This is a genomic window from Mycetocola sp. CAN_C7 (assembly GCF_015752285.1).
Classification (GTDB): Bacteria; Actinomycetota; Actinomycetes; order Actinomycetales; family Microbacteriaceae; genus Mycetocola_A.
This window is the reverse complement of sequence record NZ_JADOUY010000003.1, coordinates 339296-452345: the sequence shown is the minus strand read 5'-3', so window position 1 is coordinate 452345 and position 113050 is coordinate 339296. Positions and strand designations below refer to the sequence as shown.

At 66.5% G+C, this 113050-nt stretch carries 116 protein-coding genes (2 of these 116 cut by a window edge); 54 read left to right on the top strand and 62 right to left on the bottom strand.

Annotated elements, in window-relative coordinates; all coding sequences use genetic code 11:
- Both IWX78_RS08875 and IWX78_RS08870 read left to right on the top strand, forming a co-directional pair.
- Positions 1-748, top strand: the 3' portion of a protein-coding gene (locus IWX78_RS08875; protein WP_196833154.1) for a carbohydrate ABC transporter permease. 233 nt of this gene lie to the left of the window's left edge; only the last 748 of its 981 coding nucleotides appear in the window; its start codon lies beyond the left edge, outside the window; it ends in the stop codon at positions 746-748.
- Positions 745-1581 (top strand): carbohydrate ABC transporter permease, encoded by an 837-nt coding sequence (locus IWX78_RS08870; RefSeq protein ID WP_196833153.1) that lies wholly within the window; start codon positions 745-747, stop codon positions 1579-1581. The genes IWX78_RS08875 and IWX78_RS08870 overlap by 4 nt, the downstream gene beginning before the upstream one ends.
- Before the next feature lie 88 nt (positions 1582-1669).
- On the opposite strand, the gene IWX78_RS08865 is transcribed toward IWX78_RS08870, so the two are convergent.
- The gene (locus IWX78_RS08865) at positions 1670-3175 is read right to left on the bottom strand and encodes a DHA2 family efflux MFS transporter permease subunit (RefSeq protein WP_196833273.1); all 1506 of its coding nucleotides are present in this window, start codon (positions 3173-3175) and stop codon (positions 1670-1672) included.
- A gap of 5 nt (positions 3176-3180) precedes the next feature.
- Entirely contained in the window at positions 3181-3783 is a 603-nt protein-coding gene (locus IWX78_RS08860; protein WP_196833152.1) for a PadR family transcriptional regulator, read from the bottom strand.
- A 123-nt stretch (positions 3784-3906) separates the two neighbouring features.
- Between IWX78_RS08860 and IWX78_RS08855 the strand changes: the two genes are divergently transcribed.
- The 4 genes from IWX78_RS08855 to IWX78_RS08840 all read left to right on the top strand — a co-directional run bounded on the left by IWX78_RS08855 (position 3907) and on the right by IWX78_RS08840 (position 8611).
- On the top strand, positions 3907-4803 hold the full coding sequence (locus tag IWX78_RS08855) for a phosphoribosylaminoimidazolesuccinocarboxamide synthase (protein ID WP_334684647.1): 897 nt from the start codon (positions 3907-3909) through the stop codon (positions 4801-4803).
- A gap of 11 nt (positions 4804-4814) precedes the next feature.
- Positions 4815-6293: an MFS transporter gene (locus tag IWX78_RS08850; RefSeq protein ID WP_196833151.1), complete on the top strand. Its 1479-nt coding sequence runs from the start codon at positions 4815-4817 to the stop codon at positions 6291-6293.
- A gap of 95 nt (positions 6294-6388) precedes the next feature.
- Positions 6389-7270, top strand: coding sequence for a VOC family protein (locus tag IWX78_RS08845; protein WP_196833150.1), 882 nt, complete (start codon positions 6389-6391; stop codon positions 7268-7270).
- Positions 7271-7372: 102 nt separating this feature from the next.
- Positions 7373-8611, top strand: coding sequence for an alpha/beta hydrolase (locus IWX78_RS08840; protein ID WP_334684646.1), 1239 nt, complete (start codon positions 7373-7375; stop codon positions 8609-8611).
- Here the strand turns inward: IWX78_RS08840 and IWX78_RS08835 are convergent.
- A complete protein-coding gene (locus IWX78_RS08835; protein WP_196833149.1) occupies positions 8593-9216 on the bottom strand; it encodes a response regulator in 624 nt (207 codons plus the stop codon). The genes IWX78_RS08840 and IWX78_RS08835 overlap by 19 nt on opposite strands.
- Positions 9213-10451, bottom strand: coding sequence for a sensor histidine kinase (locus IWX78_RS08830; RefSeq protein WP_196833148.1), 1239 nt, complete (start codon positions 10449-10451; stop codon positions 9213-9215). The genes IWX78_RS08835 and IWX78_RS08830 overlap by 4 nt, the downstream gene beginning before the upstream one ends.
- A gap of 112 nt (positions 10452-10563) precedes the next feature.
- Here IWX78_RS08830 and purS point away from each other — a divergent pair, with 112 nt between their 5' ends.
- Positions 10564-10818 (top strand): phosphoribosylformylglycinamidine synthase subunit PurS, encoded by a 255-nt coding sequence (gene purS / locus IWX78_RS08825; protein WP_196833147.1) that lies wholly within the window; start codon positions 10564-10566, stop codon positions 10816-10818.
- A gap of 2 nt (positions 10819-10820) precedes the next feature.
- Positions 10821-11516 carry a phosphoribosylformylglycinamidine synthase subunit PurQ gene (purQ, locus tag IWX78_RS08820; RefSeq protein WP_196833146.1) on the top strand — a complete coding sequence of 232 codons (696 nt, stop codon included), beginning with the start codon at positions 10821-10823 and terminating at the stop codon, positions 11514-11516.
- A gap of 92 nt (positions 11517-11608) precedes the next feature.
- On the opposite strand, the gene IWX78_RS08815 is transcribed toward purQ, so the two are convergent.
- Together IWX78_RS08815 and IWX78_RS08810 are read right to left on the bottom strand one after the other, a co-directional pair.
- Positions 11609-12424, bottom strand: coding sequence for an ABC transporter permease (locus IWX78_RS08815; protein ID WP_196833270.1), 816 nt, complete (start codon positions 12422-12424; stop codon positions 11609-11611).
- Positions 12425-12426: 2 nt separating this feature from the next.
- Positions 12427-13332 carry an ATP-binding cassette domain-containing protein gene (locus IWX78_RS08810; protein WP_196833145.1) on the bottom strand — a complete coding sequence of 302 codons (906 nt, stop codon included), beginning with the start codon at positions 13330-13332 and terminating at the stop codon, positions 12427-12429.
- A 207-nt stretch (positions 13333-13539) separates the two neighbouring features.
- Between IWX78_RS08810 and IWX78_RS08805 the strand changes: the two genes are divergently transcribed.
- From IWX78_RS08805 to IWX78_RS08790, 4 genes are all read left to right on the top strand, one after another.
- Positions 13540-14010, top strand: a complete 471-nt coding sequence (locus IWX78_RS08805) for a DUF3817 domain-containing protein (protein WP_334684645.1) — start codon at positions 13540-13542, stop codon at positions 14008-14010.
- 84 nt (positions 14011-14094) lie between these two features.
- Positions 14095-16389: a phosphoribosylformylglycinamidine synthase subunit PurL gene (gene purL, locus IWX78_RS08800; RefSeq protein ID WP_196833144.1), complete on the top strand. Its 2295-nt coding sequence runs from the start codon at positions 14095-14097 to the stop codon at positions 16387-16389.
- A gap of 149 nt (positions 16390-16538) precedes the next feature.
- Positions 16539-17447, top strand: a complete 909-nt coding sequence (locus IWX78_RS08795) for a DUF559 domain-containing protein (RefSeq protein ID WP_196833143.1) — start codon at positions 16539-16541, stop codon at positions 17445-17447.
- A 108-nt stretch (positions 17448-17555) separates the two neighbouring features.
- The gene (locus IWX78_RS08790) at positions 17556-18287 is read left to right on the top strand and encodes an RNase H family protein (protein ID WP_196833142.1); all 732 of its coding nucleotides are present in this window, start codon (positions 17556-17558) and stop codon (positions 18285-18287) included.
- A gap of 12 nt (positions 18288-18299) precedes the next feature.
- On the opposite strand, the gene IWX78_RS08785 is transcribed toward IWX78_RS08790, so the two are convergent.
- The gene (locus tag IWX78_RS08785) at positions 18300-18980 is read right to left on the bottom strand and encodes a TetR/AcrR family transcriptional regulator (protein ID WP_196833141.1); all 681 of its coding nucleotides are present in this window, start codon (positions 18978-18980) and stop codon (positions 18300-18302) included.
- 126 nt (positions 18981-19106) lie between these two features.
- Here IWX78_RS08785 and IWX78_RS08780 point away from each other — a divergent pair, with 126 nt between their 5' ends.
- Both IWX78_RS08780 and IWX78_RS08775 read left to right on the top strand, forming a co-directional pair.
- Positions 19107-21881 carry an MMPL family transporter gene (locus IWX78_RS08780; protein WP_196833140.1) on the top strand — a complete coding sequence of 925 codons (2775 nt, stop codon included), beginning with the start codon at positions 19107-19109 and terminating at the stop codon, positions 21879-21881.
- The gene (locus IWX78_RS08775; protein WP_196833139.1) at positions 21878-23788 is read left to right on the top strand and encodes a YhgE/Pip domain-containing protein; all 1911 of its coding nucleotides are present in this window, start codon (positions 21878-21880) and stop codon (positions 23786-23788) included. Before IWX78_RS08780 ends, IWX78_RS08775 begins: the two co-directional genes overlap by 4 nt.
- 103 nt (positions 23789-23891) lie before the next feature.
- Here IWX78_RS08775 and IWX78_RS08770 read toward each other — a convergent pair whose 3' ends face one another.
- The 7 genes from IWX78_RS08770 to IWX78_RS08740 form a co-directional block, all read right to left on the bottom strand.
- Positions 23892-24809, bottom strand: a complete 918-nt coding sequence (locus tag IWX78_RS08770; protein WP_196833138.1) for an SDR family NAD(P)-dependent oxidoreductase — start codon at positions 24807-24809, stop codon at positions 23892-23894.
- Positions 24806-25105 (bottom strand): chorismate mutase, encoded by a 300-nt coding sequence (locus tag IWX78_RS08765; RefSeq protein WP_196833137.1) that lies wholly within the window; start codon positions 25103-25105, stop codon positions 24806-24808. Before IWX78_RS08765 ends, IWX78_RS08770 begins: the two co-directional genes overlap by 4 nt.
- Before the next feature lie 72 nt (positions 25106-25177).
- Complete coding sequence (locus IWX78_RS08760; protein WP_334684644.1) at positions 25178-26431, bottom strand: permease; 1254 nt, start codon at positions 26429-26431, stop codon at positions 25178-25180.
- Positions 26432-26571: 140 nt separating this feature from the next.
- A complete protein-coding gene (locus IWX78_RS08755; RefSeq protein ID WP_196833136.1) occupies positions 26572-27270 on the bottom strand; it encodes an ABC transporter ATP-binding protein in 699 nt (232 codons plus the stop codon).
- A gap of 89 nt (positions 27271-27359) precedes the next feature.
- A complete protein-coding gene (locus IWX78_RS08750) occupies positions 27360-28310 on the bottom strand; it encodes a DMT family transporter (protein WP_334684643.1) in 951 nt (316 codons plus the stop codon).
- 70 nt (positions 28311-28380) lie between these two features.
- Positions 28381-29016, bottom strand: coding sequence for a GNAT family N-acetyltransferase (locus IWX78_RS08745; RefSeq protein WP_196833135.1), 636 nt, complete (start codon positions 29014-29016; stop codon positions 28381-28383).
- Positions 29013-30146, bottom strand: a complete 1134-nt coding sequence (locus IWX78_RS08740; RefSeq protein WP_196833134.1) for a lactonase family protein — start codon at positions 30144-30146, stop codon at positions 29013-29015. The genes IWX78_RS08745 and IWX78_RS08740 overlap by 4 nt, the downstream gene beginning before the upstream one ends.
- A gap of 38 nt (positions 30147-30184) precedes the next feature.
- On the opposite strand from IWX78_RS08740, the gene IWX78_RS08735 reads away from it, so the two are divergent.
- The 4 genes from IWX78_RS08735 (at position 30185) to IWX78_RS08720 (ending at position 33271) form a co-directional block, all read left to right on the top strand.
- The gene (locus IWX78_RS08735) at positions 30185-30793 is read left to right on the top strand and encodes a maleylpyruvate isomerase N-terminal domain-containing protein (protein WP_196833133.1); all 609 of its coding nucleotides are present in this window, start codon (positions 30185-30187) and stop codon (positions 30791-30793) included.
- A 53-nt stretch (positions 30794-30846) separates the two neighbouring features.
- Positions 30847-31839, top strand: coding sequence for an ATP-binding cassette domain-containing protein (locus tag IWX78_RS08730; RefSeq protein ID WP_196833132.1), 993 nt, complete (start codon positions 30847-30849; stop codon positions 31837-31839).
- Positions 31836-32681, top strand: a complete 846-nt coding sequence (locus IWX78_RS08725) for an ABC transporter permease (RefSeq protein ID WP_196833131.1) — start codon at positions 31836-31838, stop codon at positions 32679-32681. Before IWX78_RS08730 ends, IWX78_RS08725 begins: the two co-directional genes overlap by 4 nt.
- A 173-nt stretch (positions 32682-32854) precedes the next feature.
- Complete coding sequence (locus IWX78_RS08720; protein ID WP_196833130.1) at positions 32855-33271, top strand: Hpt domain-containing protein; 417 nt, start codon at positions 32855-32857, stop codon at positions 33269-33271.
- A gap of 11 nt (positions 33272-33282) precedes the next feature.
- On the opposite strand, the gene IWX78_RS08715 is transcribed toward IWX78_RS08720, so the two are convergent.
- The 6 genes from IWX78_RS08715 to IWX78_RS08690 all read right to left on the bottom strand — a co-directional run bounded on the left by IWX78_RS08715 (position 33283) and on the right by IWX78_RS08690 (position 38071).
- On the bottom strand, positions 33283-34101 hold the full coding sequence (locus IWX78_RS08715; RefSeq protein ID WP_196833129.1) for a response regulator transcription factor: 819 nt from the start codon (positions 34099-34101) through the stop codon (positions 33283-33285).
- Positions 34102-34178: 77 nt separating this feature from the next.
- Positions 34179-34850 carry a hypothetical protein gene (locus IWX78_RS08710; RefSeq protein ID WP_196833128.1) on the bottom strand — a complete coding sequence of 224 codons (672 nt, stop codon included), beginning with the start codon at positions 34848-34850 and terminating at the stop codon, positions 34179-34181.
- Positions 34847-36052 carry a hypothetical protein gene (locus IWX78_RS08705; protein WP_196833127.1) on the bottom strand — a complete coding sequence of 402 codons (1206 nt, stop codon included), beginning with the start codon at positions 36050-36052 and terminating at the stop codon, positions 34847-34849. Before IWX78_RS08705 ends, IWX78_RS08710 begins: the two co-directional genes overlap by 4 nt.
- Entirely contained in the window at positions 36049-36726 is a 678-nt protein-coding gene (locus IWX78_RS08700) for a hypothetical protein (protein ID WP_196833126.1), read from the bottom strand. Before IWX78_RS08700 ends, IWX78_RS08705 begins: the two co-directional genes overlap by 4 nt.
- A 4-nt stretch (positions 36727-36730) precedes the next feature.
- The gene (locus IWX78_RS08695; protein WP_196833125.1) at positions 36731-37333 is read right to left on the bottom strand and encodes an alternate-type signal peptide domain-containing protein; all 603 of its coding nucleotides are present in this window, start codon (positions 37331-37333) and stop codon (positions 36731-36733) included.
- Between the two features lie 153 nt (positions 37334-37486).
- Positions 37487-38071 (bottom strand): alternate-type signal peptide domain-containing protein, encoded by a 585-nt coding sequence (locus tag IWX78_RS08690; protein ID WP_196833124.1) that lies wholly within the window; start codon positions 38069-38071, stop codon positions 37487-37489.
- A gap of 316 nt (positions 38072-38387) precedes the next feature.
- Between IWX78_RS08690 and IWX78_RS08685 the strand changes: the two genes are divergently transcribed.
- A complete protein-coding gene (locus tag IWX78_RS08685) occupies positions 38388-38933 on the top strand; it encodes an AMIN-like domain-containing (lipo)protein (protein ID WP_196833123.1) in 546 nt (181 codons plus the stop codon).
- 118 nt (positions 38934-39051) lie between these two features.
- Positions 39052-39375 carry a hypothetical protein gene (locus IWX78_RS08680; protein ID WP_196833122.1) on the top strand — a complete coding sequence of 108 codons (324 nt, stop codon included), beginning with the start codon at positions 39052-39054 and terminating at the stop codon, positions 39373-39375.
- On the opposite strand, the gene IWX78_RS08675 is transcribed toward IWX78_RS08680, so the two are convergent.
- From IWX78_RS08675 to IWX78_RS08630, 10 genes are all read right to left on the bottom strand, one after another.
- A complete protein-coding gene (locus tag IWX78_RS08675) occupies positions 39372-40115 on the bottom strand; it encodes a signal peptidase I (protein ID WP_196833121.1) in 744 nt (247 codons plus the stop codon). The genes IWX78_RS08680 and IWX78_RS08675 overlap by 4 nt on opposite strands.
- A 3-nt stretch (positions 40116-40118) precedes the next feature.
- On the bottom strand, positions 40119-41405 hold the full coding sequence (locus IWX78_RS08670; RefSeq protein WP_196833120.1) for an adenylosuccinate synthase: 1287 nt from the start codon (positions 41403-41405) through the stop codon (positions 40119-40121).
- 63 nt (positions 41406-41468) lie between these two features.
- Entirely contained in the window at positions 41469-41948 is a 480-nt protein-coding gene (locus IWX78_RS08665) for a DUF3151 domain-containing protein (protein WP_196833119.1), read from the bottom strand.
- A 69-nt stretch (positions 41949-42017) separates the two neighbouring features.
- Entirely contained in the window at positions 42018-43325 is a 1308-nt protein-coding gene (locus IWX78_RS08660) for a peptidoglycan DD-metalloendopeptidase family protein (protein ID WP_196833118.1), read from the bottom strand.
- Positions 43326-43433: 108 nt separating this feature from the next.
- Positions 43434-44369, bottom strand: coding sequence for an ABC transporter substrate-binding protein (locus tag IWX78_RS08655; protein WP_196833117.1), 936 nt, complete (start codon positions 44367-44369; stop codon positions 43434-43436).
- 9 nt (positions 44370-44378) lie between these two features.
- Complete coding sequence (locus IWX78_RS08650; RefSeq protein WP_196833116.1) at positions 44379-45158, bottom strand: ABC transporter permease; 780 nt, start codon at positions 45156-45158, stop codon at positions 44379-44381.
- Complete coding sequence (locus IWX78_RS08645) at positions 45155-45841, bottom strand: ABC transporter permease (protein ID WP_196833115.1); 687 nt, start codon at positions 45839-45841, stop codon at positions 45155-45157. Before IWX78_RS08645 ends, IWX78_RS08650 begins: the two co-directional genes overlap by 4 nt.
- A complete protein-coding gene (locus IWX78_RS08640) occupies positions 45838-46662 on the bottom strand; it encodes an ABC transporter ATP-binding protein (RefSeq protein WP_196833114.1) in 825 nt (274 codons plus the stop codon). The genes IWX78_RS08645 and IWX78_RS08640 overlap by 4 nt, the downstream gene beginning before the upstream one ends.
- A gap of 99 nt (positions 46663-46761) precedes the next feature.
- Positions 46762-47130, bottom strand: coding sequence for a DUF4440 domain-containing protein (locus tag IWX78_RS08635; RefSeq protein WP_196833113.1), 369 nt, complete (start codon positions 47128-47130; stop codon positions 46762-46764).
- Between the two features lie 28 nt (positions 47131-47158).
- Positions 47159-47809, bottom strand: coding sequence for a TrmH family RNA methyltransferase (locus IWX78_RS08630; RefSeq protein ID WP_196833112.1), 651 nt, complete (start codon positions 47807-47809; stop codon positions 47159-47161).
- Between the two features lie 95 nt (positions 47810-47904).
- Between IWX78_RS08630 and IWX78_RS08625 the strand changes: the two genes are divergently transcribed.
- From IWX78_RS08625 to IWX78_RS08615, 3 genes are read left to right on the top strand one after another with little or no spacing between them, the layout of a single operon-like run.
- A complete protein-coding gene (locus IWX78_RS08625) occupies positions 47905-49170 on the top strand; it encodes an Nramp family divalent metal transporter (protein ID WP_196833111.1) in 1266 nt (421 codons plus the stop codon).
- Positions 49171-49194: 24 nt separating this feature from the next.
- Positions 49195-49833: a metal-dependent transcriptional regulator gene (locus IWX78_RS08620; protein ID WP_196833110.1), complete on the top strand. Its 639-nt coding sequence runs from the start codon at positions 49195-49197 to the stop codon at positions 49831-49833.
- A 47-nt stretch (positions 49834-49880) separates the two neighbouring features.
- A complete protein-coding gene (locus IWX78_RS08615) occupies positions 49881-50681 on the top strand; it encodes an HAD-IIA family hydrolase (protein WP_196833109.1) in 801 nt (266 codons plus the stop codon).
- Positions 50682-50744: 63 nt separating this feature from the next.
- On the opposite strand, the gene IWX78_RS08610 is transcribed toward IWX78_RS08615, so the two are convergent.
- The 3 genes from IWX78_RS08610 to IWX78_RS16365 form a co-directional block, all read right to left on the bottom strand.
- A complete protein-coding gene (locus tag IWX78_RS08610) occupies positions 50745-52484 on the bottom strand; it encodes a septum formation family protein (RefSeq protein WP_196833108.1) in 1740 nt (579 codons plus the stop codon).
- The gene (pyrE, locus tag IWX78_RS08605; RefSeq protein ID WP_196833107.1) at positions 52484-53032 is read right to left on the bottom strand and encodes an orotate phosphoribosyltransferase; all 549 of its coding nucleotides are present in this window, start codon (positions 53030-53032) and stop codon (positions 52484-52486) included. Before pyrE ends, IWX78_RS08610 begins: the two co-directional genes overlap by 1 nt.
- 125 nt (positions 53033-53157) lie before the next feature.
- Positions 53158-53280, bottom strand: coding sequence for a hypothetical protein (locus tag IWX78_RS16365; protein ID WP_334684642.1), 123 nt, complete (start codon positions 53278-53280; stop codon positions 53158-53160).
- A 122-nt stretch (positions 53281-53402) separates the two neighbouring features.
- On the opposite strand from IWX78_RS16365, the gene IWX78_RS08600 reads away from it, so the two are divergent.
- Positions 53403-54356 (top strand): LysR family transcriptional regulator, encoded by a 954-nt coding sequence (locus tag IWX78_RS08600; protein WP_196833106.1) that lies wholly within the window; start codon positions 53403-53405, stop codon positions 54354-54356.
- Between the two features lie 34 nt (positions 54357-54390).
- Here IWX78_RS08600 and IWX78_RS08595 read toward each other — a convergent pair whose 3' ends face one another.
- The 9 genes from IWX78_RS08595 to IWX78_RS08555 all read right to left on the bottom strand — a co-directional run bounded on the left by IWX78_RS08595 (position 54391) and on the right by IWX78_RS08555 (position 64385).
- Positions 54391-55884, bottom strand: coding sequence for a CoA-acylating methylmalonate-semialdehyde dehydrogenase (locus IWX78_RS08595; protein ID WP_196833105.1), 1494 nt, complete (start codon positions 55882-55884; stop codon positions 54391-54393).
- The gene (locus IWX78_RS08590; protein WP_196833104.1) at positions 55881-57209 is read right to left on the bottom strand and encodes an aspartate aminotransferase family protein; all 1329 of its coding nucleotides are present in this window, start codon (positions 57207-57209) and stop codon (positions 55881-55883) included. The genes IWX78_RS08595 and IWX78_RS08590 overlap by 4 nt, the downstream gene beginning before the upstream one ends.
- 70 nt (positions 57210-57279) lie before the next feature.
- Positions 57280-58431, bottom strand: coding sequence for an ABC transporter substrate-binding protein (locus tag IWX78_RS08585; RefSeq protein ID WP_196833103.1), 1152 nt, complete (start codon positions 58429-58431; stop codon positions 57280-57282).
- A gap of 70 nt (positions 58432-58501) precedes the next feature.
- Positions 58502-59299 (bottom strand): ABC transporter permease, encoded by a 798-nt coding sequence (locus IWX78_RS08580; protein WP_196833102.1) that lies wholly within the window; start codon positions 59297-59299, stop codon positions 58502-58504.
- Entirely contained in the window at positions 59299-60141 is an 843-nt protein-coding gene (locus tag IWX78_RS08575) for an ABC transporter ATP-binding protein (RefSeq protein ID WP_196833101.1), read from the bottom strand. Before IWX78_RS08575 ends, IWX78_RS08580 begins: the two co-directional genes overlap by 1 nt.
- Positions 60138-61058, bottom strand: coding sequence for an ABC transporter permease (locus IWX78_RS08570; RefSeq protein ID WP_196833100.1), 921 nt, complete (start codon positions 61056-61058; stop codon positions 60138-60140). Before IWX78_RS08570 ends, IWX78_RS08575 begins: the two co-directional genes overlap by 4 nt.
- A complete protein-coding gene (locus tag IWX78_RS08565; RefSeq protein WP_196833099.1) occupies positions 61055-62071 on the bottom strand; it encodes a TIGR03842 family LLM class F420-dependent oxidoreductase in 1017 nt (338 codons plus the stop codon). The genes IWX78_RS08570 and IWX78_RS08565 overlap by 4 nt, the downstream gene beginning before the upstream one ends.
- 8 nt (positions 62072-62079) lie before the next feature.
- Positions 62080-63513, bottom strand: coding sequence for a dihydropyrimidinase (hydA, locus tag IWX78_RS08560; protein ID WP_196833098.1), 1434 nt, complete (start codon positions 63511-63513; stop codon positions 62080-62082).
- A gap of 23 nt (positions 63514-63536) precedes the next feature.
- The gene (locus tag IWX78_RS08555) at positions 63537-64385 is read right to left on the bottom strand and encodes a nitrilase-related carbon-nitrogen hydrolase (protein ID WP_196833097.1); all 849 of its coding nucleotides are present in this window, start codon (positions 64383-64385) and stop codon (positions 63537-63539) included.
- 186 nt (positions 64386-64571) lie between these two features.
- Between IWX78_RS08555 and IWX78_RS08550 the strand changes: the two genes are divergently transcribed.
- Positions 64572-65909 (top strand): aminotransferase-like domain-containing protein, encoded by a 1338-nt coding sequence (locus IWX78_RS08550; protein ID WP_196833096.1) that lies wholly within the window; start codon positions 64572-64574, stop codon positions 65907-65909.
- Between the two features lie 5 nt (positions 65910-65914).
- Here the strand turns inward: IWX78_RS08550 and IWX78_RS08545 are convergent, their stop codons facing one another.
- Genes IWX78_RS08545 through IWX78_RS08535 form a run of 3 tightly spaced genes read right to left on the bottom strand, consistent with a single transcriptional unit; the run spans position 65915 to position 68110 of the window.
- A complete protein-coding gene (locus IWX78_RS08545; RefSeq protein WP_334684641.1) occupies positions 65915-66394 on the bottom strand; it encodes a molybdenum cofactor synthesis domain-containing protein in 480 nt (159 codons plus the stop codon).
- On the bottom strand, positions 66391-66867 hold the full coding sequence (gene moaC / locus IWX78_RS08540) for a cyclic pyranopterin monophosphate synthase MoaC (protein WP_196833095.1): 477 nt from the start codon (positions 66865-66867) through the stop codon (positions 66391-66393). Before moaC ends, IWX78_RS08545 begins: the two co-directional genes overlap by 4 nt.
- Positions 66860-68110, bottom strand: coding sequence for a molybdopterin molybdotransferase MoeA (locus tag IWX78_RS08535; RefSeq protein WP_196833094.1), 1251 nt, complete (start codon positions 68108-68110; stop codon positions 66860-66862). The genes moaC and IWX78_RS08535 overlap by 8 nt, the downstream gene beginning before the upstream one ends.
- 76 nt (positions 68111-68186) lie before the next feature.
- Between IWX78_RS08535 and IWX78_RS08530 the strand changes: the two genes are divergently transcribed.
- From IWX78_RS08530 to IWX78_RS08510, 5 genes are all read left to right on the top strand, one after another.
- Positions 68187-69002: an MTAP family purine nucleoside phosphorylase gene (locus tag IWX78_RS08530; protein ID WP_196833093.1), complete on the top strand. Its 816-nt coding sequence runs from the start codon at positions 68187-68189 to the stop codon at positions 69000-69002.
- Complete coding sequence (locus tag IWX78_RS08525) at positions 68999-70063, top strand: NAD-dependent epimerase/dehydratase family protein (protein ID WP_196833092.1); 1065 nt, start codon at positions 68999-69001, stop codon at positions 70061-70063. Before IWX78_RS08530 ends, IWX78_RS08525 begins: the two co-directional genes overlap by 4 nt.
- 63 nt (positions 70064-70126) lie before the next feature.
- The gene (locus IWX78_RS08520) at positions 70127-70810 is read left to right on the top strand and encodes a glycosyltransferase family 2 protein (protein WP_196833091.1); all 684 of its coding nucleotides are present in this window, start codon (positions 70127-70129) and stop codon (positions 70808-70810) included.
- A complete protein-coding gene (locus tag IWX78_RS08515; protein ID WP_196833090.1) occupies positions 70807-71469 on the top strand; it encodes a TIGR04282 family arsenosugar biosynthesis glycosyltransferase in 663 nt (220 codons plus the stop codon). Before IWX78_RS08520 ends, IWX78_RS08515 begins: the two co-directional genes overlap by 4 nt.
- The gene (locus IWX78_RS08510; RefSeq protein WP_196833089.1) at positions 71466-72173 is read left to right on the top strand and encodes a methyltransferase domain-containing protein; all 708 of its coding nucleotides are present in this window, start codon (positions 71466-71468) and stop codon (positions 72171-72173) included. Before IWX78_RS08515 ends, IWX78_RS08510 begins: the two co-directional genes overlap by 4 nt.
- On the opposite strand, the gene IWX78_RS08505 is transcribed toward IWX78_RS08510, so the two are convergent.
- Positions 72116-72595 (bottom strand): hypothetical protein, encoded by a 480-nt coding sequence (locus tag IWX78_RS08505; RefSeq protein WP_196833088.1) that lies wholly within the window; start codon positions 72593-72595, stop codon positions 72116-72118. The genes IWX78_RS08510 and IWX78_RS08505 overlap by 58 nt on opposite strands.
- Positions 72592-73890 (bottom strand): molybdopterin-dependent oxidoreductase, encoded by a 1299-nt coding sequence (locus IWX78_RS08500; protein ID WP_196833087.1) that lies wholly within the window; start codon positions 73888-73890, stop codon positions 72592-72594. The genes IWX78_RS08505 and IWX78_RS08500 overlap by 4 nt, the downstream gene beginning before the upstream one ends.
- Before the next feature lie 92 nt (positions 73891-73982).
- Between IWX78_RS08500 and IWX78_RS08495 the strand changes: the two genes are divergently transcribed.
- The 3 genes from IWX78_RS08495 to IWX78_RS08485 all read left to right on the top strand — a co-directional run bounded on the left by IWX78_RS08495 (position 73983) and on the right by IWX78_RS08485 (position 77988).
- Positions 73983-75425, top strand: a complete 1443-nt coding sequence (locus IWX78_RS08495) for a glycosyltransferase family 87 protein (protein WP_442929226.1) — start codon at positions 73983-73985, stop codon at positions 75423-75425.
- Between the two features lie 109 nt (positions 75426-75534).
- Positions 75535-76242: a hypothetical protein gene (locus IWX78_RS08490; RefSeq protein ID WP_334684640.1), complete on the top strand. Its 708-nt coding sequence runs from the start codon at positions 75535-75537 to the stop codon at positions 76240-76242.
- A gap of 141 nt (positions 76243-76383) precedes the next feature.
- Positions 76384-77988 (top strand): glycosyltransferase family 39 protein, encoded by a 1605-nt coding sequence (locus tag IWX78_RS08485; RefSeq protein ID WP_196833085.1) that lies wholly within the window; start codon positions 76384-76386, stop codon positions 77986-77988.
- 10 nt (positions 77989-77998) lie between these two features.
- On the opposite strand, the gene IWX78_RS08480 is transcribed toward IWX78_RS08485, so the two are convergent.
- Positions 77999-78418: a hypothetical protein gene (locus IWX78_RS08480; RefSeq protein ID WP_196833084.1), complete on the bottom strand. Its 420-nt coding sequence runs from the start codon at positions 78416-78418 to the stop codon at positions 77999-78001.
- A gap of 191 nt (positions 78419-78609) precedes the next feature.
- Between IWX78_RS08480 and IWX78_RS08475 the strand changes: the two genes are divergently transcribed.
- From IWX78_RS08475 to IWX78_RS08460, 4 genes are all read left to right on the top strand, one after another.
- Complete coding sequence (locus tag IWX78_RS08475) at positions 78610-79350, top strand: enoyl-CoA hydratase/isomerase family protein (RefSeq protein ID WP_334684639.1); 741 nt, start codon at positions 78610-78612, stop codon at positions 79348-79350.
- A 56-nt stretch (positions 79351-79406) separates the two neighbouring features.
- On the top strand, positions 79407-80294 hold the full coding sequence (locus IWX78_RS08470) for a 3-hydroxyacyl-CoA dehydrogenase family protein (protein ID WP_442929231.1): 888 nt from the start codon (positions 79407-79409) through the stop codon (positions 80292-80294).
- Positions 80291-82348 (top strand): phenylacetic acid degradation bifunctional protein PaaZ, encoded by a 2058-nt coding sequence (gene paaZ / locus IWX78_RS08465; protein WP_196833081.1) that lies wholly within the window; start codon positions 80291-80293, stop codon positions 82346-82348. Before IWX78_RS08470 ends, paaZ begins: the two co-directional genes overlap by 4 nt.
- A 242-nt stretch (positions 82349-82590) precedes the next feature.
- Positions 82591-82974, top strand: a complete 384-nt coding sequence (locus tag IWX78_RS08460) for a DUF1801 domain-containing protein (RefSeq protein WP_196833080.1) — start codon at positions 82591-82593, stop codon at positions 82972-82974.
- On the opposite strand, the gene IWX78_RS08455 is transcribed toward IWX78_RS08460, so the two are convergent.
- Positions 82971-83606: a TetR/AcrR family transcriptional regulator gene (locus IWX78_RS08455; protein WP_196833079.1), complete on the bottom strand. Its 636-nt coding sequence runs from the start codon at positions 83604-83606 to the stop codon at positions 82971-82973. The two genes, IWX78_RS08460 and IWX78_RS08455, sit on opposite strands and share 4 nt — an antisense overlap.
- 97 nt (positions 83607-83703) lie before the next feature.
- On the opposite strand from IWX78_RS08455, the gene paaA reads away from it, so the two are divergent.
- The 12 genes from paaA (at position 83704) to IWX78_RS08395 (ending at position 94324) form a co-directional block, all read left to right on the top strand.
- Positions 83704-84687 (top strand): 1,2-phenylacetyl-CoA epoxidase subunit PaaA, encoded by a 984-nt coding sequence (paaA, locus tag IWX78_RS08450; protein WP_442929230.1) that lies wholly within the window; start codon positions 83704-83706, stop codon positions 84685-84687.
- Positions 84684-84992: a 1,2-phenylacetyl-CoA epoxidase subunit PaaB gene (gene paaB, locus IWX78_RS08445; RefSeq protein WP_196833077.1), complete on the top strand. Its 309-nt coding sequence runs from the start codon at positions 84684-84686 to the stop codon at positions 84990-84992. Before paaA ends, paaB begins: the two co-directional genes overlap by 4 nt.
- Positions 84989-85807, top strand: coding sequence for a 1,2-phenylacetyl-CoA epoxidase subunit PaaC (gene paaC, locus IWX78_RS08440; RefSeq protein ID WP_196833076.1), 819 nt, complete (start codon positions 84989-84991; stop codon positions 85805-85807). Before paaB ends, paaC begins: the two co-directional genes overlap by 4 nt.
- A complete protein-coding gene (paaD, locus tag IWX78_RS08435) occupies positions 85801-86304 on the top strand; it encodes a 1,2-phenylacetyl-CoA epoxidase subunit PaaD (protein ID WP_196833075.1) in 504 nt (167 codons plus the stop codon). The genes paaC and paaD overlap by 7 nt, the downstream gene beginning before the upstream one ends.
- Before the next feature lies 1 nt (position 86305).
- Positions 86306-87421, top strand: coding sequence for a 1,2-phenylacetyl-CoA epoxidase subunit PaaE (gene paaE / locus IWX78_RS08430; RefSeq protein WP_196833074.1), 1116 nt, complete (start codon positions 86306-86308; stop codon positions 87419-87421).
- Between the two features lie 18 nt (positions 87422-87439).
- Positions 87440-88210, top strand: coding sequence for an enoyl-CoA hydratase/isomerase family protein (locus IWX78_RS08425; protein WP_196833073.1), 771 nt, complete (start codon positions 87440-87442; stop codon positions 88208-88210).
- Between the two features lie 142 nt (positions 88211-88352).
- Positions 88353-89441 carry a LolA family protein gene (locus IWX78_RS08420; RefSeq protein ID WP_196833072.1) on the top strand — a complete coding sequence of 363 codons (1089 nt, stop codon included), beginning with the start codon at positions 88353-88355 and terminating at the stop codon, positions 89439-89441.
- Between the two features lie 8 nt (positions 89442-89449).
- A complete protein-coding gene (locus IWX78_RS08415; RefSeq protein WP_196833071.1) occupies positions 89450-90439 on the top strand; it encodes an ABC transporter ATP-binding protein in 990 nt (329 codons plus the stop codon).
- The gene (locus tag IWX78_RS08410) at positions 90426-91280 is read left to right on the top strand and encodes an ABC transporter permease (RefSeq protein WP_196833070.1); all 855 of its coding nucleotides are present in this window, start codon (positions 90426-90428) and stop codon (positions 91278-91280) included. The genes IWX78_RS08415 and IWX78_RS08410 overlap by 14 nt, the downstream gene beginning before the upstream one ends.
- Positions 91281-91425: 145 nt before the next feature.
- On the top strand, positions 91426-92424 hold the full coding sequence (locus IWX78_RS08405; RefSeq protein WP_196833069.1) for a putative F420-0 ABC transporter substrate-binding protein: 999 nt from the start codon (positions 91426-91428) through the stop codon (positions 92422-92424).
- Positions 92421-93500, top strand: coding sequence for a putative F420-0 ABC transporter permease subunit (locus tag IWX78_RS08400; protein ID WP_196833068.1), 1080 nt, complete (start codon positions 92421-92423; stop codon positions 93498-93500). Before IWX78_RS08405 ends, IWX78_RS08400 begins: the two co-directional genes overlap by 4 nt.
- The gene (locus IWX78_RS08395) at positions 93497-94324 is read left to right on the top strand and encodes an ABC transporter ATP-binding protein (protein ID WP_196833067.1); all 828 of its coding nucleotides are present in this window, start codon (positions 93497-93499) and stop codon (positions 94322-94324) included. The genes IWX78_RS08400 and IWX78_RS08395 overlap by 4 nt, the downstream gene beginning before the upstream one ends.
- Before the next feature lie 55 nt (positions 94325-94379).
- On the opposite strand, the gene IWX78_RS08390 is transcribed toward IWX78_RS08395, so the two are convergent.
- From IWX78_RS08390 to IWX78_RS08380, 3 genes are read right to left on the bottom strand one after another with little or no spacing between them, the layout of a single operon-like run.
- Entirely contained in the window at positions 94380-95039 is a 660-nt protein-coding gene (locus IWX78_RS08390; protein WP_196833066.1) for a dihydrofolate reductase family protein, read from the bottom strand.
- A 56-nt stretch (positions 95040-95095) separates the two neighbouring features.
- Positions 95096-95875, bottom strand: a complete 780-nt coding sequence (locus IWX78_RS08385) for a coenzyme F420-0:L-glutamate ligase (protein WP_196833065.1) — start codon at positions 95873-95875, stop codon at positions 95096-95098.
- Positions 95876-95878: 3 nt separating this feature from the next.
- Complete coding sequence (locus IWX78_RS08380; RefSeq protein ID WP_196833064.1) at positions 95879-96880, bottom strand: TIGR03557 family F420-dependent LLM class oxidoreductase; 1002 nt, start codon at positions 96878-96880, stop codon at positions 95879-95881.
- 102 nt (positions 96881-96982) lie between these two features.
- Between IWX78_RS08380 and IWX78_RS08375 the strand changes: the two genes are divergently transcribed.
- Entirely contained in the window at positions 96983-97822 is an 840-nt protein-coding gene (locus tag IWX78_RS08375; RefSeq protein WP_196833063.1) for an exodeoxyribonuclease III, read from the top strand.
- Here IWX78_RS08375 and IWX78_RS08370 read toward each other — a convergent pair.
- From IWX78_RS08370 to IWX78_RS08340, 7 genes are all read right to left on the bottom strand, one after another.
- Positions 97819-99843: a hypothetical protein gene (locus IWX78_RS08370; RefSeq protein ID WP_196833062.1), complete on the bottom strand. Its 2025-nt coding sequence runs from the start codon at positions 99841-99843 to the stop codon at positions 97819-97821. The genes IWX78_RS08375 and IWX78_RS08370 overlap by 4 nt on opposite strands.
- A gap of 35 nt (positions 99844-99878) precedes the next feature.
- A complete protein-coding gene (locus IWX78_RS08365; protein WP_196833061.1) occupies positions 99879-100949 on the bottom strand; it encodes a glycoside hydrolase family 130 protein in 1071 nt (356 codons plus the stop codon).
- A gap of 2 nt (positions 100950-100951) precedes the next feature.
- Positions 100952-101818 (bottom strand): carbohydrate ABC transporter permease, encoded by an 867-nt coding sequence (locus IWX78_RS08360; RefSeq protein ID WP_196833060.1) that lies wholly within the window; start codon positions 101816-101818, stop codon positions 100952-100954.
- Positions 101818-102783 carry a carbohydrate ABC transporter permease gene (locus tag IWX78_RS08355; RefSeq protein ID WP_196833059.1) on the bottom strand — a complete coding sequence of 322 codons (966 nt, stop codon included), beginning with the start codon at positions 102781-102783 and terminating at the stop codon, positions 101818-101820. The genes IWX78_RS08360 and IWX78_RS08355 overlap by 1 nt, the downstream gene beginning before the upstream one ends.
- Before the next feature lie 3 nt (positions 102784-102786).
- Complete coding sequence (locus IWX78_RS08350; RefSeq protein ID WP_196833058.1) at positions 102787-104079, bottom strand: extracellular solute-binding protein; 1293 nt, start codon at positions 104077-104079, stop codon at positions 102787-102789.
- Positions 104080-104103: 24 nt separating this feature from the next.
- Complete coding sequence (locus IWX78_RS08345) at positions 104104-105135, bottom strand: LacI family DNA-binding transcriptional regulator (RefSeq protein ID WP_196833057.1); 1032 nt, start codon at positions 105133-105135, stop codon at positions 104104-104106.
- 242 nt (positions 105136-105377) lie between these two features.
- Complete coding sequence (locus tag IWX78_RS08340; RefSeq protein WP_196833056.1) at positions 105378-106298, bottom strand: AEC family transporter; 921 nt, start codon at positions 106296-106298, stop codon at positions 105378-105380.
- An 84-nt stretch (positions 106299-106382) separates the two neighbouring features.
- On the opposite strand from IWX78_RS08340, the gene IWX78_RS08335 reads away from it, so the two are divergent.
- A complete protein-coding gene (locus IWX78_RS08335; RefSeq protein WP_196833055.1) occupies positions 106383-107201 on the top strand; it encodes an alpha/beta fold hydrolase in 819 nt (272 codons plus the stop codon).
- Here the strand turns inward: IWX78_RS08335 and IWX78_RS08330 are convergent.
- Together IWX78_RS08330 and IWX78_RS08325 are read right to left on the bottom strand one after the other, a co-directional pair.
- A complete protein-coding gene (locus tag IWX78_RS08330; RefSeq protein WP_196833054.1) occupies positions 107198-108589 on the bottom strand; it encodes a cryptochrome/photolyase family protein in 1392 nt (463 codons plus the stop codon). The two genes, IWX78_RS08335 and IWX78_RS08330, sit on opposite strands and share 4 nt — an antisense overlap.
- Complete coding sequence (locus IWX78_RS08325) at positions 108580-109596, bottom strand: magnesium and cobalt transport protein CorA (protein WP_196833053.1); 1017 nt, start codon at positions 109594-109596, stop codon at positions 108580-108582. The genes IWX78_RS08330 and IWX78_RS08325 overlap by 10 nt, the downstream gene beginning before the upstream one ends.
- 141 nt (positions 109597-109737) lie before the next feature.
- Here IWX78_RS08325 and IWX78_RS08320 point away from each other — a divergent pair, with 141 nt between their 5' ends.
- The 3 genes from IWX78_RS08320 to IWX78_RS08310 are packed head-to-tail and all read left to right on the top strand — an operon-like array spanning position 109738 to position 112684.
- Complete coding sequence (locus IWX78_RS08320) at positions 109738-110619, top strand: ABC transporter ATP-binding protein (RefSeq protein WP_196833052.1); 882 nt, start codon at positions 109738-109740, stop codon at positions 110617-110619.
- A gap of 40 nt (positions 110620-110659) precedes the next feature.
- Entirely contained in the window at positions 110660-111697 is a 1038-nt protein-coding gene (locus IWX78_RS08315) for an aliphatic sulfonate ABC transporter substrate-binding protein (protein ID WP_196833051.1), read from the top strand.
- Positions 111698-111757: 60 nt separating this feature from the next.
- The gene (locus tag IWX78_RS08310; RefSeq protein ID WP_196833050.1) at positions 111758-112684 is read left to right on the top strand and encodes an ABC transporter permease; all 927 of its coding nucleotides are present in this window, start codon (positions 111758-111760) and stop codon (positions 112682-112684) included.
- A 4-nt stretch (positions 112685-112688) separates the two neighbouring features.
- Here the strand turns inward: IWX78_RS08310 and IWX78_RS08305 are convergent, their stop codons facing one another.
- Positions 112689-113050 carry the final stretch of a carboxylate-amine ligase gene (locus IWX78_RS08305; RefSeq protein WP_196833049.1) on the bottom strand. It continues 742 nt past the right edge of the window, so 362 of the gene's 1104 nt are visible here — the last part of the coding sequence; the start codon falls outside the window, past its right edge; it ends in the stop codon at positions 112689-112691.

Here is a 113050-nt window from a genome sequence, read left to right as displayed (position 1 = left end):
AGACACGGCCTGGGTCGGATTCGGCAACTTCGAGAAGATCTTCGCCGACCCGGTGTTCTACACGGTGCTCGGCAACACCCTCGTCTGGGTCATCGGCTCGATCATTCCGCAGTTCATCCTCGGCTTCGCCATCGCGCTCTGGCTGCGCAGGAAGTTCCCGTTCCGCGGCCTGTACCAGGCTCTCATCTTCTTCCCGTGGGCGATCTCGGGCTTCCTCATCGGCATCCTGTTCCGCTGGATGTTCAACAGCGAATTCGGTGTCGTCAACGACCTGCTCGCCAAGGTCGGGCTGATCGACACCCCGATCCCCTGGCTCGCCGACCCCAGCACGGCCATGCTCGCCGTGACGATCGCCAACGTCTGGTACGGGGTCACATTCTTCGCGATCATGATCCTCGCCGCGCTCCAGTCCGTTCCTGACGAACTGTTCGAGGCGGCAGCGCTCGACGGCGCAGGCAAAGTTCGGATGCTGTTCCAGATCACGATCCCCTATATCCGCACGACGCTCGCCCTCACCGTGCTGTTGCGGGTGATCTGGATCTTCAACTTCCCCGACATCATCTGGGCGATGACCGGCGGTGGACCGGCGAACCAGACGCACATCGTGACCACGTGGATGATCAGTACGACGCAGCGGGGTGATTACGGCGTGGCATCCGCTCTCGGTCTCATCATCGTCGCGATCCTCATGGTGTTCTCCGCCTTCTACCTGGTCGCCATCCGAGAAAAGAAGGACGTGCTGTCATGATCAACCAGGAGACGATGCCCGCGCGGGTGACCCGCATCCTGTTCCTCGGGGTGTGGCTCATCATCACAGTGTTCCCGCTGTACTGGATCATCGTGACGAGCTTCAAGACGCCAGGTGCGATTTTCAGCTACCCGCTCACCTACTGGCCCGAAGTTTTCTCGATCGAGAATTACGTCGGCCTGTTCGAGAAGGCGCAGTTCGGCACGTACATCCTCAACAGCCTCCTGATCTCGACGGTCGCCGCGATCTTCGCGACGCTCATCTCGATGCTTTCGGCGTATGTTCTCGCCCGGTTCGACTTCCGCACGAAGGGTGCGCTGCTGATGGCGTTCCTCGTCACGCAGATGATTCCGTCGTTCATCGCACTGGGGCCGCTGTACCTGATGATGGTTCAGCTGAAGCTCGTCGACAACAAGTTCGGGCTCATCCTCATCTACATCGCCGTGTGCATCCCGTTCTCGACGGTGATGCTGCGCGGGTTCTTCGCGAACGTCCCCGATGCTCTCGAGGAAGCAGCGATGATCGACGGCTGCTCGCGGATCGGAGCTCTCTTCCGTGTCATCGTTCCGGTGATGAAGCCCGGGATCGTCGCCGCGTTCATCTTCAACTTCGTCAACTGCTGGAACGAGTTGTTCCTCTCGGTGACGTTGATGAACCGTGACTCGAACAAGACGATCCCGACGGCGCTCAACGGGTTCATCTCGAGTTACAACATCGACTGGGGCTCCATGTCAGCGGCTGCAGTGCTGACGATCATCCCGACCATGGTGCTGTTCGCCTTCGCGAGCAAATACATCGTGCAGGGCCTGACCGCTGGGGCGGTGAAGGGCTAGGTCCTTCTTTCCGCAAGCCGCGAAATGGCAGTTGCGCACCCAAAACCTCGAGAGATGCGGGGTTTGAGTGCGCAACTGCCATGTCACATCATGGATGCCGCGGGGCGGGCGCCGCATCCGAGGCGACGGCTGCCGCCGGGCTGCCCCACGCGGTCGGCTTCGGCTTCGCGAAGAACAGCGTGAGAACCGCACCGATGATCGCGATCGCTGCGGGCAACAGCAGCGACTGGCCCATCGCCGTGCTGAACCCGCCGTGCAGGAACTCGGGAAGCGCGCCGCCACCGAACGCATCGGTCGATCCGGCACCGTCTCCGGGGAGTTCAGCGCCCAGCCGAGCCTGCATGAGAGCCGCGATCGAGGCGCTGCCGAAGACGGCACCGACTTGGCGGACCGTGTTGTAGACGCCCGAACCGGCGCCGGCCAGCTGCGGCGGGAGGTTGCGGGTGGTCATCGAGGCCAGCGGTCCCCAGATGCCGGCGTTCGCGACACCGAGCAGGGCGCTCGGCAACAGCAGCATCCAGAGAGGCTGGTCCGGCGTCATCAGCGTCGAATACCAGAACAGTGCGACTGCGAACAGGGTCATCCCTGCTGTGGCGATGAGCCGCGGGTTGATCCTGTCGACGAGCTTGCCGGCCGGAGCCGCCAGCACCCCGGACAGAACGGCCATCGGCACGAGCATGAGAGCGGACTGTGTCGGAGCCAGCCCCCGCACGATCTGGTAGAAGAACACGATCGGCAGGCTCATGCTCGTGATCGCGAACCCGACGGTAGCGATCACCGCGTTGCCGAGCGCGAAGTTGCGGTCCCGGAACAGGGCGAGCGGAAGCAGGGGCTCGCCCGTGTTGACGGCCTGCCACACGACGAAGGCGACGAGCACGACGATGCCGGCGATGATGAGCGACCAGACGGTGATCGGCCCGGCGATCGTGCCCCACTCGAACGTCTCACCCTCCTGCAGCCCGAAGATGAGCAGGAACAGTCCCACCGAGCTGAGTACGACGCCGAGGACGTCGAACCGGTGAGGGTGGGTCGAGAGCCGAGGAACGAGACGCCACGCCAACACGAATGCGAGGATGCCGACGGGCACGTTGATGAAGAAGATCCACTCCCAGCCCAGGCTGTCGACGAGCACACCTCCGAGGATCGGGCCCACCAGCGTGGCCACACCGGCGGCAGCACCCCAGAGACCCATCGCGGCTCCGCGCTTGTCTGGCGGGAAGATGCGAGTGATCACTGCCATCGTCTGCGGCGTCATCAGTGAGGCGCCGAGGCCCTGGAACACCCGGGCCAGGATGAGCGTGCCGATGTCACCGGAGAGCCCGCACCAGACCGAGGCGAGGGTGAAGACGACGAGTCCGGCGAGGTAGAGGTTCTTCGGGCCGAACCGGTCGCCGAGCCTTCCGGTGACGAGCAGGGGAACGGCGTAGGCGAGCAGGTAGGCGCTGGTCACCCAGAGCACGTCTCCGATCCCCGCGCCGAGACCTTCCATGATGGCGGGGTTGGCGACGGAGACGATCGTCGAGTCGACGAGGATCATGAAGAAGCCCAGGACGAGCGCCCAGAGGGCCGGCCAGGGTTTGGCGATGTTTTCCACGGAGGTCATTTCTGTTCAGAGATGTGAGGGTCTGGTGCCGTCGCGTGTTGCCACGGGAGAGCACCGGAGGTGAGGTCATGGATGGTGCGTTCGATCCACTCGATCTCCGCACTGAGCGACGACCGCAGAAGCGACACGTCGATCCAGTAGAGCTGCGGGACACCGCGATCCGTCAGATCGCGGGCGCGTGCGACGATCGTCGACAGATCGTCTCGCTGCGCTGCGAGTCGTTGTTCGAGCGCTGCGACGATCTCGCGCTTCGGGAGCGCGTGCGCTTCGGCGACAGCGACGGGAAACTTCGGGTACTCCCGCTGGGGAACGGCGAGCAGGTCACGGATCCGGTCGCTGAGCTCGCGTCTGCCCAATTCGGTGATCTCGAAGATCGTTCGCTCCGGGCGGGCACCGTCGCGGTCGGAGCTGACCGCGCGGATGTGCCCCGCCGCGTCGAGCGCGTAGACGGCGCGGTAGAGCGAGCCGGCGTTCACCGCCATGAGGCGCGACTCGTCGCGCGTGATCGCCAGCTGGTACATCTCGTACGGATGCATCGGTCGTTCGACGAGGAATCCGAGCACGGCGATGCCCAGGGGTGCGAGGGGTTTGGTCGGCACGGGATCTTCTCTGTGACGGAACGGCCGGATATGGCCGGTGGCTGGAACTATTCCACCTGGAATATACCACCCGGAATTCGCCCCCGGCGAACCGCCGACCATCCGCCGCGCGATAATGGAGCGGTGAGCGCATCGACGAACCTGCCCGGCTGGACCCACCTGTATTCGGGTAAGGTCCGTGACCTGTACGAACGGGCGGATGCGGCATCCGACGCTCTCCTCGTCGTGGCGAGCGACCGGGTGAGCGCGTTCGACCACGTGCTCACCCCGGGCATCCCCGGCAAAGGGGAGCTTCTGACGACGCTGAGCCTGTGGTGGTTCGATCAGCTCGCTGCGCCGAACCACCTTCTCCCCGACCACGAGCTGCTGGCAGACGGTGGCGTCGCCGGCATCATCCCCGCCGCGGTCGCTGGACGGGCGATGCTGGTGAAGAAGCTCGACATGTTCCCGGTCGAGTGCGTCGTCCGCGGCTATCTCACCGGTTCCGGCTGGAAGGAATACGTTGCACACGGCAGCGTGTGCGGCATCCCGCTCCCCGAGGGGCTCTCCAACGGCGACCGGCTCCCCGAGCCGCTGTACACGCCGGCCTTCAAAGCGCCGATGGGTGAGCATGACGAGAACATCTCGTTCGAGCAGAGCATCGAGCTCGTGGGTGAAGCGGATGCCACTGCGCTCCGCGACGCCTCGCTCGCCATCTACGCTGAGGCGTCGGCGATTGCCGAGAAGCGTGGCGTTCTCCTCGCTGACACGAAGTTCGAGTTCGGACGCGACACGCTGACCGGCCTGATCACGCTTGCAGACGAGGTTCTCACCTCGGATTCGTCGCGGTACTGGGATGCAGACGTCTACGAGACACAAGAGACTGCCGAGGCCCGGATGGCGAGTTTCGACAAGCAGATCGTGCGCGACTGGCTCGCCGCCAACTGGGACCAGACGGGTACGCCGCCGGAACTTCCGCCCGTCATAGTCGAGCGAACGGCCGCGCGCTACCGGGAATTGCTGGAGCGACTGACGGCGTAAAGTTCATCAGGATGCCATCCTCACCCTCGTCCCCCCAGCCCGCCTCCGCCGACGACACCCACGCCAACCGGGTCAAGTGGGAGAGTTTCTGGGTGTGTGTTGGGGTCGCCTGCCTCACCATCCTCGACCTGTCGAAGGTCAACGTCGGGCTGCCGTCGATCGAAGACTCCCTCGGCGGAGGTGCGACGGAGCTTCAACTCATCGTCGCCGGTTACGCGCTCGCCTTCGGACTCGCGCTCGTCCCGTCGGGCCGGCTCGGTGACATCCGTTCACGCAGGCGGATGTTCCTCATCGGCCTGACGTCGTTCACCCTCGCCAGCCTGCTCTGCGCTGTAGCACCCACGATCGAGATCCTCGTGATCGGACGCATCCTGCAGGGCGTTGCGGCCGGCATCCAGATGCCGCAGGTCCTCGGGCTGATCCAGCAACTCTTCCAGGGCAGGGAACGCGGCAAGGCGTTCGGACTGTTCGGTGCCGTCATCGGGCTGTCGACGGCGTTCGGCCCCACACTCGGCGGCCTGCTCATCGCCATCGGAGGCGAGACCGACGGCTGGCGCCTGCTGTTCTGGATGAACATTCCCCTCGGCCTCATCGCCGTCTATTTCGCCTGGCGACTGTTGCCGAAGACACAGGTCCGCGAGAACGGGGCGCAGACCCTCGACCTGATCGGCATTCTGCTGCTCGGCATCGCCACGTTCAGTCTCATGTTGCCGTTCGTTCTGACCACAGGAAGCCCGTCAGACGACCCCAACCGGTGGTTCTGGCTCGTCGCGTTCGTCGTCTCAGCCGTGGCGTTCGTCTGGTGGGAACGTCGTTACCTCCGGGTGGGCAAGTCACCCGTCGTGCACTTCGGCCTGCTCCGCCTGTCGTCGTACCGCAACGGCATCCTGATCGGCACCGCGTACTTCGCGGCGATACCCGCGATGTTCCTCGTCGTCACCCTGTTTCTGCAGCGTGGGCTGGAACTCGAGGCGGTTTTCGCCGGGATGGTGTCGATTCCGTTCGCACTGGCATCCGCTGTGACGTCGTGGCTGGGTGGGCGACTTGTGAATGAGTACGGTCGCAAGCTCGTCGTGCTCGGCCTGATCCTCGCGGCCGTCGGGATCGGTGCCTGTTATCCGATCACCGCACTCGCTCCGGTCGATGCGATGCCCTGGCTGCTTGCCGCATCGCTCACCATTGCCGGCGCCGGCGGTGGCATCGTCATCTCACCCAACCAGACGCTCACCCTCGCCGACGTTCCGGTGACGCAGGGTGGGGTGGCCGGCTCTGTCGCCCAGGTCGGCCAGCGGGTCGGAACAGCGATCGGCGTCGCGGTGGCGTCGAGCACCTTCTTCGCCACGCTGTATGCCGAGCAGACCGGTGGGGACGTCGTGCTCATCCACCGCGACGCCATCGGCAGGAGCCTGATCATCATTGTGGCGTTTGTGCTGGTCGGGCTCGTGCTCAGCCTGCTCGACCTCCGCAAGCGGGCGACGGCCCGCGTGTAGCATCACCGCCCTCTGCTGCGGGCGACCCTTCAGCTTGTTTCTCATTCGGGAGCACTGGCGGGAATGTTGTCGCTACAACTATAGTTGTAGCACTCATGAACCCGAACTCTTCAGACAAGCTGGCCGAAGACACGACGATGGGCCCGGTCACCCTCCTGGTGGCCGACCTCGACGCCATGACGCGCTACTACACGGATGCCGTCCCGCTGCGTACGCTGTCCGCGACGGAGCACACCGTCACTCTGGGCCGCAATGGAACGCCCGCCGTCATCCTCGAGCACGCCCCTGAGTTGCGGCACGCCGCCGCCGGTTCCGCTGGCCTGTTCCACACCGCCATTGTCTTCGAGACCCAGGCCGCCCTCGCCGCCGCACTGTACTCGGTCGCGCGAGCCGCGCCTGGCACCTTCACCGGAAGTGCCGACCACCTCGTGAGCGAAGCGTTCTACTTCACCGACCCGGAGGGCAATGGCGTCGAGCTGTACTGGGACCGCGCACGCACCACGTGGAGCTGGGCCCACGGTCAGGTCGAGATGGCCACGATCTATCTCGACCCGAACCAGTACCTGGCCACCCACCTCACCGAGCAGGGCCAGACCTCCCCCGCAGACCAAACGGTGTTCGGCAGTGCGCGGGTCGGGCACGTCCATTTGTCTGTCGGCGACGTGGCATCCGCCCGCGCGTTCTACGTCGGCACGCTCGGGTTCGACTCCACGGCATCGCTCGGCGACCAGGCGCTCTTCGTCTCGGCGGGCGGGTACCACCACCACATGGCGATGAACGTCTGGAACTCCCGCGGAGCCGGACCGCGCATGCCGACGCTGGGCCTCGGCCGGGTCGACATCGAAGTGCCCGGCAGCGATGCGCTCGGCGAACTGCAGGAGCGCCTGTCGCACGCCCGCGTGCAGACCCGCGACGACGGCCAGACGGTGAGCTTCGACGACCCGTGGGCGAACCTCATCCGGGTGCGGTCCGCCTGACACCCACCTGAGATCCGCCGGGCGCCCGCCTGACCGGTGCGACCGGCTGCGGTCTCAGCGTCGACTTGGTAGCCTCATCCCCTGACCTGAAGGGGAGCATCCGTGCCGCTCGATCCGTACTTCCGTGACATGTACCTGGCCAGGCGGCGCGACATGATCGCCGAGGCCCGGGGGGCCATCACCGGTTTCGTCGCGAGCATCGTGCCCTGGCGAACGGATGCCGCCGGCCCGGTCGCGAGCAGCACGACACCGTCGAAGACACCGCGACCGCCGAAAGCGACGATGCCAGGCGCCGACACGTCGGCCGAAACGACCGGGACGGTCGGAACGGCGGCGAGCGGAACCGCGGCAGCGGGTGCGCGTTCGCCGGCCGGGCAGAAAGCCGCGCAGAAATCGCTCTCTCCCGAGGAGAAAGCTCGGCGTCGCACGCCGGCGTGGAAGCGCAGGAACGCGAAGAAGTGGGACACGAAGCTCTATGGCCGGGTCGGCCAAACGCCCCCCGAGGTTGAGATCATCGATTTCCGGGTCGACGTTCCCCGGTTCCCCTCCGTTCGCGTGCGGGTCTATCGCCCGGCGGGAACTACGGGCGAACCGCTCCCCGCGGTCCTTGCGTTCTTCGGCGGCTCGTTTCAGCTCGGCGGGGTCGATTACACGAGCGTCGACGCGACATTCCGGATGCGGACGGCGGATGCCCGGGTCGTCCACGTCGCTGTCGACTACGCTCTCGCCCCCGAGCACCGATACCCGACCCAGATCGAGCAGGGCTACGCTTCACTCGACTGGCTGTTCACGACGGCGAATGAACTCGGCATCGACCGCGACAGGATCGGCATCAACGGTACGTCCTCCGGAGGGAACATCGCCGCGGCGGTGACCCTCGTCAACCGTGACAGGGCCGACCACCCCCTGCGGCTTCAGATCCTCGAAGTCCCTGTGACCGACCTCACCGGCTCGAGCGTCGATTTCGCTCCGATCCGCGAGATGCGGATTCCCGGCTTCCTGGCCAGACGCGAGCTCGTGCAGGTCGTCGACGCGTACCTCGGCGACAGGGCTCGCGCGAGGCAACCGTACGCGTCCCCCCTGCACGCGGGTAACCACCGCGGCCTGCCGCCCGCATACATTCTCACCTCGGAATACGATGCGCTCCGGCGCGACGGCGAGGCGTATGCCGCCGCCCTCCGGGCGTCAGGTGTTGAAGCCAGCGCTGTTCGATACCAGGGTGCAACACACGAGGCCGCGATGTACACGAAAGTCGTGCCGCTCGCGCGCCGCTGGCACGCCGACGTCGTCGCCGCGCTTGCCACCCTGTACGGCAGCGGGTCTCACGCCGGGCGGATGTAACCGTGATCGCGGGCGGATGCCACCGCCGCCGTCCGCGACGACACCTGCATCTTCGTGAAGATGTGCACGAGGTGGCTCTTCACCGTCGCCTCGGAGAGGAACAACGTGCGCGCGATGTCACGGTTGGACAGGCCGTCGGCGACGAGGCCGAGCACCTCGGTCTCGCGAGAACTCAGGGCCTCATCAGACGCATTCTGCCGCGCTTCGAGCCTGCCGGCCACCCGGGGGGCGAGCGCGCTCTCCCCACGCGCGGCGGCGCGCACTGCTGCGATCAGTTCGGCCGGCGGCGCATCTTTCAGTAGATACCCGCTCGCCCCGGCTTCGACCGCCCCGAGGATGTCGGCATCGGTGTCGTAGTTGGTGAGGATCAGCACGTGCGGCGCGTCTGCCGCTGCCCGGATGCGCCTCGTCGCCTCTGCGCCCTGCATCCCGGCCCCGAACTGCAGGTCCATCAGCACGATGTCGACGCCCGGCCTGCTTCTCTCGACGGCCTCGGCTCCCGTCGCCGCCTCGCCGACCACCTCGAGGTCGGGCTCGGTGGAGAACAGTGCGCGCAGCCCGGCGCGGACGACCGGGTGATCATCGGCGATGAGGAGCCGGATCATACGTCTGCCGCCGTCAGCGGCCGGGCGGTCGCGGCGGCATCCGTGATCGGAATGGTCGCGGCGAGGGCTGCTCCCTCCCCCGGCGCCGATTCGACGCTGAGTGTGCCGCCGAGTGCGCTGAGCCGTTGCCTGATGGCGGTGAGCCCGAATGAGGTGTTCCGGAGGGTGCCCGCTGTGGCATCCGGATCGAAACCGGTGCCGTCGTCGACGACGTCGAGAGTGACGCTGTCCGGCTGGTAGGTGAGGGTGAGTTCGACCCGACGGGCGTTTGCGTGCCGAACCACGTTCGCGATCGCGCCCTGGGCGATCCGCAACAGCGTGGCGTCGACGCTCATCGGCAGGGGCACGACGTCACCGACGAGCTGGAAGTGAACGGACGTGCTCGCGCCCGCCGCCCGGAGAGTGTGCTCGGTGGCTGCCGCGAGTCGGCGCAGCGCGCCGGGGAGGGTGCGGTCGTCCAGTGCGGGAGGCGTCAGTTCGGCGATGATGCGGCGCGTGTCGACGAGCGAGTCCGCCGCGGTTTCTCGGGCGAGGCGCAACTGGTCGATGCCTGGGCGTTCGTTGTCGAGGCGTTCGGCGGCGTGCAGGAGGAGTTGAATGCTCGACAGGCCCTGCGCCACAGTGTCGTGGATCTCGCGCGCAAGCCGTTCGCGCTCGGCCAGGACCCCGGCGGCCCGCTCGGCGAGAGCGAGTTCATCCCTGGTTTCCACCAGCTCGGCGATGAGCGACTGCCGCTCCTCCGCCTCGCGATACAGCGCCCGATAGCCGAGCCCGATGGCGACGGCGACGCCTGCGCCGATCATCGGCCCGAGGACACCCCCGATCGAGAACTCGGCGTGCATGCCCACGGCGGTGATGGTCACCGCCGTGGAGGCAAGCACGGCGGCGACGGCGATCCGGGTCGGCAACAGCTGCAGGTAGAGGAAGAAGAGCGGGAACACGACGAACGCGGCATCCTGCGCCAGGAGAACCAGCACCAGCCAGTTGATGCTGAGCGCGAGCACCCACAGCCGTCCGGCCCAGGCCGCACTGACGAACCGCTGCCGACGGTGTGCCAGCCAGGCGCCGCCGAGATACACGGCGAGCATGACGACGGATGCCCCATGAACGGCGGCCACATTCGGCGCGTCAGCGAGGGTGACCCGCACCATCACGAGCACGAGAAGACCGATGAGGAGCAGGTGCAACGACCAGCGCAACCCGGCGAAAACGGGCGTCAGGGCAGAATGATTCATCGTTCTCTCTCTCGCCGTCAGCTTACGTCGCTGTCAGGGAACGGGCATCCATCGAAAGGACGACCTGCCGGTAGGATGGGACCATTCCACCCCTGACACCCGGGAGACATCGGTGCCCACAATCGTCGTAGAAGTAATGCCCAAGGCTGAACTGCTTGATCCGCAGGGCAAGGCCGTCCTGGGGGCGCTCACGCGCCTCGGTCGAACGGAGTTCACCGGTGTCCGCATCGGGAAGCGATTCGAACTGACCGTCGACGGTCCCGTCACAGACGAGACCCGTGCCGCCGTTGCGAAGATCGCCGACGACATCCTGTCGAACTCGGTGATCGAAGACGTCGTCGCTATTCACTACCCCGAAGCGGAGTAGCGGTGAGAATCGGCGTCATCACCTTCCCCGGTTCCCTCGACGAGCGTGACGCTCAGCGGGCGATCCGCCTCGCCGACGCCGAGCCGGTTGCGCTCTGGCACGGCGACCACGACCTCAAGGGCGTCGACGCGCTCGTGCTTCCCGGCGGCTTCAGCTACGGCGACTACCTGCGCGCCGGAGCGATCGCATCCGTCTCGCCGATCATGTCCGAGGTCATCGACGCCGCCGGCAAGGGGATGCCGGTGCTCGGCATCTGCAACGGCTTCCAGATGCTCACCGAGGCGCACCTGCTGCCCGGAGGGCTCATCCGCAACGAACGCGGCACCTTTGTGCGCCGCGACCAGGTACTGAGCGTCGAGAACACGTCCACCGACTGGACCAACGGCTTCGAGGCCGGCCAGGAGATCATCATCCCGCTGAAGAACGGCGAAGGTGGATTCATCGCCGCCGAAGACGACCTCGACCGCCTCGAGGGTGAGGGGCGCGTCGCATTCCGCTATGTCGGCGGCAACCCGAACGGTTCGCTCCGCGACATCGCCGGCATCACCAACGAGCGTGGCAACGTCGTCGGCCTGATGCCGCACCCGGAGCACGCGGTCGAGCCCGGATTCGGTCCTGACACCGCGGATGCCATGCGCTCGGGGATCGACGGACTCACCTTCTTCACGAGCGCGGTCCGCGCGCTGCAGGCGGTCTGACCCGCGACATTTCGAAAATGGCCCCTTCCGGTCGCTTGCGCGGCCGGAAGGGGCCCTTTCTGATTTCTCGCGGAACCCGCGTCGATGACGGCCTACGTCACATCCCGTTTCCACGACACGAAGTAGCCGAGCACCGCGAGCACGAGGGCGAGTCCGCCGAGCAGCAGCCCACCCTGCCACCATTCGAGCGGATCGGCCCCGACCGCCATACCAGCGCTGAAGAGACTGGGAGCGCCGACGAGTGCGTCACTCGCCGCCCCAGGCAGGAACCGCCCGAGGGACGCCGCCCAGTCGGCGAACAGAACGACGGCACGGAGCGTCGGTTCGACGAACTGCGTGAACGCGAGGATCACGACGATCGCGGCCACCTGGTTGGGGATGAGGGCGCCGAGGCCGACTCCGATCAGTGCCCAGAGCGCGAGGGCGAGAACGCCCCGGCCGATGAGCGCCCAGGTGTCGCTGTTGTCGAGCTGGGTGTCCAGTCCGAACAGGGAGAGCGCCCCTGCACCCGCCCCGACCGAGGCGATCACACCGAGAACGCCGTAGATGGCACCGAAGATCAGCAGCGCGACGCACTTGGCGCCGAGAACGATTCCGCGTTTCGGAGTCGCCAGGAATGTCGGTGTGAGCATCTGGTGGCGGTACTCGCTCGTGATGGCGAGGGCACCGAGCAGCACAGGGAAGACGTATCCGAACGTGCTGACCGATCCGTAGAGCATCGGGGCGAGGAACTCGGTCGGTGGCGCCTCCTGCCCGGCCTCACCGCCCTGCGTCGTGAAGAACCCGAACAGAGCGCCGAGGCCTCCGGAGATGAGAACGATGTACACGACGAGGATGATCGCCAGGATCCACCAGGTACGTGTGGTGGTGAGCTTCGAGATTTCGGCGCGGACGGCCGGGACGAACATGTTCACAGCGATCCCCCCTCTCCGACGAGTGCCAGGAACGAGTCTTCGAGCCCCGACTTCTGCCGATGCAGGGAACTCACCTCCACTCCGGCCGCGAAGGCGATATGGCCGACCTCGCCCGGTTCGAGGCCGGAAACAAGAACACCGGCACGAGCGTCTTCGAATGTGACGGATGCTGCGGCGAGCGCCGCGACGAGCGCGCCACGGTCAGGCGAATCGACGATCACCCTGGTCGCAGCTCCGTCGATCTCGAGGCTCGACAACGGGCCGCGGTGCACGAGCGTGCCACGGGCGATGATGACGACCTCGTCGACGCTCTGCTGAACCTCGCTGAGCAGGTGAGACGACACGAGAACGGTCCTGCCCTCCGCAGCGAGCTGGCGCAGGAATCCCCGGATCCATTTGATGCCCTCAGGATCGAGGCCGTTGATCGGCTCGTCGAGGACGAGAACGCCCGGGTCCCCGAGGAGGGCGAAAGCGAGTCCGAGGCGCTGGCGCATGCCGAGCGAGTAGCCGCCGACCCTGCGCCCGCCATGCTCACGAAGACCGACGGTCTCGAGGACGATGTCGACCCGCTTCGGGTCGATTTTTGCCGCCTGGGCGTACACGCGGAGGTGGTTCCTCGCGCTCCTCCCCGGGTGGAAGCTTGCGGCTTCGAGTGCCGAACCGACCGTGCTGAGCGGCGAGGGGAGGTCGGCGTAGCGCACGCCTCCGATCGTCGCGGAGCCGGAGGTCGGACTCACGAGACCGAGAAGCATCCGAAGCGAGGTGGTCTTGCCTGCGCCGTTCGGACCGAGGAAACCGGTGACGCGACCGGGTTCGACCGTGAAGCTCAGGTCTGAGACCGCGGCGACCGGGCCGAACCTCTTGGTGAGGCCGGCGAATTCAATGGGGACTCCCGTTGGCATGCTGCTCCTGAAGTAGATGGGCGGGCGTAGTCCCTACTGTGGCAGGTCGACCGTGTGAGCGGCATCCTCCTTCCGGCGGAGATGAGCGGATGCCAGCGCTTACGTCTTTCGGACGACGAGACCATGTCGCGCTCCTGCGAGGATGGAGGAATCCCGACCGTCCGCGAGGCATCCGCCACTGCCCGCGCCTGCCCTCCTGGAGTTCCCGTGTCTCCCCGCATCTTCTACCGCACCCTCGCCTTCGCCGAGGCGGTGACCTGGACGCTCCTGATCATCGGCCTCCTGATGAAGTACGTCTGGCAGCTCGGCGAGCTGGGCGATCTCGGCGTGCGGATCGGCGGATCCATCCATGGTTTCGTCTTCCTCGCCTACGCCATGACCGCCGTTCTCGTCGGGGTGAACCAGCGGTGGAGCATCCCGCTGATCGGGCTCGGTGTCGTCACCGCCGTCGTGCCGTACGCGACGATCCCGTTCGACCTGTGGGCGGATCGCACCGGGCGCCTCGACGGCCCGTGGCGACGCACGGCCGGCGACGACCCCCGCGACTCGTCCTGGGTGGACAGGACTTTGCGGTGGTTCCTCAACCACCCCGTGCTCCTCGCCGTTCTCTTCGTCGTCGCGCTCGTCGCCATCTTCGCCACCCTGCTCGTGATCGGCCCTCCCGGCGGCGATCGCTAACCCGGACGGGCACGGCAGGAGGCATCCGTTCGCCCGGATAGAATCGAGGTATTCCGGCATCCCTCGATCTAGGAGCCTTCCCCAGTGAGCATCCCCGCAACGAACGTCGCCGACACCGTCTCGAACGCCATCGCGACCCCCGAGAAGGAGCAGCCGTACGCGGCACTCGGTCTCAAGCCCGATGAGTACGCGAAGATCAAGGAGATTCTCGGACGCCGCCCGACCTCGGGTGAACTCGCCATGTACTCGGTGATGTGGAGCGAGCACTGCTCGTACAAGTCGAGCAAGATCTACCTGCGCCAGTTCGGCCAGAAAGTCAGCCCGGCGATGAAGAAGAACCTGATGGTCGGCATGGGTGAGAATGCGGGCGTCGTCGACGTCGGCGAGGGCTGGGCCGTCACCTTCAAGGTGGAGAGCCACAACCACCCCAGCTACATCGAGCCCTTCCAGGGCGCTGCAACCGGCGTCGGCGGCATCGTCCGCGACATCATCTCGATGGGCGCCCGCCCCGTCGCCGTCATGGACCAGCTGCGTTTCGGTGCGATCGACGACCCTGACACCGCCCGCGTCGTGCACGGCGTCACGAGCGGCATCTCGTTCTACGGAAACTGCCTCGGCCTGCCGAACATCGGCGGCGAGACCTACTTCGACACGGTGTACCAGGGCAATCCACTGGTCAACGCCCTGTCGGTCGGCGTGCTCCGCCACGAAGACCTGCACCTCGCCAACGCCTCAGGCGTCGGCAACAAGATCGTGCTGTTCGGCGCGCGCACCGGTGGCGACGGCATCGGTGGCGCCTCGATCCTCGCCTCCGACTCGTTCGACGCCGCGGGCCCGACCAAACGCCCGGCCGTGCAGGTCGGCGACCCGTTCGCCGAGAAGGTGCTCATCGAGTGCTGCCTCGAGCTGTACAAGAACAAGCTCGTCGAAGGCATCCAGGACCTCGGCGCAGCAGGCATCTCCTGTGCGACCAGCGAGCTCGCCGCGAACGGCGACGGCGGCATGTTCATCGAGCTCTCGCACACACTGCTCCGCGACCCGTCGCTCACGCCTGAGGAGATCCTCATGTCTGAGTCGCAGGAACGCATGATGGCCGTCGTCGAACCCGACAAACTCGAGGGCTTCCTCGCCGTCACCGCGAAGTGGGATGTCGAGACCAGCGTTCTTGGCGAGGTCACCGAGACCGGCCGCCTCATCATCAACTGGCACGGCGAAGAGATCGTGAACGTCGACCCGTCGACGGTTGCCGTCGACGGCCCGGTGTACGAACGACCCGTCGCGTATCCCGCCTGGCTCGACGCGCTTCAGGCCGACACGGCATCCGCTCTGGAACGACCGACGGATGCCGCGACGCTCCGTTCGCAGTTCCTCACCCTGCTGGGCTCGGCGAACCTCGCCGACAAGAGCTGGATCACCGACCAGTACGACTACTACGTCATGGGCAACACGGCGCTGGCGTTCCCCGACGACGGCGGCATGATCCGTGTCGACGAGGAGTCCGGCCTCGGATTCGCGATCGCGACGGATGCGAACGGTCGCTACTGCCAGCTCGACCCGTCGCTCGGTGCGAAGCTCGCGCTGGCGGAGGCGTACCGCAACGTCGCGTGCACCGGCGCCGTTCCGGCCGCCGTCACCGATTGCCTCAACTTCGGGTCGCCGGAGAACCCCGAGGTGATGTGGCAGTTCTCGCAGGCCGTCGAGGGACTCTCGGACGGCTGCCTCGCCCTCGAGGTCCCGGTCACCGGCGGAAACGTCTCGTTCTACAACCAGACCGGAGACACCCCCATCTTCCCGACGCCCGTCGTCGGCGTGCTCGGGGTCATCGACGACGTCGCCCGTCGCATCCCCAGCGGATGGCAGGACGAGGGCGACAACATCTACCTCCTCGGCGTCACGAGCGAAGAGCTCTCCGGGTCAGCGTGGGCGGGAACCATCCACGACCACCTCGGTGGTCTCCCGCCGGCCGTCGACTTCGAGCGCGAGAAGGACCTGGCCGAGTTGCTGCACGCCGGCTCGCAGTCGTCGATCATCGCTTCGGCACACGACCTCTCCGACGGCGGCCTCGCCCAGGCCCTCGCCGAGAGCGTGCTGCGCTTCGGCGTCGGCGCGCGGGTCTGGCTCGGTGAGATCCTCGAGCGCGATGGCGTCGACCTCGCGACCGCACTGTTCTCGGAGTCGACCGGTCGCGTGATCGTGTCCGTCCCGCGCGAGGACGACGTGAAGTTCCGTGGCCTCTGCGATGGTCGCAACTATCCGGTGCTGCGCATCGGCGTGACCGACAACGAGTCGGAATCGCTCGAGATCCAGGACCTCTTCACCGCCTCGATCGACGAGCTGCGTGCGACGCACACGGCGACGCTTCCGGCCGCGTTCGCGTAAATCGCCCTGCGCTCTGCCGAGATGGCAGTTGCGCACCCAAGACAGGCCGCTGTGCTGACCTTGAGTGCGCAACTGCCATCTCGCGTTCGTGTGCGCTGCGGCTGTGGAGAAGGAGCACGGGAAGAGCTCGAATACGGCACACTTCCGGGATGCCGCGACGCGTCCCCCTCCCACCCGAGTTGGTATCGCACGCGTTCACGAGCCGCGAGGCCATCGGACGTGGCCTGAGCAGAGGACGGCTGCGCAGCGACGATGTCACCCGCATCGTCCGCGGCGTCTACGCATCGGCCGACCGGACCATCGACGTGATCGCCGCAGCCGCTCTTCGACTCCGCCCCGGCCAGTTCTATTCGCACGTCACCGCAGCCAGGCTGCACGGACTCTACCTCCCCCCTCGTCTCGATCGTGTCGCTGAGTTCCACGTCACCGCCGTGAGACCAGCGGTCGCCCCACGGGCGGGCGGCTTCGTCGGCCACCACGTCGAGCCGGGCACGGTACATGTTGTCGCCGTCACGGGCATCCCCGTGGCATCCGCCGTCGACACCTGGCGCGAGCTGGCGACGATGCTCACCGTCCCTGAACTCGTTGAAATGGGCGACGGACTCGTGCGGCGCGTGCACCCGATCGCCACGATGGATCAACTGGCGGATGCCGTCGCACGGTCGGCAGGGCGGCGCGGGTCTCGTGCACTCCGCGCTGCCTTCGCCCTCGTCCGTCCGGGCACCGACTCGCGCCAGGAGACGAGGCTGAGGCTCCTGATCGTGAGAGCCGGGCTTCCCGAACCGCTCGTGAACGTCGAGATCCGCGATGCGATCGGGCGGTTCCTCGCGCTGGGCGACCTCGTCTACCCGGGCTGGAAAGTGCTCGTCGAGTACGACGGAGCCCACCATTTCGGCTCGGAACGGCAGGGCCACCACGACGTCGACCGGCTCGACCTGCTCATGGCCGATGGCTGGCGAGTGATCCGCGTGCACCGGGAGCATATGGGCAACGGCGCGCAGGGACGCATCCGCGCGATCCGTCAGGCGCTGATCAGGGCTGGCTGGCGTGCGAGATAGCATCTGCGCACCCACACATGGCTGTCTTGGGCGGTGTGGGGGCGCAACTGCGATGTCGAGGGTCCGACACCGCCGATACGATGGGTTCTTCCACACCGAAGGGCACACATGACGATCACCGCGGCCGCAGACGGCTCCGCCCTGGGAAACCCCGGCCCGGCCGGCTGGGCCTGGTACGTCGATGACGAGCACTGGGATGCCGGCGGCTGGAAGCACGCCACGAACAACATGGGTGAGCTCAAAGCCGTGCTCGAGCTGTTCCGTGCGACCGCTCATCTCGACGACGACCTTCTCGTGCTCTGCGACAGCCAGTACGTCATCAACACCGTCACCAAGTGGATGCGCGGCTGGAAGGCCAAGGGCTGGCGCAAGGGCGACGGCAAACCGGTGATGAACCTCGACATCATCAAGGAACTCGACGAGGCCATGGCCGGTCGACGCTACCGGTTCGAGTGGGTCCGCGGCCACGCGGGGCATCCGCTCAACGAGGCCGCAGATGTGCGGGCTCGATCGGTGTCCGAAGCCTTCCAGGCGGGTCGCCCCGTTCCTGGCGGTCCCGGCTGGCCGGGAGCCGAGGCGGATGCCGCTCCGACGTCGATCCCAACGCCAGACGCCGGCGCAACAGCCACAGAGACCGAGACCGCGGAAGAAGCCGAACGCGACGACACCGTGAACCCGGCGCTGGACTTCGCGGCTGGCGCGCCGACGCTCTTCTCGCTCGACGACCCAGACCAGCACGAGGTCACCCTCTGGCTCACCGACGACGAGCACATCCGCCTGCACGAGCGCGCGCGGCAAGAGGGCGTCAGCGCCGAGGAACTGCTCCGCAGCCTGATCTGACGCGCGCGGCGTTCAGTCGAGCGGTTCGGTGAGCGCGTGCACGAGGCCGGGCAGTGTGTCCCTGGCCAGCGGCGGCGCCGAAACCGAGCCCGCATCGCTGCCCGCAGTGCTTCCCTCGAGTATTGCCTCCTGCATCGCAGACTCGTACACGTTCACGATGATGCGCACGGCAGCGAGCGGGTCAACGGTGAAGCGCAGCCCGACGGAGTGGAGCGCGGCGTCGATGCGGTCGGCGAGCTGTTTCAGAAAGCCGTTCTGGTAGGCGAGGTAGCTGGCGGCGACGGCGGCATCCCGCATGGCGAGCAGTTTGAACTCTGACTGCACGAGGCACCAGCGACGGTCGTCGCCCTGCAGCACGAGGAACTGGGTGACGAGGTCGCTGAGGGTCTCCTCGGTCAGAGCGGTGGGGTCGAATTCGGGCAGGATCGCGTCGACCCCTTCCTGCAATCTCTCGAACCGCAGCCGGTTCTCGCGCTCCGCGAGGGCGAAGAACAGCTCTTCCTTCGTGTCGAAGTTGGAGTAGAACGCGCCGCGGGTGAACCCGGCCCGTTCCGTGATCATTTCGACGGATGCCGCATGCACTCCGGTCTCGGCGAAGACCTCGTACGCCGCATCGATGAGGCGGTCGCGGGTTTTACGTCTGCGGGCACTCTCGACCTGCGCCGTCTCGGCGGATTCGACTTCCGTGGGCATCCTGACACCTTACTGGGAACGTTTTGCGATACATCAGTGTATCGGATACATTCGTGTAGCGGATACATTGGTGTACTGAGCGCGCGAATCGCGCCCCGCCTCGCACCCCTCTCCCTAGGAGCCCCCGTGTCTTCACTGTTGTATTCGCTCGGTCGTTGGGCATTCCGCGCCCGGGGGGTCGTCGTCGGTGCCTGGATCCTCATCCTTGCACTGGCCGGTGGCGGTGCCCTGCTTTTCAACCAGGGCCTCGACAACAACATCTCGATCCCGGGAACCGAGTCGCAGGAAGCGCTCGACTCGCTCTCCACCACGTTCCCGCAGGTCAGCGGCGCCACGGCACAGATCGTCGTGGTCGCGCCAGATGGGGATGCCGTCACCGACGACGACATCGTCGACGCAATCTCCGACACCGTCGACGCCGTCAACGAGTTCGACCAGATCGCGCAGGCCGTCTCGCCATTCGATGAGAACATCTCAGGCGCGATCAGCGACAACGACGCTGCCGCCCTGATCAGCGTCCAGTTCGACGGGGTCACAGCTGACATCACCGAGAGCACGAAGACCGCGCTCGCCGACGAGGTCGCCGCCCTGTCGGCCGCGCTCCCGGCCGGCTCAGAGGCAGCGCTCGGTGGCCAGCTGTTCAGCCAGAACATGCCCACCCTGACCGCCACCGAACTCATCGGTGTCGGCGTCGCCCTCGTCGTGCTTCTCCTGACCTTCGGATCGTTCCTGGCCGCCGGGATGCCGCTGCTCACCGCCCTGCTCGGCGTCGGCATCTCGATCGCCCTCATCTTCGTCGCAACGGCATTCGGGTCGATCACCTCGACCACGCCGATGCTCTCTCTCATGCTCGGACTCGCTGTCGGTATCGACTACGCCCTCTTCATCATTTCGAGGCACCAGGAACAATTGCGGGGCGACCTCACCGCCGAGGAATCGGCCGCCCGTGCGACGGCGACGGCGGGTTCTGCCGTGATCTTCGCCGGCCTCACCGTCATCATCGCGTTGCTGGGTCTCGGCGTCGCCGGCATCCCGTTCCTGACCGTCATGGGTACCGCAGCCGCCGTTGGCGTCGCCGTCGCCGTGCTCATCTCGATCACCCTCATCCCTGCTCTCCTCGGCTTCGCCGGCGACCGCCTTCGCCCCTCGACATCGCGCAAGGCGCGTCGTGCACACGCCGCCTCAGGTGAGACCGGTGACGCTCCCCGGCAGACGCACAGACCCAACCGCTTCTTCGTGGGGTGGATTCGTTCGGTGACCCGGTTCCCGATCGTGACGATCCTCGCGGTGGTCGCCGTCCTCGGCCTCGCCGCGGTTCCCGCACTCGGCCTCCGACTCGCACTCCCGGATGCCGGTGGGCTGCCGGCAGACGACCCAGCCCGCGTCACATACGACCTCGTCTCAGACAACTTCGGTGAAGGCTTCAACGGCCCGCTCATCGTCACGGGCAGCATCGTGACCTCGACGGATCCGCTCGGTCTGATGGCCGACCTGAAGAGCGAGATCGAGGACCTCGACGGAGTTGCTGCCGTTCCGCTCGCCACCCCGAACGAGACCGCAGACACCGGCATCATCCAGGTGATCCCCGAGGGCGCTCCCGACTCGGAGTCGACCAAGGCGCTCGTCGCCGAGATCCGGTCGCTCCACGGCTACTTCCTCGACGAGTACGACATCGACCTCGCCGTCACCGGGTTCACCGCCGTCGGCATCGACATCTCCGACAAGCTCGGCAACGCCCTGCTCCCCTTCGCCCTCGTCGTCGTGGGGCTCTCGCTCATCCTGCTGACGATGGTGTTCCGGTCGATCTGGGTGCCGATCAAGGCCACGCTCGGCTACCTGCTCAGCGTTGTCGCCGCCTTCGGCGTGGTGTCGCTGGTGTTCGAGTACGGCTGGTTCGCCGACGCCCTGCACGTACCGCAGCAGGGCCCGGTGATCAGCTTCATGCCGATCATCGTGATGGGTGTGCTGTTCGGGCTCGCCATGGACTACGAGCTCTTCCTCGTCGCCAGGATCCGTGAGGACTTCGTGCACTCCGGCAAGGCCCGTGCATCGATCGAGACCGGCTTCCTCGGCTCAGCCAAGGTCGTCACCGCGGCCGCCATCATCATGTTCGCCGTATTCGTCGCATTCGTCCCCGAGGGTGACGTCAACATCAAGCCGATCGCCCTCGGCCTCGCCGTCGGTGTGTTCGTCGACGCCTTCATCGTGCGGATGACCCTCGTCCCCGCCGTTCTTGCCCTGCTGGGCGAGAAAGCCTGGTGGATCCCGAAGTGGCTCGATCGCGCACTGCCGTCGCTCGACGTCGAAGGTGAAGGCCTGCACCGCGAGATCGCCCTGCGCGACTGGCCGATCGCCGACTCGACCGACATCGTCTCCGCCGAGGGCCTCACCCTCGACGGCGGTCCCGTCCCGCTGTTCGCCGATGTCTCCATCGCCCTTCCGGACGGCGGCACCCTCGTCGTCGACGGCGAGCGCGAGACCGCGGTCACCGCACTGCTGCTCACGCTCTCAGGGCGCATGCACGCCGACTCAGGCAACCTCAAGGTGGCCGGACTCGTTCTCCCTGTCCGCGCGGCAGCCGTCCGTGCCCGGGTCGGTTTCGTCTCGCTCAGTGAGTCACTCGATCCCGTCCGCGCCGTCGCGCGGGCCCTCTCCGAATCACCCCGCATGCTCACGCTCGATGGACTCGACCAGGTGACGGATGCCGTCACGCGCCGCAACATCCACGATGCGCTGTTGTCAGGCCAGCAGGCCGCTCAGCAGAACGATCGGCCGCTCGCGCTGATCGTCGGCACGCTCTCCCCCGACGCCATCTCCGACGCAATACCGGGGGCTCTCGGCGCCTCCCGCGTCTCCCTCCTGTCCTCAGACCTGTCGCACGAAGCAGAGGTATCCGCATGACCACCCCCCTGGCACGATTCGAATCCGCCCGCGCATCCGGCCGTGTGACCTGGCTGTCTGTCCTCGGCATCGTTCTCGTCCCCCTCGTGGTTGCCGGCGTCCTCGTCTGGGCGTTCTGGAACCCGCAGGACCGCCTCGACCAGGTGAGGGGTGCGATCGTCAACAATGACAGCCCTGTCGAGGTCGATGGCCAGACCGTCCCGCTCGGACGCCAGCTCTCAGCCGGCCTCGTCGGAGGAGCGGGTGACAGCGCGGATGCCGACACCAACTACACCTGGGTCCTCACCGACGAAGACGACGCAGACGCCGGACTGGCATCGGGGGATTTCGCCGCAGTCGTCACCATTCCCGAGAACTTCTCCGCCGCAGCCACGTCGTTCTCGGGTGACGCGGCGGATGCCGAGAAAGCCACCATCGACGTCACAACGAGCGACAAGAGCCGGCTCGTCGACGACGCGGTCAGCCAGGTCATCACGACGACGGCCGCCGACCTCGTCGGCAACGAACTGACCACCAGCTACCTCGAGAACATCTACCTCGGTTTCAATACGCTCGGCGACGAACTCGGTACGGCTGCAGACGGCGCGTCCCAGCTCGGCGACGGCGCCTCGGCACTCGCGGACGGTGCGTCCAACCTCGCAGACGGCACCGTCGAACTGTCGACGGGAGCATCAGGGCTGGCCTCAGGCGTCTCGTCATACACCGACGGCGTCAGCCAGCTCTCCGGGGGTCTCGCCGAACTGTCACGCCAGACCGCAGACCTGCCCACCCAGACGCAGGGTCTCGCGACCGGTGCCGCCGGGGTCTCCACCGGCGTCGACAGCCTGATCTCCACGATCGACGAGCAGAGCGCTCTGCTCGTGCAGGTCGCCCAGGGCTGCGACCCCGTGCTCGACCCATACTGTGCCGCCGTGCTGACCTACCTCCAGGAGGCCCAGCAGGCTGCAGCAGCGAACCCGAATGCCGCGGCACAGCTGAGCGCAGGAGCGCAGGCGGTCGCCACCGGATCGCAGTCGCTCGCAGACGGTATCCCCGCCCTGAGCGGCGGTATCTCCCAGGTCGCCGGAGCGGCGGCCACGCTCGCCGGAGCAGGCACCGAGCTCGATTCGGGTGCATCCCAGCTGGCTGGAGGGGTCTCAGAACTCAGCACGGGTGCCACTGGCATCGCCGACGGCGCCACCGGCGTCTCCGACGGCGTCGCTGAACTCGCCACGGGCCTCTCGACCGCCGTCGACGCCCTGCCGACGTACTCGGACTCGGAGCGCACGAACCTCGCCGAGGTCGTCGCCAAGCCGGTCGTCGCCGACGGCGACGACGCGCTGGCGTTCGGGGCGAGCGGCGTTCCCTTCTACGCCGCCCTGGCGCTCTGGCTCGGTGCGTTCGCGAGCCTGCTCGTGCTCCGCGCCAAGCCGGTCAGCGTGCTGGGCTCGACCAGGCCGTCAGCCGTGCTCGCCCTGAGGGCCTGGCTGCCCGCAGCCGCGGTCGGCGCTGTCCAGGGCGTGCTGCTCGCCGCGATCCTCCAGCCGCTGGTCGAGCTGGATGCGGGCGGCTGGATCGGGCTCGCTGCGGTCTCCGTCGTCATCGCTGTCGCCTTCTCGGCAACGAACCAGGCGCTCAACGCCGTGTTCGGCGGAGCAGGACGCTTCATCGCCATGGTCGTCGCCCTCGTACTCATCGGCACGAGCATCATCGCGACGGCCCCCACCGTGCTCGGCGACATCGCCGCAGTGCTTCCGGTGCAGCCGGCAGTGGATGCCGTCCACGCGGTGATCGGTTCGGGCGCCGGTCTTCCGGCAGCGCTCACCGGGCTTGTGCTGTGGACCGTCGGGGCGCTCGCGGCGACCACTCTGGCCATCGCCCGCTCGCGCACGGTGTCGGTCCGGAAGCTGGTTCCGCACGCAGCCTGAGCCTCGGCCAACCGCGCAACAGGACATCGCACGATTCGCAGGACGACACGTGAAGAACTCTCCTGAAGATCGTGCGATGACCTGGTGAGGGTGCGATGCGGCTCTAGAGGAACGGCATCCCTGTCGCCACTTCGGCTTCGGCCCAGACCGCTTTCGCCACGCGTTCATCGGTGGTGACGGCTGCTGGTTTCGCCGGAACGGCGGCGCCCTTCACCAGGAACCTCGGGCCGAAGAACGCTCCGCCATCGGCGTCCGGGTCGGTGATCGCCCGAACGACGGGGTCGGCACCCCGGTCCTTGCCCTGCGTGAAAACCGTTTGCAGGCTGTCGACGAAACGGGTGCACCTCGTGGGCTCGTTCACTCCGGGCACCGTCGGCGTCCTGCCCGAGATCGAATAGCCGGGGTGGGCGACGAACGACCGCGTCGAACTCCCCCGTGCACGCAGGCGCCGGTCGAGTTCGAAGCCGAGTGACGAGAGCATGATCTTCGACCAGGCATACGCGTTCCAGCTGGAGTACCTGCCGCGCTGCTGCAGGTCGTCGGTGTTGAGCCTGGCCAGAAGAGTGGCGAGGCTGCCGAGCGAAACCACTCGCGCTCCCGGAGTGCGCTCCAGCGCCGGGAAGGCGGCTGCGGTGAGGGCGAACGAACCGAAGACATTCGTTCCTGTGACGAGTTCGAGTCCGTCGACGGTGTGCTCTCGACGCCGAGGCGGGTGCACGACACCGGCGTTGTTCACGAGAGCATCGAGCCGCGGCAGTTCGGCGAGCCGCGCACCGGCGTCGCGCACCGATGCCAGGTCAGCGACGTCGAGCGGCACCACCGTGAGGTCCGCGGCCGGCACCTGGGCGCGGATCGCTCGCGCCGCAGCATCCGCTCGCTGAGCGTTCCTGGTGAGGAGAAGAACGGATGCGCCCGCGCCGGCGAGCCGGTAGGCGGACCAGAATCCGATGCCCGCGTTCGCACCGGAGATCGCGACGACTTTGCCGGTCTGTGGAGGCAGGTCGTGAGCGTTCCAGGTCATCGCTCGCCGTTGGCGATCTGTTCGTGGTGGTGGATGACTTCTGCGACCACGAAGTTGAACCACTTCTCGGCGAACGCCGGGTCGAGGTGCGCATCTTCGGCGAGTGCCCGCAGGCGGGCGATCTGGCGCTTCTCGCGTTCGGGGTCTGCGGCGGGGAGGTCGTGTTCGGCCTTGAGCCTGCCGACCTGCTGGGTGGCCTTGAACCGCTCGGCGAGCATGTGGATGAGCGCCGCATCGATGTTGTCGATGCTGGATCTCAAGCTGAGAAGCTCTGCTGTTACTTCACCGTCGGCCATGCTCTCAACTTACCGTGCCCGCCCGTGGTGTGTGCCGGGCACCGACCCGAACGGCGCTCGGCAGCACCTGCTCTACAGCCGCTCCGGCTGACTGAGTACCCGGGTGAGCACCGGGCTCGTGGCCTTGAGCGAGAGCCAGACGAGGAGAACTCCCCCGAGAAGGCATCCGGCGATGATCAGCAGCGACGCCGGGGCCACGATGAAGGTGATCCCGACAAGAGGCAGAACCAGAGCGGCCCCGATAAGCGCCGAGCCGAATGCGACGAAGCGCAGCGGGCCCATGATCGTGCGCGACCGCGAACTCTCGATCACCTCGCGGGGCATGCCCAACCGGTCGAGGCTGACGTAGAGGTCGCGCCGGTCGAGGATGCTCGCGGCCTGGTTCACTCCAACCGAGCAGGCGACCATGAGGAAACTCGCGACGACGGTGATGATGATTCCGGTGCGGACGTCAGCGAGGAGAAGCATCGTGTCCTCGTCGTAATCGCCGGTGAGCGTGTCCACGAATGCGATACCGGTTCCTGCGACGACAGCGATGAAGCTCGTCATGGCAACACCGGAGACCTGCCTCCACGCGGCCTTGGGCGATTCGAGGATCCCGCGGGCGGCGATCAGGCCGGCAGCGGTTTTCGCTCGACCCAGCGACAGCTTCGCGGCGATACCGAGTGCCCACGGTCCGATGAGGTTGAGCACACCGATCCCGATTCCGATCCCGGTACCGAGCACGGCGATCGTGAGCGCGGCGTCTGCGACCTCCGACATCGATCCGAGCAGGACGTATGCGCCGAGAATGGCGACGCTTCCGATCACGATCCGCATCCAGTGCATCCGCGGCGCGGTCTGGCGGGTACGAACGCCGAGCGGCGACACGGTCACCTGACGGAGGCCGATCGCCGCGCTGATCGCGGCGAGGGCGGCGACGGCGACGACGACGAGCGCGAGAACACCCGGGCCGACCCAGAGCTCACCCGCACCGATGGCGGCGCCTGCGAAGGGGATGAGACCGACGAACGGCATCGAGATCAGGTACAGGACGATGCCGGCGAGAGAGCCGAGCACAGCGATCGCTGTCGACTCGAGCACGGTCATCTGCGTCACGACCGCGGGGGTCGCGCCGAGCAGCCGCAACGTGGCGAGCCGGTCATCCCGACGTCGAGCCGACAACCGCGCCGCGGCGCCGCCGAGGGAGGCGAGTGGCACGAGGAGCAGAACGAGCGCGAGCACGCTCAGCGTCTGGTAGACCATCGCGTCGGTGTTGTCCTCGGGTGTCCACCGCCAGAACATCAGCCCTCCGCCGAGCACGATCAGCACCAACGCGGTTGTCACCGCAAACGCTATGCCTGGGAGCAGGAGCACCGCGGCGCTCTGAGCGCTGGGGCGGGCCAGAAGCCAGGTCAGGCGTGCAACCGGTGCCCGATCCGGACGGGAACGAACAGATGCCGGTGGTCGCGGGAACGTCGTCGCGGTCATGCGGCCACGACCTCGGGAAGAACGCGACCGTCACGAAGACGGATGACCCGCGAACACCGGGCGGCGACGGTCTCGTCATGGGTGACGATGAGGAGAGCGTGGCCCTGCCCGACCGTCGACTCAAGAAGCGCGGTGAGGACTTCGTCGCTCGTCGTGGAATCGAGAGCCCCTGTGGGCTCGTCGGCGAACACCACGGTCGCGCCGGTGACCTGCGCACGGGCGATGGCCACGCGCTGAGCCTGACCACCCGAGAGTTCGCCGATCCGTCGAGCTTCCATTCCGGCGAGGCCGAGAGCGGCGAGCCAGTGCTGAGCGCGGCCTTCCGCTTCACGGCGGGGGTAGCCTGCGAGCATGAGCGGCAGGGCCGTGTTCTCGATGGCGGTGAGCTCGGGGATCAGCAACCCCTGCTGAAAGACGAAGCCGAAGGCTTCGCGGCGCAACCGCGAGCGCTCACGCTCGTTCAACCTGGTCACGTCGACCGGACCGGATGGCGACTGGAACTCGACCCGCCCGGAGTCGGGTGCGGTGATGCCGGCGAGTGCGTGCAGAAGGGTGGTTTTTCCCGATCCGGATGCGCCCATGATCGCGACGGATTCGCCGCCTCCGATCGAGATGTCGACCCCGGCGAGGGCAGTGCTCGATCCGTATGTTTTCACGAGGGCGGACCCGGACAGGAGAGGAGAATCTATGTTCATGTGTCCAGCATCGCCGCGTGACGGCATCCGCACATCGTGCCTGAGGTTGATCCGCCGTCATCCTTCCGGGTGACGTCTTGTTGCCCGAATCAGGCGCGAACGCGGCGCCCGAGACGAATGCGCTGCTGGGTGAGCAGGATGCCGACGAAGACGAGCACCGCGCCGACCGGCTCATGCCAGCTCAGCGACTCCTGCAGGAGCAGCGAGCCGAGGAGGACTCCGACCACAGGGGTCACGTAGGTCACCCCGCTCGTCGCCGTCGGGCCCCAGGCGGTGAGCACGTTCATGTTCCAGATGTAGACGACGCCGGTGCCGAGCGCACCGAGGCCGATCAGGCTGAGGATCACCCACAGATCGAGCTGCACGGGCTGCGATGCGACCACCGGGGTGAGGATCAGCATCACGACGGCGGCAATGGAGATGTACATGAACGCGGAGGTGATCGAGGGCACCTTGTACGGTCCGAGAAAACGGCGCAGGTAACCGAGCGCGAAGCCGTAACAGGTGACAGCGCCGAGGCAGGCGACCTGTCCGCGCCAGTCCCCGAGCAGGGCACCCATCTGCCATGGTGCGACGATCACGATGACGCCGCCCATGCCGACGAGCACCCCCAGGATCTGACCCCAGTTGAGTTTCTCGACCCGGAAGACGAGGGTGGCCATCACGGCGGTCGTGATCGGAGTGACCGCGTTGAGGATCGACGCGAGACTCGACGAGATGTATTGCTCTGCCCAGGCGAAGAGAAGGTACGGCACGACACAGAACGTGATGGCGATCACGGTGAAGTGCAGCCAGATGATCGGCTGTCGTGGCAGCCTGGCCCGCGTGACGAGGGCGACGATCGCGAGGGTCAGCGCCCCGAGCATGATGCGGCTCCAGGCGACCTGCCCGAATGAGACGCCGGTCAGTGCGACCTTCATGAACAGAAAGCTGGCCCCCCAGATCAGGCCCATCCCGATGAACTGCAGCATGATGCGTGGCTGGCCGGCCGCCTGTGTCGGCTGGACGGCGGTCGGAGCTGGGTGCTGTTGTGTGGTCACCGGGCAAATCTACCGCCGCTGAAACATTGCCACTGGCGGAAATCGGTCACGTAACCGCGAGATCCTGCCGTCAGTCGCGGCCGAGAGTGACGGGGCCGTCTGCGCTGGCGACTCTCGCCTCGAGTTCCGCGCGAACAGCCGGCCATTCATCGATGATCACCGAGAACACCGCCGTCGTGCGCCAGCTGCCGTCTGCCCGCTTCTGGTCCCGGCGGATGAGTCCCTCAAAGGTGGCGCCCAGTCTCGTGATCGCTGCGCGCGACCGTTCGTTGCGCTCGTCTGCCTGGAGTTTCACCCGACCGAAGCCGGCGTCGAAGGCGAGACCGAGCAGCAGCAGTTTCGCTTCGGCGTTGACCGCAGTGCCCCACACCCTCGGGTCGTATGCTGTCCAGCCGATGTGCGCGTGTTCCCGGCTGGGGTCGAAGTCGCCGAGCGTCGACGTACCGACGATGAGGCCGTCGGCCTCTCCACCGATCAACCGGATCGTGAAGGTCTGATTGGACCCTGTGTTGTAGTAGCCGGCGGCGAACGTGGCAAAGCCGTCGAGGTCGCGCGGCAGCCCCGCCGGCCCTCCCCCGTACCCGCCGGCGAACACCTCGGGCACGGCAATGGCATCGAACAGCCCGGGGTGGTCGTCCGGAGTCATCGGGTCGAGTCGGATGAACCGCCCGATCAGCGCTGCAGGGGCCGGAATCGCCGCGGTCATCGGTCGGCCGGGACGAGGCAGGTGGGCGAGCCGGTCTCGACCGACCCGATCCGCTTCGCGGGGACCCCTCTGGCATCGAGGCGGAAGCTCGACACCTGGCCGGACTTCTCGTTCGCGACGTGGAGCAACCCGCCAGACTCCGCGTGGTGCCGCGGCCAGTCGCCGCCGCTGTCCACGTCGGCGATCGGGCGCAGCACCGAACCGTCTCCTGAGATGGTGAGCGTCGCCACCCGGTTGGTGCCTCGGATGGAGACGTGGATTTGCTCGCGCGAAGCGGCGAGAGTGATCTCGGACGCGTTGTCGCCATCCTCGATCGAGTCAGCGGTGGCGAGAACGGATGCGACGACACGCCACCGCCCGTCATCCGCCCTCGACAGGGTGAAGACCTCATTGGAGTACTCGGTGACAACGTGCACATGCCCGGACGGGTGGGCGACGAGATGACGGGGGCCGACGCCGAACGGCAGAACGATCTCCTGGCTCAGCGACAGCCTGGCGACGTTTCGACTCCAGATCCGCACCGTGTCGTGCCCGAGGTCGGTGGTGGCGATCCGCCCCTCGGGCAGGACGAGGGAGGCGTGCGCGCGCGACGGTCGGTCGACGGCGGCGTCCGATACCGCCTTGCGGATGGCAAGATCGGCGAACGGATCGTCCCCGAAATCAACGGGTTCGTCTGCGGCGGCCTGGGCAGCGAGCGGGTTGCCATACGGGTCGTTCGAGGCAGCGGCAATGATGCCGTCTGCGGTGAACGAACCGTTGGCGGCGAGGGGGAAGACCACGATGCGGCCGTCGCCGTAACAACTGGCGAGAAGCGCAGCGCCGTCCGGCGTCACCGTCAGCTGGCATACGGCCTCTCCCGCTTCGATCGGCCGGCCGAGCGGCACGAGGCCGTACTCTCCGCGGCGTGCCAGCGCCTCGACCGTCCCTGACGGTTCGAGCGCGGCATAGACGACAGGAAGGGTGGGGTGGATGGCCACGAACGACGGCGAGGGGAGCGCAGACGACGAGAGAGGATGCAACGTTCCCCGGTCTTCCTGCCGGAGCGCGCTCAGACCCGCTCCCGAACCACCGGCTTCGTCGGTGTACGAGCCGAGCCAGAAAAGCGGATTGGGGACATCGAGCTGCGCCATGCTCTTCAGTCTGGCAGCAGATCATGCAAGCATGAACCATGGGAACAGCGTCCAGTTTCTCGCGTGCGGCCGACGTCTTCGTCGCCCTCGTCCGCGGCATCCGCCCCGATCAGTGGGAAACGCTCGGCCTCGGCGTCTGGAGCGTTCGCTCGCTCGTCGGCCACACCGCGCGGGCCCTGATCACCGTCGGCGACTACCTCGAACTCGATCCGGCGAGCCAGGTCGACATGGAGACCGCCGGTGACTATTACGGGCAGATCTACCTCGTCTACACGAATCCGGAGGCCATCGCGCAGCGCGGCGTCGACGCCGGACTCGCGCTCGGCGATGACCAGGTCACGCGGATCGAGGCGCTCAAGGACCGCGCACTCACGCTGATCCTCGCTCAGGAACCGTCGCGGCTGGTGTCGCTCGGGGGAATGGGCATCCCCCTCCACGAGTACCTGAAAACCCGGGTCTTCGAGCTCGTCGTCCACTCCATCGACATCGCCCGCGCCACCGGGCAGGTGGCGCAGTTCGACCCCGACCTCATCGAAGAGACAGCCGCGCTTGCTGCCGGCATCGCTGCGAGAAAGGGTGACGGCGAGCAGCTGCTGATGGCCCTGACGGGTCGTGAACGTCTTCAGGAGGGATTCAGCGTCGTCTGAAATTCCCCCGGGGGACCTGTTGGGATCAGCCGGTCAGGGAGTACTGTCGGACAATGAATTTCGTCGAGGCCGTCGGCCTTCGAAAGACGTACACACCCAAAGGGGCAGACCCGGTCCACGCATTGGACGGGCTGGACCTCTCTGTGCCGCGCGGCACGATCACCGCTGTTCTCGGACCGAACGGAGCGGGGAAAACCACGGCAGTGAAAGTGCTCACCACGCTCATCACCCCCGAATCCGGCTCAGCATCGATCGGGGGCATCGACGTTCTGCGGCGCCCGGAGGCGGTCAGGCCGATCATCGGCGTCTCTGGCCAGTATGCGGCGGTCGACGAGAACCTCACCGGTTTCGAGAACCTCGACATGGTCGGCCGGCTCTATCACCTGGGGGCGAAAGCGTCGAGGGCCCGCGCACGGGAGCTGATCGAACTGTTCGACCTGTCCGAAGCGCAGAATCGGCCGGTGAAGGGATTCTCCGGCGGCATGCGGAGACGAATCGACCTCGCCGGAGCGCTCGTCACCCAACCCCAGGTGCTGTTCCTCGACGAGCCAACGACAGGACTCGACCCGCGAAGCCGCCTCGGCATGTGGGACATCATCCGGTCATTGGTCAGCGAAGGAACCACGGTGCTGCTGACGACCCAGTACCTGGAAGAAGCCGACCAGCTCGCCGACGACATCAATGTCATCGACGGGGGGAAGGTGATCGCTCGCGGGTCTGCGGATGAGTTGAAGGCATCCGTCGGCGGCCAGCGGGTCGAACTCAACCTCGTCACGCCGGACGATCGCGCGGCAACCGTCGAGGTCCTCCGCCAGTACGGCACGGCGGAGCCGGCCGTGTCGAACGATTCCCGGACAGTCACAGTCAGCGTGGCCAGCGGCCCGGAAGCCCTGCAACTCGTCCTGCGTGACCTCGAACAGCACGGCGTCGCACTCTTCGACGCCGGGATGCGGCGCCCGACCCTCGACGACGTGTTCCTCCGACTCACCGGTCACATTGCGACGAGCGAACCGGAAGTCGAAACGGCGAGGGAGAAGGCGACGTGACCTCCACCATCCCGAGGCCCGTCGAGGTCCGCGAGAGTCCTGGGCCTGTCGCGCGCTGGTTCAACGACGGCTGGATCACGACACGCAGGAATCTCATCAAGATCAAGCGAGTGCCGGACATCCTCGTCTTCACCACGCTCCAGCCGATCATGTTCGTGCTGCTGTTCACCTACGTCTACGCCGGTGTCATCGACATCCCGGGCAGCACGTACACCGAGTTCATCATGGCCGGGATCTTCGCCCAGACCGTGGTCTTCGGTTCGACCTACTCCGGCTCGGCGATGGCCCAGGACCTCAAGGACGGGATCATCGACCGGTTCAGGACCCTCCCGATGAGCCCATCCGCGGTGCTCATCGGCCGGACCAACGGAGACCTGCTCATCAACAGCATCTCCATGGCCGTGATGATGGCCACCGGCTTCATCGTGGGCTGGCGGGTGCGGTCGAGCCTCGCCGAGGCGATCGCCGGCGTGGCCCTCCTGCTGCTCTTCGCGTACGCGCTGTCGTGGGTGATGGCGTTCCTCGGCATGCTGGTGCGCTCCCCTGAGGTAATCAACAACGTGTCGTTCCTCGTCCTTTTCCCGCTCACCTTCATCTCCAACGCGTTCGTTCCGGCCGAGACCCTGCCCGGTCCACTCCGAGCCTTCGCCGAGTGGAATCCGGTCACCTCGCTCGTGCAGGCGGCGCGCGAGTTATTCGGCAATGTGCCCGCAGGAACCCCGGTCGGTGACAGCTGGGTCCAGCAGAACCCGGCGCTCGCCGTGCTGATCGGGGTGGTCGTGATTCTCGGGATCTTCGTGCCGTTGAGCATCCGCCGGTTCTCGCAGGTCACGTCGCGCTGACGGTTCCTCGCCCATCCGGCCGCACCCCCCGAAGGGGTGTCGACAAAATTAGCGAAAACTTGAGCTTTGCTGCTGCCTAATCCTGATCATCGGCGACCAGAATCGAACCAGCGGCAACCCGAATACCGCTCACGGGCAGATACCCGGTGGACAACTCAGGACTGGTGAACGCGGTGAACTCCCCCCTAGACACCCCGCTCCCTCCTGACGACACCGGGTATCTGCCCCTTCTCGATCACTCCGCCCTCGACGCACTGCTCTTCTCACTGGACTCCGATCAGGATGCCGTCGACGGGTTCGTGGCCACGTTCGTCGCCCACTGGCCCGAGCGGCTGCACCGGGCAGAGGCGAGCGTCGCTGCCCGCGATCGCGCCGCGATCTACGACTGTGCCCTGAGCATCAAGGTCGCCGCTCAGATGATCGGCGCCGTCAGGCTGAGCGCCTGTGGTGGCCAGCTCGAATCACTGGTCCGCGCGGGTCGCATCGATGAGGCGCCGTGCATCGTCGACGCCTTGAGACAGATCGGCACCGAGACGGTCGACGTTCTGATGGCAGGCAGCCGCAGCCGCTCAACGGAGCACGCGGCCTGAGTACGCCGGCGTCAGTCGCGCACGGGCGAGAGCCGGTAGCCGACGCCGCGGACCGTCTCGATCCAGCGCGGATGCTTCGGGTCGTCAGAGAGCTTGCGTCGCAGGTTCGCGAAATGGACCTCGATGGATCGCTCCTCCGACTCGCTGACGAAGTCGTTCGCGACGTAAACCTCGTCGCGGAGTTCGCGGACGAGGTCCGCCTTCGACCGCACGCGCCGTTTGCTGTTCAGCAGTGACCGCAGGAGGTCGAACTCGGTGCGGGTGAGGTCGAGCTCGGCGCCCTGGAGCTCGACGGTGCGGGTGTCCGCATTCAGGAGCAGCCCGTTGTGCACGTAGACGAGTTCATCGACGTCGGCGGTGATCACGGCGGTTGCCGGGGCTGACACCGACGCGGCAGCCTGCGCGACCGGCGCGGTCACCGGAGCAACGGCATCCGGGACCGCGAGCGGGCTGGTGCGCGGCCGACGGAGCATGGCCTCGATCCTCGCGCGGAGCTCGCGCGGACGGAACGGCTTGATCACATAGTCGTCGGCCCCGGATTCGAGCCCGAAGAGAAGATCGGCCTCGTCTGACTGGGCAGTGAGCATGACGATGTAGCAGTCGGTGAAGAGCCGCAGCCTGCGCGCGACCTCGAGGCCGTCGATGTCGATGAGCCCGATGTCGAGGGTGACGATCGTCGGCTTGATGGTCCGAACGAGTTCGACACCCTCGGTGCCGCTCGCCGTCGAGGTGACCTCGAATCCGGCCTGGCGCAGGACGGTCTCGACGAGTCCACGGATGTCGGCGTCATCTTCAATGACCACAGCGGTGCGGCGTACGTCCTCAGCCATATCGTGCGGTTCCCCCCGGAAATGCGGCGCACTCCACCGAGCGCTGTCAGGTTCGATGGGTTCGAACCCCTGCCACTCTAGTCGTGCTCTCCTGCTTCAACACGACGGTTACGCCCCCCAATGAGGAGCAGACCCAAACAGGTGACGACGGCGGCCACGATCAGCGCATCACGGACGGATGCTCCGGTGCTGGCCAGACCGTCCGTCGAAGCCGGGATCTCCATATCTGCAGCGATGACGACGAGACCCAGGTCGAGGGACTGCAGCTGGGTTCCGTTGCCCGAGCTGAACGGCAGTTCGAATGTGACATCGATCGGTACGCTCGCTGCGGAGCTTCTGCCGAGGTCGAAGACAGCATCCGTGTGCTTGAGGTCTGCTGCCGAGGAGGTGACCTCGATGCCGTTGCCTGCGACGGTGATGAGAACATCGCGCTCGACGGCGGTCGGGCCGGACGTACGCTGCTCGTCGCCGTCTCCGAGCGTGATCATGAGACTGGACTCACCGCCACCGGTGCGGTGAGCAACGACGGTGGTGTGAACGATGTCGCCGGGAACCATGGTCCAGTCGCTGAAGAGGGTCCCGATCGGCGATCCGTCTGCACGGGTGAGCGACAGCGTCCGATCGGTATCGCTGTCGATCGGATCTGCGGCCGCGCTCGACGCACCGGAGAAGGCGATCACCGCAGCGACGGCGACACCGACGGAGGCCTTTCCGAGCCGGGAGATGCGGCGGAGGAGATGTGCGGTCACTTGACGAACACCTCCACCTCGAGGTCGGCCGGCGGTGTGCCCGTTCCCCACCATTCGAGAACGACGTACTGGATCAGGGTTCCTGTCGTGTCACGAAGAAGTGCGTCGTTGGTGTTCGAGCCCTTCGGCGCGATCACGGTGGGCGTCACGGTCGGAACGGAGTCGACCGTGACGGTCCGCGGGACCGTCTGAGATCGGTACTGACGCAGGTCGGTGTTTGCCGGGCAGGCCGTGCCGGTTGCATCGGTCCACGCGGACCATGCGCTCCAGTCGGTGTACCAGAACCAGATCCGTTCCCGGGTCTGGGAGCTGCACTGCAACTGCGTGGTTGTCGTCGTGGTCGACGGCCAGGTGCCAGCGCCCGAGTAATACTTCTCCGCCAGGTAGGTGGTCGAGTTCTGGAAGACGGCGTTGGATGCCGCTGCGGTGTCGACGCCCGAGAAGACGTTGTTGTAGTTCGTGACCCCTGCCCCGCCGTCGACGTGACAGGTCTTGCTCGCGCATGCAGGGTCGTTCGTGAAGTCGGCGTTCTTCGTGCGCCCGTTGGTGAGCATCCAGCTGTAGCGCATCGTCACCGGGTCGGCGTTCGCGCCGGACTGTCCGCCGAGATTGTTGATCCCGCGGTGCGCGTCACGCACTTCGGTGCCCGGCCGGGTCGTCGTGGTCGTTGCGCCGTTGATCGCGAGGTTGGCCCCAGCGTTCAGGCGCGCTTGCGCGAACGAGACTGAGGTGGGAGCCACGTCCCAGACCCACGCACTCGCTGCGGTGGCGGTATAGCTCCCGCGCCAGGCGGTGAGCTTGATCGACTGGGTCGAACTCATGCCGGGGGTGCAGCTCCAGAGCCGCACGCCGAGCTGGTTGTCGACTCCACCGACCTGGGCGGGCAGCGGCTCCACCGGGTCGAAGCTCCCGTCGTTGACGACCGGGAGCACGAGCATCCGGACAGTGGTCTTCGCGGCACCGGTGTCGGTGGTGCTCTCGGGGGCCTGGATCTCGGTGAAGTCGCTGAGCGAGTAGACATTGCCCGATACGGAGGGGTTCGGTACCGAGCACCAGCTGCCCATCCCCGCCGATGTCGTGGCCGAGCCACTCGCGGTGAGGGAGGCTGCGGTGGTCGACGCAGGGAGCCCGACGGCGATCATCGCCGTCACAGCGAGCGCCGCGAGGACGGCGACGGACGGCATCCGGAACTGGATTCTCATGGCTTCTCCTCTGCCCGGGGGACCTGGGAGAGTGTGGCGTTCGCGGTGAAATCGGCGAACGGGTTGAGCACGGTGGTCGTCCCGCGGGTGCCGCGCAGGACTCGGGAAACGTCGACGCCGTTCTTGACGGCGGGGATCGACAGGTCGAGCACGACCGTGCAGGACTGGCCGGCCTTGACGGTCTGACCTGTGGTGGTCGAGAAGGTCCAGGTCAGGGCACCTGAGACGACAACGGGGGCCGGGTTCACGGTGCAAGCACCCGTCGAGGTGGCAGTCGCCGTGAGGTAGCCCGCCGTGTAGACGGCTGCCCAGGCAGATTTGGGCGAGGCGGCGACGGTTCCCGAAATGTAGCCCTGAACACCGTTGCCGGCTCCGCCGGTCATGGCAAAGGTGAGTTTCTGACCGCGGGTTCCCGGGATGATTCCTGAGCTGGAGGTGGCGACCGTCGAACTCAGCGAGCCGAGAGCGTATGCCGATGACGTCACCGAAGCATCCAGCGAGATTGCACTGGCCGAATCGATGAGCTGTGCCGGCTGAGCCACCTGGTCGTTCCAGAGAGCGAACGAGACCGGGCCGCCGAGAAGGGAGGCAGCCGCGACGAGTGCGACGCACGCGAAGAGCACGGGCTTGGTGAGAAAGGTCGGGCGTTCGTGCCGGGGCTCTGTTGTCGTCACGGGTCTAACCGGCGGCGATCTGCGTCAGCGTGTATGTGGCCGCGAGGGAGACTTTTCCGCCCATGGCGTCGTTGTACTGGCCGGCAGTTCCCCAAGGGAATGCCACCTCGAGAACAACCGGGACGGTGCCGTTGGCGATCTGCGCCGGGGTGAGGGTGAGGGCTGCCGGTGACGTTGCGGTCGCGCCGTTGATCTGCTTCACGGTGATCGACATCGCGTTGCTGAGCGCGACGTCTGCCGCGGCGGAGGCGACCGTCGGGTTCTTGGTCGGGGTGACCGCGAAGCGCGCCTTCAGGTTCTGGCCGACGAGAGTGACGGGAACGTTCACCGTTGCGGTGACGACGTCGCCGGGGACGAGAGGGCCGCCGGCGTACGCGACGCTCGGGGTGGAGGAAGTGCAGGTCGGTGCGCACTGCTTGATCGTGGCGTTGGCGAAGGTCATCTGGCTGCTGGTGCCGAGGTCGAGGGACCCGGACTGGATCTGCTGCGTCGCGCTGGTTGATGAGTCCGACCAGAAGGCGAGGGATCCGGCGCCGCCCAGGAGAAGGATGGAGCCGAGGACTGCTGCGACGGAGAGGCCGAGAAGAGTGCGGATTGGCTTCTTCATGGTGACTCCTTCCGTGCGGTCCTTGTGATGCGGTGCGGGTGGTGCGGGTGGTGCGGCTTGCAGGAAAAAGGGCCCTGCCGTGTCGGGTACACGACAGGGCCCGTGGGATCAGCTCGGGGACTGATCCCGCCTCCGCTGCAAGGTGGAGCTTTTCTAGCTGTTGGCGATCTGCTTGAGCTCGTAGGCCAGCGAGATTGCCGAGAGTGCAGTGTCGATCGAGGTGTTGTCCACCGCGGTGCCGAAGGGGAAGTCGACGGTCACGGTGACCTTGACGTTGCCGCCGGTGGATGCTGCCGCGAGGGTCGTCGGGGTGAATTCCTTGACGATCGGGGTGGAGCTGGAGGTGACGGTGGTCGCGGCGTCAGTGGCGATGGCAACCTTGACGGTGACCTTGCTGGAGAGCGTGCCTGCCGGGACGGACGGGGTGACCTTGAGTTCTGACTTCAGGTTCTGGCCGACGAGCTCGGCGGGAACGAGGAACTCAGCCTTGAGCTGGTCGCCCGGGACGACCTTTCCGGTGAGCGGCTGGTCGACTATCGTTGTGCCGTTCGATACCTTCCAGGTGCCGGCGGTGACGGTTGCGCCGAGGTCGAGCTTGCCTGCGTTGACGATCTGGGTCGAGCTGGCGGCGGTGTCGGACCAGTAGGCGAGGGTGCCGGCTCCACCGAGGAGCAGTGCTGCACCGACGGCTGCTGCGACGGCTGCTGCTGTGGTCTTCTTCATGCTGAACTTCTTCATGGGATTCTCCTTCTGTGGCCTGGCAGCGGAGGAGCTACTCAGTGGCTGGGATGTTCTTGCCTTGCGCTTCGAACAACACTGATATTTCCCAACCCGGGTCAAGAAAAAGCCCGGAGATCCGCAAGGTTCCAAGAATTCTCGGCTTGCCGCACAAGGTTCGCTCAAGATTTCCGCAGTACTGGCAGATGTGGTCGTGAGTGTGCGATTTCCGGCCGTCGAAATGACATCCGATCCGTGACATTCGACCTCTCCCCTCTCGCCGATCAGCGGCGTACGATGTGCCGCGTGGGGCCTGAACTCTAAGGAGGGAACCGCGATGAAGCGTTCCTTGGCATTGTTGATCAGCATTCTTCTCGGCGCCGTCTTTCTGGTGTCGACCGGGCCTGCTGCGACCGCAGCTCCGTATTGCGGCATCACCTGGGGATCGCTCGCGGACACCCAGCGGATCGGATCGGTGAACGCGACCCTCACCGGTGTTCGGGCCGGACAGCATCCGTGTTTCGACCGCCTGGTTCTCGATGTGAGGGGCGACATCCGTGGCTTCGATGTTCGCTATGTCAGTGTCGTACGGCAGGACGGGTCAGGAACCCCGGTGCCGTTGCGAGGAGCAGCCGACCTGCAGGTCGTCGCTCTTGTTCCCAACTACAACTCAGCAGGGCAGGTGTATACGCCGGCCAACCCGCGGGAGCTTGTCGGGCTGAGCGGGTTCTCCACGTTCCGCCAGGTGGCATACGCCGGGAGCTTCGAGGGGCAGACGACGTTGGGCCTTGGAGTACGAGCACGACTCCCGTTCCGGACCTTCATCCTCGATGGGCCGGGCACGGGTAGCAGACTCGTCATCGACGTCGCTCATCGGTGGTGATGTGCTGTGGAGGGATCGCGGGAAAATCGATCCTTCCACAGACAAACGCACGAAAGACTTTGCCCAGACGACCAAAAACCTTCGAAGAAATGTCGGTGGCCTGGTGTCTACGTGAACCATGGAAGGCACAGGCGCTGAGTCCACAGACGACACGGGCATCCCGACCACCCTCGGCGACGAGTCCCCACTGTTCAGCACCGCTGCGCTGATCGCCGACATCTCGGGAGCTCTCCTCGGCGCGGTCACGCAGATCGACCGGCTTCATGCTCGGCAGTCCGCATGGAAGGCCGAGTTCATCGATCAGGCGCGGCGCATCGCGCTGATGACGGAAGACGCCGTCGTGACCGTTGGTACGAACTTCTCGCCTGCCCAGCGGCACGATCTCGCGCGGCGCGGTCCAGACACTCCCCCGCTCATCGAAGCGGATCCGCCGCCGTTCTAACTGGCGGGTCGGCCATCCTTTTCGGTGCCGGCGACGTCGGTTTCCTCGGAGACATCGATTTCCTCGGAGACATCGGCTTCCGTGTCATCGTGAGCGACAGCATCCGTGTCGGTGCGGCGCTTCGTACCCCGCACCGCTGTGACGACAAGGGTGACGACGGCATACCCGATGAGGGCGACTCCGAAGCCCTGCGCAAGCCAGGTCCGGGTGTCGCTCGTCACTCCATTGGTGACGTAGCCGATCACCGGCAACCAGTACCAGGCTTTGCCGCGCACCTGCTCTTCGCGGACCGGCTCCGTATCCGGTAACGGGTTCGCATCACCCTGGGTCTCGAGCCGCACTCCGTCGGAGGTGACATTGACCGCGATCACCCGGTGCGTGACGACCTCGGGTTCTCCGGAAGCGATCTGATACGTGATCACATCACCGACGCGGATGTCGGCGAAATCGATCGGCTTCACGACCACGGTCGTGCCTGGGGGCATGCTCGGCCGCATCGACCCGGTCAAGACGGTGTACGGCGTCGAGCCGGTCAGCCTCGGCACGAGAACGAATCCGATGATGAGGGCACCGCACACGATCAGAACGACCCAGCTGACGACTTTGACCAGGGCGGCGACGACCTGTCTGACAGACGCCCGCCGCTTCACCGGCAGACCGCGACGGCCGTGCTTCCTGGCAGCATCCGTGCCAGGAGTTGCAGCTTCAGGATCGACGGCACCCTCACCGGGCTCGACCACGACTCAGTCGATCAGGTCGTGGCGGACGACGATCGCGTCCCGTCCTGGTCCGACCCCGATCGCAGAGATCCGCGACCCGCTCATGCCCTCGAGCGCAATCACGTAGTCCTGGGCGTTCTTCGGAAGCTCTTCGAAGGTACGGCAGCCGGAGATGTCCTGCTTCCAGCCCGGGAATTCCTCGTAGATCGGCGTCGCGTGGTGGAAGTCCGACTGCGAGACCGGGATCTCGTCGTATCGAACACCGTCGACCTCGTAGGCGACACAGACCGGGATCGTCTCGAGCTCGTCGAGGATGTCGAGCTTGGTCAGAACGAAGTCGGTCACCCCGTTGATGCGCGCCGCATACCGTGCGATCGGGGCGTCATACCAGCCGACCCGACGCGGGCGACCCGTGGTCGTGCCGAACTCGAAACCACGCGACCGCAGGTGATCACCCGATGCATCGAACAGTTCGGTGGGGAACGGCCCGGCACCGACGCGTGTCGTGTACGCCTTCACGATCGCAATGACGCGGTCGATCCGATTCGGTGCGATACCCGAACCCGTCGCCGCTCCGCCCGAGGTCGCATTCGACGACGTGACGAACGGGTACGTTCCGTGGTCGACGTCGAGCATCGTCGCCTGTCCACCTTCGAACAACACGATTTCGTCGCGCTCGAGCGCTTCGTGCAGTTCCAGTGCGGTGTCGGCGACCATCGGCCGCAGTCTGTCCGTGTATGAGAGCAGGTCCTCGACGATCTCATCGGCAGAGATGGCCCTGCGGTTGTAGATCTTCAGCAGCATGTGGTTCTTGACGTCGAGCGCGCCCTCGACCTTCTGCCGCAGGATGTTCTCGTCGAACAGGTCCTGGATGCGGATGCCGACCCGGTTGATCTTGTCGGCGTACGCCGGACCGATTCCTCGCCCCGTCGTTCCGATCTGACGCTTGCCGAGGAACCGCTCGGTCACCTTGTCGAGCGTGCGGTGGTACTGCGTGATGACGTGAGCGTTCGCAGACACCTTCAGCCGTGAGACATCGACACCGCGCGCGGTGAGCGCCTCGAGTTCGTGGAACAGTACCTCGAGGTCGATGACGACGCCGTTCGAGATCACCGGGGTGACCCCGGGGGTCAGGATGCCGGAGGGCAGCAGGTGCAACGCGTACTTCTCGTTGCCGACGACGACGGTGTGCCCGGCGTTGTTGCCGCCGTTGAACTTGACGACGTAGTCGATCCGGCTGCCGAGCAGGTCGGTGGCCTTCCCCTTGCCCTCATCGCCCCATTGGGCGCCGACGATCACGATTGCTGGCATGGCGGATGCTCCTTCATTGGCTGGGAAAAAATCGTTACGCGGTCGGGCCGCGGGCCGGTGAGCCTAGTCCTGTCCTCGAATGAAGAAGACTTCAGTCGAGGGTGGCGGCTCGAGCGGCAGGCTCTCGGTTTCGATCCGGGCGGGAGCGGTTTCGTCTGCGTCACGGAGGAACTCGGTGAGCCGGGCGACTTCGTCGACCTCGCCGATGGCATCCGCCGCGTTGCGCAGGGCGTAAAGCGCCCGAAGGAACCCCTGGTTCGGTTCATGCGACCACGGGATCGGTCCCTGTCCCCGCCACCCGGCCTTACGCAGTGCGTCGAGGCCACGGTGGTATCCGACTCGCGCGTAGGCGTATGCCGTCACCGGATGGGAGAGGTCGACGGTCGCTTCGGCCAGCCGGGCCCACGCCAGCGACGAGGTCGGATGAGCCGCGGCGACCGCGGCGATGTCATCCACCGTCGTTGAGCGGTCAAGGGCGTCGACGACCTCCGGCTCAGCCGGAAGGCGCGTCTCGGGCACACCAAGCAGGTTGTCTCCAGTCACCCGACCAGCCTACCGCGTCACCTCGCGCGCGGCGGGGCAGCCGCGCGGCAGGTGGCGCGCGGAGGCGGGCTAGATCGAGACGCCGCGGGCGCGGAGGAACGGCGCCGGGTTGGTGTGGTTGCCGTTGACGTATATTTTCAGGTCGAGGTGGCAGCCGGTGGCTACACCGGTTTTACCCACGTTGGCGATGAGTGAACCGGCGCTGACCCAGCTGCCCGCGCGCACCTTGAATGCGCTGAGGTGACCGTAGATCGACTTGATTCCGCCGCCGTGGTTGATGATCACGCGGTTGCCGAAGCCGCCGGAGTAACTGGCGAACTCGACGGTGCCGCCGGCGACGGCACGGATGCCCTTGCCACACGGGTTGGCGAAGTCGATGCCGCTGTGGAACGAGTTGGAGCAACCGGAGCCGGCGCAGATGATCGGTCGAGGGCCGTACCAGGAACTGATGTAACCGGGTAGCGGACGCCACCAGCCCTGCGATGACGGGTGGAAGTAGGTGCCTGTCGCGCCGGCGTTCGATCCACCGCCACCGCCACCGCCTCCGCCGCCGCCTCCGCCTCCGCCTGAGGCTGCTGCCGCTGCGGCAGCAGCAGCCGCAGCAGCGCGCTCACGGGCGATGCGTTCTTCTTCGGCCTTCTTGGCCGCGGCGACACCGGCCGCGTAACCGGCCTCGACAGTGTTGGTCTTGCCTTCGAGGTACGACAGTTGACCGAGGAGGGTCTCTTCGTGTTCCTGCTGTTCGGCGACTGCGGCAGCGGCGGCGGCGGCAGCGGTCTCCGCAGCTGCGAGCTTGTCCTCAGACGCAGCACGGGCTTCTTCGAGCACTGTGGCGGCGACGACGGCCTGCTCGCTCAGCGAGGTGACCTGGTTTGCATCCTGCTCCGCATCGGCGAGGAGCTGAGACGACAGACCGGTGAGTTTGTCGATAGCGCCGAGCTTGTAGAGGGTGTCATCGGCGTTCTGCGAGTCGACGAGAAGGCTGGCGGTGACGTCGAAGCTGCTCGTTCGCCCCATGCGGGCGAACATCGATCCGGCCTGCTTGGCGGAGGCGTCGGCTGTCGACTGGGCTTCGTCGAGCCGGGTCTTCAAATCTGCCGACTTCTGTTCGGCTTCCTGCGCGACGATGAGAGCATCCTGATATTCGGACGCGGCGACGGCCGCGGCTTCCTCTGCAGCGGCGGAGGCGTCTGCGAGTTGCTGGATCAGTTGCTTGACCTGATCGATCTGCGCTTTCTTGGCCGACTCGCTGGCGCGCGCGTTCTGAACGTCGTCCCAACTCGGGTAGCTCGTTGCGGCTGTGGCCGGCGCGGCGATGGCGCCCGCTGCCAGCACAACGGCCAGGGTGACGGCCGCAATCAGGGAACGAAAACGCAAACGCATACTTTCATCGTTGCAGAAAAAGAGTGTTCTGTCTGGAGGGTGAGGGCGAGTCGCATAGACCCAAAGCGGGTGCCACCCGGCACCCGCTTTGGGTCTGAGGGACTAGAAAAGGTCCTTGTCAGCGAGCCAATCCGTGGCCAGAGCCTCGGGTGAGGCCTTCTCGTCGCCCTGGTTGCGAGAGTTGAGTTCGATGAGATCCTCGGTCGTCAGCTCGGCCGAAACGGTGTTGAGGACGTCTCTGACCGTGTCAGATGCCTTGTCGGAGTTGATCAGGGGCAGAACGTTCTGCGGGAGGATCATGTTCTCGGGATCCTCGAGCGTGACGAAGCCGTTGTCCTTGATCGACGGGGTGGTCGAGAAGATGTCGGCGATGTTCACGGTGCCGTCGAGCAGCGCACCGGTGGTGAGCGGTCCGCCCGAGTCACTGATCGGCACGAAGCTGATGTTTGCTGCGTCGACGCCGTAGACATCGGTCAGGCCCTGCGGGCCGTACGGGCGCTCGTTGAGCTCCGGGTTACCGCCGACGATGAGCGGCACGTCGAGGTCGGCCAGGTCGGCGAGACTGGTCACGCCGTTCTCTTCGCTGAACTCCTGTGTGACGTTGTAGCTGTCTTTGTCTTCAGCCGGCGACTGGTCGAGGACCTCGAAGCCCTCCGGCAGCGCGTCGGGAAGGGCAGCGAAGACCTCGTCACTGGACTTGGCTTCCGATTCCTCGTCGAAGAACTGCAGCAGGTTGCCGCTGTAGTCGGGGATCAGGTCGATCGAGCCATCTTCCAGGGCCTGGATGTAGACGTCGCGCTGGCCGATCTGCCCGGCGAACTCGACCGTCACACCGTTGGCTTCGAGTGCCTGTGCGTAGATTTCAGCGATGATCTCGGACTCGGCGAAGCCGGCCGATCCGACGGTGATGGTCTCGCTGCTGCCAGACGCCTCGTCTGCCGGCTCGAGTGGGTCGCCTGATCCGCAGGCGGCGAGCGAGAGGACTGCTCCCGCTGCAATGATTCCTGCGGCGAAACGGCCGCGTCGTGAAGTGAACATCGATCTTCCTTACTGTGTGGGGGTGTGCTGCTTCGCCATCTGCCCGCTGGTGCCCGTTGGTGCGACAGGGACGCGGGTGGATTTCCGAGAGGTTCGGAGTGGAGCAGCCGTACGGATTGCCCGGACGCCTGCTGGGACGGTGAGTCGTTGGATGAGAATGAGGATGCCTTCGAGAACGAGCGCGAGGAGGGTCACGAGGAGTGCTCCGACGAGCACCTTCGTGTAGTCCCTCACCGGGAGTGCATCGATGATGTACCTGCCAAGCCCTCCCAGCGAGATGTACGCGGCAACGGTCGCTGTTGCGACAACCTGCAGGACCGCCGAACGTATTCCCCCGATGATGAGAGGAAGCGCAAGTGGCACCTCCACCTTCCAGAGAATCTGCCACTCGGTCATCCCCATCGACCGTGCAGCGTCAACGGTTCGCGGATCGACCGACTCGATGCCGGAGTAAGCCCCGGCCAGCAGCGGCGGGATGGCCAGCACGACGAGAACGATCACGGTCGGAATGAGTGCGAGCCGGATGCCGAAACCGAACGCGATGGCGAGATAGGTCAGAAGGCCGAGCGTCGGAAGAGCCCGCAGGGCTCCCGTCGCGCCGATCGAGATGCCGCGCCAGCGCCCGGTGTGACCGATGTACAGGCCGAGAGTCACCGCGATGAGAACGGCGATGAGAACGGTGAGACCGGTGTAGCCCAGGTGCTCGGCCACGCGGGTCGGGATGCCGTCTGGTCCGCTCCAGTGGGCGGGGTCGGCGATCCAGGCGAAAGCCTCGAGGAACGCGTTCATGCGGCCACCGCCTTGGTTCGCGCCGACCTGGCGTCACGTCTCGCTGCGGCGTCGACGCGCGCCCAGGGCAGCAGCATCCGGCCGATGAGCACGAGAAGTGCGTCGAAGACGACGGCGATGAGCACGGTGCCGACGATTCCGGTGAGGATCTCGGTCGGAAAATTGCGCTGATAGCCGTCGGTGAACAGGTAACCAAGCCCGGACATACCTACCAGGGCGCCCAGGGTGACAAGGCTCACCGTGCTCGTCGATACCACCCTCAGCCCGGCGAGCAGCACGGGGCCGGCGAGGGGCAGTTCGACCTGCCAGAACCGACGCCAGCCGCCGAACCCGACCGCGGTTGCGGACTGCGCGACATCTTTCGACACCGCGTCGAAGGCATCCGTCGCCGTGCGCACCATCAGTGCGATGGCGTAGATGGTCAGGGTGACGATGAGGTTGGCCGGGTTGAGGATCTGTGTGCCGAGCACGGTGGGCATGGCAACGATCAGGGCGAGCGACGGGATCGTGTAGAGCAGGCCGCAGACCGTGAGCAGGATGCCGCGAGAGAGGCTGTACCTGTGCGCCAGCCAGCCGATCGGCACAGCCAGAACGAAGCCGCCGATGATCGGAAGGATGCTCAGCAGGATGTGGTCGACGGTGAGTCCCCAGATCTGCTCGAGGTTCGCCAGAACCCAGGTCATGTAAGGGTGCCTTCGGACAGGACGCCGGCGAGACGGCCGGTTCCGTCGACGACGACCTGGCGGCCGGAGACCTCTTCGATCCGCAGGGCGCGGCGTCCCCGGTCCGCACCGATGAATGTGTTGACGAAGTCGTCTGCGGGGTTGGCGAGGATCTCGGCAGGCGATCCGACCTGTGCGACCTGGCCACCCTTTTTCAGGATGACCACCTGGTCGCCGAGGAGAAAGGCTTCGTCGATGTCGTGGGTGACGAAGACGATCGTCTTGGCCAGGTCTTTCTGGATCCGCAGGAGTTCCTGCTGGAGTTCGCTGCGTACGAGTGGATCGACTGCGCCGAAGGGCTCGTCCATGAGCAGGATGTTGGGGTCGATGGCGAGTCCGCGTGCGACACCGACGCGCTGCTGCTGGCCGCCGGACAACTGAGAGGGATACCGCTCGGCGAGCGACCGATCCAAACCGACGGTGTCCATCAGAGTGAGAGCGCCCTCGCGGGCCGCAGCACGCTTGGTACCGGAGAGGAGCGGGACGGTGGCGATGTTGTCCGCAACAGTCCGGTGCGGCAGCAAGCCCGAGTTCTGCATGACGTAACCGATGCTCCGGCGGAGTTTCACGGGCTCAAGGGTCGCGATGTCATCGTCGTCGATGTGGATGCTGCCGCTCGATGGGTCGACCATTCGATTGATCATCCGGAGCAGGGTCGTCTTGCCTGAACCGCTCGAGCCGACGAGAACGGTGGTGGTGCGCGACGGAATCGTCAGGCTGAAGTCATCAACGGCGAGCGTGCCGTCTGGGAATCGTTTGGATACCGAATCGAACCTGATCATGTCGAACGTCCCCCTGGGGTCGAGGCCGGTCGGGAGGCCACACCTGGCTTCAGCGTAGACAACCCCACCGGCACTGCGCCAGATCGGGTGTTCGCATTGTCACGCCGGCGTCTGCTGGTGTAGGGCGACGTGCCAGCTTCCTCCCCCGTAAAGGTAAGTCGTCGTCATCCGCATCTCGACGGTGTCATCACCCCGCGTGGTGACCGCCCGGTAGGCGACGACGCCGGCCCGGTCGCCGAGCCGGACGATAGCCGGCTCGTGAATCTCGTATGAGTCCCACGGCGTGACACCGGCGAACGAGGCGGAGACCTCGTTCCGCCCGAGGACGGCACCATCGACGATCATGAGGGCGTCGCGGGTCATGGCTCGCGTGAAATGGTCGCCGCCGTGACCGGCGAGGATGGCCTTCCAACCGGCGTGTTCCTCCCGGAGAAGGATGGCGGGCAGATCGTCGGTGATCTCAGTCATGGCATCACGCTACCCCCTCTGCTGTCGCTCAGCCGCCTGCCGGAGGAAAGCTGACGTGCTGCAGAACCCACGCGTGCATGGTGACGGCCGCCGCCGCAGATGCGTTGATCGACCGCGTCGATCCGAACTGGCTGATCTCGAGGACGGCATCAGACGCGGCGAGCGCCTCGGCCGAAAGGCCAGGGCCTTCCTGACCGAACAGCATGAGGCAGCGTTCGGGCAGGGAGAATGTCTCGATCAGCACAGATCCCGGCACGTTGTCGATGCCGAGGACAGGAAGGGTCTCCCCGTGCGCCCACTCGACGAGAGCCGCCACATCCTCGTGGTGGACGACGTGCTGGTAGCGATCGGTGACCATCGCTCCGCGCTTGTTCCACCGGCGGCGGCCAACGATGTGCACCGTGTCGGCACCGAAGGCATTGGCCGTGCGCACGATCGACCCGATGTTCATGTCGTGCTGCCAGTTCTCGATCGCGACGTGGAACGGATGCCGATGTTCGTCGAGGTCGGCGACGATCGCGTCGAGCTTCCAGTACCGGTAGCGGTCGATGACGTTGCGGGTGTCTCCGTGGATCAGCAGATCCGGGTCGAAGTACTCGTCTTCCGGCCAGTCGCCCTGCCAGGGACCGACGCCGTGGGTCGAACGCTCGTGGCTGGGATTCGATGGAAGGTCTGGCACGTTCCCACCCTAACCGCGCTGCTGATCAGGCAACCCACCCGGCCTTTCTACCTCCGGTTCTTTTCGGCGAACCGAAATCTGGCTAAGGTTTCGGTATGCCGAAATCTCCGGCGGCTCTCGCCGATCCGCAAACGCACCCTCTCCCCCGCCCTCCGCGGCTGCTGTGGCTGCTCGGTCCGGCCCTTGTAGCGGGAGTCGCTTACCTCGACCCGGGCAACGTCGCCAGCAACATGACCGCAGGCGCCCAGTACGGCTACCTGCTCGTCTGGGTGGTCGTCGCCGGAAACACCATGGCGTGGCTCATCCAGTATCTGTCGGCGAAACTCGGAATCGTCACAGGCAAGAGTCTTCCGCAAATCCTCGGCGAACGGCTGCGCTCACGCCGCGTGCGCCTCGCGTACTGGGTCCAGGCGGAACTCGTCGCGATGGCCACAGACCTGGCCGAGGTGATCGGCGGTGCCGTAGCGCTCAACCTGCTTTTCGACCTGCCGCTTCTCGTCGGGGGCCTCATCACCGGCTCGGTGTCGATGGTGATGCTCGCCGTCCAGTCCAGACGCGGTCCACGGGCATTCGAGTTCGTCATCATGAGCCTGCTCGTCATCATCGCTGTCGGGTTCAGTGTCGGGGTCTTTCTCGCACCCCCGGATGCCAGCGGTGTCGCCTCCGGTCTCATCCCGCGGTTCGAAGACGCGAACTCTGTCCTGCTCGCCGCGTCGATCCTCGGGGCGACGATCATGCCGCACGCCATCTACGCCCACTCAGCACTCAGTCGGGATCGGTTCGCGGTCAGGGCGGCCGGCCTCACGACGCAGCGGCTCCTCACCGTGACCCGCTGGGACGTCTCCATCGCCATGGTGATCGCCGGAAGCGTGAACCTCGCCATCCTCCTCCTCGCGGCAGCCAACCTCGCCGGGGTGCCGGGCACCGACAGTCTCGAGGGAGCCCATCAGGCGCTGGAGACATCACTCGGCGTCGTGGTCGCCACCCTCTTCGCCGTCGGCCTCCTGGCATCCGGTCTCGCGTCGACCTCGGTCGGCGCCTACGCGGGCGCGGAGATCATGCAGGGTCTGCTCCATATCCGCATCCCGCTCCTCACTCGCCGGGTCATCTCGCTTATCCCGGCGCTCGCCATTCTCGGGCTCGGTTTCGACCCCACGACGTCACTCGTTCTCAGCCAGGTTGTTCTGTCGTTCGGCATCCCGTTCGCGCTCATCCCGCTCGTCGTGCTCACCGCGCGCTCGAGTGTCCTCGGGAGCTTCGCCAACCGGTGGCAGACCACCGCGGCGGGCGTCATCGCGTCGATCCTTCTCGTCACGTTGAACGGCGTGCTCCTCGTTCTCGTGTTCACCGGTGCAGCCTGACCCTCCCGATAGTCTGGACAACCCATGAAGCAGTCGAAGCCGGTGGTCGAGGACTACCTCAAGTGCATCTATGCCCACACCGAATGGCAGTCGGATGCGATCACGCCCTCAGCGCTCGCAAGCCGGCTGGGTCTCGCGCCGTCGACCGTCACCGAGATGGTGAAGAAACTCGCCGCAGCTGGCCTCGTCACCCACGTGCGCTACGGGGCCATCACCCTCACCGAGGCCGGTGTCTCTGCTGCCGTCGCCGTGGTGCGGCGCCACCGACTGGTCGAGACCTGGCTCGTGCGCGAGATGGGTTACAGCTGGGACGCCGTTCACGACGAAGCCGAAGTCCTCGAACACGCGATCAGCGACCGACTGCTGGCGAGTATCGACGAGCGTCTCGGCTTTCCTGACCGCGACCCGCACGGCGATCCGATTCCTGCCGCAGACGGATCGGTGCGTCGCGAGAAGGCCGTCCTCCTCGCGGACGCAGACGCCGGGCATGTCGGCTCGATCGTCCGCATCAGCGATCGTGACCCGTCCCTGCTGCGCGAGCTCGAAGCATCCGGGATCGATGTCGGCACGACCGTCGCGTTGAACGGGGACGGTCTCACCGTCGGCTCGAAACGGATTTCGCTTGCCGCCCCGGCTCGAACCGCAATCTGGCTCAGCGCCTGAGAGACGGGCCGTCCCCCTAAACTGGCCGTGAGCGAAGGAGTTGCTTCATGACAAGACGCGATGAAGTTGAATGCTGGCTGACCGACATGGACGGGGTTCTCGTCCACGAGAACCGGCCGCTCCCCGGTGCAGCAGACCTGCTTCAGCAGTGGCGCGACCAGGGCAAGCCCTACCTCGTGCTCACGAACAACTCGATCTTCACTCCCCGTGATCTCAGTGCACGACTGCGGTCTTCGGGGCTGGACGTACCCGAGGAGTTCATCTGGACCTCCGCGCTCGCAACAGCCGCGTTCCTCAAGGACCAGATGCCCGGCGGTTCGGCCTTCGTCATCGGCGAGGCCGGCATCACCACCGCACTGCACGAGGCCGGTTTCATCATGACCGAGACGGCACCGGACTACGTCGTCGTCGGCGAAACACGCAACTACTCGTTCGAGGCGATCACGAAGGCGATCCGGCTCATCAACAAGGGCGCACGATTCATTGCCACGAACCCGGATGCCACCGGCCCGAGTTCCGACGGGCCCATGCCGGCAACAGGCGCGATCGCCGCGCTGATCACGAAGGCAACCGGTAAGGAACCGTACATCGTCGGCAAGCCCAACCCGATGATGTTCCGTTCGGCACTCAACAAGATCGGCGCGCACTCCGAGAACACCGGCATGATCGGTGACCGGATGGACACCGATGTCGTCGCAGGAATCGAGGCGGGGCTGCACACCATCCTCGTGCTGACCGGCATCAGCGACGAAGCCGAGATCAACAAGTACCCGTTCCGGCCGTCGGAGATCCTCGGCGGTGTCGTCGACCTTCTCGAGCACCACCCGATCGAGTCCGAGGTCGTCTGAGTCTTCTGCGGTGTCCGCCCTCGCGGGTCTGTTCAGTCCGTTCGGGTCGGATCCGGATGTCCGCTAGCCCTGCGCCACAGCGAGCGAACCGGTCAGAGGTTCACCACTCGACCTGCTGACGAAACAGTAATAGGTGCGTTCGCCAGCTGCCCACTGCTCCTCGGAAACCGGGTACGTGCCCTGGACCTGCAGGTCTGAGTACTGGCCCGCAGCGTCTGCATCGAGCACTCCGGGTGCGCTGCACCACAGGTTGATCTGCGCGAGAATCGCGTCCTCACCCGGGTAGGTCGCCTCCGGATCAGTGTTGACCGGTGCCGAGAACACCATCTGGGCGGGGTGCGCCGCTGCGCAATCCACGACCGTGAAGGTCTCGGCCCACGGGGTCGAATACGGATCGAGGCACTCGCCGCCGGCGAGGGCGGTCCATTTCTGTTCGCCGAGCGCAGCCGGTCCTGTCGGGGGCGCAACCGTCGGAGTCGGGGTGGCCGATGCCGTCGGCGGCGGCGTCTCAGACGCGGTCGGGGTCGGTGCGGCGAGCAGGGCGGGGAGCCGGGAACCAAGGAAGAAGAGTCCGCCGAGAATGAGGACCGCGACGAGTGCGAGTGCCCCGAGAACGAGGGCGCGGGGAGGCTTCCTCCTGCCGGGACCGTTCCCCTCCTGAGCAGGCGATGTCGACGGCTTCGGCGGTTGCGCCGCTCTCGGCGCTTTCGCCTGCTTCACCGGGGTGACCCGGCTGTCCGGTACCGCGTCGATGACGATGGGTTGCGCTTCCGGACGTTCGGCCTGCCGGCGTGCACGGCGGCGCGACGGGGCGGACTCGCCGGAGTCAGCATCGGCCACAGATCCGTCCTGCGACGCGGATGCGGCTGCAACGGTCGGGAGCACCGCGGTCGGTTCGGCGGCACCCTCGGTGTCCGGCTGCCCGGTCTCAAGCGGCACCGGTGCCGGCTGCTTTCGCGCCGGGGATTCCACCGGCGGCTGCTCGCCGCCCGTTGCCCGGTGAACGACCGGATCGAGTTCGTCATTCGGGGTCAGCGCCCAGCTGAACGGCGCAGTTTCCTCGTCGTTCTCGTCGCTGTCGTTCTCGTCATCGTCCGTTCCGCCAGACGCGACCGGTTCAGACGCGACCGGTTCAGGCACGACCGGTTCAGGCACGACCGGTTCAGGCGCGACCGGTTCAGACGCGACCGGTTGGGACGCGACCGGTTCAGGGACCACGGATGCAGCCGAAACCGGTTCCGGCGTTTCCACGATGTGCTCGCGAGCCGATCGTGGTTTGAAGAGAGGCGGATCTGCGGCCGGAATCAGTCCGGTCTCAGGCTCATCTGCCGGGGTCTCAGCGCCGAGGCTCCAACCTTGGTCGTCGGCGCTGCCGTCGACGTCATCACGACCGTCGTCGTCACTGTGACGGTCACCGTCGACGGAGGAAGGTTCAAAGTTCCTGCGCCGAGTCGAGAACAGGCCGGGCTCGGTGCCGTCAGAGCTGGATCGCGCGGTCCACCCGGGCTCGGGTAACACCACGTCGTCGTCGTCCGTCTGGTCTGGACGCGGGTCCGGATTCACCAGGCCATCGGCAGCGACGAGTTTTTCGCGCCACCAGGCCAGAACGGGATTGTCGCCGGCTTTGGCCGGCCGGTCGTCGCCCGATTCCGCGGCCGCGCGACGCGGGATGTCGATCTCCCCGGTCTGTTCCCGGTCGAGCTCCGAGAGCAGCCAGTCGGCCCCGACGACTTCTCCCTCGCCGGTCGGCGGATCGGTGGGGTTCTCGTCGTCCTGCCCCGGACGGCGGGTATCGTCTGACACTATTCGAGCCCCAGGTCGGAGAGACCGATTGCAGCGAAGTAAGGGTACCCGGCCGCTTCGATGATCTCGCGGGCACCGGTGTTGCGGTCGACGACGACGGCGACTCCGGCGATCTCGGCCCCGACCTTTTTCAGCGCCTCGATGGCGGCGAGCGGCGAACCTCCGGTGGTCGACGTGTCTTCGAGCACGATCACGCGCTTGCCCGCGAGCTCGGGGCCCTCGACCTGCTTGCCCCTGCCGTGATCCTTGGGTTCCTTACGCACGACGAACGCGTCGTATGCGAGTCCACGCACTGCACCCTGGTGGAGCACGGCGGCTGCGACGGGGTCCGCCCCCATCGTCATACCGCCGACAGCGACGACGTCTGGCACGCCGGCAATGAGGTCGAGCATCACCTGGCCGATCAGCGGTGCGACACGGTGATCGAGACTGACCCGGCGGAGGTCGACGTAGTAGGTCGCCTTCTTTCCGCTGGTCAGGGTGAAGTCCCCGTGGAACACGGCATCTGCCGCGATGTATTCGATGAGTTGCTTGCGAGCGTCGGTCACGCAGGCAAGTTTAGCGAGGACTCGCCGAACGGGCGTTAACGCGAGAACCGCGCCGCTCCCGAGATACGACCGCATCTGGCGCTGCGGGATCAAGGGAAGGGCGCGGAATCCGCGTCGTGCTGTCTTTACGGCAGCAGAGCGTAGGTGCGCGACGGCACCTGGCGGTAGCCGTCCCGCTTCGCCACCACGAGGCTGCCGACGATGGCGGCAACGCTGAGGGCTGCAATTCCAGCGAAGAATACGAACATAGGATTCCAGTCCTTTCTCGGGGTGAACGGGCAGAGCGACCGTTTGGATACCTCTCTAGACAACCGGATGCGATCGTTCAGCACAAGCGAACATATCTTGGACAATTCGGTAGTATTTCTACATGGATGTGCGCCGCCTCGATCTGCTCCGCGAGCTCGCCGATCGCGGCAGCATTCACGCCGTCGCGGTCGCCACCCACCGCACCCCGTCTGCGGTTTCCCAGCAGTTGAAGGTGCTCGAGCGTGAAGCCGGCCTTCCGCTGACCGAGCGCAGCGGTCGTGGCATCGTCCTCACCGACGCGGGGCGCGCACTGGCGAGGAGCGCAGCAGACATCGCCGTCGCGCTGAACAGGGCAGGAGCGGTCTGGGACCGCTATCGCAATGACCCGACAGGGACGGTGAGCGTCGCGACCTTCCCGACCGCAGGGCAAATGCTCATGCCCAATGTCCTCGCCTCCCTCGCATCCACTCCCGGTCTCGCCGTGACGCTGATGGACCGCGACCCGGAGACGGAGGACTTTCCTGCATTGACCGCCGACTTCGATATCGTCCTGGCCCACTCGGTACCCGGGAGCCGGTCATGGAGCGGTCGGGGACTCAGGAACGTCTACCTTCTCAGTGAACCGCTCGACATCGCGCTTCCGGTCGGTCACCGGTTGGCCGGGCTGAATGTGCTCACGCCGGAACATCTCGTCGACGAACCCTGGATCGGCGTGCCGGAGGGGTACCCGTTCGACCGGCTCCTGCACGAGATCGAAGCCGTCACCGGTGCCGCGCTCGACGTCGTGCAACGGGTGACAGACAACAGAATCACCGAGGCTTTGGTTGCTGCCGGCATCGGGATCAGCATGATTCCGCGATTCACGGCATCCGGTCATGAGCGCGGAATCGTTACCCGACCGCTGACCGGCGTCGACATGTCTCGCCACATCGTGGCGTTGCTGCGCCCTGACAAGGCGGAGCGGCTCGCCGTCCGCACGGTCGCAGACGCCCTTCAGCGTGAGGCGGTGGCGGTGCAGCGAGCGCATCAGCCGGTCGAAGACCCGACACCGCTCACGACTCCCCGCTGGGTATAGCGGCGGGGAGCCGTGAGCTTGCGAGTGAGAGTGATCAGTCGTGTTCGGGGAAGCCCAGGTTGATTCCACCGTGGCTGGGATCGAGCCAACGGCTGGTGATCGCCTTCTCGCGGGTGAAGAACGACACGCCCTGCGGCCCGTATGCCTTCGAATCACCGAACATGGACGCTTTCCAGCCGCCGAACGAGTGGTACGCCACAGGAACGGGGATGGGCACGTTGATGCCGACCATGCCGACGGTGACCTCACGCTGGAACCGCCTGGCCGCTCCACCGTCGTTCGTGAAGATCGCCGTTCCGTTGCCGTACGGACTGCCGTTGATGATCCTCAGCCCGTCCGCGTAGCTCGACACCCGGACCACGGAGAGGATCGGGCCGAAGATCTCGTCGGAGTACACGGCGGACGAGGTGGCGACATTGTCGATGAGCGTCGGACCGAACCAGAATCCGCCGGCATCGCCGTCGACCTCGGGATCGCGCCCGTCGACGACGACCGTCGCCCCGTCCGCGAGTGCCACATCGACGTACGAGGCCACCTTGTCGCGGTGGACTTCGGTGATGAGCGGGCCCATGTCGCAGCCCCGCCTGCCGTCCCCTGTTCGCAGGGTCGACATCCGTTCGGCGATCCGCGCGACAAGGTCGTCCGCGACCGTGTCGACGACGAGCAGCACGCTGATCGCCATGCACCGCTCCCCCGCAGAACCGAACCCGGCGTTCACTGCTGCGTCAGCCGCGAGATCGAGATCGGCATCAGGAAGCACGAGCATGTGGTTCTTCGCACCACCGAGCGCCTGCACCCGCTTGCCGTTCCTCGCCGCCGTCTCGTAGATGTAGCGGGCGATCGGGGTCGAGCCGACGAACGAGACGGACTCGACGACGGGATGCTCGAGGATCGCGTCGACCGCTTCCTTGTCGCCGTGCACGACGTTGAACACCCCGTCGGGCAGTCCCGCTTCTTTCAGGAGTTCGGCCATCCACACGGCGGCCGACGGGTCCTTCTCACTCGGCTTCAGCACGACGGTGTTTCCGGCTGCGAGGGCGATCGGGAAGAACCAGAGCGGCACCATGGCCGGGAAGTTGAACGGGCTGATGATCCCGACGACGCCGAGCGGCTGCTTCACCGAGTAGACATCCACGCCGGTTGAGACGTTTTCGGAGTATTCGCCCTTGAGCAGGTGTGGCATCCCGGCGGCGAAGTCGACGACCTCGAGTCCGCGGGCGATCTCACCGCCGGCATCCGAGAGGACTTTTCCGTGCTCGGCCGTGAGGATTTCGGCGAGGTCGCCCTTGCGTGCGTTGAGGAGTTCGCGGAAGGCGAAGATGACGGCCTGCCGCTTGGCCAGTGACGCGTCGCGCCAGCCGGGGAAAGCCGCGGCCGCGGCCTGGACGGCGGTGTCGACATCGGCGACACTGCCGAGTCGGACCTCCTTCTCGACGGTTCCGGTTGCCGGGTTGTAGACCGGCGCAGTGCGAGTGGACTCGCCTTCGGCGCTCGCTCCCCCGATGAAGTGGTTGATGTATGTGGTCATGCTGTTCCTTCCATGAGCTCAGTGAGGACCGCGTCGTATGCCACGACGGCTTCGGCGACCTCGTCGGTGGTGACGGTGCACGGAGGCACCACGTGGATCCGGTTGTCCTGGACGAACGGCAACACTCCGCGCGATACGAGCCCGGACTTGAGCCGACCCATCGCTGCCGCAGGCAGCGGCTCACGGGTGTCCCGGTCCGCCACGAGTTCCATCGCCCAGAACACGCCTTCACCGCGAACCTCGCCGATGACGTCGTGCTTGTCCGCGAGTGCGGCGAGTGCCGGGCCGATGGCTTCGCGGCCGATGCGGGCCGCGTTGTCGATGATCCCCTCGTCCTGCATCGCGTCGAGAGCTCCGACGATCGACGCCATGGCGAGCGGATGCCCCGAGTACGTCAGTCCTCCGGGGAACACCGTCTCGTCGAAGTCGGCCGCGATCGCGTCGGGGATGATCACTCCGCCGGCGGGGACGTAACCCGAGTTGACGCCCTTCGCGAAGGTGATGAGATCGGGCACGACGTCGTACCCCTCGAAGGCGAACCACCGTCCGGTGCGTCCGAAGCCGGCCATGACCTCGTCGAGAATGAGCAGGATGCCGTACCGGTCGCAGAGCGCGCGGACACCGGCAAGGTAGCCGGGCGGCGGAACGAGGATCCCCGCAGTTCCCGGGACCGATTCGAGCAGGATCGCGGCGATCGATGCCGGACCCTCACCCTGGATCACCCGCTCGAGGTGGCGCAGGGCCCGCTCGGCTTCCTGTTCGGGCGTCGTCGCCCAGAACTCGGTGCGGTAGAGGTACGGACCGAAGAAGTGCACGTGGCCGCGAGCGAACTCGTTCGGCATGCGGCGCCAGTCTCCCGTCGCGACGATCGCCGCCCCGGTGTTGCCGTGATACGAGCGGTAGGTCGAGAGGATTTTCTCCCGCCCGGTGTGGAGTCGGGCCATCCGGATGGCGTTCTCGTTGGCATCCGCACCGCCGTTGGTGAAGAAGACTTTGTGAAAGCCGTCAGGCGCGAGGCCGGTGACGCGTTTGGCCGCCTCGCCACGGGTGAGGTTAGCGGTGGACGGTGCGATGGTGGTGAGCTGGTCTGCCTGCGCCTTGATCGCGGCGATGACCGCAGGATGCTGGTGCCCGATGTTCACGTTCACCAGCTGGCTCGAGAAGTCGAGATACTCGGTACCTTCGAAATCCCAGACCCGCGTGCCGAGCCCGCCGGCGAGCACGAGCGGTTTGAGCGCGCCCTGGGCCGACCACGAATGGAAGACGTGTGACCGGTCGAGGTCGAGTGCTGTCTGGTTGTTGTCTGACGTGAGCTGAAGGGCCACGGCATACTCCTTCGGTGCGATGGTGCTGGTTGGGTGCCCGGGGCGGCCTGACCGCCCCGGGCGGGTGATGCTAGTTGCCGCCCTCGTTGAGAGTGACTTCGATCGGTTCGAAGCTCTCGCCCGTCACATCGACGCCGTCTTCACTCAACTCGTCGAGCGCCTGCTGGATGTAGTCGTTCGTCCAGACGCCCGCGGGTGGTTCTTCGGTGATGAGTGCAGCCCCGGTCTCGTTCACCGCCGAGAGCGCGCCGTCGACCGTCTGGTCGAACGCCGCCTCATCGATGAAGCCGATGCCGTTCGGCGCCGGCCAGATGAGCTTGTTGGTCTCGTTGACCATCCACAGCTCGTGGCTGGGGCCCCAGCCCGAGTCGGCAGCAATCGTGATGTCCGCCGCCTCTTCCGGGTTCTCAGCCGCGTAGATCCAACCCTTGATGACGGCCTTGAGGAACGAGACGGTTGTCTCCTGGTAGTCCTCGTCGCTCTCCAGCTTCTCGGTGTCGGCCCAGATGGCATCCTGGAGCATGGCGCCGACGGTGTCCTGATAGCTGATCACGTTGAAGTCGTCTTCGGTGTACAGCTCCCCGGTCTCCGGATCGGTGGTCTCGAGCAGCTGGGCGTACTCGTTGTACGTCATCGCCTGCGCTGCATCGATGTCTCCCTGCAGGAAGGCGTTCATGTTGAAGTCCTGCGTGATGATCTCGACGGTGGATGAGTCGAGTCCCTCAGCAGCCATGGCCGCGAAGATCTCCCACTCGTTCCCGAAGCCCCACGAGCCGATCTTCTTGCCTTCGAAGTCGGCGACGCTCTCGATGCCCGAGTCGGCCCACGACACCTGCAGCGTTCCGGATTTCTGGAAGATCTGAGCGATGTTGGTGACGTTGGCGCCTGCTTCGATCGACCCGAGCACCTTGGGCACCCAGGCGATCGCGTAGTCGACGTCTCCGTTCGCGAGAGCATCCTGCGGAACGATGTCACCACCGGAAGGGATGATTTCGACGTCCAGGCCCTCCTCTTCGAAGAAGCCCTGATCCTGAGCGGCGAAGTAGCCGGCGAACTGTCCCTGCGGCAGCCACTGCAACTGCAGTTTGACCTCGGTCAGTTCGTCGTCCCCACCGCCGGAGCCTGAACCGTTGTCGGCCGGCGCGGAACAGGCCGAGAGGACGAGCGCTGCCGAAGCGGCGAGCGCGCTGATCGTCGCGAGACGACGTGTGCTGTGTTTCATGTCAGTCCTTTTCTGCTCTCGTGGTGCGTGTTGTGCTGTGGTGCGCCTTGCGCCCGGCGGGCGGAAGGAGTCAGGAGTGCCGTCGTCCGCGAGTGGCGAGGCGTTCGAGGGCGAGCATCGCGAGGAAGAACACGAGTCCGAGAACGATCGACGCCACAACGTATGCCCAGGCGCGCGGGTACGCGCTCGACGCCGCCGACGTCGAGATGAGTCCGCCGAGCCCTCCTCGCGGGCCGCCGAAGTACTCGGCGACGAGTGCCGAGATCACGGCGAGGGACGAAGCGATGCGGATGCCGGTGAAGACGAACGGGACGGCGGTCGGCAGCGTGACCGTGCGGACGATCTGACCCGACGACGCCGCGTACACCTTCATGAGGTCACGGTGAACGGGCAGTGTCTGCCGAAAACCGCGCAGCGTGTTGATGAAGACGGGAACGAACGAGGCAAGGCCGGCGATGGCCTGCCGCCCGAACTGGCTGTCAGCGCCGAACATGGAGTTGAGCACTGGCGCGAGGGCGACGATGGGGATGACAGCCAGCGACGCGACGACGGGGGCGCTCATGTGATCGATCGGCCGCCAGCCCGCAGCGAGAGCCGCGAGAAGGATGCCGAGCAGCGACCCGACGACGAGCCCGAGCAGGGCGTTGAGTCCGGTGATTCCGGTGGCTGAGACCATCGAACCGAAGAACTCGACGAACTGCTCGACGATCGCCGCCGGACTCGGCAGCAGATAGTCGCTCACCCCGACCACGCTGACGAGGAACTGCCAGACGCCGAGCACGATCACTCCGACGGCCACCGGCGCGACGACGCGCAGAACGCTCTCGCGCCGGTCGGTCGCTGAGCGCCCAGGGATCACAGCGGTCATCAGCGGTTCTCCACGCCTCGCGGACCGGAAGGCACCGGTGAGCCGGTGTGCAGCGCTTCACGCACCGCGGTCACCATGTCGAAGAACGCCCGCTCCTCGCGCAACCCGTCGGCAGCGGCCGGTGCCCGGTCGAGCGCCATCGGGATGATCTCCTGGATGCGGCCGGGTCGCGGCGACATCACCACCACGCGGTCGGACAGGTACACCGCTTCGGGAATGGAGTGGGTGACGAAGACGACGGCGGCACCGGTCTCGGCGCAGATCCGCACGAGCTCGGTCTGCATCCGTTCCCTGGTCATTTCGTCGAGGGCGCCGAACGGCTCATCCATCAGCAGGAGATCGGGCTTCTCGGCCAGCGACCTGGCGATCGCGACGCGCTGCTGCATGCCCCCGGACAACTGGTCGGGGTACCGGTCGGAGAAGTCGCTCAGCCCGACCATGTCGAGGAGTTCGGTGATCCGGGAGGTGCGCTCACGCGAGCTCGTGCCGTGGAGTTCGAGCGGCAGACCGACGTTCGCCGAAACGGTGCGCCACGGCAGCAGGCCGGCCTGCTGGAACGCGATCCCGTAATCCTGGTCGAGCCGCGCCTGCTTCGCCGTCTTGCCGAAGACCGAGACGCTCCCCGCCGTCGGCTGGTCGAGGTCGGCGATGAGCCGCATGAGCGTCGACTTGCCGCACCCGGATGGACCGATCAGCGAGACGAACTCGCCTGCCGAGACCGTGAGGTCGATCGACTGGAGAGCATGGACCTGGCCCGAGCGGGTCTCGAAGGTCTTGTCGACTCCGCGCACGGTGACGGCATCAGTCGTGTCGGCGGCCTGGGGTTGTGTCTGGGTAGTCACGCGGTGATCTCCACACGTCGGTAGTTCTTGAGGATGGCGCCGAGGATGGCGACGGAACCGGCGGCGGCGAGGCCGAGCACGATCGATCCGAAGATCGGGCCCCAGGCTTTCGCCGGGTCGCCGCTGGCCTGGCCGGCGTACTGGATGAGGATGCGGCCGATGCCGCCCTGCATGCCCGTCGAGACCTCGGCGACGACAGCGCCGACGACCGCGTTCGCCGCACCGAGACGCAACGCGGGAAGAAGATAGGGGACGGATGCGGGGATGCGCAGTTTGCGCAGTGTCGTAAACCAGCCGACGCCGTAGGTGTGCATGAGTTCGGTGTGGATGATGTCAGGAGACTGAAGCCCCTTGAGTGCCCCGACGGCGATCGGGAAGAACGCGAGGTACGACGCGATGACGGCGACGCTCATCCAGTCCTGCCATTCGAATGCCCCGATCTCGATCCGCGAGCCCCAGCTGCGCACGACGGGCGCGAAAGCGATGAGCGGAACGGTCTGGCTGAGGATGATCCACGGCAGCAGCCCCCATTCGGCGAGGCGCCAGCGCTGCATGACGAGCGCGAGGGCGAACCCGACGACCACGCCGACCAGCCAGCCGACCGCGGCGATCCCGAGTGTGACGACGGCGGCGAGCGCCACCTCGAGCCAGAGCGGGTTCGCCGTATCAGACCGGGTGACCGGCTCGAACAGGCGCGCGACCATGTCCCAGGTGTGCGGCATGGCGAGGTCGCTCGTGCGCGGGAGCACCCGAGCGTCGCCGATCACCACGCCGTCTGCCGGGCCGAGGAACTTGTACAGTTCCCAGACCACAGCGAGGATGAGGATGCCGAGCAGCCCGTATCCCCAGCGCGCCAGTTCTCTGGCGGGCGCCCCGGGGCGCCGCCTGATAGCCGGGGCCAGGTTCTCGGCCGTCATGCCGTCGCCACGATCTTTTCCCTGAGCGCCGGCATCACGGTCTCGCCATAGACCCGCATGGTCTCTTCCTTGTTGTCGTGCTGCAGGTAGCCGGCGAACTGGTCGACGCCGAGCGCCTTGAGCGCCTCGAGCTTCTCGATGTGCTGTTCGGCGGTGCCGAGCAGGCAGAACCGGTCGACGATGTCGTCAGGCACGAAGGCGGTGTGGGTGTTCCCGGCCCGCCCGTGCTCGTTGTAGTCGTACGATTCGCGATCCTTGATGTAATCGGTGAGGGCCTGCGGGACCGCGCCGGACGTTCCATACTTGGAGACGATGTCTGCGACGTGATTGCCGACCATTCCACCGAACCAGCGGCACTGGTCGCGCATGTGCTCCCAGTCGTCACCGATGTACATCGGTGCTGCGACGCAGAACTTGATCGACATCGGGTCGCGTCCGGCGTTCTCGGCGGCATCCCGAACCGTCTTGATCATCCAGGCGGCGATGTCGAGGTCGGCGAGCTGCAGGATGAACCCGTCTCCCACCTCACCCGTCAGTTTGAGGGCGAGCGGGCCGTATGCCGCCACCCAGACGTCGAGGGTCGATCCGACGCTCCACGGGAACTGAACGGTGGCACCCTGGTACTCGACCGGTCGTGAGTTGGCGAGTTCACGGATGACATGGATCGATTCGCGGAGCGTCTTGAGGTTCGTCGGAGCACCGTTGGTCGCCCGCACCGCCGAGTCGCCACGGCCGATGCCACAGATCGTGCGGTTGCCGTACATCTCGTTGAGCGTCGCGTACGTGGATGCCGTCACTGTCCAGTCCCTCGTCGCCGGGTTGGTGACCATGGGCCCGACGATGATCCGCTTCGTTTCGGCGAGGATCTGGCTGTAGATCACGTACGGCTCCTGCCAGAGGAGGTGGGAGTCGAAGGTCCAGACGTGACTGAAGCCGTGCTGTTCAGCGAGTTTCGCGAGGTGAACGGTCCGTGAGGCCGGCGGGTTGGTTTGAAGTACTGCTCCGAAATCCATGGGTGCCCTTAGATCAGGTACTGGCTGAGGCCGCGGTGGACGTATTTTCCGTCACCCTTGGTTCCCCGGTACTGGTTGTCGTCGACGATGATCCTGCCGCGCGAGAGAACGGTGTCGACGTGACCGTCGATCTCGTACCCCTCCCAGGCGGAGTAGTCCATGTTCATGTGGTGCGTCTTGCCTACTCCGATCGAGGTGTGACCGTTCGGGTCGTAGATCACCACGTCGCCGTCTGCGCCGGGCTGGAGCACACCCTTTTTGCCGTACATGCCGAACATGCGGGCCGGGGTGGTGGACGTGACCTCGACCCAGCGTTCGAGCGAGATCTTGCCGTCGACGACACCCTGGTAGAGCAGGTCCATGCGGTGCTCGACACTGCCGATACCGTTGGGGATCTTCGAGAAGTTGCCCAGACCCATGTCTTTCTGCCCCTTCATGCAGAACGGGCAGTGGTCGGTGGAGACCATCTGGATATCGTTCGTCCTCAGGCTCTGCCACATGTGGTGCTGGTGACCCTCCGCCTTCGACCGCAACGGTGTCGAGCACACCCACTTCGCTCCCTCGAAGTCGCCCCACTCGTCGCTCGAGGCACCCAGCTGGTCCTCGAGTGAGAGGTAGAGGTACTGCGGGCAGGTCTCACCGAATACGTTCTGCCCGTTGTCGCGGGCAGCGGCGATCTGTTCCACCGCCTGTTTGGCACTGACGTGTACGACATACAGCGGCGCGCCCGTGAGGTTCGCGAGCATGATCGCGCGGTGGGTGGCTTCCTCCTCGGCCTGCCACGGCCGTGTGATGCCGTGGTAGTACGGCGAGGTGTTCCCTGCTGCGAGGGACTGTTGCACGAGCAGGTCGATGACACTGCCGTTCTCGGCATGCATCATGATCATCGACCCGTTGTCACTCGCCCGCTGCATGGCCTTGACGATCTGGCCGTCATCGGAGAGGAAGACCCCTTTGTACGCCATGAAGAGTTTGAAGCTGGAGACACCCTCTTTCACGAGTTCGTCCATCGCCGTGAGCGACGAGTCCTGCACGTCGCTGAGGATCTGATGGAATCCGTAGTCGATGGCACAGTTCCCACGTGCCTTCTCGTGCCAGAGCGCGAACTGGTCGAGCACGTGCTCACCTGCGTACTGCACGACGAAGTCGACGATGCTCGTCGTGCCGCCGTGTGCCGCGGCACGCGTCCCGGTCTCGAAGGTGTCGCTGGCTTCGGTACCGCCGAAGGGCATCTGCATGTGGGTGTGCGCGTCGATCCCCCCTGGGATGACATACTTCCCCGCGGCGTCGATGACGGTGTCGACGTTTCTCTCGACGTCGAAGCCGAGCAGGGTCGAACCGGGTGCGAGCACGGCGGCGATGGTTTCGCCGTCGATGAGCACGTCGGCGGGGGCTGAGCCGGTGGAGTTCACCACGGTGCCGTTCTTGATGAGGGTCTTCATCGTTCCTCCTGTGGTCGTCGCGCTCAGGGCTTCGGGATCGAGGTGTAGGAGTCCGGGCGACGGTCGCGGTAGAACTGCCAGTCATCGCGTACCTGACGAATCATGTCCATGTCGAGGTCACGGATAACGATCTCTTCGTGCTCACCACTGCCGTAGCCGCCGATCACGTTGCCCTGCGGGTCGACGAACTGGCTGTTGCCGTAGAACGTGACGGCGAGTTCGCCGTATTCGTTGTCTTCACGGCCGACACGGTTCGCTGCGGCGACGAAATACCCGTTCGCGCCTGCTGCCGCCGGCTGCTCGATCTCCCAGAGACGGTTCGAGAGGCCGGGTTTCGTGGCGTTCGGGTTGAAGACGATCTGTGCGCCGTTGAGTCCGAGCTCACGCCATCCTTCAGGGAAGTGACGGTCGTAGCAGATGTAGACGCCGATCGGTCCGACAGCGGTCTGGAAGACGGGGTAACCGAGGTTGCCAGGACGGAAGTAGAACTTCTCCCAGAACCGGTCGAGGTGCGGGATGTGGTGCTTGCGGTACTTGCCGAGGATCGTCCCGTCCGCGTCGACGACGACGGCGGTGTTGTAGTACACACCAGGCATGTCTTCCTCGTAGATGGGGAGAACCATCACGAGGTCGAGTTCCTTCGCCAGCCGTGCGAACCGCTGCACGATCGGGCCGTCAGCTGGCTCGGCGTACGCGTAGTACTTCTTGTCTTCGGTGATACCGAAGTATGGACCGTAGAAGAGTTCCTGGAAGCAGATGACCTGCGCCCCGTCTGCGGCTGCATCACGGGCGAACTGCTCGTGTTTCGCGATCATGGATTCTTTGTCGCCGGTCCAGGTGGTCTGGGTGATTGCGGCGCGGACTACCGTCATATCTAGCCTCCGTATCGTCATTGAGCGGTGGGCGCTTTTCGGTCGAGACATCCGGGATCGGATGTCAGGCCTGGAGCTGTTCTGCTGTTCCCGCTCATTTGTTATTATTCGAGTTGAACATTTCTCCATTGTTTCCCTCTGTGACGCATTCGTAAATACCCAATCTGAATTTCGGGAAGGCCGACCATGCGACCGGCATACGGCGAACTCATCGACGACCGTTCCCCTCGCGGCATCGCTGCGGCGATCTCACGCCTCATCACCGCCGGAGTCCTCGCTCCGGGCGACCGCCTGCCGACGGTACGCGAGCTCGGTGCGGAGCTCGGAGTCAGCCCGGCGACGGTGAGCCAGGCCTGGCAGGCGATGGGCAGTGTCGGCCTCATCGTGTCGCGGGGCCGGAGCGGCAGCTTCGTGCGCTCAGCCCCGATGCCCTGGCTCACCCCGCGGGTGCAACGCATGGCCGGTCACCTCGGCGAGTCCCGGATCGACCTCTCCAGGGGCACACCGGATCCGCTCCTCCTGCCCGACCTCGCCCTCGCCCTGACCCGGGTGTCCGAGCACGCCGAGACGTTCAGCTACCAGGAGGTCCCGGTCATCCCCGAACTTCTTGCACACCTGAGATCGACCTGGCCGTACGACGTCGAAGAGATCACCGTGGTCGACGGGGCGCTCGACGGCCTCTCCCGATCACTCGAGCAGGTGATCAGGTTCGGCGACCGGGTCATCGTCGAGGATCCGTCCTTCCCGCCGTTCTTCGACCTGCTCGACCAGCTCGGAGCCGTTCGTGTGCCCGTCCCGGTCGACGCCGCCGGACTCGATCCCGAAGCACTTCGCCGTGCTCTCGCGCTCGGGCCGGCCGCGCTGCTCCTGCAGCCGCGGGCCCAGAATCCGACCGGGGTGTCGATGACCCTCGAGCGGGCCGAGGAGATCGCTGGGGTGATCGCGGCCAGCAGGCAGGCATCCGCCATGATCGTGATCGAAGACGACCATTCTGCCGGGATCAGCGCATCCGCCGACGTCAGCCTGGGCCGCTGGCTGCCCGAACGGGTGCTGCACATCCGCAGCTACTCGAAGTCGCACGGACCCGACCTGCGGATCGCTGCGCTCGGCGGCCCGGAGTCGCTCATCAACCAGGTCGTTGCCAGGCGAATGCTCGGCCCCGGCTGGACGAGTCGGATGGTCCAGACGATCCTGTTCGAACTCCTGACGACGTCAGCGGCGGTGAGCACCGTTGCGGCCGCTCGCAGTATCTACCACTCGCGGCAGCGACTGTTTGCCGACGCCCGGCTCGCCACCGGGTTCGCCGTACCGCAGACGGACGGGCTCAACACCTGGATCGAAGTCGCAGAGGAACGCCAGGCCCTCGTGCAGCTGGCGGCATCCGGCATCCGGGTGACGGGAGGGACACCGTACCTCGCCGCGTCGGACGACCGCCAGTTCGTGCGGGTCACCGTCGGGATGCTGCGCGAGAACGCCGCGGAAGTGGCCGAGGCGCTCGCCGCGGTTGCCGCACGCCCGAAGTGAACGCTTCAGCCGTCGTGGTTGCCACCGGCGAGCTGGTCGAGCACATGCTCGATCACCTCGCCGAGCAGCTGGAGACCGTCTCGCACCCCGCCGGACGAGCCGGGGAGGTTCACGATGAACGAGTTGCCGGCGACACCGGCCACCCCGCGGCTCATCAGAGCGAACGGGGTGCTCGCCGAACCGCGCCTCCGGAGTTCTTCGTGGAACCCGGGCAGGCTGATCCTGAGAATCTTCGCCGTCGCGTCCGCGGTCCCGTCGCCGTGACCGATTCCGGTGCCGCCCGTCGAGATGATCAGGTCGGCACCTGATTCGACCGCAGCACCCAGCGCCGCCGCGACGGCCGGGCCGTCTGCGACCACGGTGGCGTCGTCCGTGTCGAACCCGTGCGCGCGCAGCCAGTCGACAATGACCGGGCCTGTCGTATCTGGCGAGACCCCGGCCGCTGCCCGTGTCGACGACACGAGAACGACAGCGCGGCGGGTCACGGTCGACTCCAGTCGCCTGAGGCTCCGCCCTGTTTCTCGAGCACGCGGATGTCGGTGATCATCGCGGTCTTGTCGACGGCCTTGATCATGTCGTAGAGGGTGAGCGCCGCAACGGATGCCGCCGTCAACGCTTCCATCTCCACCCCGGTCCGCGCGGTGGTGGCGACCGATGCGACAACGGTGAGCCGGTCGTCCACGCAGGAGATGTCGACGGTGATCGACGTCAGCGGCAACGGGTGGCACAGCGGGATGAGCGACGACGTCTGCTTGGCGGCCATGATGCCGGCAATACGTGCCGTGCCGATCGCCTCACCCTTCGGCAGGTCGCCGGCCAGCACGGCCGCGACGACCTCGGTGCGCGTTTCGACCACGGCCTGGGCGACGGCGAGCCGCTTCGTCACCGCTTTGTCGCCGACATCGACCATGTGGGCTGTGCCATCGGAGCGCAGGTGGGTGAGTTCGGGGTCAGTCATGAATTCTCCAGACGTCGACGAGGTCGCCGGCGTCGAAGCGCGAGACTCCGACCGGCAGGTGGACGAGCAGCGTGCTCGAGGCATAGCCGTGCAGCAGGTGCGAACTCGAACCGCCGATGAGAACCACGCGTCCGTCGGCGTCGAGCGCTCCGCGGCGCACCTGGTGTTTGCCTCCAGGGGAATCGACCGTCGCCGCCAGCGGGAGGCGCAGGTGCTGCCGGTCGGCCGGAAGCCCGTGCAGTTCGCGCAGGACGGGGCGCAGGAACACCTCGAAAGACACGAGCGCGCTCACCGGGTTCCCGGGGAAAGCGACGACGGGTCTCGCTACCGGGATACCGGCGGCATCGGTCATCGAAACCGTCCCGAGCCCCTGCGGGCCTCCCGGCTGCATCGCCACGCTGACGAAATCGACACTCTGCTCGAACACATCACGCACCACCTCGCGCGTGCCCTTGCTCACTCCCCCGGTGGTGAGGATGAGGTCGGCGTCCCCGATGTGGCGGGTGAGCAGGTCTCGGAGGACGCCGGCATCGTCCGGCGCCGTGAACGCGGCCAGGCAGGTGGCACCCGCATCGACAATTGCTGCCGCCATCGACGCGCCGTTGGAGTCATGGATCTGCCCGGCTTCGAGGGGAACCCCCGGTGAACGGAGCTCGTCACCTGTCGAGATCACGACGACCCGGATACGCGAGACGAGCGGGATCTCCGATGCTCCGGATGCCGCGATCACCCCCCACTGCGCCGGGCCCAGACCAGAGCCGGCCGGAAGCAGGAGCTCGCCCGCCCTGAGGTCGCTGCCCATGGAGCGCACGAACGTGCCGGCGGCCACCGGGTCGGAGAACGACACGACCTGGCCGCCAGCGTCCGGCGGAAAGAAATCCGGGGTCGCCTGCTCGATCGGGATGACCGCGTCGGCCCCTGGCGGCATCAGCGCGCCCGTCATGATCGGAGCAGCGCTGCCGGGTTCGAGCGGCGGTGCTGCGTGGCCGGCGACGATGCGTCGAGCGACACGGAGCGGCTCCCCGGCGACAAGGTCAACCGATCGCACGGCGTATCCGTCCATCTGCGAATTGTCGAACGGCGGCAGATCGACGAGTGAGACGAGGTCGTGGGCGAGGACGCGATCCGCTCCGAGCGGCATGAGATCCGCCGGTGACAGGAAACTCACCGTCTCGGGCTGGCGGGCGGCCAACGGTGCGAGGAGCGCGCGGACGGCGTCCTGGTGCTCTTCGACCGTTCGCATCTGCCCATCATCCCCTGTGGAGCGTCGAACTGCGAGTTCGGTCCGGAGGCCCGCCGGGGCCTGTAAGACTGAACACATGACCGAAGCCACAGCATCCGTCGCCGTGATAGGCGGCTCGGGACTCTACAATCTCTTCGACGCCGACGAGTCCGAGCGCCGAAGCATTGCGACTCCGTACGGTACCGCTGAGGTCACGCTCGGTGACATCGGGGGGCGGAGGACCGCCTTCCTCACCCGGCACGGCGTCGACCATGCGACCGCTCCTCACCTCATCAACTACCGGGCGAACATCTGGGCGCTCGCGTCGCTCGGTGTGAAAGCCATCCTGTCGAGTGCGGCGGTTGGAGCTGTGAACCCGAACTACCCGCCGGGGTCGCTGGTGCTCACCGACCAGTACATCGATCGGACGAACGGCCGCGCTGACACCTTCTTCGACGAGGGCTCGGTTCAACACCTCGCAAGCAGCGAACCGTTCTGCCCGACTCTGCACACGATCGCCGCCAGGGCGCTCGACGGCATCGGGGAATCCGTGACGAAGACCGGGACCGTCGTGGTCATCCAGGGGCCCAGGTTCTCTACCAACGCCGAGGTCGCCTGGTTCCGCAGCATCGGTGCCGATACGGTCAACATGACGCTCTACCCCGAAGTCCCCCTCGCTGCCGAGCTCAACATCGGCACAGTGAACCTGTCGTACATCACAGACGGCGACCCCGGGTCAGACGAAGAAGAGGTGAGCGCCGGGCTGGTGTTCCGCCGCCTCGCCGAAGCCCAGCCGCGGATCATCGGTGCGATCGAAGCCATCATCCGCGCGCTTCCCGAGGATTATGCAGCCCGCGATCTCATCGACTCAGCAGAGGTCGACGCGGTCCTCGCGCGCGGAGTGATCCGATGAAAATACTTGTGACCGGCGGCGCAGGCTTCATCGGCGGCGCCATCGTCGACGCTGCGCTCGAGCGCGGCTGGGACGTTCGCGTGCTCGACTCGATGCGGTCGGACGTACACGGCGGAGGCCAGACGCTCGACGTCCGCGTCGACGTCGTTCGCGGTGACGTGCGCGAGCCGGATGCCGTCGCCCGGGCACTCGACGGAGTCGACGCGGTCTGTCACCAGGCAGCGAAGGTGGGGCTCGGTGTCGACTTCAGCGACGCCCCCGACTACGTGAGCTCGAACGAGCTCGGAACGGCGGTACTGCTCGCCGCGATGGCGGACGCAGGCATCACACGGCTCGTTCAGGCCAGTTCGATGGTCGTCTACGGCGAGGGCCTGTACCGCGGTCCTGCCGGCCTTGCCCGTCCGGCGCCGCGGCGCGTCGCCGATCTCGACGCGGGGCGGTTCGATCCCCTCACCGACGACGGTGAGCCGCTCGCCCCCGAACTGATCGGCGAGGACGCACCCCTCGACCCCCGCAATGTCTATGCAACGACCAAGCTGAGCCAGGAGTACCTGGCGTCGTCCTGGGCCAGGAGCACCGGCGCCGTCGTCGCCTCGCTGAGGTATCACAACGTCTACGGCCCCGGGATGCCGCAGAACACGCCATACGCGGGGGTGGCATCACTGTTTCGATCCGCGCTGCAGCGGGGCGAGGCGCCGCGGGTTTTCGAGGACGGCGGACAACGCCGTGACTTCGTCCACGTCAGGGATGTGGCCTCAGCCAACATCGCTGCTCTCGACTGGACCCAGGCGCAAGGCGAGGGAACGACCCGCGCTTTCAACGTCGGCAGCGGCGACGTCCACACCATCGGCGAGCTCGCCGAGAGCGTCAGCCGTCATTTCGGCGGGCCGGACCCGATCGTGACCGGCGAGTACCGGCTCGGCGATGTGCGTCACATCACCGCATCATCCGAACGGCTCAGGACCGAACTCGGCTGGAGCCCTGCTGTCAGCTTCGACGACGGCATGCGCGAATTCGCGACAGCGACCCTGCGCGCCGCAGTCGTCGACAGCGCAGGATAACACGCTGAAGGCAGGTCGACGGAGTCGGGATCCTGACCAGATTTTTCCGCTTAGGGTTCTACAGTGACCATTCCCCGCGTTGATGTCGTGATGCCATGCCTCAACGAGGAGAAGGCTCTGCCGTTCGTTCTCACGCGCCTTCCCGACGGGTATCGAGCGATCGTCGTCGACAACGGATCGACTGATCGCTCCGTCGAGGTGGCCCTTGCACACGGCGCAACCGTCGTGCACGAAGGCCGACGCGGTTTCGGGTCTGCCGCGAACGCCGGACTGCAGGCGGCGACCGCACCGATCGTCGCATTCTGCGATGCGGATGCCTCGATGGACCCCCGGGATCTTCCGCTCGTGGTCGACCCTGTTGTCGCCGGCGAGCTCGACCTCGTCCTCGGCCGCAGACGCCCGACGAACACCGCGGCATGGCCACTGCACGTGCGCATCGCCAACCGGTCGCTCGCCTTTTTGATGCGCCGGGCTACGGGGCTCGAGCTGCGCGACCTCGGCCCGATGCGAGCCGCCGACCGCGACGCTCTCCTCGCGCTCGACCTGCAGGATCGCCGGAGCGGGTATCCCCTCGAGATGCTGCTCAGGGCCCACGACGACGGATGGCGCATCCGCGAAGTCGAGACGCCGTATGCGCCACGTGTCGGCCGGTCGAAGGTGACCGGTACGATTCGCGGCACGCTCACGGCGATCCACGACATGTCCGGACTGCTTATCGCCAGGAACCGCGCGAGGAGAACGTCGTGACAACGCTCGTGGTCATCGCCAAAGAGACCCTGCCAGGCAAGGTGAAGACCCGCCTGCACCCTCCGCTGAGTCTCGAACAGGCAGCGGAACTCGCCGCGGCTTCGCTCGCCGATACTCTCTCTGCCGTCGCGCAGCTCCCAGCCACCCGAAGAATTCTTCTCTTCGATGGCAACCGACTTCCTCCGGGCTCCGAACTGTATGAAGTAATGGACCAGGTAGAAGGAGATCTCGACATGAGGCTCGGTGCGATGTTCGATGAGCTGGACGGGCCGACGATCCTCATCGGCATGGACACCCCCCAGGTGACCGCGGAACTTCTCGCCCCGGTGTTCGACGAGTGGCCCGCAGACGTCGATGCCTGGTTCGGCCCGGCGACGGACGGTGGCTTCTGGGCCCTGGCCCTCGCCGAACCGACCGGCGACCTCGTGCGTGGCGTTCCCATGTCCCGTGCGGACACTGGCCGGATCCAGCTGGAACGACTGCGCGACGCGGGATTGTCTGTGCGTTCCCTCGACGCCCTCGAAGACGTCGACACATTCGACAACGCCGTGTCCGTTGCCAGGATCGCCCCGTCGGGCCGGTTCGCCGGCGCTCTCGCCCGAATGACGCATGGGACGGCCGACGGAACCACCGACTCCAGCGGCGTGGTCACCCGATGAGCATCTCGCAGGTGCGACAGCCCGACGGCGAGCGCGAGCGCTCGTTCGGTGCGGGCGGGTCAGAACCATACGCCAGGGCACTCCTGCAGAACAACGACGACGTGCTTCTGCTGCGGGAGACCGACAGGGGCGAACTCATCGGGGCGGAAGCCGTCGAGATCTCACGGTGGAATGCCGAAGCGGATGCCACTGATCTCAGTGTGCTGGAGACCATGTCGGGTCCCTGGCTCGACATCGGCTGTGGCCCCGGCCGGATGGTCCGGGCCGCCATGGACAGGGGTGTCGACGCCATGGGTATCGACGTCTCCGAGACGGCCGTCGCCATGGCGAACCGTGCCGGTCTCAACGTCATCCACGGCTCTGTCTTCGATCCGCTGCCCTCAGAGGGACTCTGGCGGGGCGCCCTCCTCGCCGACGGCAACATCGGGATCGGGGGTGACGTGTCTGCCATGCTTCGCCGCTGTCGTGAACTCTTGGCAGACGACGGCGTCCTCGTCGTCGAGGTGCACTCAGACCCCGAGATGGACCGGGTCTACTCTGCCCGCCTTCTCGACACCGACGGCGGCAGGAGCGCCTCGTTCCCGTGGGCGGAGATCGGGCTCAACCGTCTGATCGATCACGCCACCGACGCCGGACTGAGTGTGTGTCAGGTCTGGGAACGCGACGGCCGCGTGTTCTGCCGCTTCGCCAAAACCCTGAGGTAGACCACGATCGCCAGTGCGGTGAGAGCGGCGAGCACGACGTAGAAGAGCACGAGATTGCCGGCGTAGTCGAGGGGCAGCACCGTCTCGTTCCTCGCGCTGACGCGTTCCTTGCCGAGAACCTGCGGCAGGACGATGAGCGAGGTGACAGCGCCGACGAGGATGGCACCCTGGACGATCATCAGGACGCCGAGCGGGATGCGTTTCGACGCGCGTCGCATCAGCAGCCCCACCCCGAAGACGAGAGGGGCGATGATCAGGTCATGGAGGATAATCGCGCCACCGAGCCAGAGCAGGATGCCTGGGTATCTCTCCGGTTTCACGACGTCGAGGAGGACGAGTCCTCCGAGCCCCAGAAGGAGCACGCCCAGGGCGATGAAGGCGACCTGCCATGCGCGGATCATGCGGGGGGAATCCATGGTCATGCGATCACCTCGAGAGTGCTGAGCCATTTGGTCTGCAGAACGCCGGGGCGGGCCGGCGCGATCATGCGCGCCGGGTACCCGTGCTGGATGTCGAGCGGCGCACCGTTGAGCTCGAGCGCGACGAGGGTGAGTTCATCCCGCACGTATTCCGGTCCCATCTCCATTACCGCGTAGTTGCCCTTCTGCTCGAGGCTCGTGGCCCGGAACGCTGCCGACACAGGTGCACCGACGGCGTCTGCCAGGTCCTTCATCCGTGGCCCCTTCCAGGATGCGACCTGGCTCCAGCCTTCGACGCAGGCGATCGGAAGATCGACCTCGAATTGCGGCAGCGCCTCGAGCTCTGCGCGGGTGAAGACACGTGAGGTCTCACCGTTCGACACGGTGAGGGTCCAGTCCGGCGCCATCGCTGACTCCTCGACCCCGGCTGCCTGGGCTGTTCTATTGACGGGGAGCGCGTTGGGGCCGACGCCCTGCTTGCGCGGCCCGAACAGGTTCGTGGCGTCGAGGGCCCGGAAGGACTGCCCGCCCGTTGTCACGAAGAGCGCGGTGGCCGCGACCCCGATCGTGGCGAGGAATCCGCGCCGACTCGTTCTGGCCTGGCCTGCGGACACATCCGCGAGGGGCGCCCGGTCGATCCAACGGAACAGGCGACCGGTCACTCCGGTCGTCTCCGGTTCGCGCAGGTCGGGGATGGTCGCGCCCTCGGGGCGCTCAGGGTTCTGTGACCGGTCGGTCGCGTCGTCGAGGGGGATCACCGTGCCGTCGTCGTCATAGCTGTCTTTTTTGCGCCAGTACCGCGCGATGATCGGGAGTTTGACTCCGATGTGGATGGCGAGAGCCGCCATGACCACGAACGACAGCGCCCAGTGCGTCTGCCTGAACGGAAACGGGAACAGAAAATACAGCTGGTACGTGTTGAGCAGGCCGATGGTGATCTGCACGAGCGACGCGGCGACGAGCAACGCGATCGACCCTCGTTCGAGGAAATGTCCGATCGACCGCACCGGCGGGGTCTGGAACAGCGACGGGTAGATCACGTGCAACTTGCCGAGGATGAGCGGAAAGCACAGGATCCCTGCCGTGATGTGGATAGCCTGGCTGATCTGGTACAGCCACACGGGCCTCGTCGCGAACACCATCCACTGCAGAGGTTCCTGCAGGTAGTGGCTGAGAATTCCTGTGACGAAACAGGCCAGGAAAGCGATCCCGAGCAACCGGCCGAGCACCGTTGCCATCCGTGGATTGCGTGATGGGGAACGCAACGCGTGTCGCAGGTCGTGCAGCATCCGTTGCATGGACTCATTCCACCACGCCACCCTGCCTGGCGCTGACCGTGCCTCTTCGTGTTTCACCTTCGTTATTCGTAACCGTCGGCGAATCAGACAGGATGGGTCTCGTGCGTATTTTCCTCACTGCCGTCCTTCTCGCTGCTCTCGCGGTCGCGACGGCGGTGACGGTGGCGGTTTTTCCGTACTACCAGGACAAGGAAGGCGAGAGCCTGGCCCGGATGCTCCTCGCGACCGGAGCACTGTGGGCACTCTTCGCTCTCGCCGTCGTCGCACTCCGCCGTGTCCCCGTGAGGGCGGCAACCGTGCTCGTGCTGATCGGTTCGGTTGCGGTGGGCGCCGCGGCCCTGGCCGGCCCTCCGAACACCAGCACTGACTCGGCACGGTATGCCTGGGACGGGATCGTGCAGAACGCCGGGGTCTCACCGTACGACTATGTTCCTGCCGATCCGGTGCTCGAGGACCTCCGGCCGGACTGGCTCTTCCCGGCTCCGACGGTCGACGCCGGCGGCGAAGCGGTGTGCGAGGGCGAACGGATTCTCACGAGCACGGAGGTCGGCACAGGCGACGTGCTCTGCACCGCCATCAATCGCGCCACCGTGCCGACCATCTATCCGCCGACATCCGAACTCTTCTTCGCCGGGGTCCGCTTTCTCACCGGCTCCTCACCGGAGTACTGGCCGCTCCAGTTGGCCGGACTCGTGATGAGCCTCGGCATCACCGTGATTCTCCTGCGCGCGCTGCACTCCCGGGGGCTCGACCCGCGCTGGGCCGCTCTCTGGGGATGGTGCCCCCTCGTTGCAACAGAAGGAATCACGAATTCGCACGTCGACCTGCTCGGCGCGCTCCTCATCCTCGTGGCCAGTCTGCTGGTCTCCCGCGGGCGCCGGTGGAGCGGGGGCATCGCCATCGGGGCCGCAATCGCGGTGAAACTCATTCCGGTCATCGCCGCGCCCGCCCTGCTGCGGCGACAGCCGTGGAAGATCGTCCTCGCCGCCATCGCGACCTTCCTCGTCCTCTACGTTCCATACATCCTGATCAGCGGGATCGGCGTGCTCGGTTACCTGCCCGGGTACCTCACCGAAGAGGGCTACTCGAGCGGTTCACGGTTCATCCTGCTCTCCCCGTTCGCGCCAGGCGGGGCGGCCCTCGTCGTTGCGGTCATTTTGCTCGCGCTCACCGCAGCGCTGGTCTGGTGGAAGACCGACCCGGCGGATCCCTGGCTCGGACAACTCGTGATGATCGGCGTCACCCTGCTCGTCGTCACGCCCCGATACCCCTGGTACGCGCTGCTGCTCGTGCCGTTCATCGCGATGACGGGGCGCTGGGAGTGGCTGGCCGTTCCGCTCGCTCTGACAGAGCGGCTGCTCAACCCGTCGGTCGACGTCGCCAGGCTGTCGGCCGCGGTCGCCATCGTCTTCATCGTCGCCGTGTCGATCCAGCGCGCCGGTCCTGGAGCGCTCCCGCGCCTCGCGCGGTGGCTACGGCATCCGTTCAGGACGGCGAATCCGGACCGCACGATCCCGGTGCCCAGAGAACCCTAGCTGTGTGCGGGCTGTGCGCGAGGTAACGAACAGGTAACGGAAACAAACTGATCCAAACCGTTTCATGGCTGGTGGCGAATCCCTTCTCGACCATGGGTAACCAACAGCAGTGAAGGGTAAGAACATCATGCGTAAGTTTTACAAGTCCACCATCGGAATCGCAGCAGCAGTAGTCCTCATCGGAGGCCTCGCAGCCTGCTCGAGCACCGAGGCGCCGGCAGACGAGCCCGACACTTCTTCCGAGACGGAAGACACCACCACCGAGATGCCCGAGCCGCTCGCCTCGATCCCCGAGCTTGCCGGTGTCGACACCCAGGTGACACTCGACCAGGGCTTCCTCGACGCCATCACCGGCCTCGGCCTCACCCCGGGCGTCCTCGGAACCGCGACTCTGACGGACGGCGTTCTCGCCTTCCCGATCACCGGCGGCAACGTCGACTACTACGACCCCGAAGAGGACTACCGCCCATACGTTCAGGGCTCCGTCGAGCACGATGGTTCGGGAATCTCCCTCACCGCCGGCGAGACCGTTGTCGAACTGACCGACTTCCGCATCGACCCGGGAACCTCGCAGCTGTTCGGAACCGTCACCGCGAACGGCGAAGAGGTCGGCCAGGACATCTTCATCTTCACCCTCGACGGCACCACCCTCAACCCGCTGGCGGAAGACGCTGACGGCAACGCGGTTCTCGAAGGAACCACCGTTCTCATCAGCCCCGACGCAGCCGGCCTGCTGAACGACACCTTCGGAACGGACGCCGTCACTGACGAGCTCGTCGTCGGTATCGCCAAGATCACGGCCATGCCTGCCGCGTAAGTACCCCAAAGAATCGGCCTGTTGCGTTCGTCGCAACAGGCCGATTTTTTTGCCCGAACGCGACCGGAAGAAGACCGCAATGCCGCTGGCGCCTCCCCGACCACGTCAGCACACCCCGTGCCCGTCGCTTAACCTCGATACATGGGCATCTCACTCGGCATCGCCGTTACCGGCGGCGGCGAGATGACGAGATCACGGCGCGTGTGGCAGCATCCGGCGACCCAGCCCCTCCTCGCCGGCGCGATCGGGCTCCTGATCTCGCTGATCAACATCAGCCAGCCGTCGATCTGGTACGACGAAGCCGCGACGGTCACAGCGACGACCCGGAGTTGGGGTCAGCTCTGGCAGATGCTCGGCACCGTCGATGCCGTGCACGGTGCGTATTACCTGTTCATCCACGCCGTCGTCGACGTTTTCGGCTACTCGGCGACGATCATTCGAATCCCCAGCGCTATCGCCGTCGGGGCCGGTGCGGCGCTGACGGTGCTTCTGGCCAGGCACGCTGGTGGGCCCGGACTGGCCTTCCTCGCCGGGATGATCTTCTGCCTGATGCCCCGGGCCACCTGGATGGGTACCGAGGCGCGCTCGTACGCGCTCAGTGCGGCCCTGGCCGCCCTGCTCACCCTCGTGCTCGTCCTGGCGAGGCGATCCCCGACCTGGCGGTGGTGGGCGCTCTACGGAGTCGTCGCCGTCGTCGCGTGCCTCGTGTTCAGCTACCTCGCGCTCGTCGTCGCGGCCCACGGCCTGACCATGCTGTGGTGGTGGCTCTCCTCCCGACACCGCCCGGGCCAGGCGACCGCTGCTCACGCCGGCACAGACGCCGAAACGGATGCCGCAACGCAGCCCCACCACCAGCCGGCATCCGTTCTCTGGCGGTGGTTCGTGGTCACCGCCGCCGCAGCGGTCGCCCTTCTCCCGTTCGGCCTGGCGATCGTCGGCCAGTCGAAGCAGGTGTCATGGATCCAGCCGCTCAGCGAGGACACTCCCCGCCAGGTGTTCCGCACCCAGTGGTTCTTCTTCGACACCCCGTTCGCCATCGTCGGCTGCACCCTGATGATCGTCGGGGCAGCTGTCCTGATTTTCGGTCGGCGTGGATTCTCCGTCGGCCAGGTGGTGTTGCCGGCCCTGGTGCTCCCGACCGTCGCCCTGCTCGTCGCGACCGAGGTGTACACGCCGCTCTACAGTCCTCGGTACCTCACCATGTGCCTGCCGTTCGCCGCGATCACCATGGCTGCCGCGATCGCCGCGCTGAAAAACAGGATTCTGATTCTCATCGCGATGGCGGTTCTCGTCGCGCTCGCCGTGCCCTCATTCGTCGAGCAGCGGGAGCCGGACGCCAAGCAGGGCGCGACCTGGAACGAGGTGGCCGATCTGATCGCAGCCGAGCCCGCTGCGAGCGAAAAGACGGCGATCATCTACGGTCGGATCCGCTACCACGTCTCGGCGACCTCACGCGTGATCGCGTATTCGTACCCGGATGCCTTCAGAGGAACAATCGACGTCACTCTCGACACCCCGGCCGCAGAGACAGACGGGCTCTGGGAGACCAGGAACCCGCTCGCCGAATCGCTCGGTCGCCTCGACGACGCCGAGGTGGCCTACCTCGTCACGAGTGTCAAACGGGACTGGCGCCCGGGCACCACCGAGACGCTCGCGACGATCGGCTGGACCGTCACCGGGTCGTGGACGATCGGCGACGTCAACGTGCTCCGCTACGAACCGGGAAACGGGTCGACGGGCGGCTGAGCGAGCACGGTCAGGGTAACGCGGGGATCGTGAAGGTTTCCGTGTTCACGGTGACGGTGAGGTCCTGGTCGGACTCGAGTTCACTGGCCGCCCTGAACACCGTGGTGTGCGGGCCGAAGTCCGCCGTGCAGGCTTTGTCGGCCGGGATCGTTTCCAGGGTGACCGTGATCGCGTTCCCGCCGGTCACCGCATAGCCCGACCCGATCGGCGGACAGGTCGATGACCCGGAGACGGTGACCCCGAAGGACGCTCCGTCGTCGAGCCAGGCACCGCCGAACCCGCCGTCGTCGAGTTCGACCTCGCCCGCATCGTTCGGAGTGCCCGGGTAGTTCTCGACAGGAGTGGTCGCCGACGGCGCGCATCCGGACATCACACAGGCGAGAACAAGGGCCCCAGCGAGCAGGATCCCCGGTCGAACCGGTCCAGTCATGGCGCCAGTGTATGCCGGGGGTCCGGCAGCACGCCAGCGCCCCGTTGCGCCAGCGCCCCGTTGCCCCGGCGCCAGTGGCACGAGCGGTGCGCGACCGCTTGCGACGGCGCCGGCCGGGTGACAGACTTACTGTCCGAACGGTCGGTAATTCGAGTCGACCGTCGCACGTTCCCGACGATGGAGTTGGCACGTTGGCCCAAACCACCCTGCAGGTCGTCCGCGGTGAGACCACGGTCGAGGTCATCCTCAACCGACCCGAGGTCCGGAATGCGATCAACCAGACAATGGTCGACGAGCTCCACGAGGTCTGCTCGGAGCTAGAGCGCGATCCGCGGATCCTCATCCTCGGCGGCGCAGGAGGAACATTCGCATCAGGTGCCGATATCGCCGAGCTCCGCGACCGGCGGGCCGCCGACGCCCTCGCCGGCATCAACACGCGGCTGTTCGTTCGGATCGCCGAGCTTCCGATGCCCGTGATCGCCGTACTCGACGGCCCCGCACTCGGCGGAGGAGCAGAACTCGCCTACGCCGCCGACTTCCGCATCGCCTCCCCCGCCCTGCGCATCGGCAACCCCGAAGTGTCACTCGGGATTATCGCCGCCGCCGGGGCGAACTGGCGGCTCCGCGAACTCGTGGGTGAACCGCTGGCCAAGGAGATCCTCCTGGCGGGGCGCGTACTCACCGCCGATGAAGCGCTTGCCGCCCGCCTCGTCACCGAGATCCATCCGCCTTCCGAGCTCCCGGGTGCAGCCCGCGCTCTCGCTGACCGGATCCTCCGCGGCGACCCGGCCGCACTGCGCGCGACGAAACGTGTCTTCGCCGCCGGGCGAAGCGAGCATCCGCGCATCGATCTCGAGGAGCAGGCGGTCCTCTTCGACTCTCCGTCGAAGGTGGCCCTGATGACCGCCTTCCTGGATCGGAAGCAGTCGTGACCACTGCGCTGCCTGTGACGGTGCCTCAAACCGTTGGGGTGCTCGGCGGCGGGCGGATGGGCGCGGGGATCGCGCACGCGTTTCTTGTGGCCGGGTCAGCGGTGGTCGTTGTGGAGCGTGACGGCGAGCAGGCTGCTGCCGCGACGAACCGGATCCGTGCGTCCGTCACGAGGAGTGTCGAGCGCGGCTCGACAACCGTGACCGAGGCCGACCTCATGAGCGGCCTCACGGTCGGCACGGAGATGGCCGCCTTCCGTGGCTGCGGGCTGGTCGTCGAAGCGGTTCCGGAGAACCCGGATCTCAAGATGGAGGCCCTGCGGTCGGTCGAGGCGGTTCTCGATGTCGACGCGGCGCTGGCCTCGACGACGTCAGCCATCTCGATCGACGAGCTTGCCGCGCACCTCGCCCGCCCGGAGTTCTTCCTCGGTCTCCACTTCTTCAACCCGGTGCCTGCATCGACCCTGGTCGAGGTGGTCCTCGGGGGTTCGACGACGCCGGAGCTGGCGGCGCTGGCACTCGGCTGGGTCGGCGCTCTCGGCAAGACACCGATCACGGTGACGGATGCTCCCGGCTTCGCGTCCTCACGGCTCGGCGTCACTGTCGCGCTCGAGGCGATCCGCATGCTCGAGGACGGTGTCGCATCAGCCGCTGACATCGACGCTGCCATGGTGCTCGGCTACCGATTCCCGGTCGGTCCTCTCAGGCTCACCGACCAGGTCGGTCTCGATGTACGCCTCGGTATCGCCGAGTATCTGCACACCCGCCTCGGCGAGCGTTTCGCTCCCCCGCAGCTGCTCCGGGACAAGGTCGCGCGCGGAGAGCTCGGCCGCAAGACCGGCCGGGGCTTCTTCGACTGGGATCCCTCGCGAGTTGCTGACCTTACGGGGTCCGCGCAGCCACCAACCCCCTCAAACCCAGCAACTCGCGACGGGAACCAGCCATGACCGACATCCTGCCCAGCTACGTCCGCGGCTCCTGGTGGACGCCGGCATCCGAAACGGAGGCCACGGTCATCCGCGACGCCTCCACCGGCGGGGAGGTGGCCAGGGTCAGCACGGAGGGACTCGACCTGCCTGGAGCCCTGGATTTCGCGCGTACCGTCGGGCAGGCATCCCTCGGTGCGCTGACGTTTCACCAGCGTGCTGTGCTGCTCAAGCGGATGGCCCAGGTGCTCACCGAGCGCAAGGCCGAACTGTACGAGAGCTCCGTCCGCACCGGGGCGACCAAGGCCGACTCGTGGGTCGATATCGACGGTGGGATCGGGGTGCTGTTCACGTATTCGTCGAAGGGGCGCCGCGAGCTGCCGAACGCGGTCGTCTACCCGGACGGCCCGGTGGAAATGCTCTCGAAGGACGGCTCATTCCTCGGCCGGCATATCTACACCCGGCTCCCGGGCGTCGCCGTGCAGATCAATGCCTTCAACTTCCCGGTCTGGGGGTCGCTCGAAAAATTCGCGCCGGCGTTCCTCGCCGGGCTGCCGACGGTGATCAAGCCGGCCACTCCGACCGGGTATCTGACGGAAGCGTTCGTGCGGATCCTCGTCGAGTCCGGGCTCCTGCCAGCCGGGTCACTCTCGCTCGTCTCAGGAGGCGTGCCCGGGCTCTTCGACTCGCTTCGGCTCGGCGACCTCGTCGCGTTCACGGGCTCGGCGTCGACTGCCGACCAGCTGCGCTCGCACGCCTCGGTTCAGACCGGCGGGGTCCGCTTCACCTCGGAGACGGACTCCATCAACGCGTCGATCCTCGGTCCGGATGCCGACGCGGGCAGCCCCGAATTCGACGCGTTCGTGACGCAGCTCGTGGCCGAGATCACGAGCAAGAGCGGGCAGAAGTGCACGGGCATCCGTCGCGCCCTCGTTCCACACGCCCTCGTCGAGCCGCTGGTCGACGCCGTGCGCGCTCGCATCACCGACCGGGTCGTGCTCGGAGACCCCCGCGCCGACGGCGTCACCATGGGGCCGCTGGCCTCGCTCGCCCAGCGGGACGAGGTGATTCGACAGGTCGGCAAGCTCGTCGACGCCGGCGGTCGGATCGTGATCGGCTCGACGGCTGCCCCGGCCGTTCGCCGCGCCGACGGCACGACCGGTACCTCAGCAGACGGAGCATTCGTTGAACCGATGCTGCTCTGCTTCGACGACGCGACGACGGATGCCGTGCACACGATCGAGGCGTTCGGTCCGGTGTCGAGCGTGATCGGCTATGGCGACGTGCAGGACGCGGTCGACCTCGTCGCGCGAGGCGGCGGCTCTCTGGTCACGAGCCTGGCCACCCACGACGCTGCGGTAGCCGTCGAGGTGATGACCGGCATTGCCGCCTTCAACGGGCGGGTGCTGCTGCTCGACCGCGACGACGCTCGTTCGTCGACCGGGCACGGCTCCCCGGTTCCGCACCTCGTGCACGGTGGACCCGGTCGGGCGGGCGGCGGTGAGGAACTCGGGGGGATCCGGGCGGTGCTGCACCACATGCAGCGGACGGCCATTCAGGGCTCACCCCAGATGCTCACCGCCATCACCGGCATCTGGCATCAGGGGGCGACCGCGAACGCGACAGGCGGGCATCCGTTCCGGAAGAGCCTCGCCGATCTGCGGATCGGCGACCAGGTTCTGTCAGCCGAACGGGAGGTCACCCTCGACGACATCGGCCACTTCGCCGAGTTCACCGGCGACAGGTTCTATGCGCATACGGACGAAACGGCGGCAGCAGCCAACCCGTTCTTCCCCGGCCGGGTCGCGCACGGCTACCTGCTCGTGTCGTGGGCGGCCGGACTGTTCGTCGATCCGGACCCTGGCCCGGTGCTGGCGAACTCCGGACTCGAGAACCTGCGATTCGTCACGCCGGTGTCGCCGGGTGACAGCATCCGGGTGGCGCTGACGGCAAAGCAGATCACGCCGCGCGAAACCGATGAGTACGGCGAGGTGCGCTGGGATGCCGTCATCTCGAACCAGCGCGACGAACTCGTGGCGAGCTACGACGTGCTCACCCTCGTGGCCAAGCACTAGACGCCCTGTCGCAGATTCAGGAGTTCGCTCCGCCGTCAGGCAGGTAGCTGCACATTCAGGAGGTTGCTTCAAGTTCAGGAGATCCTGGCGACACGCCGCATGGGAGCGCTCTCGCCAGAGCATGTCGCGACTTTCTCCTGAATATGGAGCAGGATCAGTTCTGGCTGCAGGCCTCTGTCGTGGACACGGGCTGGGCCGGACAGCTACCGTCTGAGCATGGCAGCACGAGGAATGGACGCAGAGTGAGTCGCCAGGACACGGATGCCTACCTCTCGTCGAGCGATCAGCCCCTGGTCGGTGCCCTCGCCGAGTTGTGCGACCTGATCAGGGCCGTCGACCCGCGCATCGTCGAGAGCATCAAGTGGAACGCGCCGAGCTTCGCCATCTCCGACCACTTCGCCACGACCGGATTCGCTCCCTCCGGCGCGCTCAGACTGGTGCTGCACACCGGTGCGGTCAAGCGGGCGGTCCCGCTCGTCGTCGAGATCGAGGATGCCGGATTGTCCCTCGACTGGAAGGGCACCGACCGCGCCGTGGTCACCTTCGGCTCGGCCGATGAGGTCGGCGCGCGCGACGATGCGCTCCGGTCAGTGCTCCGGCAGTGGATCGCCCAGACGCAGGCCTAGACAGCAGATCCAGCGCGCGACACCCGCAGCCCGTCCAGGGCGACGGCGAGCACATCATCGGCGAGTTTCTGCGTCGACTCCGGCCCGCCCGGCCGGTACCACTCGACGATCGAGTTGATCATGCCGAACAGCAACCGGGTGACGATCCGCGGGTCGATGTCGCTCCGCAGCGAGCCCTCGTCGCAGGCCTCTGCCACGAGCGCGGCAACCGTGCGGTCGAACGCCCTCCGCCGGGCCAGCGCGTCACGCTCGACGTCGGTGTTGCCGTGCACGCGCAGCAGCAACGTGACGTACGGCAGCTTGTCGACGAGCACGACGACGGCGCCCCGCAGTACGACAGCGAGTCGGTCCGCCGCCGGACCCGCGACGGCATCCGGCGTCACGAGGACAGCCTCGAGCGCAGCCAGCGCCTCGTCGAGCGCCAGCCGCAGCAGATCGCCCTTCGACGGAAAGTGGTGATAGATCGCCGATTTGCTCAGCCCGAGCCGCTCGGCCAGCACGCCCATGCTCGTCGCGTCGTACCCGTGCTCGATGAATGCGTCAACCGCGATGTCGAGCACCTGGCGCTGGTCGTAGCCCGGCCGTCCTCGCCGGGGCTCACCGTTCTGCTCGGCGGGTTCTCGTGAAGGCATGTGCATCCCGTCTGGCGACTCTGCCGCCCGCATTGCCCGCGCGGCAGACCCAGTCTATACTTACTAAACGATCGGTCAGTAAATGAGAGGTTCGATGATGAACCAGCCGGAACAAACGACATCCGACCCCGGAACCGGGAACGCGGCTGCCGAGCGGTACTTCACCGACCTCATCGAGCACGACGCCCGGATCGAACCCCGCGACTGGATGCCTCCCGCCTACCGCCGCACGCTTATTCGTCAGATCTCGCAGCACGCGCACTCCGAGATCATCGGCATGCAGCCCGAGGCGAACTGGATCACCCGCGCCCCGAGCCTCAAACGCAAGGCGATTCTCATGGCGAAGGTGCAGGATGAGGCCGGCCACGGCCTCTACCTCTACTCCGCCGCGCAGACCCTCGGCATCAGCCGCGACGAGATGGCGGAACAGCTGATCGCCGGCACCGCCCGGTACTCCTCGATCTTCAACTACCCCGCACTGACCTGGGCAGACATGGGCGCGATCGGCTGGCTCGTCGACGGTGCAGCCATCTGCAACCAGGTCCCGTTGTGCCGCGCGTCATACGGCCCGTACGGCCGCGCGATGGTGCGCATCTGCAAGGAAGAGTCCTTCCACCAGCGCCAGGGTTTCGAGATCCTCCTCGAACTCGCCAACGGAACACCGGCCCAACACGAGATGGCACAGGATGCCGTCAATCGCTGGTACTGGCCCAGTCTCATGATGTTCGGGCCGCCAGACGACGAATCCCCCAATTCGGCGCAGTCGATGGCGTGGAAGATCAAGCGGTTCTCCAACGACGACCTGCGGCAGCGGTTCGTCGACATGATCGTGCCGCAGGCCGAGGTACTCGGGCTCACCCTGCCGGACCCGGCCCTGGTGTGGAACGCCGACCGCGGTCACTACGACATCGGCGAGATCGACTGGCACGAGTTCTCCGAGGTCCTTGCCGGCCGCGGCCCCTGCAACACCCAGCGGATGCAGCGCCGCCGCCAGGCACACGACGACGGACGCTGGGTGCGCGAAGCCGCAGCAGCATACGCCGGGAAGCAGGCATCGGCGTCCCTGGAGCAGGCGTCATGACCACCCCGGGCGAGCGCGACACCACAGACACCTGGCCGCTGTGGGAGGTGTTCGTGCGCCCGAGCCGGGGACTCTCCCATGTGCACGTCGGCTCCCTGCACGCACCGGACGACATCCTCGCCGTGCGCAACGCCCGCGACCTGTACACGCGACGCGGAGAGGGCGTCTCCATCTGGGTAGTGCGCTCCAGCGACATCGCCACGAGCGACCCGGATGCCAAGGGGGCATTCTTCGAGTCGCCGGCGGGCAAGAACTACCGCCACGCTTCGTACTACACGAAATCCGAGGGCGTGAAACACCTGTGACGGAGAACCAGCACGGCCACGTCGACGTGACGACGGCGACACTGAGTGAGGAACTCGTCGACCGCTCCTCGACAGCGTCGCCCGCCGTCGCCGAGTACGCGTTGTGGCTCGGCGACGATTCGCTCATCCTCGCCCAGCAACTCGGCTGGTGGATTTCCCGCGCGCCCGAACTCGAAGAGGATGTGGCACTCGGTAACATCGCGCTGGACCTGCTCGGCCACGCCCGGTCACTCCTCCACTACGCGGGCACCGCGACGGGGCGCACCGAGGACGATCTCGCCTATTTCCGCGACGAGTCGGAGTTCCGCTCCGCCCACCTCGTCGAGCAGCCGAACGGCGACTTCGCTCACACTCTCGTTCGCCAGGCCGTCGTCAGCGTCTACCTGTTCGAGCTGTATTCGGCACTGGCCGATTCGACGGATGCCACCCTGTCGGCGATCGCAGGCAAGGCCGTCAAAGAAGTGGACTACCACCGCGACCACGCCGCCCAGTGGATCCTGCGCCTCGCCCTCGGCACCGACGAGTCCCGACGCCGGCTGCTCGTCGCGCTCGCCGACCTCTGGCCGTATGTCGACGAACTGTTCCGTGATGAGCCGCTCCTCGCAGAACTCGGCGCCGTCGCCGTGCGGCCCTCGACGCTCCGGCCCGCGTTCGACTCTGCGATCGGGGCCCTGTTCAGCGAGGCCGAACTCGATGTCCCCATCCCCCAACCGGCGGCGGGCGGCGGGCGACGCGGACACCACAGCGAGTATCTCGGCTACCTGCTCACCGAGATGCAGGTGCTGGCCCGTCGGCATCCGGGAGCATCATGGTGACCACGGCGACACCCACCCGAGCCGCCGCCTGGGCCATCGCGGCCGCGGTCGTCGACCCCGAAATCCCCGTGTTGAGCATCGAGGACCTCGGTGTGTTGCGCGAGGTCCTGGTGGACGGAAGGAACGTCGAGGTCGTGCTGACCCCGACCTACTCCGGCTGCCCGGCGATCGACGCCATGCGCGATGACGTGGTCCTCGCGCTGACCGCTTCGGGATGGGACCGGGTGACGGTGACCCTCGCACTCTCACCCGCATGGACCACCGACTGGATGACGGATGCCGGCAAGGACAAGCTCCGCCGGTACGGGATCGCAGCACCGAACGGCCGAGCCCCCCTGCGTGATGCCGGGCCGGTCCGGCTGCACCTGTCGGTGAAGTGCCCGCGCTGCGGGTCGCTGAGAACCCGGGAGCTGGCCCGGTTCGGGTCGACCTCGTGCAAGGCACTCTACGAGTGCGCCGACTGCCTCGAGCCCTTCGACTACTTCAAGGTCCTCTGACGTGGCCGCCAGGAACATCCCGGCGACGAAGCACCGCGCCCGGTTCCACACGCTGGAGGTGTCAGGCATCCGCCCGCTCACCGCAGACAGCGTCGAGGTGACCTTCGCGGTTCCCCCCGAACTGCACGGCTCGTACGGCTATTCGCCGGGACAGCACGTCGCCCTGCGAGCCCTCGTCGACGGGCACGAACTGCGTCGCAGCTACTCGATCTGCCGTCCGCCGACGACAGGGAGCATCAGCGTCGCCATCAAGCGTGACCTCGGCGGTGCCTTTTCCAGTTGGGCGAACGAGTCCCTGCTCATCGGCGATCGGGTCGACGTGATGAGCCCGCAGGGCACATTCACCATCCCCGTCGACGACCTGGCCGACAAGCACGTCGCCGGGATCGCGGCCGGATCGGGAATCACCCCGCTGATGTCGCTCGCCTCCGCCGTGCTCGGGGGGTCCCCGAACTCCCGGTTCACACTGATCTATACCAATCGGACCGCGATCGATGTGATGTTCCTCGACGAACTCGCCGACCTCAAGGACCGATACCCGGCGCGACTCGCCCTGCACCACGTTCTGTCCCGCGAGCACCGCTCGAGTCCCGTGCTCTCCGGGCGGATCGACGCCGACAAGCTCGAGCTGATGTTCCGCTCGATCCTGCTGCCGGAAACCGTGGACGAATGGTTCCTCTGCGGCCCGTTCGACCTCGTCGAACTGTGTCGCAGCACACTGGAGCGCAGGGGGACCGATCCGGCCACCGTGCACTTCGAGCTCTTCACACCGGGCGACCCGAGCCGCGCCGCCGGCGACCGCGGACGCGCCGTCGTCGCACGACCGGGTGACGCCACCATCGGCATCGAGTTCACCCTCGATGGCCAGACGGCAACGGTGACAACGCCGGTGGGCGCGAACGAAAGCATCCTCAACGCCGCGCTCCGTGTGCGCGCCGACGTTCCGTTCGCCTGTGCAGGAGGCGTCTGCGGCACCTGCCGTGCGCGGCTCGTCTCCGGCGACGTGACGATGACCGAGAACTACGCCCTCGAACCCGACGAACTCGACCGCGGCTTCATTCTCACCTGCCAGTCGCACCCGACCACCCCGACCGTTGTCGTCGACTACGACGTCTGACGACGAAGAAAGGCCGTCATGATCGACCTCCGCATCGCCGACGACGTCGCATACGTGACCCTGTCGTCACCGGACAAGCTGAACGCGCTGGATGCCGCAGCGCTCGGCTCGCTCGACGACGCGTACGTCGACGCCGAGAATGCGGCCGTTCGCGCACTCGTGCTCAGGGGCGACGGGCGGGCTTTCTGCGCCGGGCGCGACATCTCGGCGGTGGACCCGGCGACAGACGACGTGTCCGGATTCCTCGACGGGCTGGTGACTCCGCTCCTCCAACGGATGAGCGCATTCCCCGCACCGACATTCGCGGCTGCACACGGGGCCTGCCTGGGTGTGGGTCTCGGGCTCCTCCTCGCAACGGATGTCGTCTACGTGGCGGACACGGCGAAGATCGGCTCCCCGTTCGCCGCCCTCGGTGCGACACTCGACTCCGGTGGTCACGCGCTGTTCACCGACCGGCTCGGTGCCCACAAAACCCTCGACCTCATCTATACCGGCCGCCTGATGTCGGGAACCGAAGCGGTCGGATCCGGGCTGTTCAGCCGGCTGTTCCCCGCAGACGCGGTGCGCGAGGCGACGGAGTCGGCCGCCGTAGCGGCGTCCGTCGGCGCCACAGCAGCGTTCCTCGCCAGCAAGAGACTCGTGGCCCGGCTGCGCGACGAGCGGCTCGGCCTGTGGCAGTCGATGGCACTGGAGAACACGGCACAGGCCGCGCTCGCTTCCACCGTCGATTACCGGAAAGGATTCGCCGCGTTCCAGGCGAAGCAGCGGCCGAGATTCACCGGCCACTGATGGAAGGACCGTCAGGCGCCCAGTGCGGTCGGATGCTCGGAACCGGGCGGGAGAACAGGGGTGCAGTTCACAGGTCGGCGGCGTACCATGACCGAAACGGCGGCGCCTCACAGACGCCGTGGTCTGACAGAGGATGTGAACCGTGTCACGAAAATCACTCAGGTGGCTCCCCGCCGTCGTCGTTCCTGGCGTGATCGCCGTGGCGATCGTCGCCGTTCCGCTCCAGGCCGGCGCGTCAGTCGACCTGCCAGACAAGACCGCAGACGAGGTCCTTCAGCTGATCGGTGAGAGTACCGAGGACTCGTTCTCAGGCACGGTCGAAAAGACCGCAGCTCTTGGCCTGCCGACACTCCCGGATGGAATCGGTGGCGGCAGCGAATCCTCCGATGCCGGTCTCGTCGGCACGGCGCTCGAACTGTCGAGCGGCACCCAGGAAGCCCGGGTCTCTGCAGACGGGCCGCTGAACCTGCGAGTTCAGACGAAGGATGTCCTCGCCGAACGCAACCTCATCAGCAACGGCACGGATGCCTGGTTCTACGACTCCGAGACCAATGTGGCCACCCACGTGGCGATCCCCGCGGACGTGACATCGGCGATCACAGACAAGCTCGACGCCGCGTCGGCTCTGGCGACCCCTGCTGAGGTCGCCGACCGTGTGATCGACGAACTCGGCGACAGCACCGACTTCGCCGTCGGCACCGACTCGACGGTCGCCGGACGCACCGTGTACGAGCTCATCCTCACTCCGAAAGCCTCGGGGACCCTGGCGGAGTCGATCTCGATCTCGGTCGACTCCGAGACCGGGCTTCCTTTGCAGGTATCGGTTGCGGCATCAGGTCAGAACGAACCGGCGCTCGAGGTGGGCTTCACAGCCATCGACTTCGCCACCCCCTCGGCTGACCTGTTCACCTTCGCACCGGGCGACGGAGTGACCGTCGAGGAGACGCCGTTCCCCTCCGCTCCTGAACACTCGGAACCGCCCACCGAACCAGACGCGGGAGACCGCCCGGTTGTGACCGGAACCGGCTGGGCCGCGATCGTCGAACTGCCCGCAGGGACTGTACCGGACGATGTCTCGAGCAACCCCCTCTTCGCCGAGCTGACGACCGAGGTCGACGGAGGCCGCCTGTTGTCGACTGCTCTTGTGAACGTGCTTCTCACCGACGACGGTCGCGTCCTCGCTGGCTCCGTCGCTGTCGAGCGGCTGCAGGCCGCTGCCGGCGTGAACTGATCCCGGCCGTGCCACCGGTCCCTGTTGCATTCGATTCCGGCGGGGCGCTTGCTCTCGAGACCCGGTCGCTGACGAAGAGATTCGGTCGACAGATTGCCGTGAACGCCATCGACCTCGCCGTTCCGCGTGGGTCGGTGTTCGGCTTCCTCGGGCCGAACGGGTCAGGCAAGACGACGAGCATCCGGATGTTCCTCGGGCTGGTCGAGGCGACGAGCGGCGACATCAGCGTGCTCGGTGAGCGGATGCCCGACCGATTGCGTGACGTGCTCCCCCGCGTCGGCGCCCTCGTCGAAGGTCCGGCGTTCTATCCGTTCCTGTCTGGAGAAGACAATCTTCGCCGGCTCGACAGCGCCGACCGCAACGCGTCTGCGCGTACCAGGCGCGACCGGGTGGGTTCCGCACTCGACCGGGTCGGGCTCGGTGCCGCTGCCGGCAAGAAAGCGGGAGCGTACTCGCTGGGCATGAAGCAGCGTCTCGGAATAGCGAACGCCCTGTTGCAGCCGCGGGAACTGCTTGTGCTCGACGAACCCACCAACGGGCTCGACCCGCAGGGCACCCGCGAGGTCCGCGCTCTGGTGCGGTCATTCGCCGCGGAGGGCACGACGGTGTTCGTCTCCAGCCACCTCCTCGCCGAGGTCGAGCAGGTGTGCACCCACGCGGCGATCCTCAGTGCCGGTGCGCTCGTCGCGCAGGGTTCGCTCGACGAACTCCGCGGTGCCGGCGAGCGCACCCTGCGCGTGAGAACACCGGATGCCGGCACCGCGGCATCCGTCCTGGCACGACTGGGACTCGAACCGTCGCTCCCGCCCACGAACGGCGACCATGCCGAGGTCACCGCGCGGCTGACGGGCGATTCGATCGACTCAGCACACACAGACGCCATCGTGCCTGCTCTCGTGGCTTCCGGTGTTCGTGTGCGCGGTTTCCGGATCGACGAGCCGAGCCTCGAAGACCGGTTCGTCGCCCTCACCGGGGAGGGATTCGATGTCGTCAGGTGAATCCTCACCGACCGGGCGTCTGGCGGCAGGGCTCGGACTCCTGTGGTCAGAGTTGGCCGTGCTGTTCCGCCGACGCAGGACCTGGGCGATGCTCGCCGCGGTCGCGCTGATTCCGATCCTGCTCGCTGTCGCCGTGCGCCTGTCATCGGCGTCGCTCGACCCGGGGGAAGGTCCTCCGTTCCTCGACCGGGTCACCCAGAACGGTCTCTTCGTCAGCTTCACCGCGATGGTCGTCGCCATTCCCCTGTTCCTCCCCCTGACGATCGGGGTGGTCGCCGGCGACACGATTGCCGGCGAAGCCAGCCACGGCACCCTGCGTTACCTCCTCGTCGCGCCGGCCGGCCGCATCCGCCTGCTCCTCGTCAAGTTCACCGGTGCAGCCGTCTTCTGCGCGGCGGCAGCTGTCACGCTCGTGGTCGCTGGCACGCTCATCGGCGCCCTGCTCTTTCCCGTCGGCCCGGTGACGCTGCTCTCCGGCGATCTCATCAGCGTGCCGGAATCGTTCGCGCGGTCCGCGCTCGTCGCGGCATACGTCGCCGTCTCGCTCCTCGGCCTCAGCGCCATCGGTCTCTTCATCTCGACGCTGACCTCGGTTCCGGTCGGCGCGATGGCCGCGACGGTCGTCGTCTCCGTCGTCGCGCAGATCCTTGATGTGCTGCCGCAGCTGGCGTGGCTGCACCCGTGGCTGTTCAGCCATCACTGGCTCGGATTTTCAGGACTGATCAGCCAGCCACTCGACTGGAGCACCTTCGGAGAGAACGCGGTGCTCCAGGCCGGATATGTCCTTGTCTTCTTCTCGCTGGCGTACGGTCGCTTCGCGTCGAAGGACATCCTGTCCTGACGGTGTTACCCGGGCGAAACGTCAGGGGCGTATCGTTGACGATGACCACCGGTTGGCTTTGACCGGTTGAGCTTGCCCGGACTTGGGTGGCGGGTCGTCCGGCACGACAGTGCTGCACTCCGCCGTTTCACACCCCAGAGGTCCCATGACATCCCTGTCCCGTTTTCGCTCTCTTCGTTCCGTTGCGCTTCTCGGCACTGCCGCCGCGGTGTTCGCCGCGACCGGCTGCGCCGCGTCACCGACCACTGCGCCGTCCCCTGACGCCGCCGACCCGGCATCCTCCTACCCGCTGACCGTCGAGAACTGCGGCACCGAGGTCACCTTCGACAAGGCGCCTGAAAAGGTTCTGACCGTGAAGTCCACGTCGACCGAGATGCTCCTGGCACTCGGGCTCGGCGACCGGATTATCGGCCAGGCCTTCCCCGACGGCCCCGTCCCCGCCTCGCTCGGAGGCGACGATGTCCCCGTCATCAGCGACAAGGTCCCAGGACAGGAGGCCGTGCTCGACCTCGAACCCGACCTCGTCTACGCCGGCTGGGAGTCGGCGTTCGCCGCAGACGCCGCCGGTGACCGTGCGACGCTCGGCGACCTCGGCGTGAACACCTACGTCTCGCCTGCCGCGTGCAAGGAGGCCGGTCGGCCGGACACCCTCGCGTTCGATGACGTCTTCGACCAGATCACCGAGATGGGCGCCATCTTCGACGTCTCAGCTGCCGCAGCGACGCTGGTCGACGAGCAACGGGCAGAGCTGGAGACGATCAGCCCGGTCGACGGGCTCAGCGCGCTCTGGTACTCGAGTGGTTCAGACACCCCGTACGTCGGCGCCGGCAGCGGTGCACCGCAGATGATCATGGATGCCGTCGGCCTCACCAACATCGCGGCAGGGGTGGATGACTCGTGGACCCCGTTCAACTGGGAAGCCGTCGTCGACGCCAACCCCGATGTGATCGTGCTCGTCGTCTCTGACTGGGGCACAGCGGAGAAGAAGATCGGCGTGCTGGAGAGCAACCCGGCCACCGCCAAACTCGACGCCGTCGTCAACGAGCGGTACGTCACAGTGCCGTTCGCCGCGACCGAGGGTGGGGTGCGCAACGTCGAAGCCGCCACCACGCTCGCCGACCAGCTGGAGGCGCTCGGCCTGTGACAGCAACGGCAGCACCCCCTCCCCGGACGGCACGTCGCGTCGGCCCGGCCGTCCGCCGCGTGCCGACGGCGGTCTGGGGAGGAGTGCTGTCCGTCGTTCTGCTGCTGTCGATCGTGGTGACCGTGACGTTCGGTCCGGCAGACATCCGCCCCGCCGAGGTGTGGGGCTCCGTTCTCGGTCACGTCGGGCTTGATCCGACGTTGTTCGGCGGTGAGGTTCTGTCGCCGCTTCGTGACGGGATCGTCTGGGAACTGCGGATGCCGCGGGTTCTCACCGCTGCGGCGGTCGGCGCCGGGCTCGCGCTCGCCGGCACGGTGATGCAGGCGATCACCCGCAACCCGCTCGCCGACCCGTACCTCCTCGGGCTGTCGTCAGGAGCATCCCTCGGCGCTGTCGCCGTCATCCTGCTCGGCCTGGGCGTTCTGCTGCCCGTCGCCGCATTCGCGGGGGCCATCGCCGCGCTCCTCGCGACCCTGCTGCTCGCCGGAGCCTCAGGCACCCTCACCCCGACGCGAACGGTGCTGGCAGGGCTCGCGGTGTCGAGCTTCTTCGGCGCTCTGACAAGTCTCGTGATCTTCTGGTCGGCGACCGGTGACACCTACCGCGAGATCCTGAGCTGGCTGCTCGGCTCACTCAGCGGAGCACGCTGGCCCGCTGTCGCGATCGCCCTCGGTGCTCTTCTCATCGTCGGCCTGCCGCTGATGCTCACCGGGCGCACCCTCGACGCGTTCGCGTTCGGCGACCAGGCGGCATCCGCTCTCGGTGTCGGCGTCGACTCGACCAGGTGGCTGCTGCTCACCGCGACCGCTCTGCTCACCGGAGGAATGGTCGCCGTCTCCGGCTCGATCGGCTTCGTCGGGCTCATCCTGCCGCATGCCGTCCGGCTCGTCGCCGGGCCACGAAACCGCATCGTCCTGCCGCTCTCGGCCCTGGCCGGAGCGATCTTCCTGATCTGGATCGACACCGGAGCACGCACCCTGTTCGACCCCCGCGAATTGCCGGTCGGTATCCTCACCGCTGTCGTCGGCGCACCGGTTTTCGCGCTGCTGCTGTTCCGGGCGCGGAGGATCTCATGACGACGACCGATCACGGCGTCGGCGACGCGGTTGCCGCCCGCACCGGCGAGTCCGCACTGTCAGCTCACCGGCTGGTCTTTTCCCGCGAGGGTCGGATGATCATCGATGGCGTCGACATCGACCTGCCTGTCGGTTCGTTCGGAGCGGTGATCGGCCCGAACGGTGCCGGAAAGTCGACGCTGCTGCAGCTGATGGTCGGCACCTTGCCGATCCAGTCGGGAACGGTGGTGTTCGACGGCGACGACGTACTCGCCCTGAAGCGGCGCGACCGCGCCAGGCTCGTCGCCCTGAGCGAGCAGCACGGAGACGGGGACACCGGACTGCGGGTGCGCGACGTCGTGCTGCTCGGCCGCACGCCGCACATCGGCCGCTGGTCTGCCGAGGGCCCGGATGACCGGCGGATCGGTGCTGATGCCCTGGCAGCCGTCGGGATGACGGCCTTCGCCGATCGTCCATTCGACACCCTGTCAGGCGGTGAGCGGCAGCGCGTCCATCTCGCGCGGGCTCTCGCACAGGAGCCAAAGCTGCTGCTGCTCGATGAGCCGACCAATCACCTGGACGTGCGCGCCCAGTTGAGCCTGCTCTCCCTGGTGCGCGCACAGACAGCTGCAGGTCTCACCGCGGTCGCTGCCCTCCACGACCTCAACATCGCCGCGGCATACGCCGACGCGGTGATCGTGCTCAGCGCAGGGCGGGTCGTCGCGGCTGGGCCGGCGGCATCCGTTCTCACCGGCGACCTCATCAGCGAGGTCTACGGTGTGCGCGCAGACGTGCTCGAGCACCCGCGCACCGGCCGGCCGCTGATCGCGTTCGACACCACCTGACGTTTTTCGGGTCGATCGGCGTATCGGCTGCCGGTTTGTCCTCCAGAATCAGCGGTCACCCTGCCGTGCGTCTGGTGAAGATCAGGTGGACGACTCCGGAGGGAGACGGGGTGGCTTCGATGTCGAAGCGCTGCTCGAGTTCTTCGAGTCCATCCCAGAGCTGTTCGCCCCTGCCCAGGACGATCGGTACGAGCACGATATGCAGGTGGTCGATCAGATCGGCTGCGAGGAACTGCCGAACCGTGCTGACGCCGCCACCGATCCTGACGTCGAGGCCGCCGGCCAGGTTCCGAGCCTGCTCGAGCGCGGCGACGGGGTCGGCATCGATGAAATGGAAGGTTGTTCCACCCTCCATTTCTAGCGCCGGGCGGGGATGGTGGGTCAGAACGACGACAGGGGTGTGGAAGACGGGGTCGGCGTCCCACCATCCCTTCCACCCGTCGTCCTCCCACTGGCCACGCTGCGGGCCGAACTTGTTGCGCCCCATGATCTCCGCGCCGATCCCCGAGCCCCAGTTCCTGGCGAACGCGTCGTCGACGCCGGATGACCCGGGAGACTCCCCAGGAATGCCCATCTCGCGGAAGGTGCGTGTGCCGACCGCCCACTCCATGAGCCGCGAGCCGGCGTGACCGAACGGAGCGTCGAGCTGCTGGCCCTCCCCCGCACCGAAGCCGTCGAGCGAGACCGAGAAGTTGTGCACGCGGACCAGGGACATGTTCTCTCCAAGCGCTTGTCGTTGGCGATCACCCTATGGTCACCGCCCCGCACGGCTCAAGTGTTACCGGCCTCCGGGTTTCCCCTCGGAACAGCCGAGGCTGCCGCAAAACCGGCAGCCCAGGCCTCGTCGCTGCCAAGACGGAACATGTCCTTCTCGGCGTCGCGCACCAAAGCGCGAGCGCCGGGTCCGTCGTCGTCGGTAAGCAGGTGAGGCAGACCGCGCACGACAGCGACCGGCCGACCGAACGCCTTACCCTTGACCAGGTCGGCTGCGCCGGCCAACTCGTCTGCGACCGCCGTGATCGTCACGGTGAGGGGTCGGCCGGAGGCATCCGTCTGTCCGCGCAGGTCGTCGACCACACGGACGCCAGCAGCGCCGATCGCGATGTCGGTCTGGCCGTCACGCCACGGCCGTCCGACGGTGTCGGTGATGAGCACCCCGACCGCGATGCCGAGGCGTGACCGCAGGCCGGCGCGGATTGTGCGCGCGGAGGCATCCGGGTCGACGGGGAGCAGCAGTACAGTGCCGTCAGGCGTGTTGCTCGAGTCGACACCCGCTGCGGCCATCACGAGACCGAGCTTGTTCTCAACGATTCGAGTGACCCCGTTCGGATGCTCCCGGCTGGCGACCACGCGCACCGTCTCGTCGGTGATGGCCTGCTCCCGGTCGAGTGCGTCGACCCGCCTGCCCTCGGCCTTCGACACGATCTTCGACGTGATGAGGAGGATGTCGCCGTTCTGCAGGTCGGTGCCGACGGCATCCGCAACGACAGTGGTGAGGTCGGTTCCTGCGTCGATCTCCGGAATGCCGTCCGGTGCCCAGATGCTCAGCATCGCTCAGCGCACCAGTGCAGGGAGGACGTCGCGACCGAAGGTCTCGATCCACTCGCGCTGGTTGCGACCGACATTGTGCAGGTAGATCCGGTCGAAGCCGAGGTCGGCGAACCGCTGGATGTGCGCGCGGTGCACGTCGGGGTCTGACGAGACGACCATCCGGCCGTCGAAGTCCTCCGGGCGAACCATCTTCGCCATCTGCTCGAACTCGAACGGAGAACGGATGTCCGCCTTCGGGAACTTCATACCGCCGTTGGGCCACTCGACCAGGGCGTTGCGCATGGCTTCCTCATCGGTCGGCGCCCACGACAGGTGCAGTTGCAGCACCCTCGGCATCGTCGCCGGGTTCCTGCCCGCCTCGCGCGCGCCCTCGGCGAACCGGGTGAACAGCATCGCGATCTTCTCCAGCGGCGCACCGACGGTGATGAGTCCGTCGACGTTCTTGCCTGCGCGCTTCGCCGTCACCGGCCCGGCCGTTGCCACCAGGATTTCGGGCGCGACATCTGGCATGGTCCACAGCCGCGTGGACTCGAGCTTGAAGAACTGGCCGGTGTGCTTGACGTCGCGACCGGCGAGCGACGCAGCGAAGAGTTTCTTGATCACGTCGACCGCTTCGAACATGCGGTTGATGCGTTCGGGGGCCTCAGGCCAGTACTGGCCGACGATGTGCTCGTTGAGAGCCTCGCCTGACCCGAGTCCGAGCCAGTGCCTGCCCGGGTACATCGCCGCGAGCGTCGCCGATGCCTGAGCGACCATGGCCGGATGCCAGCGGAACGTCGGCGCAGTCACCCCTGGCCCGAAATCCCCCGTCGTGCGTTCACCGAGCGCGGCAAGCACGCTCCAGACGAACGACGACTGGCCCTGCTGCGGCACCCACGGCTGGAAGTGGTCCGCTGCCATCACCCCGCTGAAGCCATGCTGCTCAGCGAGGGCGCTGAGAGCAACCGCCTCCTGCGGAGCGAACTGCTCGAGCATCGCCGCGTAGCCGATCGAAAGAGAACCCATCCCCCCATCTTCGCGCACACGGGCGAGCTCGTCTGCGCCGAGCGGCCGGGATTGACAGCATGGTGTCATCGAGGGTCCGTGGCCTCGGATAGCGTGGAGTCCATGCGCATCGCCACCTGGAACGTCAACTCGATTCGAGCCCGCGTGAACCGCACCGTCGACTGGATGATCCGTGAGGACGTCGATGTCCTGGCCATGCAGGAGATCAAGTGCAAGCCTGAGCAGTTCCCGCTCGAGCAGTTCGAGGAGGCCGGCTACGAGGTCGCCGTCCACGGCCTGAACCAGTGGAACGGTGTGGCCATCGCCAGCCGCCTCCCGATGACGGATGTCGTCACGCAATTCACCGACATGCCCGGATTCCTCAAAGGCGAAGAAGGGCCAGGGCTTCCGCTCGAAGCGCGCGCGCTCGGCGCCACCGTTCACGGGGTCAGGCTGTGGAGCCTGTACGTGCCGAACGGCCGTGCACTCGACGACCCGCACTACGTCTACAAACTGGACTGGCTCGCACGGTTGAAAGCGGATGCCGCCGGCTGGCTCGCCGCCAACCCCGGCGTCCCCTTCGCGCTTCTGGGCGATTTCAACGTCGCCCCGTTCGACTCGGACATGGGCGATCCCACCGTCGTTCCCGGCCTGTCCACCCATGTCTCCCCGCCGGAGCGCGACGCCCTTGCGGCGTTCGGTGAGATCGGCCTGACCGACGTCGTTCGACCGATCGTCCCTGACGGTTTCACCTACTGGGACTACAAGCAACTGCGCTTCCCCCGTAACGAGGGCATGCGCATCGATTTCATCCTCGGCTCGCCGGCGTTCGCCGACCTGGTGACGGATGCCTCGATCCACCGCAACGAGCGTAAGGGCGAAGCCCCGAGCGACCACGTGCCTGTCCTCGTCGACCTCGATCTCGCGACCGAGGACGACGACGACCGGCCGATGATCTTCTAAGGGCTGGTCACCACGGCGAAGCCACCAGGCTTCATCGTGATGGTCGCCGTACCTGAGATCGCGTAGGTGGCGACGAGCTTTCCGCCGGAGTCGTAACTGCGGAGCGTTCCCGCTGTTCCGCCCTCGTTCAGGACGACCCGTTGCGGGAGCACCCCGGAAGAGTGGGCGAGCTCGGTACTGCCTGCAGCTCCTGCGAAGACGAGGCGGCCGATGACCGGGCGAACGAGCAAGGCATCCACGGTCACCGTTCCTGTGAGCGAGGCCACAGACACACTCGACAGCTTCGCCGGAACCGGGATCGGCAGCGACTGCGGCAGAAGCGCTCCGGGGACGGCGGTGATGCCCTGTGCGCCGACTCCGTGCTTGAGCACTCCGAGCGGCAGCACACCGCTCCGCCACAGCGACCTCGCCTTGCCGTTCTCGGCTGAGAAGATCACGGGCTCGATGATCCGGGCCGACGACGACGCCGGCAGCCTGAACCTCGCGGTCTCTCCCCGTGTCAACTCGAGGTACCCGGTGCTCGAATATTCGGACTCTCCGGTCCACTTCGAGGCAGGGACGACGACGTTGCCGGTCGTGACAGCTGTCGTCTCCGCTTCGACGACGGAGAGTCCGGCCCGGGATTCGACGGCATTCGCTCCGGTCGCACGCGCGGCCACCTCCGGATTCGCGTCGAGCGCGAGCATCGACAGCAGACCGTGGATGGTGCTCTCAGCGCCACTGTTGCGGTTGATCGTTCCGTCGGCGGCGACACCGTCGTACGTCACGCCGGTGGCAGGATCGTAGACGGCCTCACCCGAAGCGTTGGTGCCGAAGTACCAGCTGCCGACGAGACCGGCGAGTTCGGTGAGCCCGGGACGTGACCCGGCTTTCGCGACACCGATCAGGGACTGCAGGCGCGAGTCGATACCGTAGGCGATCTGGGTTCGGTCGATCGGCGAGGGAAGCCAGGCGTTGTCAGGGCCACCGGCGGTGAGCAGGATCGGGTCGAACACGGCAGAGTCGGCGATCGCCGGGGTGAGCAGTTTCGGCTGGCCGAGAGCGGTGGATGCCGCGGCGAGGGCCGCGGGCATCTGGGTTCCCCAGGCGTGCCAGTTCGAGCGGGACTCGGCCCACGGCAGGATCGCGCCGTACGGCCAGGTACGCACGTCGCCCTGACCCATCTTGGAGATTCCTTCAGCGAGCTTCTTCAGGGTGTCGCGCGCGGCAGCATCCGTGGGCGCTGCCGTGGAGTACGCCGCGAGTCCGAGCACCGCTTCCGCGCTGGCGTCAGCGCCGTTGGTGATCAGCCAGGACGGAAGCTTCACCCCGTCGACGACGAGGTAAGTGCCGTAGGTGTCGAGAACCTGGCGCTGGACGGCCGAGACGCTGAGCTGCATGCGGTCCTGAAGGAACTCGGCGAACTCCGCATCGACGTCGCGAAAGGCGGCGTATCCCTCGCCGAGAGCCCAGAGGGTGCGGGCGACCCAGTAGCTTTCGGCCGAGTCGGATGGGTCAGGAAGCTCGACCGGCTCGGCGCTGGGATTGAGCGTGCCGTCGTCCTGCATCCACAGCACCACGTTGCCGGCGTTCGGGCCTGAGACCGTCTGCAGGTATGCGACCGAGCGGAGAAGTTCGTAGGCCTTGTCTTTCGACGCGCCGTCGCCGAACTGCTTCCAGTGTCGCAGGTACACGACCGCTGCCCGGGTGACGTCGTCGGCGTTGTATGCGCCCTGACCCCAATATCCCGTCGCAGGATCGAGCGGTCCGCCACCGACCCGTTCGAAGGTCCCGCCGTCGCGGGCATCCGCGTAGGTCCACGGCATGACGAGGTCGGGTTCTTCTGCGAGGCGGTAGGTCGTGTGCTCGGCCGTCGACGACGGAGCGACATCGTCGAGCAGGAAGTCGAGGTGGGCAAGGTTGGTCAGCGGAGCCGGGGCCGCCGTCGCCGGGACGGCAACGCCGAGACCGAGCGTCCCGATCGTGAGGAGGGCAGCGGTCAGTCCCGCGACGACCCGGTGGCGTGTCCCTGTCAGCATCATGCCGTTCCTCTCACTCGCGTCCCTGCGAGTGCAGGTCAGCTTACGCTTTCAAGCTGGGCTGCGCCGATCTTTGAGTCAGCCATCCCATAGAACACGAAATGCCTGCCGTCGATCTCTTCGATCGCGGTGGGGAAGACGACGTTCGGAACGATTCCGCTCCTCTCGTCGTCGGTCTCGGCCGCGAGGAGCGGCTCCTCGGTACGAGCGAGAACCTTCCACGGCTCGTCGGCGTCAAGGATCATGCCGCCGGCAGCGTAATTGACGTTCTGCTGCTGGTCGAATGCGCGCGCGAGTTTTCCGGTGACACCGTGGTGCAGGAGCAGCCAGCCCTCCGGCACGCGGAGCGGCGCAGGGCCTCCTCCGACCTTGACCGCTTCGAAGGCGAACTGGGGCCCGGCAAGAAATCGGTGCCCGCGCCAGAGGGTGAGTGAACGGATGTCGTCGGCGACGTCCGCGACGTGGACGAAGCTGATCCACATGCTCTGCCGTTCGTCTTCGACCCCGGCGGGTACGCGGATGCCCTGGCCGGGCTTGACCTCGTCGAGGTCCCACATCGGGCGGTGAAGCACCGCGTAACTCTTCACGCCATCCGGCCCGGTGACCGCTTCGGGGAAGAACACGGTGTCTTTGTTGTGGAACAGGTTGAGGTCCATGTCGAGCGCGTCGTCGTACGCGAAGAGCACGGGGCCGAGCCTCGTCCATTCGCGCAGGTCGGGCGAGGTGGCGATGGCGCTGCGCGGCCCGAGCGGGCCGTAGGCGACATAGGTCATCACGTGGAGTCCGAGGTCGGCGATCCAGGTGATGCGCGGGTCCTCGACCCCGGAGTTGCCGACGCCGCGTTCCCAGCCGCGGTCGGGCGCGAGCACGACGCCTTCACGTTCGACCGACACCGGGATGCCGTCTTCGACGACGACCTTGGCGAGACCCACGCGTGACACGTTGCCGGACTCGACCATCCGCGGAAGCAGGTAGAGTTCGCCGTCCGGCCCGCGGCCCGAACCGGGGTTGAGGACCCCTTCGGCCTCGAGCGCGTTGCCGGGCTCAGGCGTCATGACGACGCCGACCCTGGTGAGCTTGTATGGGAAGGGGGAAAGTGTGGCTGACATGTCTAACCTTTCACGCCGGACCCGATGTCCGTGGAGATGAAGTACCGCTGGAAGAAGATGAACAGGACAATGACCGGCGCTGCGAGAACCACGGCCCCCGCAAGGATGGTGCCGAACGGATTCGCCGTCGACGCCGCGACGGTCGAGATGTAGTTGGCCAGGGAGACGGCCAACGGCTGCAGGCTGGCATCCTTGGTCACGAGGAACGGCCAGAGGAACTCGTTCCACGGACCGATGAAGGTGAGCAGGATGACGGTCACGAGCGCTGGCTTGACCAAGGGGATTGCTACATTCCAGAGCAACCGGACCTCCCCTGCACCGTCGATCCGAGCGGCGTCGAAGAGTTCCCGGGGCACCTGCAGGAAGTACTGACGGAAGATGATGACGGCCGTCGAGTTGATCAGGTAGGGCAGGATCATGCCCAGATGGGTGTCTCCGAGTCCGTAATCCCTGGCGATCATCACGTAGAGCGGGATCATCAGAAGCTGGAACGGCACGACCTGCACGAGCAGTGCCAGGGCGAAAGTCGTTCCTCGACCGCGCCACTCCAGAACGGCGAGGGAATAGCCGGCGAGCATCCCGAAGATCACTGTTCCGAGCACCACGGCACCCGCGAAGATCCCCGAGTTGAGAAGCCCGGAGAACAGGTTCACCCGCTCGTTGATGGCGACGTAGTTGTCTCCTGTGAACGTCGCCGGGTTCGGAAAGAGCCCGCCGAGTGTCGTGTCAGGGGTCGACTGCAGTGAGCCGACCACCATGTAGTAGAACGGGAAGAGGAAGATGAGCGCGCCGATGGCGAGCACGACCCCCCGGAGTATTGCCTGCCCACGGCTGAGCTGGCCGGGCACACGATGGTGTCGTTTCGACATCACTTTTCCTTCCCTCCTGCGAATCGGTTCTGCAGGAGCGCGATGATCAGCACGGCGATGACGAGCACGACACCGATTGCGGCGGCGAATCCCGGCTTGCCCTGCTGCAGGCCCTCCTGGTACATGATCAAGACGGGCGAAGCGGATGCCCCGTTCGGGCCGCCGCCGCCGGTGAGGAGGTAGGGCTCCGTGAACAGGTTGGCGCCGGTGATCGTCGACAGCACGAGCACGAGCACGGTCGCCGGCCGCACCCCGGGGACGGTGACCGAGAAGAACGATCGCACCGCGCCCGCCCCGTCGGTGGATGCCGACTCGTACAGCTCTTCAGGAACGTTCTGCAGCGCGGCGAGGTAGAGCAGGATGAAGAACCCGAGCTGTTTCCAGGTGACGAAGAGTGCGATGGTGGGCATCGCCAGTGCGGGGTTGATGAGCCACGACGGATCGGGGGCCAGCGGTCCGAGCAGGGTGTTGACGAGCCCGGAGCCACTGAAGAGGAACATCCACACCCCGACGACTGCCACACTCGCTGTGACGTATGGGACGTAGTAACTCACCCGTAAGAACATGCGGAATCGCACCACCCTGTTCAGCGCGGTTGCGAGCACGAGCGAGAGGACGACGGTCAGGGGCACGTTGATCAGCAGGAACACCCCGACGTTGCCGAACGACCGGAGCACGTCCGGGTCGCTCAGCGCGGCGACGTAGTTGTCGATGCCGACGAAGGGCCGGTCGACGACCGCTCCTGGGGCGGCGAAGAAGTAGTCGTGCAGCGACATGTACACCGCGAAGATCAGCGGGTACGCGAAAATCAGGAGGACGAAGACCAGGTACGGCGCGCTCAGCAACCACCCGAGCGGGTGCTTGCCCAGCACCCGCTGCGTCGTCGGTCGTCTGCGCCGTCCTGCGCCCGCCGAGCCGCGGGGGCGCGTTGCCCCCGCGGAGCGGTCCAGCGTGTCGGATGACATGGTCTATCCCTCTGACGCCAGTTCGGTGACCTTGTCAGCTGCAGCCTTCATCGCCTCTTCGAGGTCGCCCTCACCGGCGATGACAGCCTTCGTGTATGCGTCACGGATGGTCTGCAACATCTCGACGGTGTTGCTGCCCCCTGGGACCTCGATGGTGCGCGAAGCCTGGTCACCGAAGGTCGTGTAAGCGGGGTTCGCCTCGAAGTAGTCGGCGTAGACCTCAGGCAGGTCCTGACGCAGGGGCATCTGACCGGTCAGCTCGAGGAGCTGTCCATCCTGCTCCTCGCTCGTGGCGAACTTGAGCACGTCCCAGGCGGTCGCCTGGTTCTTGCATGCGGAGTACAGTCCGACGTTTTTCGCATCGCTGAAGGTGTAGACCTCGTCCGGCGCAACGCCGGCCTTGGTCGGAACCGGAACGGAGCCCCAGTTCACGGCATCCTTGTACACCGAGACGGCCCACGGGCCGACGATGGCCATGGCGGAATGCCCGTCAGCGAATGCGTCGCCCTGGTACTGCTCGCGACCGGCGAGACCGCCGTCGTAGAGCGACTTCCAGAAGTTGGCGACGTCGAGGCCTTCCTCGCCCCCGAAGGTGGCCGTGCCATCTTCGACGAGTCCGGTCCCACCGGTTTCAGCTGCGAAGAGCGGAGTGAAGTCGAAGAGCGTTTGGAAGAACTCGCTTGTCGGGGCCGGGTTGATCGCAAATGGTGCGACGCCGGCGTCGACGAGGGTCTTCGATGTGGCGAGGAACTCGTCGTATGTGGCGAGTTCGGGGTTCTCGGGGTCCAGGCCGGCCTCGGTGAACATGTCCTTGTTGTAGAAGATCATGACGGGGTTCGACTTCCAGGGCATCTGGTAGTAGCCGCCCTCCGGCGCTTCGTACTGCCCGGCAGAGTCACCGCTGCGCTCCTCGATGTACGAAGCCCCATCCTCGAAGGTGGTGAGATCGACAAGGCCGCCCTGTTTCTGGAACTGGCCGACGGCTGCCGGTGCGGTGTTGAAAACGAGGCAGGGGGCGGTGCCTGCGGTGATGGCTGCACCGATGACCTCTTCGCTGGATTTTCCGGCCGGAATCTCCTGGCCCTTGACCTGCTCCTCCGGGTTCTCGGCGTTCCAGGCCTCGATCATGCCCTTGGCCCAGGCGACTTCCTGTTCGTTGTTGGAATACCAGATGGTGATGTCACCGGTGGAGGTGAGCGCGTCGGTCTTGGCAGCGCCTCCTCCTGAGCACGCGGTGAGCGCGAGAAGGGCGACTGCCGCTGTCGCGGTCGCCCCGATGAGAGTGCGTCGTTGCACGGTGTTCTCCTTCGTTGAGTGCGGCTACGGTGCCGCGGGGGGTGGTGGGCCGGTGGAGGCCCGGACAAGAAGGGCGGCAGGCGGGAGCTCGACGCTCTCGGCGGAGCCGTCGGCGATGAGCGCGAGCAGGGTGCGGGCGGCAACCCTGCCCCACTCGACCGGGTCGCTCGTGATGGTGGTGAGCGCCGGGTAGACGTATCCGGAGATGTCGGTGCCGTCGAACCCGGTGATGGACAGGTCGTCGGGAACGTGGAGACCGAGTTGCTGGGCGACGCCGAGGCCGGCGATCGCCATCGGGTCGTTGGCGAAGACGATCGCGGTCGGTGGGGCGCCCGCTCCCAGAAGCGTGCGTGTGGCATCCGCTCCCTGCGACGCCGAGAAGTCGGTCTCGATCACGAGCGACGGGTCGAGCCCTGCGTCGCGCATGGCGTCGGTGAACGAGCTGCGTCGGCGTCCGCCGTGCATCATGTGAGGGTCTCCGGCGACGTGGCCGATCCGCCTGTGGCCGAGCGAGATGAGGTGGGCGACGGCCGCAGCGATGCCGTGGGTGTCGTCGACCTGCACCGACGGGATCTCGACACCCGGTCCAGGCCGGCCGAGCGCGACAGCCGGGAGCGCGAGCTCGGCGAGCAGGTCGAACCGCTCGTCGTTGCGGCGGAGATCGGTGAGGAACACGCCGTCGACTCGATTGTCACCGGCGAGGGTTCGGTAGCTTTTCATCTCGGCCGTGGCATCAGGCACGACGCTCAGCACGAGCGCCCGGCCTTCTTCGGTGAGGACGGACTCGACCCCGGCGATGAATGCGGGAAAGAAGGGGTCTGCAGAGATGACTTCGGCCTTGCGGCGGATGACGAGCCCGAGGGCGAACGAGGTCTTCGTCGACAATGAGCGGGCGCTCAGGCTGGGGCGCCAACCGAGATCTCCGGCCACATCGAGGATCCGCTTGCGTGTCTCGGGCGATACTCCCGGCTTGTCGTTGAGTGCGAAAGAGACGAGGCCTTTGCTGACACCGGCGGTGCGCGCGACATCAGTGATCGTCGGCTTACGTAGAGCCATGTCGCCTCCGCACTGAGGGTGATCGGGACCTTAACCGGTTTAGGCGAATCTATACCGGTTTAGGTGGCGCGTCAAGAAAATGTCGTCGGGCCGCTCACGAGTGCTGCACTTGTGTGCCGGATGCTGCATTTGCAGCAACGCCGATCCCGTCGATGCTGCACTTTCTTGCCGATGCTGCAGTTGCAACTGCAGCATCGGCAAAAAAGTGCAGCACAAGTGCACCGCAGCGGACCCAGCAGCGGTCAGTGCAACAGCAGCGAAGCGACGAGCAGAACCCCGACCGATCCGATCGTCGTGAGCAGGATCGTGTCCCGCGCCAACAGAACACCGCGGTCGTACCGCTGCGCGTAGTTGAAGATGTTCTGGGCCGTCGGCAGGCCGGCGAGCACGACGATGGCGAACAGTTCCTCGCCGGTGATCCCGAACCCGTACTGCGCGATCAGCCACGCCGCTACCGGCATGATCGCCAGCTTCACCGTTGTCGCCAGGATGACATCGCGCCGCCCGACTCCCGGTTCGAGGATGCGCGTGCCGTGCAGCGACATCCCGTAGCTGATCAGCATCATCGGAACGGCAGCAGCGCCGATGAGCCGAAACGGCTCCATCACCGGTGCGGGGATCTCGAGCCCGGTCACCGAGACGACGAGCCCGAGCAGCGATCCGATGATGATCGGGTTGCGGAACGGCTGGCTGAGGATGCGACCGACGGATGCCTTCCCTCCCGTCCCGACATCGAGGAGGGTGAGAGCGATGGGCGCGAAGACGAGCAACTGCAGCAGCACGACGGGGGCGGAGTACGCGGCGTCCCCGAGCACGTACACAGACACCGGGATGCCGATGTTGTTGGCGTTGACGTAGCCGGATGCCAGCGCGCCGATCGTCGCCTCGGGCAGGCGGCGGCGCCAGAACACGACGGCAACGGCGAGGAACACCGCGAAGGCGACGAGAGCCGCGAGGAGCGACACGACGAGCAGTGGGGAAAAAAGCCGCTCGACTTCGGCATCGGCGAGCACCGTGAACAGGAGGAACGGTGACAGCACGAAGAACACGGTGCGGGCGAGAACCGGTTGGCTGGTCGGCCCAAGCAGGTTCACGCGACCGACGAGGTAGCCGATCGCAATGATGACGCCGATGACGCCGAAACCCGTGAGGACGCCAGACATTCGACCATTGTGGCAGGGAAACAGGACCCGCCCCTTCGCAATGCCGCTCTAGCTGTGCCGCCTCAGCCTCGATAGTCTCGATCCATGCCCCACGTCGACGTGCCGGGAGCCCGGCTCTACTACGAAACAGCCGGACACGCCTCGGGCGAACCACTCCTGCTCATCCACGCGGGCATCGCGACGCTGCGGATGTGGGACCCCCTCATCGATTCCCTCGCAGCAGACCACTACGTCATCCGTTATGACACCCGCGGGTTCGGGCAGACGACATGCGAGGCATCCGGGTTCTCCAACCGCGACGACGCACGGAGGATCCTCGACCACCTCGGGGTCGCCCGGGCGACGTTCGTCGGTGCGTCGCGTGGCGGGCGGATCGCGATCGACGTCGCGGTGGAGACCCCAGACCGGGTCACCGGCCTCGTCACCATCGGTTCCGGCCCTGGTGGTTTTCCGGAGATCGAACTCACCGACCAGGAGGAGTCGCTCTGCTCCGCCCTCGACGCGGCGTGGGAGAACAGGGACTACCGCCGCATGATCGACCTCGAGACACAGTTGTGGGCGATCGGGCCGCTGCGGGATGAGGAGGACCTCGATGCGGACTTCGTGCAGAGGGCGTATGCCCTCGGCCGCGCGAACCTGCACCACCAGTCGCCAGAGGAACACGCGGCCGACGAGCTCGAGCCGCCCGCGTACGACCGGGTCGTCGACCTCGACCTGCCGGCTCTCGTCACCGTCGGCGAGTTCGACATCACCCCGGCGCTCATGCAGTTCGAGTACCTTGCCGCCACCGTCCCCGGCGCCACGAGGCACCTGTTCACCGATGCCGCCCACCTGCCGAGCGTCGAGCATCCTGACGAGTTCCTCGCCGTCGTCTCTCCCTGGCTGGCCGCGAACGGTCTCTAGTCGGAGTCGCGCTTCGCCTTCGTCACGACGTCGTATGCGGCGAGCGCCGCCTTGCGCGTTTCAGCGAGGTCGACGATCGGCTGCGGGTAGTCATCCGTGCCCCACTCCGGCACGTTCTGGCGGATGTATTCGCCGTGCGGGTCGAACTTCTTCGCCTGCAGTTCCGGGTTGAAGATCCGGAAGTACGGAGCGGCATCCGCCCCTGATCCGGCCACCCATTGCCAGTTGAATGCGTTGCTTGCGGCGTCCGCGTCGACGAGGGTATCCCAGAACCACTGTTCGCCCTTGCGCCAGTCGATGAGCAGGTTTTTGGTGAGGAACGAGGCGACGACCATCCGCACCCGGTTGTGCATGCTGCCCGTGCGCCACAGTTCACGCATGCCGGCGTCGACGATCGGGATTCCTGTCGTGCCTCGCTGCCAGGCATCGAGTGCCTTGTGATCGAGCGGTGGCCAAGGGAACGCGTCGAACTCCCTGCGCCAGTTCACCGTGGCGAGGTCAGGGGCGGCGAACAGCACGTGGGCGCAGAAATCACGCCAGCCCAGTTCGGTGAGAAACCGGCTCGCGCTCGACGCACGGCGCCCGGTCGCTCCGTGCCGAGCCCGGTCGGTCTCGTGCATGACCCGGTGTGGGCTGATCTCACCCCAGCGCAGGTGCGGAGACAGCCGTGACGTCGCCTGCTGTGCGGGGAGGTCACGTTCGGCGTCGTAGTCGTCGAGGCTGTTCTCGAGGAACGCTTCGAGCAGGCGGTGAGCGGATGCTTCGCCCGGCTCCCATGCCTCGCGCAAGCCGCCGGCCCAGTCGGGACGACGAGGCTCGAGCTCCCAGTCGCCGAGCGTGTCGGTGCCCAGCGCGGACGTCGACCCGTCGATCGCTGTCGGAGCGTCAATCGGTGCACGGGGCGGCGGAGCGGCCTGGCATGCTCGCCAGAACGGGGTGAACACCGAGTACGGCGTTCCCTGCCCGGTCTGGATCGTCCACGGTTCGTAGAGCAGAGATGCCGCGAAGCTCGACACCTCGAGTCCATCGCCGCGCAGCCGCGATTTGATGGCGGCGTCGACGTCACGCTCGGCCTGGCCGTATCGCCGGTTCCAGAACACCGCACCAGCGCCCGCTTCCTCGACGATGCGCGGAAGCACGTCTCCCGCCCGCCCGCGGCGCAGGATCAGCTGAACCCCGAGTTCGCTGAGCGACGCCGCGAGGGAGGTGAGGCTGGAATGCAGCCACCAGCGTGCGGCACCACCGTGCGGGCGGACGCCAGCGGACTCCTCGTCGAGGATGAAGACGGCGACGACGGGGCCGTCGCGCCGAGCGGCGGCCGACAGCGCGGGGTTGTCGTCGAGGCGGAGGTCGTCGCGGAACCAGACGACGGACGGTGTCACAGCCATTTGTTCTTCTTGAAGACGAGGAAGAGTACGACACCCATTCCGAACATGAGGATGAGAGCGAAGGGGTAACCGAGCGGCCAGTCGAGCTCGGGCATGAACCTGAAGTTCATGCCGTAGACCGTTCCGATGAGGGTCGGGGCGAAGAGGATGGCTGCCCAGCTCGAGATCTTTTTCACCTGCTCGCTCTGGGCGAAGCTCGCTTCAGAGAGTCGCCTGGTCTCCTCGTTCTGGCGCTGCCCGACGAGGGCACTGTTCACGGTGAGGGCATTCTGCAGGACCGCGCGGAAGGCATCCGCCCGCTCGACGACACGGAGAACGTGGTCGTGCACGTCACGCAGGTAGCGGCGGAGTTCGACGTCGACGTCGTACTTGTCGGAGCCGGATGCGAGCGACTCGAAGATCCCGATGAGGGGTTTGGTTGCCCGCTGGAACTCGATCACCTCGCGGCTGAGCGCATAGATACGCTTCGACGACTCGCGACCCTCGGCGAACAGGGCGTCATCGATCTCGTCGATGTCGTTCTCCAGTCCGTCGATGACGGGTTGGTAGCCGTCGACGATCTCGTCGAGAACCGCATAGAGGACGGCCTCGGGCCCGAGGGACAGCAGGCGGCTGTCGCCCTCGAGGCGACGGCGGATGGCACCGATGTCCGGAGTCTCGGAGTGACGGACGGTGATGGCGAAGTCGGGGCCGAGGACGACGTGCACCTCGCCGAACTCGAGGCGTTCCTCCGCGTCGAGGTATCGCGCCGCTTTGAAGACACCGAAGAGAGTATCGCCGTAGCGTTCGAGCTTCGGGCGCTGGTGCCCACGGAGCGCATCCTCGATCATGAGGTCGTGCAGGCCGAACTCAGCGGCGACCGAGTGCAGCTCGTCGGCATCCGGGCGGTACAGGCCGATCCAGGCCATGCCCTTCTTCTCGTGCAGCACCTCGTAGGTGTCGTCAAGGCTCGGCGGCGTGGCCACGCGCTCTCCGCGGACGTACACCGCATTGTCGACGACGACCATCTCGCGCTCCTTCCGTCGGCCCGGGACCAGCGACACGGGACCGGGCGCCAGTGTTACACAGTGTTGCAGCCGGGCGAACGATGCGCGGGACTCGTGGCTACCGTTGACACACCCGCCCTTGACCACCTACGGGAGTCCCGTATGCCATCTTCCAGCACTGCACCGGTGATCTCCGGCACCACGCGTGCTGTGTCCGGCGCGACGGATGCCGCATACACCGTCGAATTCGCGGGTGTCGGTCGGTCCTTTCCCGGCGACGGTGGTGCCCGCCAGGTTCTGCGTGACATCTCGATCACGGTGACGCCCGGCGAGGTCCTCGCCATTCTGGGCACGAGTGGATGCGGAAAATCGACGCTCTTGCGAATCGCAGGAGGCCTCGATTCGGCATCATCGGGTCGGGTGCTCATCGACGGCTCGCCCGTCGCCGGCTTCGACGACCGAACAGCCGTCGGATTTCAGGAACCGCGTCTCCTGCCGTGGCGCAGCGTCACAGACAACGTCGCACTCGGCCTGCCACGCGGCACGCCCAAAGCCGCGGGCAGCGCGCGCGTGCGGGAACTCATCGAACTCGTCGGCCTCGGCGAATTCGCCGGGCACCGACCGCGGGAGATCTCGGGAGGCATGGCCCAGAGGGCGTCGCTCGCGCGGGCCCTGGCCAGAAACCCCGGCGTCCTCCTCCTCGACGAACCATTCGGCGCGCTCGACGCGCTGACCCGGCTCAAGATGCAGGACCTGCTCCTCGACGTGCACCGAGCGGCACCGACCACCGTTCTGCTGGTCACGCACGACGTCGACGAAGCCCTCCAACTCGCCGACCGCGTCATCCTGCTCGGCCGTGACACCGGCGCCGAAGGATCCTCCATCGTTCAGGAAATCATCGTTCCAGGTCACCGGCCACGTGACCGGGGCTCGGCAGAACTGGCCGAACTCCGCGGACGCCTTCTGGCCGGTCTCGGCATCGACCGCCACGGCGCGGCCCGCGGTGTCGAGACGACGACGGCCATCCCCCACTACCCGTACTGACGCCAGCACCCAGCACCCAGCACCCAGCAAAGGACCTCCCATGATTCGCAAGCGACTCTCCGCAGCGGCACTCGTCGCCGGCGCCGCAGCCCTGCTCCTCACCGGCTGCGTGGCCGGTGAGAACGCGGGCGCTCCGGCATCCGACACCTCCGACTCTGCGGCCGTCACCGAGGGTGGCGAGCTCAACATCGACTTCGCCACCTACAACCCGCTCTCCCTCGTCATCAAGGACCAGGGCTGGCTGGAAGACGCCCTCGCCGACCAGGACGTCACCGTCAACTGGATCCAGTCGGCCGGGTCGAACAAGGCGAACGAGGCCCTGCGCGCCAACGCCATCGACGTCGGCTCGACCGCAGGCTCCGCTGCGCTTCTCGCCCGTTCCAACGGCTCCCCCATCCAGGTGATCGACCTGTACTCCCAGCCGGAGTGGTCGGCGCTCGTCGTCGGACCTGACTCCAGCGTCACCGATGTCGCGGAGCTCAAGGGCAAGAAGATCGCTGCGACGAAGGGGACCGACCCGTACTTCTTCCTGCTGCAGGCGCTCGAAGAGGCGGGACTCAGCCAGGACGACGTCACCATCGAGAACCTCCAGCACGCAGATGGCTGGGCGGCCCTGCAGAACGGTTCGGTCGACGCCTGGTCAGGTCTCGACCCGATCATGGCCGGCGCCGAGGAATCGGGGGCGAAGCTCATCTACCGCAACGTCGACTTCAACAGCTACGGCTTCCTCAACGCGACGGAGACGTTCCTCACCGAGAAGCCCGATCTCGCGCAGACCGTCGTGAACGCGTACGAGCACGCCCGCGCCTGGGCTGCCGAGAACCCGGACGAGACGGCTCAGATCCTCGCCGATGTCGCCGGACTCGACCTCGCGGTCGCCACCCGGGTCATCACCGAGCGTTCCAACCTCGACGTCGACCCGATCCCGGGCAGTGCCCAGCGCGACGTCCTCGAGATCATCGGCCCGATCTTCGTCGAATCCGGTGACGTCGCCTCGCAGGAGCAGGTCGACGAAGCCCTCGACTCGATCATCAACGACGAGTTCGCGAAACAGGCGGACGCCGACGCGATCGGCTAGTGCCCTCGGTGTGGGTCGGCCACGGCGGACCCACACCCTCACATTCACCAAGGACCGAGCATGAGTCACAACGACAACGTCACGACGGGCGATGAGATACGCGCGGGCACGGTCTCGACGACCGGTCCGGAGAGCGATGGGCCGGTCGCGGGTCGCGCGCGCCCTGCCGTTGTCGCTGAGACCGAAGCGGCCGACGGGCGCGCAGACCGGGTGGCTGGTCGGAAGCGGCTCACGCGGCGCACCTGGTTCATCATTATCGGTGGGGCGTTCATCCCGGCGATCGTCCTGATCGTGTGGCAGGTCGTCTCCTCTCTCGGGCTCGTCTCCGTTTCGCAGCTTCCGTCCCCGGCCATGGTGTGGGCCGCAGCCGTCGACCTCGCACAGCGGGGCCAGCTCGGCCAATACACGGCGATCTCCACCCAGCGAGTGCTCATCGGCTTTTCGATCGGCGCAGCCCTCGGACTTCTCCTCGGAGCGGTCGTCGGCCTGTCCCGCCTCGGTGACATCCTCTTCTCCCCCACCCTCGGTGCGATTCGCGCTGTGCCGTCCCTGGCCTGGGTTCCACTCCTCATCATCTGGCTGAAGTACGGGGAGGAATCGAAGATCACCCTCATCGCCATCGGCGCGTTCTTCCCGGTCTATACGACGGTGTCAGCGGCCCTTCGGCACGTGGACCGACAGCTTGTCGAAGCCGGGCGGGCGTTCGGGCTGAACGGGACCCGCCTGTTCACGACGGTGCAACTCCCAGCCGTCCTTCCTTCGGTCGTCTCCGGGCTGCGGCTGGCGCTCGCCCAGGCGTGGCTGTTCCTCGTCGCCGCCGAGCTTCTCGGCGCGTCGATGGGTCTGGGCTTCCTTCTCAGCGACTCGCAGAACAACGGGCGCATCGACCGCATCTTCCTCGCCATCGTGCTCCTCGCCCTGCTCGGCAAACTCACCGACTCCCTGGTCGGGCTGTTCGAGCGCTGGGTGAACAAGCGCTGGGGCTGACCGCTCAGTTCCCCCCGGCCGTGACGCGGGCGAGGTCGGTGACCACGTCGGCGAGCTGACCGGTGCGGCTGAGCACCGCCCGTTGCCGGTCGGCACCGGTGCCGCGCTCGAGCACCCTGCCCACCTGTCTGTCGACGGATTCCTCGTCGCCATTGGCGGCCAGCGACGATCGCACGTGCTCAACGAGGGCGGCGACCACCACCGCAGCAGGCTGCGGACGCATCGTTCGCGGGTCGAGCAGATCGCCGCTCAGGCCGAACCGGGCGGCGTGCCAACCCGCGAGACGCAGGAGGGACGCCGCGGTTGCACGCGGCGCCGCTCCCACCCGCCAGTCCCGTGCCGCGGTGTCGACGAGACCCCTGCACA

Coding starts and splice junctions, on each gene's coding strand:
- IWX78_RS08870 (WP_196833153.1), top strand. CDS start 745: ATGATCAACCAGGAGACGATGCCCGCGCGGGTGACCCGCATCCTGTTC.
- IWX78_RS08850 (WP_196833151.1), top strand. CDS start 4,815: ATGCCATCCTCACCCTCGTCCCCCCAGCCCGCCTCCGCCGACGACACC.
- IWX78_RS08845 (WP_196833150.1), top strand. CDS start 6,389: ATGAACCCGAACTCTTCAGACAAGCTGGCCGAAGACACGACGATGGGC.
- IWX78_RS08835 (WP_196833149.1), bottom strand. CDS start 9,216: ATGATCCGGCTCCTCATCGCCGATGATCACCCGGTCGTCCGCGCCGGG.
- IWX78_RS08830 (WP_196833148.1), bottom strand. CDS start 10,451: ATGAATCATTCTGCCCTGACGCCCGTTTTCGCCGGGTTGCGCTGGTCG.
- IWX78_RS08815 (WP_196833270.1), bottom strand. CDS start 12,424: ATGTTCGTCCCGGCCGTCCGCGCCGAAATCTCGAAGCTCACCACCACA.
- IWX78_RS08810 (WP_196833145.1), bottom strand. CDS start 13,332: ATGCCAACGGGAGTCCCCATTGAATTCGCCGGCCTCACCAAGAGGTTC.
- IWX78_RS08795 (WP_196833143.1), top strand. CDS start 16,539: ATGCCGCGACGCGTCCCCCTCCCACCCGAGTTGGTATCGCACGCGTTC.
- IWX78_RS08790 (WP_196833142.1), top strand. CDS start 17,556: ATGACGATCACCGCGGCCGCAGACGGCTCCGCCCTGGGAAACCCCGGC.
- IWX78_RS08785 (WP_196833141.1), bottom strand. CDS start 18,980: ATGCCCACGGAAGTCGAATCCGCCGAGACGGCGCAGGTCGAGAGTGCC.
- IWX78_RS08775 (WP_196833139.1), top strand. CDS start 21,878: ATGACCACCCCCCTGGCACGATTCGAATCCGCCCGCGCATCCGGCCGT.
- IWX78_RS08770 (WP_196833138.1), bottom strand. CDS start 24,809: ATGACCTGGAACGCTCACGACCTGCCTCCACAGACCGGCAAAGTCGTC.
- IWX78_RS08765 (WP_196833137.1), bottom strand. CDS start 25,105: ATGGCCGACGGTGAAGTAACAGCAGAGCTTCTCAGCTTGAGATCCAGC.
- IWX78_RS08755 (WP_196833136.1), bottom strand. CDS start 27,270: ATGAACATAGATTCTCCTCTCCTGTCCGGGTCCGCCCTCGTGAAAACA.
- IWX78_RS08745 (WP_196833135.1), bottom strand. CDS start 29,016: ATGACCGCGGCGATTCCGGCCCCTGCAGCGCTGATCGGGCGGTTCATC.
- IWX78_RS08740 (WP_196833134.1), bottom strand. CDS start 30,146: ATGGCGCAGCTCGATGTCCCCAATCCGCTTTTCTGGCTCGGCTCGTAC.
- IWX78_RS08735 (WP_196833133.1), top strand. CDS start 30,185: ATGGGAACAGCGTCCAGTTTCTCGCGTGCGGCCGACGTCTTCGTCGCC.
- IWX78_RS08730 (WP_196833132.1), top strand. CDS start 30,847: ATGAATTTCGTCGAGGCCGTCGGCCTTCGAAAGACGTACACACCCAAA.
- IWX78_RS08715 (WP_196833129.1), bottom strand. CDS start 34,101: ATGGCTGAGGACGTACGCCGCACCGCTGTGGTCATTGAAGATGACGCC.
- IWX78_RS08705 (WP_196833127.1), bottom strand. CDS start 36,052: ATGAGAATCCAGTTCCGGATGCCGTCCGTCGCCGTCCTCGCGGCGCTC.
- IWX78_RS08695 (WP_196833125.1), bottom strand. CDS start 37,333: ATGAAGAAGCCAATCCGCACTCTTCTCGGCCTCTCCGTCGCAGCAGTC.
- IWX78_RS08690 (WP_196833124.1), bottom strand. CDS start 38,071: ATGAAGAAGTTCAGCATGAAGAAGACCACAGCAGCAGCCGTCGCAGCA.
- IWX78_RS08685 (WP_196833123.1), top strand. CDS start 38,388: ATGAAGCGTTCCTTGGCATTGTTGATCAGCATTCTTCTCGGCGCCGTC.
- IWX78_RS08680 (WP_196833122.1), top strand. CDS start 39,052: ATGGAAGGCACAGGCGCTGAGTCCACAGACGACACGGGCATCCCGACC.
- IWX78_RS08670 (WP_196833120.1), bottom strand. CDS start 41,405: ATGCCAGCAATCGTGATCGTCGGCGCCCAATGGGGCGATGAGGGCAAG.
- IWX78_RS08655 (WP_196833117.1), bottom strand. CDS start 44,369: ATGTTCACTTCACGACGCGGCCGTTTCGCCGCAGGAATCATTGCAGCG.
- IWX78_RS08650 (WP_196833116.1), bottom strand. CDS start 45,158: ATGAACGCGTTCCTCGAGGCTTTCGCCTGGATCGCCGACCCCGCCCAC.
- IWX78_RS08645 (WP_196833115.1), bottom strand. CDS start 45,841: ATGACCTGGGTTCTGGCGAACCTCGAGCAGATCTGGGGACTCACCGTC.
- IWX78_RS08640 (WP_196833114.1), bottom strand. CDS start 46,662: ATGATCAGGTTCGATTCGGTATCCAAACGATTCCCAGACGGCACGCTC.
- IWX78_RS08635 (WP_196833113.1), bottom strand. CDS start 47,130: ATGACTGAGATCACCGACGATCTGCCCGCCATCCTTCTCCGGGAGGAA.
- IWX78_RS08625 (WP_196833111.1), top strand. CDS start 47,905: ATGCCGAAATCTCCGGCGGCTCTCGCCGATCCGCAAACGCACCCTCTC.
- IWX78_RS08620 (WP_196833110.1), top strand. CDS start 49,195: ATGAAGCAGTCGAAGCCGGTGGTCGAGGACTACCTCAAGTGCATCTAT.
- IWX78_RS08615 (WP_196833109.1), top strand. CDS start 49,881: ATGACAAGACGCGATGAAGTTGAATGCTGGCTGACCGACATGGACGGG.
- IWX78_RS16365 (WP_334684642.1), bottom strand. CDS start 53,280: ATGTTCGTATTCTTCGCTGGAATTGCAGCCCTCAGCGTTGCCGCCATC.
- IWX78_RS08600 (WP_196833106.1), top strand. CDS start 53,403: ATGGATGTGCGCCGCCTCGATCTGCTCCGCGAGCTCGCCGATCGCGGC.
- IWX78_RS08595 (WP_196833105.1), bottom strand. CDS start 55,884: ATGACCACATACATCAACCACTTCATCGGGGGAGCGAGCGCCGAAGGC.
- IWX78_RS08585 (WP_196833103.1), bottom strand. CDS start 58,431: ATGAAACACAGCACACGTCGTCTCGCGACGATCAGCGCGCTCGCCGCT.
- IWX78_RS08580 (WP_196833102.1), bottom strand. CDS start 59,299: ATGACCGCTGTGATCCCTGGGCGCTCAGCGACCGACCGGCGCGAGAGC.
- IWX78_RS08570 (WP_196833100.1), bottom strand. CDS start 61,058: ATGACGGCCGAGAACCTGGCCCCGGCTATCAGGCGGCGCCCCGGGGCG.
- IWX78_RS08565 (WP_196833099.1), bottom strand. CDS start 62,071: ATGGATTTCGGAGCAGTACTTCAAACCAACCCGCCGGCCTCACGGACC.
- hydA (WP_196833098.1), bottom strand. CDS start 63,513: ATGAAGACCCTCATCAAGAACGGCACCGTGGTGAACTCCACCGGCTCA.
- IWX78_RS08555 (WP_196833097.1), bottom strand. CDS start 64,385: ATGACGGTAGTCCGCGCCGCAATCACCCAGACCACCTGGACCGGCGAC.
- IWX78_RS08550 (WP_196833096.1), top strand. CDS start 64,572: ATGCGACCGGCATACGGCGAACTCATCGACGACCGTTCCCCTCGCGGC.
- moaC (WP_196833095.1), bottom strand. CDS start 66,867: ATGACTGACCCCGAACTCACCCACCTGCGCTCCGATGGCACAGCCCAC.
- IWX78_RS08535 (WP_196833094.1), bottom strand. CDS start 68,110: ATGCGAACGGTCGAAGAGCACCAGGACGCCGTCCGCGCGCTCCTCGCA.
- IWX78_RS08530 (WP_196833093.1), top strand. CDS start 68,187: ATGACCGAAGCCACAGCATCCGTCGCCGTGATAGGCGGCTCGGGACTC.
- IWX78_RS08525 (WP_196833092.1), top strand. CDS start 68,999: ATGAAAATACTTGTGACCGGCGGCGCAGGCTTCATCGGCGGCGCCATC.
- IWX78_RS08510 (WP_196833089.1), top strand. CDS start 71,466: ATGAGCATCTCGCAGGTGCGACAGCCCGACGGCGAGCGCGAGCGCTCG.
- IWX78_RS08505 (WP_196833088.1), bottom strand. CDS start 72,595: ATGACCATGGATTCCCCCCGCATGATCCGCGCATGGCAGGTCGCCTTC.
- IWX78_RS08500 (WP_196833087.1), bottom strand. CDS start 73,890: ATGCAACGGATGCTGCACGACCTGCGACACGCGTTGCGTTCCCCATCA.
- IWX78_RS08495 (WP_442929226.1), top strand. CDS start 73,983: ATGGGTCTCGTGCGTATTTTCCTCACTGCCGTCCTTCTCGCTGCTCTC.
- IWX78_RS08485 (WP_196833085.1), top strand. CDS start 76,384: ATGGGCATCTCACTCGGCATCGCCGTTACCGGCGGCGGCGAGATGACG.
- IWX78_RS08480 (WP_196833084.1), bottom strand. CDS start 78,418: ATGACTGGACCGGTTCGACCGGGGATCCTGCTCGCTGGGGCCCTTGTT.
- IWX78_RS08470 (WP_442929231.1), top strand. CDS start 79,407: ATGGGCGCGGGGATCGCGCACGCGTTTCTTGTGGCCGGGTCAGCGGTG.
- paaZ (WP_196833081.1), top strand. CDS start 80,291: ATGACCGACATCCTGCCCAGCTACGTCCGCGGCTCCTGGTGGACGCCG.
- IWX78_RS08455 (WP_196833079.1), bottom strand. CDS start 83,606: ATGCCTTCACGAGAACCCGCCGAGCAGAACGGTGAGCCCCGGCGAGGA.
- paaA (WP_442929230.1), top strand. CDS start 83,704: ATGAACCAGCCGGAACAAACGACATCCGACCCCGGAACCGGGAACGCG.
- paaB (WP_196833077.1), top strand. CDS start 84,684: ATGACCACCCCGGGCGAGCGCGACACCACAGACACCTGGCCGCTGTGG.
- paaD (WP_196833075.1), top strand. CDS start 85,801: ATGGTGACCACGGCGACACCCACCCGAGCCGCCGCCTGGGCCATCGCG.
- IWX78_RS08425 (WP_196833073.1), top strand. CDS start 87,440: ATGATCGACCTCCGCATCGCCGACGACGTCGCATACGTGACCCTGTCG.
- IWX78_RS08410 (WP_196833070.1), top strand. CDS start 90,426: ATGTCGTCAGGTGAATCCTCACCGACCGGGCGTCTGGCGGCAGGGCTC.
- IWX78_RS08405 (WP_196833069.1), top strand. CDS start 91,426: ATGACATCCCTGTCCCGTTTTCGCTCTCTTCGTTCCGTTGCGCTTCTC.
- IWX78_RS08395 (WP_196833067.1), top strand. CDS start 93,497: ATGACGACGACCGATCACGGCGTCGGCGACGCGGTTGCCGCCCGCACC.
- IWX78_RS08390 (WP_196833066.1), bottom strand. CDS start 95,039: ATGTCCCTGGTCCGCGTGCACAACTTCTCGGTCTCGCTCGACGGCTTC.
- IWX78_RS08385 (WP_196833065.1), bottom strand. CDS start 95,875: ATGCTGAGCATCTGGGCACCGGACGGCATTCCGGAGATCGACGCAGGA.
- IWX78_RS08380 (WP_196833064.1), bottom strand. CDS start 96,880: ATGGGTTCTCTTTCGATCGGCTACGCGGCGATGCTCGAGCAGTTCGCT.
- IWX78_RS08375 (WP_196833063.1), top strand. CDS start 96,983: ATGCGCATCGCCACCTGGAACGTCAACTCGATTCGAGCCCGCGTGAAC.
- IWX78_RS08370 (WP_196833062.1), bottom strand. CDS start 99,843: ATGATGCTGACAGGGACACGCCACCGGGTCGTCGCGGGACTGACCGCT.
- IWX78_RS08365 (WP_196833061.1), bottom strand. CDS start 100,949: ATGTCAGCCACACTTTCCCCCTTCCCATACAAGCTCACCAGGGTCGGC.
- IWX78_RS08360 (WP_196833060.1), bottom strand. CDS start 101,818: ATGTCGAAACGACACCATCGTGTGCCCGGCCAGCTCAGCCGTGGGCAG.
- IWX78_RS08355 (WP_196833059.1), bottom strand. CDS start 102,783: ATGTCATCCGACACGCTGGACCGCTCCGCGGGGGCAACGCGCCCCCGC.
- IWX78_RS08345 (WP_196833057.1), bottom strand. CDS start 105,135: ATGGCTCTACGTAAGCCGACGATCACTGATGTCGCGCGCACCGCCGGT.
- IWX78_RS08340 (WP_196833056.1), bottom strand. CDS start 106,298: ATGTCTGGCGTCCTCACGGGTTTCGGCGTCATCGGCGTCATCATTGCG.
- IWX78_RS08335 (WP_196833055.1), top strand. CDS start 106,383: ATGCCCCACGTCGACGTGCCGGGAGCCCGGCTCTACTACGAAACAGCC.
- IWX78_RS08330 (WP_196833054.1), bottom strand. CDS start 108,589: ATGGCTGTGACACCGTCCGTCGTCTGGTTCCGCGACGACCTCCGCCTC.
- IWX78_RS08325 (WP_196833053.1), bottom strand. CDS start 109,596: ATGGTCGTCGTCGACAATGCGGTGTACGTCCGCGGAGAGCGCGTGGCC.
- IWX78_RS08320 (WP_196833052.1), top strand. CDS start 109,738: ATGCCATCTTCCAGCACTGCACCGGTGATCTCCGGCACCACGCGTGCT.
- IWX78_RS08315 (WP_196833051.1), top strand. CDS start 110,660: ATGATTCGCAAGCGACTCTCCGCAGCGGCACTCGTCGCCGGCGCCGCA.
- IWX78_RS08310 (WP_196833050.1), top strand. CDS start 111,758: ATGAGTCACAACGACAACGTCACGACGGGCGATGAGATACGCGCGGGC.